92 protein-coding genes, 1 tRNA gene, 1 pseudogene and 1 riboswitch (1 of these 95 running past the window's edge) are annotated in these 115,343 nt (G+C 60.6%); of the genes and pseudogenes, 40 read left to right on the top strand and 54 right to left on the bottom strand.

Features of this window, described 5'->3' with window-relative positions; genetic code table 11:
* The 6 genes from CLV41_RS23330 to iolB form a co-directional block, all read left to right on the top strand.
* On the top strand, positions 1-420 hold the 3' portion of the coding sequence (locus tag CLV41_RS23330) for an ABC transporter permease (protein ID WP_103224943.1). 708 nt of this gene lie to the left of the window's left edge; only the last 420 of its 1,128 coding nucleotides appear in the window; the start codon falls outside the window, past its left edge; it ends in the stop codon at positions 418-420.
* A gap of 1 nt (position 421) precedes the next feature.
* Positions 422-1,201 (top strand): ATP-binding cassette domain-containing protein, encoded by a 780-nt coding sequence (locus CLV41_RS23325; RefSeq protein ID WP_103224883.1) that lies wholly within the window; start codon positions 422-424, stop codon positions 1,199-1,201.
* A gap of 30 nt (positions 1,202-1,231) precedes the next feature.
* Positions 1,232-3,178, top strand: a complete 1,947-nt coding sequence (locus tag CLV41_RS23320) for a bifunctional 5-dehydro-2-deoxygluconokinase/5-dehydro-2-deoxyphosphogluconate aldolase (RefSeq protein ID WP_103224942.1) — start codon at positions 1,232-1,234, stop codon at positions 3,176-3,178.
* Entirely contained in the window at positions 3,175-5,016 is a 1,842-nt protein-coding gene (iolD, locus tag CLV41_RS23315; protein ID WP_103224882.1) for a 3D-(3,5/4)-trihydroxycyclohexane-1,2-dione acylhydrolase (decyclizing), read from the top strand. The genes CLV41_RS23320 and iolD overlap by 4 nt, the downstream gene beginning before the upstream one ends.
* Before the next feature lie 302 nt (positions 5,017-5,318).
* Complete coding sequence (gene iolE / locus CLV41_RS23310; protein ID WP_103224881.1) at positions 5,319-6,215, top strand: myo-inosose-2 dehydratase; 897 nt, start codon at positions 5,319-5,321, stop codon at positions 6,213-6,215.
* Positions 6,212-7,033 carry a 5-deoxy-glucuronate isomerase gene (gene iolB, locus CLV41_RS23305; RefSeq protein ID WP_103224880.1) on the top strand — a complete coding sequence of 274 codons (822 nt, stop codon included), beginning with the start codon at positions 6,212-6,214 and terminating at the stop codon, positions 7,031-7,033. Before iolE ends, iolB begins: the two co-directional genes overlap by 4 nt.
* 102 nt (positions 7,034-7,135) lie before the next feature.
* Here the strand turns inward: iolB and CLV41_RS23300 are convergent, their stop codons facing one another.
* The 6 genes from CLV41_RS23300 to CLV41_RS23275 all read right to left on the bottom strand — a co-directional run bounded on the left by CLV41_RS23300 (position 7,136) and on the right by CLV41_RS23275 (position 13,255).
* On the bottom strand, positions 7,136-8,044 hold the full coding sequence (locus CLV41_RS23300) for a sugar kinase (RefSeq protein ID WP_103224879.1): 909 nt from the start codon (positions 8,042-8,044) through the stop codon (positions 7,136-7,138).
* A 173-nt stretch (positions 8,045-8,217) separates the two neighbouring features.
* On the bottom strand, positions 8,218-9,039 hold the full coding sequence (locus tag CLV41_RS23295) for a carbohydrate ABC transporter permease (protein ID WP_103224878.1): 822 nt from the start codon (positions 9,037-9,039) through the stop codon (positions 8,218-8,220).
* Complete coding sequence (locus tag CLV41_RS23290) at positions 9,036-9,923, bottom strand: carbohydrate ABC transporter permease (protein ID WP_208987694.1); 888 nt, start codon at positions 9,921-9,923, stop codon at positions 9,036-9,038. The genes CLV41_RS23295 and CLV41_RS23290 overlap by 4 nt, the downstream gene beginning before the upstream one ends.
* A gap of 121 nt (positions 9,924-10,044) precedes the next feature.
* Positions 10,045-11,328 (bottom strand): ABC transporter substrate-binding protein, encoded by a 1,284-nt coding sequence (locus tag CLV41_RS23285; RefSeq protein ID WP_103224877.1) that lies wholly within the window; start codon positions 11,326-11,328, stop codon positions 10,045-10,047.
* Positions 11,329-11,396: 68 nt separating this feature from the next.
* Positions 11,397-12,467: an ABC transporter ATP-binding protein gene (locus CLV41_RS23280; protein WP_103224876.1), complete on the bottom strand. Its 1,071-nt coding sequence runs from the start codon at positions 12,465-12,467 to the stop codon at positions 11,397-11,399.
* 5 nt (positions 12,468-12,472) lie between these two features.
* Complete coding sequence (locus tag CLV41_RS23275) at positions 12,473-13,255, bottom strand: DeoR/GlpR family DNA-binding transcription regulator (RefSeq protein ID WP_103224875.1); 783 nt, start codon at positions 13,253-13,255, stop codon at positions 12,473-12,475.
* A 479-nt stretch (positions 13,256-13,734) separates the two neighbouring features.
* Between CLV41_RS23275 and CLV41_RS23270 the strand changes: the two genes are divergently transcribed.
* The 5 genes from CLV41_RS23270 to CLV41_RS23250 all read left to right on the top strand — a co-directional run bounded on the left by CLV41_RS23270 (position 13,735) and on the right by CLV41_RS23250 (position 18,397).
* Positions 13,735-15,237, top strand: coding sequence for an alkaline phosphatase (locus tag CLV41_RS23270; RefSeq protein ID WP_103224874.1), 1,503 nt, complete (start codon positions 13,735-13,737; stop codon positions 15,235-15,237).
* 126 nt (positions 15,238-15,363) lie between these two features.
* On the top strand, positions 15,364-15,801 hold the full coding sequence (locus CLV41_RS23265; protein ID WP_103224873.1) for a hypothetical protein: 438 nt from the start codon (positions 15,364-15,366) through the stop codon (positions 15,799-15,801).
* Between the two features lie 9 nt (positions 15,802-15,810).
* Positions 15,811-16,491, top strand: coding sequence for an ABC transporter ATP-binding protein (locus CLV41_RS23260; RefSeq protein ID WP_103224872.1), 681 nt, complete (start codon positions 15,811-15,813; stop codon positions 16,489-16,491).
* Positions 16,492-16,549: 58 nt separating this feature from the next.
* Entirely contained in the window at positions 16,550-17,806 is a 1,257-nt protein-coding gene (locus tag CLV41_RS23255; protein ID WP_235867231.1) for an ABC transporter permease family protein, read from the top strand.
* A gap of 21 nt (positions 17,807-17,827) precedes the next feature.
* Positions 17,828-18,397, top strand: a complete 570-nt coding sequence (locus tag CLV41_RS23250; protein WP_103224870.1) for a copper chaperone PCu(A)C — start codon at positions 17,828-17,830, stop codon at positions 18,395-18,397.
* Positions 18,398-18,613: 216 nt separating this feature from the next.
* Here the strand turns inward: CLV41_RS23250 and CLV41_RS23245 are convergent, their stop codons facing one another.
* The 4 genes from CLV41_RS23245 to CLV41_RS23230 form a co-directional block, all read right to left on the bottom strand.
* Entirely contained in the window at positions 18,614-19,705 is a 1,092-nt protein-coding gene (locus CLV41_RS23245; protein ID WP_103224869.1) for an ABC transporter ATP-binding protein, read from the bottom strand.
* Positions 19,706-19,738: 33 nt separating this feature from the next.
* The gene (locus CLV41_RS23240; protein ID WP_103224868.1) at positions 19,739-20,887 is read right to left on the bottom strand and encodes a carbohydrate ABC transporter permease; all 1,149 of its coding nucleotides are present in this window, start codon (positions 20,885-20,887) and stop codon (positions 19,739-19,741) included.
* A gap of 12 nt (positions 20,888-20,899) precedes the next feature.
* Positions 20,900-22,141, bottom strand: coding sequence for a carbohydrate ABC transporter permease (locus tag CLV41_RS23235; protein ID WP_103224867.1), 1,242 nt, complete (start codon positions 22,139-22,141; stop codon positions 20,900-20,902).
* Positions 22,142-22,346: 205 nt separating this feature from the next.
* Positions 22,347-23,720 (bottom strand): ABC transporter substrate-binding protein, encoded by a 1,374-nt coding sequence (locus CLV41_RS23230; protein ID WP_103224866.1) that lies wholly within the window; start codon positions 23,718-23,720, stop codon positions 22,347-22,349.
* A gap of 250 nt (positions 23,721-23,970) precedes the next feature.
* Between CLV41_RS23230 and CLV41_RS23225 the strand changes: the two genes are divergently transcribed.
* Positions 23,971-25,026: a LacI family DNA-binding transcriptional regulator gene (locus tag CLV41_RS23225; RefSeq protein WP_103224865.1), complete on the top strand. Its 1,056-nt coding sequence runs from the start codon at positions 23,971-23,973 to the stop codon at positions 25,024-25,026.
* A gap of 76 nt (positions 25,027-25,102) precedes the next feature.
* Here CLV41_RS23225 and CLV41_RS23220 read toward each other — a convergent pair whose 3' ends face one another.
* Positions 25,103-25,774: a GntR family transcriptional regulator gene (locus tag CLV41_RS23220; RefSeq protein ID WP_170107298.1), complete on the bottom strand. Its 672-nt coding sequence runs from the start codon at positions 25,772-25,774 to the stop codon at positions 25,103-25,105.
* A gap of 398 nt (positions 25,775-26,172) precedes the next feature.
* Here CLV41_RS23220 and CLV41_RS23215 point away from each other — a divergent pair, with 398 nt between their 5' ends.
* From CLV41_RS23215 to CLV41_RS23195, 5 genes are all read left to right on the top strand, one after another.
* Positions 26,173-27,165: a metal ABC transporter solute-binding protein, Zn/Mn family gene (locus CLV41_RS23215; protein ID WP_103224863.1), complete on the top strand. Its 993-nt coding sequence runs from the start codon at positions 26,173-26,175 to the stop codon at positions 27,163-27,165.
* 5 nt (positions 27,166-27,170) lie between these two features.
* Complete coding sequence (locus CLV41_RS23210; RefSeq protein WP_103224940.1) at positions 27,171-27,992, top strand: metal ABC transporter ATP-binding protein; 822 nt, start codon at positions 27,171-27,173, stop codon at positions 27,990-27,992.
* A gap of 12 nt (positions 27,993-28,004) precedes the next feature.
* Entirely contained in the window at positions 28,005-29,231 is a 1,227-nt protein-coding gene (locus CLV41_RS23205; protein ID WP_103224939.1) for a metal ABC transporter permease, read from the top strand.
* Positions 29,232-29,235: 4 nt separating this feature from the next.
* On the top strand, positions 29,236-30,159 hold the full coding sequence (locus tag CLV41_RS23200; RefSeq protein ID WP_103224862.1) for a metal ABC transporter permease: 924 nt from the start codon (positions 29,236-29,238) through the stop codon (positions 30,157-30,159).
* Positions 30,160-30,708: 549 nt separating this feature from the next.
* Positions 30,709-32,196, top strand: coding sequence for a TolC family outer membrane protein (locus CLV41_RS23195; RefSeq protein ID WP_208987693.1), 1,488 nt, complete (start codon positions 30,709-30,711; stop codon positions 32,194-32,196).
* Between the two features lie 45 nt (positions 32,197-32,241).
* Here the strand turns inward: CLV41_RS23195 and CLV41_RS23190 are convergent, their stop codons facing one another.
* Positions 32,242-36,420: a cadherin domain-containing protein gene (locus CLV41_RS23190; protein WP_103224861.1), complete on the bottom strand. Its 4,179-nt coding sequence runs from the start codon at positions 36,418-36,420 to the stop codon at positions 32,242-32,244.
* Between the two features lie 266 nt (positions 36,421-36,686).
* Between CLV41_RS23190 and CLV41_RS23185 the strand changes: the two genes are divergently transcribed.
* The 3 genes from CLV41_RS23185 to CLV41_RS23175 all read left to right on the top strand — a co-directional run bounded on the left by CLV41_RS23185 (position 36,687) and on the right by CLV41_RS23175 (position 41,932).
* Positions 36,687-38,342 (top strand): peptidase domain-containing ABC transporter, encoded by a 1,656-nt coding sequence (locus CLV41_RS23185; RefSeq protein ID WP_170107296.1) that lies wholly within the window; start codon positions 36,687-36,689, stop codon positions 38,340-38,342.
* A 75-nt stretch (positions 38,343-38,417) separates the two neighbouring features.
* Positions 38,418-40,538 carry a peptidase domain-containing ABC transporter gene (locus CLV41_RS23180; protein WP_170107295.1) on the top strand — a complete coding sequence of 707 codons (2,121 nt, stop codon included), beginning with the start codon at positions 38,418-38,420 and terminating at the stop codon, positions 40,536-40,538.
* Between the two features lie 53 nt (positions 40,539-40,591).
* On the top strand, positions 40,592-41,932 hold the full coding sequence (locus tag CLV41_RS23175; RefSeq protein ID WP_103224858.1) for an HlyD family type I secretion periplasmic adaptor subunit: 1,341 nt from the start codon (positions 40,592-40,594) through the stop codon (positions 41,930-41,932).
* Between the two features lie 110 nt (positions 41,933-42,042).
* Here CLV41_RS23175 and CLV41_RS23170 read toward each other — a convergent pair whose 3' ends face one another.
* From CLV41_RS23170 to CLV41_RS23160, 3 genes are all read right to left on the bottom strand, one after another.
* Positions 42,043-43,077 (bottom strand): quaternary amine ABC transporter ATP-binding protein, encoded by a 1,035-nt coding sequence (locus tag CLV41_RS23170; protein WP_103224857.1) that lies wholly within the window; start codon positions 43,075-43,077, stop codon positions 42,043-42,045.
* Positions 43,070-43,954, bottom strand: a complete 885-nt coding sequence (locus tag CLV41_RS23165; protein ID WP_103224856.1) for an ABC transporter permease — start codon at positions 43,952-43,954, stop codon at positions 43,070-43,072. Before CLV41_RS23165 ends, CLV41_RS23170 begins: the two co-directional genes overlap by 8 nt.
* A gap of 78 nt (positions 43,955-44,032) precedes the next feature.
* Positions 44,033-45,025 (bottom strand): ABC transporter substrate-binding protein, encoded by a 993-nt coding sequence (locus CLV41_RS23160; RefSeq protein WP_103224855.1) that lies wholly within the window; start codon positions 45,023-45,025, stop codon positions 44,033-44,035.
* Positions 45,026-45,560: 535 nt separating this feature from the next.
* On the opposite strand from CLV41_RS23160, the pseudogene CLV41_RS23155 reads away from it, so the two are divergent.
* The 3 genes and pseudogenes from CLV41_RS23155 to CLV41_RS23145 all read left to right on the top strand — a co-directional run.
* Positions 45,561-45,680, top strand: a pseudogene (locus CLV41_RS23155) (VOC family protein); the annotation flags it as partial.
* Positions 45,677-46,624, top strand: a complete 948-nt coding sequence (locus CLV41_RS23150; protein WP_103224854.1) for a 2-hydroxyacid dehydrogenase — start codon at positions 45,677-45,679, stop codon at positions 46,622-46,624. The pseudogene CLV41_RS23155 and the gene CLV41_RS23150, both read left to right, overlap by 4 nt.
* An 87-nt stretch (positions 46,625-46,711) precedes the next feature.
* The gene (locus tag CLV41_RS23145) at positions 46,712-47,530 is read left to right on the top strand and encodes a sugar phosphate isomerase/epimerase family protein (RefSeq protein WP_103224853.1); all 819 of its coding nucleotides are present in this window, start codon (positions 46,712-46,714) and stop codon (positions 47,528-47,530) included.
* Between the two features lie 357 nt (positions 47,531-47,887).
* Here CLV41_RS23145 and gndA read toward each other — a convergent pair whose 3' ends face one another.
* Positions 47,888-49,303, bottom strand: a complete 1,416-nt coding sequence (gene gndA, locus CLV41_RS23140) for an NADP-dependent phosphogluconate dehydrogenase (RefSeq protein WP_103224852.1) — start codon at positions 49,301-49,303, stop codon at positions 47,888-47,890.
* A 298-nt stretch (positions 49,304-49,601) separates the two neighbouring features.
* Between gndA and CLV41_RS23135 the strand changes: the two genes are divergently transcribed.
* Both CLV41_RS23135 and CLV41_RS23130 read left to right on the top strand, forming a co-directional pair.
* Entirely contained in the window at positions 49,602-50,582 is a 981-nt protein-coding gene (locus tag CLV41_RS23135; RefSeq protein WP_103224851.1) for an ABC transporter substrate-binding protein, read from the top strand.
* A 136-nt stretch (positions 50,583-50,718) separates the two neighbouring features.
* Positions 50,719-52,419, top strand: coding sequence for an ABC transporter permease (locus CLV41_RS23130; protein ID WP_103224850.1), 1,701 nt, complete (start codon positions 50,719-50,721; stop codon positions 52,417-52,419).
* Positions 52,420-52,563: 144 nt separating this feature from the next.
* Here the strand turns inward: CLV41_RS23130 and CLV41_RS23125 are convergent, their stop codons facing one another.
* Together CLV41_RS23125 and CLV41_RS23120 are read right to left on the bottom strand one after the other, a co-directional pair.
* Positions 52,564-53,610, bottom strand: coding sequence for an ABC transporter ATP-binding protein (locus tag CLV41_RS23125; protein ID WP_103224849.1), 1,047 nt, complete (start codon positions 53,608-53,610; stop codon positions 52,564-52,566).
* 73 nt (positions 53,611-53,683) lie between these two features.
* Positions 53,684-54,601 carry a phosphotransferase gene (locus tag CLV41_RS23120; protein WP_103224848.1) on the bottom strand — a complete coding sequence of 306 codons (918 nt, stop codon included), beginning with the start codon at positions 54,599-54,601 and terminating at the stop codon, positions 53,684-53,686.
* Positions 54,602-54,874: 273 nt separating this feature from the next.
* On the opposite strand from CLV41_RS23120, the gene CLV41_RS23115 reads away from it, so the two are divergent.
* Positions 54,875-56,449, top strand: a complete 1,575-nt coding sequence (locus CLV41_RS23115) for a trimethylamine methyltransferase family protein (RefSeq protein ID WP_103224937.1) — start codon at positions 54,875-54,877, stop codon at positions 56,447-56,449.
* Between the two features lie 70 nt (positions 56,450-56,519).
* A complete protein-coding gene (locus tag CLV41_RS23110) occupies positions 56,520-58,955 on the top strand; it encodes a GcvT family protein (RefSeq protein ID WP_103224847.1) in 2,436 nt (811 codons plus the stop codon).
* A 166-nt stretch (positions 58,956-59,121) separates the two neighbouring features.
* Here CLV41_RS23110 and CLV41_RS23105 read toward each other — a convergent pair whose 3' ends face one another.
* A complete protein-coding gene (locus CLV41_RS23105) occupies positions 59,122-59,430 on the bottom strand; it encodes a hypothetical protein (RefSeq protein WP_103224846.1) in 309 nt (102 codons plus the stop codon).
* Positions 59,431-59,580: 150 nt separating this feature from the next.
* The gene (locus CLV41_RS23100) at positions 59,581-60,483 is read right to left on the bottom strand and encodes a LysR family transcriptional regulator (protein ID WP_103224845.1); all 903 of its coding nucleotides are present in this window, start codon (positions 60,481-60,483) and stop codon (positions 59,581-59,583) included.
* Between the two features lie 161 nt (positions 60,484-60,644).
* On the opposite strand from CLV41_RS23100, the gene CLV41_RS28310 reads away from it, so the two are divergent.
* Entirely contained in the window at positions 60,645-60,779 is a 135-nt protein-coding gene (locus CLV41_RS28310; protein ID WP_268952705.1) for a hypothetical protein, read from the top strand.
* 19 nt (positions 60,780-60,798) lie between these two features.
* On the opposite strand, the gene CLV41_RS23095 is transcribed toward CLV41_RS28310, so the two are convergent.
* Together CLV41_RS23095 and CLV41_RS23090 are read right to left on the bottom strand one after the other, a co-directional pair.
* Positions 60,799-61,626, bottom strand: coding sequence for a phosphate/phosphite/phosphonate ABC transporter substrate-binding protein (locus CLV41_RS23095; RefSeq protein ID WP_208987692.1), 828 nt, complete (start codon positions 61,624-61,626; stop codon positions 60,799-60,801).
* Positions 61,623-62,540, bottom strand: a complete 918-nt coding sequence (locus CLV41_RS23090) for a fatty acid desaturase (RefSeq protein ID WP_103224843.1) — start codon at positions 62,538-62,540, stop codon at positions 61,623-61,625. Before CLV41_RS23090 ends, CLV41_RS23095 begins: the two co-directional genes overlap by 4 nt.
* A 281-nt stretch (positions 62,541-62,821) precedes the next feature.
* Between CLV41_RS23090 and CLV41_RS23085 the strand changes: the two genes are divergently transcribed.
* Together CLV41_RS23085 and CLV41_RS23080 are read left to right on the top strand one after the other, a co-directional pair.
* Positions 62,822-64,144, top strand: coding sequence for an NAD(P)/FAD-dependent oxidoreductase (locus tag CLV41_RS23085; protein ID WP_103224842.1), 1,323 nt, complete (start codon positions 62,822-62,824; stop codon positions 64,142-64,144).
* 88 nt (positions 64,145-64,232) lie between these two features.
* A complete protein-coding gene (locus tag CLV41_RS23080; protein WP_103224841.1) occupies positions 64,233-65,354 on the top strand; it encodes an ATP-dependent DNA helicase in 1,122 nt (373 codons plus the stop codon).
* Here the strand turns inward: CLV41_RS23080 and CLV41_RS23075 are convergent.
* Positions 65,338-65,988, bottom strand: coding sequence for a TetR/AcrR family transcriptional regulator (locus tag CLV41_RS23075; protein ID WP_103224936.1), 651 nt, complete (start codon positions 65,986-65,988; stop codon positions 65,338-65,340). The two genes, CLV41_RS23080 and CLV41_RS23075, sit on opposite strands and share 17 nt — an antisense overlap.
* A 407-nt stretch (positions 65,989-66,395) precedes the next feature.
* Between CLV41_RS23075 and CLV41_RS23070 the strand changes: the two genes are divergently transcribed.
* A complete protein-coding gene (locus CLV41_RS23070; protein ID WP_103224840.1) occupies positions 66,396-68,855 on the top strand; it encodes a Tex family protein in 2,460 nt (819 codons plus the stop codon).
* A gap of 3 nt (positions 68,856-68,858) precedes the next feature.
* On the opposite strand, the gene CLV41_RS23065 is transcribed toward CLV41_RS23070, so the two are convergent.
* The 12 genes from CLV41_RS23065 to CLV41_RS23010 form a co-directional block, all read right to left on the bottom strand.
* Positions 68,859-69,620: a hypothetical protein gene (locus tag CLV41_RS23065; protein ID WP_146048629.1), complete on the bottom strand. Its 762-nt coding sequence runs from the start codon at positions 69,618-69,620 to the stop codon at positions 68,859-68,861.
* Positions 69,621-69,801: 181 nt separating this feature from the next.
* Positions 69,802-71,043 (bottom strand): NAD(P)/FAD-dependent oxidoreductase, encoded by a 1,242-nt coding sequence (locus CLV41_RS23060; protein ID WP_103224838.1) that lies wholly within the window; start codon positions 71,041-71,043, stop codon positions 69,802-69,804.
* Positions 71,044-71,255: 212 nt separating this feature from the next.
* Positions 71,256-72,305, bottom strand: coding sequence for an ACR3 family arsenite efflux transporter (gene arsB, locus CLV41_RS23055; RefSeq protein ID WP_103224837.1), 1,050 nt, complete (start codon positions 72,303-72,305; stop codon positions 71,256-71,258).
* Positions 72,306-72,574: 269 nt separating this feature from the next.
* Positions 72,575-72,928, bottom strand: coding sequence for an ArsR/SmtB family transcription factor (locus tag CLV41_RS23050; RefSeq protein WP_103224836.1), 354 nt, complete (start codon positions 72,926-72,928; stop codon positions 72,575-72,577).
* A gap of 400 nt (positions 72,929-73,328) precedes the next feature.
* Positions 73,329-74,159: a dipeptide ABC transporter ATP-binding protein gene (locus CLV41_RS23045; protein ID WP_103224835.1), complete on the bottom strand. Its 831-nt coding sequence runs from the start codon at positions 74,157-74,159 to the stop codon at positions 73,329-73,331.
* 2 nt (positions 74,160-74,161) lie between these two features.
* Positions 74,162-74,998, bottom strand: a complete 837-nt coding sequence (locus CLV41_RS23040; protein WP_103224834.1) for an ABC transporter ATP-binding protein — start codon at positions 74,996-74,998, stop codon at positions 74,162-74,164.
* Positions 74,999-75,003: 5 nt separating this feature from the next.
* On the bottom strand, positions 75,004-75,933 hold the full coding sequence (locus CLV41_RS23035; protein WP_170107294.1) for an ABC transporter permease subunit: 930 nt from the start codon (positions 75,931-75,933) through the stop codon (positions 75,004-75,006).
* 18 nt (positions 75,934-75,951) lie between these two features.
* Complete coding sequence (locus CLV41_RS23030) at positions 75,952-76,959, bottom strand: ABC transporter permease subunit (RefSeq protein ID WP_103224935.1); 1,008 nt, start codon at positions 76,957-76,959, stop codon at positions 75,952-75,954.
* Between the two features lie 118 nt (positions 76,960-77,077).
* The gene (locus CLV41_RS23025) at positions 77,078-78,682 is read right to left on the bottom strand and encodes an ABC transporter substrate-binding protein (RefSeq protein ID WP_103224832.1); all 1,605 of its coding nucleotides are present in this window, start codon (positions 78,680-78,682) and stop codon (positions 77,078-77,080) included.
* A gap of 299 nt (positions 78,683-78,981) precedes the next feature.
* A complete protein-coding gene (glpK, locus tag CLV41_RS23020) occupies positions 78,982-80,475 on the bottom strand; it encodes a glycerol kinase GlpK (RefSeq protein WP_103224831.1) in 1,494 nt (497 codons plus the stop codon).
* Between the two features lie 77 nt (positions 80,476-80,552).
* Positions 80,553-82,073: a glycerol-3-phosphate dehydrogenase gene (glpD, locus tag CLV41_RS23015; RefSeq protein ID WP_103224830.1), complete on the bottom strand. Its 1,521-nt coding sequence runs from the start codon at positions 82,071-82,073 to the stop codon at positions 80,553-80,555.
* 173 nt (positions 82,074-82,246) lie between these two features.
* A complete protein-coding gene (locus CLV41_RS23010; protein WP_208987691.1) occupies positions 82,247-84,592 on the bottom strand; it encodes a mechanosensitive ion channel domain-containing protein in 2,346 nt (781 codons plus the stop codon).
* Between the two features lie 415 nt (positions 84,593-85,007).
* Here CLV41_RS23010 and CLV41_RS23005 point away from each other — a divergent pair, with 415 nt between their 5' ends.
* On the top strand, positions 85,008-86,123 hold the full coding sequence (locus CLV41_RS23005) for a DUF2336 domain-containing protein (protein WP_103224829.1): 1,116 nt from the start codon (positions 85,008-85,010) through the stop codon (positions 86,121-86,123).
* Between the two features lie 105 nt (positions 86,124-86,228).
* On the opposite strand, the gene CLV41_RS23000 is transcribed toward CLV41_RS23005, so the two are convergent.
* The 3 genes from CLV41_RS23000 to fliI all read right to left on the bottom strand — a co-directional run bounded on the left by CLV41_RS23000 (position 86,229) and on the right by fliI (position 88,710).
* Positions 86,229-86,678 carry a paraquat-inducible protein A gene (locus CLV41_RS23000; RefSeq protein WP_103224933.1) on the bottom strand — a complete coding sequence of 150 codons (450 nt, stop codon included), beginning with the start codon at positions 86,676-86,678 and terminating at the stop codon, positions 86,229-86,231.
* Positions 86,679-86,954: 276 nt separating this feature from the next.
* On the bottom strand, positions 86,955-87,356 hold the full coding sequence (gene fliJ, locus CLV41_RS22995) for a flagellar export protein FliJ (RefSeq protein ID WP_103224828.1): 402 nt from the start codon (positions 87,354-87,356) through the stop codon (positions 86,955-86,957).
* A 28-nt stretch (positions 87,357-87,384) separates the two neighbouring features.
* Positions 87,385-88,710, bottom strand: a complete 1,326-nt coding sequence (gene fliI / locus CLV41_RS22990; protein WP_103224827.1) for a flagellar protein export ATPase FliI — start codon at positions 88,708-88,710, stop codon at positions 87,385-87,387.
* Between the two features lie 374 nt (positions 88,711-89,084).
* Here fliI and ctrA point away from each other — a divergent pair, with 374 nt between their 5' ends.
* The gene (gene ctrA, locus CLV41_RS22985) at positions 89,085-89,777 is read left to right on the top strand and encodes a response regulator transcription factor CtrA (protein WP_068406317.1); all 693 of its coding nucleotides are present in this window, start codon (positions 89,085-89,087) and stop codon (positions 89,775-89,777) included.
* A gap of 83 nt (positions 89,778-89,860) precedes the next feature.
* Here the strand turns inward: ctrA and CLV41_RS22980 are convergent, their stop codons facing one another.
* From CLV41_RS22980 to CLV41_RS22945, 8 genes are all read right to left on the bottom strand, one after another.
* Positions 89,861-90,832, bottom strand: coding sequence for an MBL fold metallo-hydrolase (locus CLV41_RS22980; RefSeq protein ID WP_103224826.1), 972 nt, complete (start codon positions 90,830-90,832; stop codon positions 89,861-89,863).
* Between the two features lie 290 nt (positions 90,833-91,122).
* Positions 91,123-92,007 carry a CheR family methyltransferase gene (locus tag CLV41_RS22975; RefSeq protein ID WP_103224825.1) on the bottom strand — a complete coding sequence of 295 codons (885 nt, stop codon included), beginning with the start codon at positions 92,005-92,007 and terminating at the stop codon, positions 91,123-91,125.
* A complete protein-coding gene (locus tag CLV41_RS22970) occupies positions 92,004-93,224 on the bottom strand; it encodes a protein-glutamate methylesterase/protein-glutamine glutaminase (RefSeq protein WP_170107302.1) in 1,221 nt (406 codons plus the stop codon). Before CLV41_RS22970 ends, CLV41_RS22975 begins: the two co-directional genes overlap by 4 nt.
* Positions 93,225-93,238: 14 nt before the next feature.
* Positions 93,239-93,604: a response regulator gene (locus CLV41_RS22965; protein ID WP_103224823.1), complete on the bottom strand. Its 366-nt coding sequence runs from the start codon at positions 93,602-93,604 to the stop codon at positions 93,239-93,241.
* Between the two features lie 37 nt (positions 93,605-93,641).
* Positions 93,642-94,133, bottom strand: a complete 492-nt coding sequence (locus CLV41_RS22960) for a chemotaxis protein CheW (RefSeq protein ID WP_103224822.1) — start codon at positions 94,131-94,133, stop codon at positions 93,642-93,644.
* Positions 94,130-96,913, bottom strand: coding sequence for a hybrid sensor histidine kinase/response regulator (locus CLV41_RS22955; protein WP_103224821.1), 2,784 nt, complete (start codon positions 96,911-96,913; stop codon positions 94,130-94,132). The genes CLV41_RS22960 and CLV41_RS22955 overlap by 4 nt, the downstream gene beginning before the upstream one ends.
* Before the next feature lie 133 nt (positions 96,914-97,046).
* Positions 97,047-97,691 carry a histidine phosphotransferase ChpT gene (chpT, locus tag CLV41_RS22950; protein WP_103224820.1) on the bottom strand — a complete coding sequence of 215 codons (645 nt, stop codon included), beginning with the start codon at positions 97,689-97,691 and terminating at the stop codon, positions 97,047-97,049.
* Between the two features lie 179 nt (positions 97,692-97,870).
* Positions 97,871-98,356, bottom strand: coding sequence for a YHS domain-containing (seleno)protein (locus CLV41_RS22945; RefSeq protein ID WP_208987690.1), 486 nt, complete (start codon positions 98,354-98,356; stop codon positions 97,871-97,873).
* A 126-nt stretch (positions 98,357-98,482) separates the two neighbouring features.
* On the opposite strand from CLV41_RS22945, the gene CLV41_RS22940 reads away from it, so the two are divergent.
* The 4 genes from CLV41_RS22940 to CLV41_RS22925 all read left to right on the top strand — a co-directional run bounded on the left by CLV41_RS22940 (position 98,483) and on the right by CLV41_RS22925 (position 102,276).
* Complete coding sequence (locus CLV41_RS22940) at positions 98,483-99,088, top strand: DUF1134 domain-containing protein (protein ID WP_103224818.1); 606 nt, start codon at positions 98,483-98,485, stop codon at positions 99,086-99,088.
* A gap of 175 nt (positions 99,089-99,263) precedes the next feature.
* A complete protein-coding gene (locus CLV41_RS22935) occupies positions 99,264-100,634 on the top strand; it encodes a hypothetical protein (protein WP_208987689.1) in 1,371 nt (456 codons plus the stop codon).
* 100 nt (positions 100,635-100,734) lie between these two features.
* Positions 100,735-101,520 (top strand): DeoR/GlpR family DNA-binding transcription regulator, encoded by a 786-nt coding sequence (locus CLV41_RS22930; RefSeq protein ID WP_103224816.1) that lies wholly within the window; start codon positions 100,735-100,737, stop codon positions 101,518-101,520.
* Positions 101,521-101,595: 75 nt separating this feature from the next.
* Complete coding sequence (locus CLV41_RS22925) at positions 101,596-102,276, top strand: hypothetical protein (RefSeq protein ID WP_103224815.1); 681 nt, start codon at positions 101,596-101,598, stop codon at positions 102,274-102,276.
* Positions 102,277-102,428: 152 nt separating this feature from the next.
* On the opposite strand, the gene CLV41_RS22920 is transcribed toward CLV41_RS22925, so the two are convergent.
* Positions 102,429-102,504 (bottom strand) — tRNA-Glu (locus CLV41_RS22920).
* Positions 102,505-102,662: 158 nt separating this feature from the next.
* Complete coding sequence (locus CLV41_RS22915; RefSeq protein WP_103224814.1) at positions 102,663-103,019, bottom strand: hypothetical protein; 357 nt, start codon at positions 103,017-103,019, stop codon at positions 102,663-102,665.
* Here CLV41_RS22915 and CLV41_RS22910 point away from each other — a divergent pair.
* Entirely contained in the window at positions 103,018-104,043 is a 1,026-nt protein-coding gene (locus CLV41_RS22910; RefSeq protein WP_103224813.1) for an RluA family pseudouridine synthase, read from the top strand. The two genes, CLV41_RS22915 and CLV41_RS22910, sit on opposite strands and share 2 nt — an antisense overlap.
* 174 nt (positions 104,044-104,217) lie before the next feature.
* Positions 104,218-105,102 carry an RNA polymerase sigma factor RpoH gene (rpoH, locus tag CLV41_RS22905; protein WP_103224812.1) on the top strand — a complete coding sequence of 295 codons (885 nt, stop codon included), beginning with the start codon at positions 104,218-104,220 and terminating at the stop codon, positions 105,100-105,102.
* Positions 105,103-105,228: 126 nt separating this feature from the next.
* Here the strand turns inward: rpoH and CLV41_RS22900 are convergent, their stop codons facing one another.
* The 4 genes from CLV41_RS22900 to CLV41_RS22885 all read right to left on the bottom strand — a co-directional run bounded on the left by CLV41_RS22900 (position 105,229) and on the right by CLV41_RS22885 (position 110,738).
* The gene (locus CLV41_RS22900; RefSeq protein ID WP_103224811.1) at positions 105,229-106,170 is read right to left on the bottom strand and encodes an ABC transporter substrate-binding protein; all 942 of its coding nucleotides are present in this window, start codon (positions 106,168-106,170) and stop codon (positions 105,229-105,231) included.
* Between the two features lie 22 nt (positions 106,171-106,192).
* Positions 106,193-106,948, bottom strand: coding sequence for an ABC transporter permease (locus CLV41_RS22895; RefSeq protein WP_103224810.1), 756 nt, complete (start codon positions 106,946-106,948; stop codon positions 106,193-106,195).
* Positions 106,949-107,094: 146 nt separating this feature from the next.
* A riboswitch (TPP riboswitch) is annotated at positions 107,095-107,201 on the bottom strand.
* Between the two features lie 77 nt (positions 107,202-107,278).
* Positions 107,279-109,036 carry a hypothetical protein gene (locus tag CLV41_RS22890; RefSeq protein WP_103224809.1) on the bottom strand — a complete coding sequence of 586 codons (1,758 nt, stop codon included), beginning with the start codon at positions 109,034-109,036 and terminating at the stop codon, positions 107,279-107,281.
* 409 nt (positions 109,037-109,445) lie between these two features.
* Positions 109,446-110,738 (bottom strand): adenylosuccinate synthase, encoded by a 1,293-nt coding sequence (locus tag CLV41_RS22885; protein WP_103224808.1) that lies wholly within the window; start codon positions 110,736-110,738, stop codon positions 109,446-109,448.
* A 449-nt stretch (positions 110,739-111,187) separates the two neighbouring features.
* Between CLV41_RS22885 and CLV41_RS22880 the strand changes: the two genes are divergently transcribed.
* Positions 111,188-112,084 (top strand): DMT family transporter, encoded by an 897-nt coding sequence (locus CLV41_RS22880; protein WP_103224807.1) that lies wholly within the window; start codon positions 111,188-111,190, stop codon positions 112,082-112,084.
* A 159-nt stretch (positions 112,085-112,243) separates the two neighbouring features.
* Here the strand turns inward: CLV41_RS22880 and serA are convergent, their stop codons facing one another.
* Entirely contained in the window at positions 112,244-113,830 is a 1,587-nt protein-coding gene (gene serA, locus CLV41_RS22875) for a phosphoglycerate dehydrogenase (RefSeq protein ID WP_103224806.1), read from the bottom strand.
* Positions 113,831-113,905: 75 nt separating this feature from the next.
* Positions 113,906-115,084: a phosphoserine transaminase gene (locus tag CLV41_RS22870; protein ID WP_103224805.1), complete on the bottom strand. Its 1,179-nt coding sequence runs from the start codon at positions 115,082-115,084 to the stop codon at positions 113,906-113,908.
* Between the last annotated feature and the right edge of the window lie 259 nt (positions 115,085-115,343).

The following is a 115,343-nucleotide window of genomic DNA, read 5'->3' as shown; positions in this document are numbered from 1 at the left end:
TTGACCCGCACCCGCTTCGGCAACTGGGTTTTCGCCTCCGGCGGCGATGCTCAGGCGGCCCGCTATGTCGGCGTCCCGGTGAACAGGGTCAAGATCCTGATGTTCATGTTCTCGGCTTTCTGCGCCACCGTCTTCGCCACCTGCCAGGTGATGGAGTTCGGCTCTGCCGCCGCCGACCGCGGCCTGCTGAAGGAATTCGAAGCCATCATTTCCGTGGTGATCGGCGGCGCGCTGCTCACGGGAGGCTATGGCTCTGTGGTCGGTGCGGCACTCGGCGCGCTGATCTTCGGCGTGGTCCAGCAGGGCCTGTTCTTCGCCGGCGTCGAAAGTTCGCTCTTCAGGGTGTTTCTCGGCGTGATCCTGCTGCTCGCCGTGATCCTCAATACCTTTATCCGCCGCATGATCACGGGAGAACGCTGAAATGTCCGCTCCATTGATCGAACTCGTCGAAATCGAGAAGCATTTCGGTCCGGTCATAGCCCTCAACGGCGTCTCCGTCTCCGTCGATGCCGGTGAATGCCACTGCCTGCTGGGCGACAACGGTGCGGGCAAGTCGACCTTCATCAAGACCATGTCCGGCGTCCATAAACCGACAGGCGGCAAGATTCTGGCGGAGGGCCGGGAGATCAGTTTCGACAGTCCCCGCGACGCCATGCTGGCCGGAATCGCGACCGTCTATCAGGACCTTGCCATGATCCCGCTGATGTCGGTGACCCGGAATTTCTGGATGGGCCGCGAACCGCAAAAGCGTGTCGGCCCGTTCAAGTTCTTCGACTTTTCCGAGGCCAACGAGATCACCATGACCGAAATGGCCAAGATGGGTATCCGTCTGCGCTCGCCGGATCAGGCGGTCGGGACGCTTTCCGGCGGAGAGCGGCAGACTGTGGCCATCGCCCGCGCGGTCTATTTCGGCGCCAAGGTGCTGATCCTCGACGAGCCAACCTCCGCCCTCGGTGTCCGCCAGACGTCGAACGTGCTGGCGACCATCGACAAGGTGCGTAAAAACGGCATCGGTGTTGTCTTCATCACCCACAACGTGCGCCATGCCATGGCGGTCGGCGACCGGTTCACAGTCCTGAACCGCGGCAAGACCCTTGGCACCGCGAAGCGCGGGGACATCAACGCCGAAGAACTGCAGGACCTGATGGCGGGCGGCCAGGATCTGGCCCAGCTGGAAGGATCCCTGGGCGGCACGGTCTGACCTGAACCGTTCAATTGACGGAATGTGCATGTGAAGAAACTCGATGTCATAACCATCGGCCGCTCTTCGGTCGATCTCTACGGAGCGCAGGTCGGCGGCCGGCTGGAGGACATGGCGTCCTTCAACAAATATGTCGGCGGCTCTCCCACCAACATGGCGACCGGTACGGCGCGGCTCGGCCTCAAATCCGGGCTGATCACCCGTGTCGGCGATGAGCACATGGGCCGCTTCATCCGCGAGGAGCTGGAACGGCACGGCATCGACACCACGGGCGTCGTCACCGACAGGGAACGTCTGACCGCCCTGGTTCTGCTCGGCATCCGCGACCAGGAACAGTTCCCGCTGATCTTCTACCGTGAGAACTGCGCCGACATGGCGCTGTGCGAGGAGGATATCGATCCGGCCTTCATCGCATCGGCGAAGGCCGTGGTCGCGACCGGCACGCATCTGAGCCACCCGCGCACCGAAGCCGCTGTCCTCAAAGCGCTCACTCTTGCCCGGCAAAGCGGCGCGCAAACCGCGCTCGACATCGACTACCGCCCCAACCTGTGGGGCCTTGCCGGCCATGGCGACGGCGAAAGCCGCTTCATCGCTTCCGAAAAGGTGACCGCGAAGCTGCAGGCCACGCTGCATCTCTTCGACCTCATCGTCGGTACGGAAGAGGAATTCCATATCGCCGGCGGCACGACGGATACGATCCAGGCGCTGAAAAACGTCCGCAAGGTTTCCGGCGCGACCCTGGTGTGCAAACGCGGCCCCATGGGCGCTTCGGCCTTCGCGGGCGACATCCCGGAAAGCCTGGACGACGGCGTTTCCGGTCCCGGTTTCCCGATCGAGGTTTTCAACGTGCTCGGCGCCGGCGACGGTTTCATGTCCGGCCTGCTGAAGGGCTGGATCACCGGTGAGGACTGGGTGACCAGCCTGACCTATGCCAACGCCTGCGGCGCCTTCGCGGTTTCCCGTCACGGCTGCACGCCCGCCTATCCGAGCTGGGAGGAACTGCGGTTCTTTCTGAAGCGCGGTGTCAGGACCAAGGCCCTGCGCCATGACCGGGAGCTTGAGCAGATCCACTGGTCCACCAATCGGCACCGGTCCCATGACGGCGACTGGTCAACCATGCGCGTCTTCGCCTTCGACCACCGCGTTCAGCTTGAGCAGATGGCCGACGAGGCCGGTGCCCCTCATGCGCGGATCGGCACGTTCAAGACCCTTTGCCTCGATGCGGCGCTTAACGTCTCCGGCGGCCGATCCGGCTACGGCATTCTGTGCGACAGCCGTCTCGGCCGCGAGGCGCTTTATCGGGCCGCCGGAACCGGACTTTGGATCGGACATCCCGTCGAGTGGCCGTCCTCGCGGCCCTTGACCCTGGAACCGGAACTGGGCCCGGATTTCGGCGGCTTGTCCGAATGGCCGGCCGAGCACGTGGTCAAGGTGCTGTGTTTCTACCATCCGCATGACACCGAAGGCCTGAAGGCGCAGCAGGAGGACACCCTGAAACGGCTTTTTGCCGCCTGCCGCCGCAACCGTCTTGAAATGCTTCTGGAAGTCATTCCTTCCAAGATCGGGCCGGTCGAGACCGACACCACGGCTCAGATCATCCGCCGCATCTATGAAATCGGCATCTATCCGGACTGGTGGAAGCTGGAGCCGATGACCTCCCAGGAAGCCTGGGCCAAGGCCTGCGGCGCCGTCACCGACAACGATCCGCATACACGCGGCATCGTGGTGCTCGGCCTCGACGCACCGGAAGACCGGCTGGCGGAGAGTTTCTCCGAAGCCGCCCGCTTCGAACTGGTCAAGGGCTTCGCGGTCGGCCGGACCATCTTTGCCGACTCGGGCCGCAAATGGTTGGCCGGCGAAATCAACGACGAAGCCGCAATCGCCGAAATGACCGCCCGTTTCGAGCGGCTTTGCCGTATATGGGACAATGCCCGTTCCGAAGCGCGCGCAGCCCACCCACAAGGAATTCCCGCATGAGCACCATCCGTCTGACGGCCGCTCAGGCCATGATCCGCTTTCTCGCCGCGCAACTGACCGAGGATGGCGACCGCTTCATCGACGGTGTCTGGGCGATTTTCGGCCACGGCAACGTCGCCGGCATGGGCGAAGCCCTGGAACAGGCCGGCAATGCCCTGCCCACCTGGCGCGGCCAGAACGAACAGACGATGGCCCATACGGCGATCGCCTTCGCCAAGGCCAGCAAACGCACCCGCGCCATGGCGGTCACCTCCTCCATCGGGCCGGGAGCGACCAACATGGTCACAGCGGCGGCCCTTGCCCATGTGAACCGCCTGCCGGTACTGCTCATTCCCGGAGATGTTTTCGCCAACCGCGCCCCCGACCCTGTCCTTCAGCAGGTCGAGGATTTCGGTGACGGCACCGTATCCGCCAACGACTGCTTCCGTCCGGTTTCCCGCTACTTCGACAGGATCAGCCGGCCGGAACACCTGTTGACCGCCCTGCCCCGGGCGTTTCAGGTCATGACCGACCCGGCCAACTGCGGACCGGTGACGCTGGCATTCTGTCAGGACACCCAGACCGAGGCCTACGATTATCCCGAAAGCTTTTTCGAACCGAAGGTCTGGCGGATCCGCCGCCCCGAACCGGACAGCCGTGACATTGCCGAGGTTGCCGACCTGGTGAAGGCAGCCCAAAATCCGGTGATCGTCTGCGGTGGCGGCGTTATCTATTCGCAGGCGGAGGAGACCCTTGGAGACTTCGCCACGCGGCACGGCATACCGGTAATCGAAACCCAGGCCGGCAAGTCGGCTCTGGCACAGTCCCATCCGATGAATTTCGGTGCCGCGGGTGTAGACGGGGCGGAGAGCGCGAACAGACTGGCGGAGACCGCCGATCTGGTGATCGGCGTCGGCACGCGCTTCCAGGATTTCACCACCGGTTCCTGGTCCCTGTTCAGAAAGCCCGGCCGCAAGCTGGTCTCCATCAACGTGCAAGGCTATGACGCTCTGAAACACGGGGCGGCAGGAGTCGTGGGCGACGCGAGAATCTCACTGGAAAGGATCTCCACGGCGCTCGGCGATCACAAGACGGCAGCTTTCGATGCCCACTCCCGGCTCGACTGGCTCGCCAGGGTGGATGCCCATTGCAGCGCGCGGACCGGTGTGCCGGAAGACTATCTGCCGCTCGATGCGGAGGTCATCGGGGCCGTCCAGCGGACCGCGACCGACAAAACCATCGCCATGTGCGCCGCAGGCACCATGCCGGGCGCCCTGAAGCTGCTGTGGCAGTCGCCGCAGGGCGGCTATCACATGGAATACGGCTATTCCTGCATGGGCTACGAAATTGCCGGCGCGATGGGCGTCAGGCTTGCCCGGCCGGATCGCGATGTTGTCTGCTTCGTCGGCGACGGCTCCTACATGATGGCCAATTCCGAACTTGCCACCGCGGTCATGCGCCGGGTGCCGTTCACGGTGGTCCTGACCGACAACCGCGGCTACGGCTGCATCAACCGGCTGCAGATGGGCACCGGCGGCGCGCGTTTCAACAATCTATACGCGGACTGCAATGTCGAGGCGCAGCCGGAGATCGACTTCGTCGCCCACGCGGCCTCCATGGGAGCCCACGCGGTCAAGGCGAAAGATATCGCCGATCTCGAAACGCAAATCCTCGCCGCCCGCGACAGGCCGGTCCCGACGGTCATCGTCATCGATACCGATCCCATGCACGGGCCCGGGGAAAGTGGCGGCGGCGCCTGGTGGGATGTCGCGGTGCCGGAAGTCTCCTCCCGCCCCGAGGTCAACAAGGCGCGCGCAGGCTACCTCGACGCGCTGAAACACCAGAACCTCGTGGACTGAGGGGGAGGGGCGACAGAGAGACCAGACACCGTCCCATCCCGACGTCATCCCATGGCTTGACCATGGGATCCATGCCGATCGCCCCCCAACCGTGAGGCCATGCTTTTGGCATGGTCACGGCATGGGTTGCCGGGTCAAGCCCGGCAATGACGGAGAACGGAAGGACCTCAAAACCAGCAGTTCAGCACTTAGCCATCACCACCCTCATCCCGACGAGGACCGATAGGTCCGTATCGAAGGACGAGGCCTATGAAAGATACAGTCAAACCAAACGTTCTCTCGAACGCGACAGGACACTACCCATGATCCTTTACGGCACCAACCCGATTGCCTGGGCCAATGATGACGACCAGACGCTCGGAGCGCATATCCCGACGGAGCAGATCCTCACGGAAGCCTCGCGGATCGGCTTCGACGGCATCGAGAACGGCCACCGCTGGCCGGACGATCCCGAGGAGTTGAAGCAGCTTCTGGGCGGCCACGGCCTGAAATTCATTTCCGGCTGGTATTCCCTGAACCTGCTCGCGCGGTCGGTCGAGGACGAGAAAAAGGCGATCCAGCCACATCTGGACAAGCTGAAGCATAATGGCTGCAAGGTCTGCATCGTCTGCGAGACTTCCAACACCATCCAGGGCTCGGATATCGACATCAACAAGAGCCCGGTGCTCGGCGCGGATGAGATGAAGGCCTTCGGCGCGAAGGTCGAGGACCTCGCCGCATTCTGCGCCGGCCAGGGCATCGACCTCGTCTATCATCATCACATGGGCACCGTTGTGGAGACGCCGCGGGAGATCGATGCCTTCATGGCGGCGACCGGACCGGCCACCAAATTGCTCTTCGATGCCGGCCACTGCTATTTCGGCGCAAATGGCGGAGACCCCGCGCCGGTCCTTGAAAAACATGCTGGCCGCGTTCGTCACTTTCATGCCAAGAACGTGCGTCCTTCTGTCATGAAGGACATCCGTGACACCGCAAGTTCGTTCATGGATGGCGTGCGCGCGGGTGTCTTCACGGTGCCGGGCGACGAAGAGGGCGGCGTCGATTTCATCCCGCTGCTCCAGATCCTCAAGGACACCGGCTATCAGGGCTGGATCGTCATCGAGGCCGAACAGGACCCCGAAGTCCGCAATCCCTTCCAGTACCAGAGCCTGGGATTGAAAACCCTGAAAGAGATCGCGAGAAAGGTGACATTGACATGAGCGAGTTGCTCCGCAAACCGGCCGGAACGACCGGCAAGGTTCACGATATCACCGTCGAAAGCGCGAAGGGACCGAAGTCGCCCGACTGGGGATATGTCGGCTTCGGACTGTACCGCCTGAAGGCGGGCGAGACCGTCAGCGAGGAAACCGGTGACCTTGAGGTCATCCTCGTAATGATCGAAGGCAAGGCCGAGGTCTCCGCCGGCGGCGAGGACTTTGGCGAGCAGGGCGAGCGCATGAACGTGTTCGAAAAGCTGCCGCCGCACTGTGTCTATGTGCCGAACGGCACCGGATGGTCGGCAACGGCGACCACCGACTGCACCATCGGCGTCTGCACGGCTCCCGGAAAGGGCGGCCACAAGGCGTGCGTCCTGCCGGTTCCACAGCAGGTGATCCGGGGCAAAGGGGCCAACACCCGTTATATCTTCCCGATTGCCATGGAGGAAACGGATGTCGCCGACAGCCTGCTCGTCACGGAAGTGTTCACGCCGCCGGGCAACTGGTCGTCCTATCCGCCGCACCGGCACGACGAGGACAATTATCCGGAAATGACCTATCTGGAAGAGACCTATTATCACCGGCTCGATCCGGACCAGGGCTATGGCCTCCAGCGTGTCTTCACCGAAGACGGCTCACTGGATGAAACCGTTTCCGTCAGCAGCCACGACGTGGTGCTGGTGCCCAGGGGTCATCATCCCTGCGGGGCCCCCTACGGCTATGAGATGTACTATCTCAACGTCATGGCCGGTCCATTGCGCAAGTGGCGCTACCAGAACCACCCGGAGCATGACTGGATCGCCCAGCGCGACGCCGGGTAAAATCCTTTTGCCGCTTTCCCGGATCGACAGGCTTCCAATCGGACTCAATTGGAGGTCTGTCGATCAAATACGTTTTGCGTTTCCGGTTCGAAAGACCGGCGGTCAGGCCGGTTCCAGACAGTCCACCAGCGCCCCGCGGTGCTGGATGACCCTGCCGGCCAGGCCGGCTCCGGCCGTGACAGCGTCTTCCACATTCTCCGACGTGAGATATTCCGCCAGAAATGCGGCGTTGAAGCTGTCTCCAGCGGCTGTCGTGTCGACGATGTTGCTGACCGGCTTTGGCTGAAAGGCGCGCAGATTGCCCTGCCGGGCGCAGATGACTTCCTCCGGCCCGTTCTTGACGACCACCATTCCCGCGCCCGCCGCAAGGTAGCGCTCCGCGCTGGCCTTCGGATCGGCGTCGCCGAAATGGGTGATTTCGTCTTCGAAGGAGGGCATGACGAAATCGCAGACGCCGGCCGCTTCGGTCACGCAGGTGCGCATGGTCTCAGCGTTTTCCCAAAGACGCGGTCTGAGATTGGGATCGAAAGCGACCTGAGCCCCCGCTCTCCGCGCGGCGCGCAGGGCTTCCAGAAGCGATGTCCGGTCGCTTGCGGGAAGAATCGCCAGGGTGATGCCGCTCAAATAGATCAATCCTGCCTGATCGAGCGAGGCGTCCAGAGCGCACCGGTCCGCTGCGAGGCAGCGCGCCGCCGACTGGGACCGCCAATAGGCGAAGCTTCGCTCTCCATCCTTCAGTTGGATCAGATAAAGACCGAGGGTGCGCTCCTCCAGCCTGCGGACGGCACTGATGTCGATATCCGCGGCTTGAAGGAATTCGAGCATCTCGTTCGACACCTGATCGGTGCCTACCGCGGTGTAATAGCTGACGCTCCAGTCTTCGCCCAGATATTTGCGCGCGTACCACGCCGTGTTCAGGGTATCCCCGGCAAAGCCCATCACATAGGTGCCGCTGCCGCTCGGGGCCATTTCAACCATACACTCACCAATGGCCAGGAACGTCTTTGACAAGGGGGCACTCCTTCAACGGGTAAAAACCCGGAAAAACTTAAGGCGGACAATCCGCGGAAAAGCACGATTTAAATCCATTAGCATAGGTCGCCGTCAAAGGCCTAGTGCCCGAATGCCAATCTGCCTGTTCAAAGCGGTTTGGCAGGAACCGGACTGTCATAATGCAGTGGAAATCACTTGATCCCGGCGCGCATGAAGCTTTGTACGAACTGGCGCTGGAACAGAAGGAAGGCAAGCAGCAGCGGCCCTGACGTCATCAGCGTGGCCGCGTTGATGACCGACCATTCGACCCCGCTGTCGATGGCCGAAAACACGCTCAGCCCAACGGTGACCGGGCGGGTTTCGACGGAATTCGTGACGATCAGCGGCCACAGGAAGTTGTTCCAGTGGTGACTGACCGAAACAAGGCCATAGGCCAGATAGGTCGGCTTCGCGAGCGGGATATAGACCTTCCACAGGACGGTCAGGAAGGAAGCCCCTTCAATGCGCGCCGCTTCGTCCAGTTCCTTCGGGACGGTCATGAATGTCTGGCGAAGCAGAAAGATGCCGAACCCGGACGCGACATAGGGCAGCGCGATGGCCGGAATGGTGTCCACCAGATGCAGAAGGCGCATGGTCTGATAGTTCTCCACCATCAGGATGTCCGGCATCACCAGAAGCTGCAGCAGGACGAGCGCGAAAAGGATGTTGCGGCCGGGAAACGCGAAGCGGGCAAAGGCATAGGCCGCCAGGGTGCACAGGATGAATTGACCGGCCAGGATCATGGTCACGAGAATGAACGTATTGAGGAAATAGCGTGCGAAAGGCGCCGCGTCCCAGGCCTTGACGAAATTTTCCAGCGTCAGCGGCGCGAACAGCTCGAACCGGGCTTCATAGGCGGCGGGATGAAAGGCGGTCCAGACCGCATAGGCGAGCGGCAGCACCCAGATGAGCGCCAGAGCCCAGGCGGCGAAGACGTTCAGGAACCGGTCCAGGTTCGTCGCAAGCCCGCTCATTTGTAGTGCACCTTGCGGTCGAAGAAGAAGAACTGGCTGATGGCGAGCAGGGAAAGGAGGATCAGCAGAGCCACGGTGAGCGTTGCGCCGTAGGCGGTCTCCCAGAACCGGAAGGCGACTTCGTAAATATAGAACAGCAGCAGGGCGGACGCATTGTCGGGTCCGCCATCCGTCAGGATGAAGATGTGATCGACAAGGCGGAAGGAATTGATCACCGCGTTGACGCATACGAACAGCGTCGTTGGCATCAACAGCGGAAAGGTGATCCTGCGGAAGATCGTCCAGCGTCCCGCCCCTTCGATCTGCGCCGCCTCCTTCAGGTTGACCGGGATCGATTGCAGCGCCGCCAGATAGAAGATCATGAAGAAGCCGGCCTCCTTCCAGACGGTCACGACAATGATGGCGTTCAGCGCGGTGTCCGGATCGCCGAGATAGTTGGTGGCCGGCCAGCCGAACAGAAATCCGGTGATCTGGTCGAAAAGGCCGAAACCCGGCGTATAGAAAAACAGCCAGATATTGGCGACCGCGATCAGCGGCAGGACCGTTGGTGTGAAATAGGCCATGCGCACGAAGCTGCGCCCGAGCAGCTTTTCATTGACCCACAGCGCCATGACGATCGCCAGCGCGACCGAGACCGGGATCGTTCCAAGGGCGAACCAGAGATTGTTCCACAGCACCTTCCAGAACACCGGATCGCCGATCATGCGCTCGTAGTTGTCGAGACCGATGAATTTCGCCTGCCGCCGGCCGCGCGGCGTGGAGAAGAAGCTGTTCAGGATCGTTGTGACCGCGGGGATATGCGTGAAGGCGAACAGAAACACCAGCGCCGGCAGCAGCAGCAGCCAGCCCGTGATCCATTCGCGCCTGAAGACCAAACCCCGCATTGCAGAAATATCCGAAGTCCTGAAGATTTCACGTTCGTTCCGGAACCGCCCGGAAGATGTTTCAAAATGAAGGAAAGGCGGTGCGCCGGGTTTCAACCCGGCGCTCCGCTCTTCCGCTGTATCAGCGGTACTCGGCGAGAATTTTGTCCGCCTCGGCCTGGGCTTCCTTCAGAGCCGTCGCGGCATCTTTCTTGCCGGTGATGACCGCCGCCAGGGCATCGTTGAAGATGCCGGTGACGCGCTGGTTTTGATAGGTGGAGAGCTCGGCTTTGGCGAATTCCAGCTGGTCGCGGGCGACCAGGGCCGGAGCGAAGTCGGCCGCGTAGGCTTTCATCGTTTCGGTTTCCCAGGTTTCCGGGCGCGGTGCGACGTAACCGGTCGCGATGGTCCATTTCGCGGACTGTTCCGGTGCGGTGATCCACTGGACGAATTTCACGGCAGCCTTGTTCTGCTCATCGGAAGCTCCCTTGAACAGGTAGAAGTTGCCGCCGCCGGTCGGGGCGCCGCGCTGGACTTTTTCCGGCAGCATGGCGACGCCGAACTTGAAGGGAGCGTTGTCGCGCACGTTGGTCAGATTGCCGGTCGAGGTCCACATCATCGCCGTCTGGCCCTCGAAGAAAGCCTTCGGGGTTGCGCCCCACTCGACGATGCCCGGCGCCATGATTTCGTATTCGGTGCTGAGATCGACGAGAAACTGCAGCGCCTCGACGACTTTCGGATCGTCGAAGTTGGTCTTGTTGCCTTCCGCGTTCGCCAGGATCGCGCCGTTTTCAATGGCAAGCCCCTGGAACAGCCAGTAGGGGAAGCCGGAAGACGGAATGCGCACGCCCCACTGGGTCACGTTGCCGGAGGCATCCTTTTTGGTCAGCTTCTTGCCGAACTCGACCATCTCGTCCCAGGTTGCCGGAGCGACTTCCGGGTCAAGACCGGCTGCCTCGAAGGCTTCCTTGTTCCAATAGAGAACCGGCGTGGAACGCTGGAAGGGAATGCCGTAGGTCTTGCCGCCGGTCTGGCTGTTTTCCATGAAAGCGGGATAAAAACCGTCCACCCATTTCTTGTCTTCATCGGTGGTGAGATAATCGTCGAAAGGTACGATCAGGTCTTCGTCGATCAGGGTGAACATGTCCACGGACAGGATCACGGAAAGCTGCGGAGGATTGCCGCCGCGCGACGCGGTGATCGCCTTGGCGACAGTGTCCTGGTAGGACCCGGCATAGACGGCATCGATGGTCACATCCGGGTTCTGGGCGGCATATTCGTCGGTCAGTCCCTGAATGGTTTCGGCGGCCTTGCCACCGACGGCGACAGGAAAATAGAATTGCAGGTCGACAGCCTGAGCGGAGGCCCAGGTGCTGAACGAAAGCGCCGTTGCGGCAACGGCTTTCAGGAGGAAGGACTTCAACATCGGTTCAGTTCCCAAGGTTTGAGCATCCGCACCACTGCGGTCGGTCTGCGCGGGCGCGCGCAGTTCGTTCAGGAACGCAATTGCGCTCCGTATTCCGAAACGAGATCGTCCCGGCGCCTGCCGGTCTGCCCGTCGAACACATGCAGGGCGCCGCTCTCGAAGCCAAGATCGATGGACTGCCCGGGGACGACGGGTTTTGTCGTCGGCAGCCGCACCTGGAAAGCGGTTCCGCCAACCACACAGTCGGCCAGGATATCCGCACCCAGATATTCAAGCGCGCGGACCGAAGCGGTCACCGGCCCGCCATCCTGAAGGTGCATGGCTTCCGGACGAATGCCGAGCTGGTGTTCCGCTGCGTTGGCGAGCCTGCCGAAGGCCCTTGCCGGAAACAGGTTCATCGGCGGCGTGCCGACGAACCGGGCGGCGAAGGGGCTCGCCGGTTTCTCGTAGAGTTCGCGCGGTGCGGCAGCCTGCTCCAGGCGGCCTTCGTTCAGGAGCACGACCTGATCGGCCATCGTAATGGCTTCCACCTGATCGTGGGTCACATAGACCATGGTGAATCCGAGCTGCTGCTGCAGGGCGCGGATTTCCACCCGCATCTCGTGACGCAGCTTCGCGTCGAGATTTGAAAGCGGTTCGTCCATCAGGCAGATCGGCTTCTCGCCGATGATGGCGCGGCCCAGCGCGACACGCTGCTGCTGGCCGCCGGAAAGCTGCCCCGGCTTGCGCTCCAGAAGCGTGGAAAGACCCAGCAGGCCCGCCACCCTGGCGAGCCGCGCATCCCTGTCGGCCCGCCCGACCCGGCGGACCTTGAGACCGAAAATGATGTTTTCCGCGACACTCAGATGCGGAAAGAGCGCATAGGACTGGAAGACCATGGACAGATCGCGTTTGGAGGACGGCCGGCCCGTCACGTCCTCACCGCCGATAAGGACCCGCCCCTCGCTGACATTTTCCAGGCCGGCGATCATCCGCAGGGTTGTCGACTTGCCGCAACCGGACGGTCCGAGCAGGGCAGTGAAAGACCCCTCCGGAATATGGATTGAGAGCCCGTCGACGGCCGTGGTCTCACCCCATCTTCGGGTGACACTCTCCAACTGGATGGGCTTGCCGGTGCGCGGTGGCAGGTCACCGGTCATCACGATCAGCTCCCGTCATCGGCGACATGAACCTCCGTCTTGGTGCCCTGAAGGCCGGCAAGAATAGCCTGCGGTACGGACCGGTCCGTGAAAACGGCGTCCACATCGCTCAGATGCCCCCCGCGGACATGCGCGCTGCGCCTGAACTTGCTGTGATCGAGCACCAGGAAGGACCTGCGGCAATTGGCGAGGATCGACTGCCGGGCGGCCACCTCGTCCTCGTGGAAATCCAGCAGCGTGCCGTCTTCATCGACCCCGGCGACACCGAAAATGCCGATATCGACCTTGTAGTTGGAAAAGAAGGCCTGCGCCGACGACCCCAGCACGTCCCGGTCGCCGTGCCGCAGGCGGCCGCCGGCGATGGTCACCTGGAAGGTCGGGTTGACGGAAGCGGTGAAGGCGACATTCAGGTTGTTGGTGAAAATGGCCAGATTCTCGTGGCCGGTCAGCGCCTGCATGACGATTTCCGGTGTCGTGCCGATCGAAAAGGCCAATGACCTGTTGCTCTCGATCTCGCCCGCCGCCAGCGTCGCGATCAGCTGTTTTTCCGGAAGATTCAGGATCTGCCGGGTGGAATAGTGGATATTGGAAGCGGGTGCCGGAGGCTCGACACCGCCATGTGTCCGCCGCAGGATCCCCAGCTCGCACAGACCGTTCACGTCGCGGCGGATCGTCTGGGTGGTCACTTCAAAACGTTCGGCCAGCTCCTCCACCGAGGCGAAGCCCGCCTTTTGCACCAGATCGGCGATTTCCGCCTGGCGTTTCGAAATGTCTATTTGCCCAAGCATATGTTTCCAACCTGTCTCATCCAGTTCGCCCCGGCCGGCGCCGTTGCCAAACTCTTCCCGAGGATTTCGGCGGACTCGAAAAAGCTCGGCTTCGAACCTCGATAAATCATTTTCATATGAACCTTATTCGACGCTCATATGAAAATGATGTGACAGTTCTTGTTCTCGTGACCGCCATCTGACGACCATTCTACGAGCTGCGGACGACTTGTACCGGGAAAATTTGACAATCGGGGAAATGCAAAAGCCGGTCCGAACAGTCGGGAATTCAATTAACCGGCTAAGGTTTAATCTCCAACGAAAACATCGCAAACGCAGAATCTGACGACCAAATGTAATTTTTCAAATTTTCACCAAACTTTACTTTTAGTGTAATGTAATAAAGTAACAAATACGGTTATTCATCTAACTGTCAACCATTTGTCACGCGGCGTTTCTAAGTAACCCTTCGGGATTCACCCCAATCATCGGGAGTTATCATGAAAACGATTATCAGCTCTGCGCTGGCGCTGGCCCTTACCGGCTCTGCCGCCGTCGCCCAGGACACGCTGCCGCAAGCTTCAAGCCAGTGGTTCAAGGATGGCCAGGCTGCCATTCAGGCGGTTCTCGACCGCCAACCGAACACCAACCGCGCCAAGAACGTGATCCTGCTGATCGCCGACGGCAATGGCGTGGGCACAAACTACGCCACTCGCCTGTTTGACGGTCAGCAAAAAGGCATGATGGGTGAGGAAAACGTTCTTCCCTACGAAACCCCGGAATTCTACAGCGCCCTGGTCAAGACCTATAACATCAACGCCCAGACGCCGGACTCCGCTCCGACAGCCGGCTCGATGAACACCGGTGTGAAACAGCGCTTCAATCTGATCAACCTTGGCGAAAACGCGATCCATGAGGATTGCTCCACGGTTGAAGGCAACGAACTGGCCCTGTTTTCCGAACTGATGACCGACGCCGGCAAGTCCGTTGGCGTCGTCTCCACCGCCCGCATCACCCACGCCACGCCGGCGGCGGTTTACGCCAAGACCGCCAACCGCAACTGGGAAGACAGCGTGCCAGAAGGCTGCACCGCGCAGAAAGACATCGCGACCCAGCTGATCGACGCCCTGGATGCCGGCACCATCGATTTCGCGATGGGCGGCGGCGGACGCTACTTCCTGCCGAAGGACAAGGAAATGGGTGGTCTGAAGGGCCGCCGCGAAGACAATGTCGACCTGGTTGAGCGCGCCACCGGCCTGGGTGCTCAGTTCGCGACCGACACTGCGGGCTTCAACCAACTGAAGCTCGACGGCTCCACTCCGGTTCTGGCGCTCTTCAACGACAGCCACATGGAATATGAAGCCGACCGCGCCGATGATGACGAGCCGTCCCTGGCCGACATGACCAAAGCCGCGATCGAGTATCTCTCCAAGAACGAAAACGGCTACTACCTGGAAATCGAAGCGGGCCGTGTCGACCACGCCAACCACGACGGCAATGCCGCTCGCGTGATGCGGGACGGCGTTGCCTTTGTCGAGGCCGTTGCGCTGGCCGACGAACTGACCAACGATGAAGACACGCTCATCATCGTCACCGCCGACCACGAACACGCAATCGCCTTCAACGGGTATTGCGGCCGTGGCTCCGACATCCTGGGCCTGTGCTACGACGTTGCCAAGAAAGGCATCAAGCACTCCGATGAACTGCTCCTGGCCGACGACGGCAAGCCCTACACCGTGATCGGCTATCTCAACGGCACCGGCTCGGTTCTGAAGAAGGAGGAAGGTGCCAACGACTACACGGGCTCTCGTCCGGAACTGGATCAGGAAACCGCCACCGACCTGGACTACGTTCAGCAGGCCCTGATCCCGAAATCCTCCGAAACCCATTCCGGTGAGGACGTCGCGATCTACGCAAAGGGTCCCTGGGCACATCTGGTCGATGGCACCATCGAACAGAATGTCATCTTCCACATCATGAACCACGCTGCAAACGCTCAGTAAGCGTCCGGCACGGCCTCACCGACAGGTGAACCGGAAAGGCCTGCCACCAGTGCAGGCCTTTCTCTTTCCTGTCACATCCGCCGGATAGACAGGGCCAGGTGAATAGTCCGACACGATGAGGATCCCATGGATCGCAGACAGCTTGTTGCCGGGTTGGGCCTTGCCCCGCTTGCAAGGCTCCTTTTCCCATTGCCCGCCGCTGCGTCCGACAAACCTCTGAAACTGCGCACGCTTTACAACAAGGACCGGAGCTTCTCGGACCTTGCGAAATCGCTGGAGGGGAGCCGGATTTCCGTCGACGGCTATATGGCACCGCCTTTGAAAGCCGACAGCCGGTTTTTCGTCCTTACCAAAATTCCGATGTCCGTTTGCCCGTTCTGCGAGACCGAGGCCGAATGGCCGCGTGACATTCTCGCGATCTACACCAAGCGGACTGTCGAGGTTGTGGCATTCAACCGCAAAATCGTCACCAGTGGCGTTCTTGAACTGGGTACCTTCAAGGATCCGGACACCGGCTTTGTCAGCAGGGTCCGTCTTGTCGACGCCGTCCATGAACGCCCCTGACGGATCGGCATGACCCTCTCCCTGCACGTTGAAGACCTTTCGATCACTGCTCCCGGCGGCCGCGTGCTGCTGACCGCGGGCCGTTTTTTTGCAGCGCCGGGCGAGACAGTCGGCCTGCGCGGTCCTTCAGGCGCGGGCAAGTCCACCTTCCTTTACGCACTGGCCGGCCTGCAGCCGCATATGAGCGGACGCCTGAGCTGGGGCGAGACCGATCTGGTGCGCCTGAATGACGGGGCGAGAGCCGGGTTCCGGCGTCAGCATGTCGGCCTGGTTTTTCAGGATTTTCTCCTGTTCGAGGAACTCAGCGCCCTGGGCAACGCCACCCTGGCAACCGCCTTCGCCCCACCGGCGGCGCGCCGCTCCATCCGGGAAACGGCGGCCGAAGTCCTGTCGAGACTCAAGGTTCCTTCCGGCAGGCGAACCGTGGACAGCTTTTCCGGCGGGGAACGCCAGCGCACCGCCATCGCCCGCGCCCTTGCCCACCGGCCCTCCATCATCCTGGCCGACGAACCGACGGCCAGTCTGGACCGCGACACCGCCGACCTGCTGATAACCGACCTGATCGGGCTCGCACGGACGGAAAAGAAAACCCTGATCGCAGTCAGCCACGACCGGCATCTCCTCGACTGCATGGACCGGGTCATCGACATCGCCGACGGCCGCCTGAAGACGGAGGTGTCTCCTGCCTGACCTGATCTCGGATAGCTGGCGGGACCTTTCGCCCCTCCTCCAGGACATCTTGTGGCTGGTGATGCTGCTGGTGCCGGCCCTTGCCGCCGGCGCCGCCGTGCTGCGCGGCTACCGCCCGCGGGCCCTGGTGGCCGCCCTCTTGTGGCGCTACCGCTGGACCAGCCTGACCTTCATCCTGCTGATCGCGGTTTCCGTCGGTATCGGCGTCGGCCTGATCGCCCAGGAAAGGGGCCTGCGCAAGGGAACGGCCCGGGCCGCGGAAAAATTCGACCTCATCGTCGCCGCACCCGGCAGCGAAATCACCATGATGTTCGCCGCGGTCTATCTGCAGCCGAGCGACGTGCCTCTCCTCAGCGGGGCTGTCTATGACGAAGTCGCCGGACATGAGCAGGTCGACCTCGCCGCCCCGATCGCATTCGGCGACAGCTATCGGGACTCGCCCGTCGTCGGCACCACCGCCGGGTTCGTCGATCATCTGGCCGGAAAACTGGCCGACGGGCGAATGTTCGCCACCAGCACGGAGGCGGTCGCGGGATCCGCCGTGAAGCTTGCCCTCGGCACCGCCATTACCCCGGCACACGGTATTGGCGACAGCGCGGAAGATGACGCGCATGCGGGCCACACGCTCGAGATCGTCGGCAGGATGCCTCCGACGGGAAGCCCGTGGGACAGGGCGATCCTGGTTCCCGTCGAAAGCGTCTGGGAGGTTCACGGGCTGGTCAACGGCCATGCGCCCGGCCGCGAGGCCCAGATCGGCCCGCCCTTCGATCCGGACTATTTTCCCGGAACGCCGGCCATTCTCGTGCGGGCGGAGGCGTTGTGGGCGAATTACGCCCTGCGTTCGCAATTCACCCGGGCGGACACCATGGCGTTTTTCCCCGGCGCCGTGCTGGCACAGCTCCATTCGTTGATGGGCGACATCCGTCAGGTCATGTCCGTCATGGCGGTGCTGACGCAGGTTCTGGTGGCGGCCGGCGTCCTGACCGGACTGATCATCCTCACCCGCCTGTTCGCCCGTCGCCTGGCGCTCCTGAGAGCCCTCGGCGCGCCCCGGCGGTTTGTCTTCGCCGTCGTCTGGTGCTTCGCGGCCACCCTGATCGTCTCCGGTTCCCTGGCCGGACTGGCGGTCGGCCTGGTGGCGGTCGGCGTGATTTCCTCAATCGTCACGGCAAAGACGGATATCCTCGTCACCGCGACCCTGAGTTGGCCGGAATTCCACCTGATCGCGGCCTTTGTCAGCCTCACGGTCCTGCTCGCGCTCCTGCCTGCCTTCATGACCATGTCACGTAATATCATTACAGATCTGCGCGCCTGATCCAATCCAGAGGATTTTTTCATGAAGCACGCAGCAGCCATCCTGTTTTCCTTCCTGTTTTCTCTCGCCGGGCCGGTTTCGGCGGCCGAAGGACACAAGACGCCGGAACCCGTCCATGCGCATCAGGGTGAAGCCCACGATGAGGGACATGATGACGAGGGGCACGAAGGGGGGGAGCATTCCGATCATGAAGGCCACGCCGAAGGCGTTCGCGCCCTTCATGCCTGGATCCGGGCGACCTCCGATAAAACCGCGCTGCTTTTTGTCGAAATCGAAAACACCTCGGACAGGGACATCCTGATTACCGGCGCGGAAACGGATGTGGCCGAGAGCGTCGAACTGGTCGGCTTTCAGTTGAAGGATGGCGAAACGCACTTCATCCCCCTGCCCCCGGTTCCCCTCAAGGCCGGGCAGGAAATGGTGCTGACGCCGAACGGCCTGGCCCTGCGGCTCAACGGCTTGAAACGCTCCTTCGGGAAAGGCGAGGAATTCGAAATCGAGATCGAGTTCGATTTCGGTCATCTCGAAATGCATGCCCAGGTGGAGGACGCCAACGCCACCCGGCACAGCCATGCGGGACATCAGCATTAGGTTACGGGCCCGAAAACAAGCGCGGGAAGCCGGGGGAGCTACCCCCACCCCTAACCCCTCCCCACAAGGGGGAGGGGGATTTTTCTCACAATGTGGAAAGCCGTTTGAAGGTTCTCAGCGACAACTCCGAGCCAAGCGGTATTCCCCTCCCCCTTGTGGGGAGGGGTCAGGGGTGGGGGTTTCCACCAACAAAATCGAACAGGAGCCCCACACCGCCTACCGGTAGAGAAGCGATATCCCCTTGTCGTCGAAGAGATGCAGTTTTTCCGGGGCGGCGGTCAGGCGGATATTGGTGCCCTTGGCAATCTTGTGGATGCCCGGCAGCTTGGCGATCAGGGCGGCCTCGCCGTTCTTGGACATGAAATAGAGCACCGTGGTCTCGCCCAGCGCCTCGACGATATCCACATCGGCCGAAACGAGGAATTCGTCGCTGTCGGTGATCGTCAGGTCTTCCGGCCGCACGCCCAGCCTGACCGCGCTTCCGGCATCGTCGCCCCTGGACGCGATCGGCACGGTCGCGCGGCCACCGTCCGCCATTTGCACCGATGTCGTCTCGCCCGTTGCCGTGACTTTGGCGTCGAGCAGGTTCATCGCCGGTGACCCGATGAACTGGGCGACGAAGGTGTTCGCCGGCCGCTCGTAGAGGTCCAGAGGCGCGCCGACCTGCTCGATATTGCCGCCATGCAGCACCACGATCCGGCTGGCGAGTGTCATCGCCTCCACCTGATCGTGCGTCACATAGACCATCGTGCTTTCCGGCATGCTTTCCTTGAGCTGCGCGATCTCGATCCGGGTCGCCACCCGCAACGCCGCATCGAGGTTCGATAGCGGCTCGTCGAAGAGAAAGACTTTCGGGTTGCGCACGATGGCCCGGCCGATGGCGACACGCTGGCGCTGACCGCCGGAAAGCGCTTTCGGCAGGCGGTCCAGATAAGGCTCGAGCTGCAGGATGCGCGCCGCGTTGGCGATGGCCGCATCGATTTCCGAGCGTGATTTCTTGGCGATCTTCATGCCGAAGGCCATGTTGTCGCGCACCGTCATATGCGGGTAGAGCGCGTAGGTCTGGAACACCATGGCGATGCCGCGCTGTGCCGGCGGCACGTCGTTCATGCGCTCGTGGTCGATCTCCAGGGTTCCCCCGGTGATCGTCTCCAGACCGGCGATCATCCTCAGGAGCGTGGACTTGCCGCAGCCGGACGGGCCGACAAAGACGATCAGTTCGCCCTGGTTGATCTCCAGGTCGATATCCCTGAGGACCTCAACGGAGCCATAGGATTTGCAGACATCTTTCAAAGACAGAGAGGACATGCCGGCTGCTCCCTAAATTGGTTGTTTTTCATTTTATTTCACCGATCCCGCAAGAAGGCCGCGGACGAGATAACGCTGCAGGGCGAAGAACACCGCCAGCGGAACGGCAATCGAGACGAATGCCGCCGTTGCCAGGATTTCCCAGTTGCCGCCTCTTGTGCCGAGCAGTTCGACGATCTGCTTGGTCATGACGGTCGTCTCGCCGGTAGCGTCGATCAGGAACACCATCGCAACGAGCAGATCGTTCCACGTCCACAGGAACTGGAAGATCGCGAAAGAGGCGAGCGCGGGGAAGGACAGCGGAATGATGATCTTGACGAAAATCTGAAAGTCCGTCGCGCCGTCGACCTTGGCGTTTTCGATGATGTCGCGCGGCAGGCCGACCATGTAGTTGCGCAATAGATAGATCGCCAGCGGCAGGCCGAAGCCGGTATGCGCCAGCCAGACGCCCAGATAGCCCTTACCTATCCCCACCGCCAGATGCAGCTTCAAAAGCGGGATCAGGGCCAGTTGCAGCGGCACCACCAGAAGCGCGACAACCGCGGCAATCAGCAGGGCGCGCCCGGGAAACCGCATCCAGGCGAGTGCGTAGGCCGCGAAGGCGGCAATGACAATCGGAATGATGGTCGCCGGGATGACCACCGTCAGCGTGTTGAAGAAGGCCTTGGTCATGCCCTCCCGGTTCGACGGATCGAAAAGCATCTCGCGGTAATTGTCGAGGGTGAATTCGGGGGGCGAGCTTGCGGTCACGAAGACCCGTCCGCCGCGCCGGCCGGAAAATTCCGTCTCATTCACCAGCCGGTAGTCGCCGTTGGCCTCGACCGTCAGGCGCCCGTCCTCGCCCATGTCGGCGGTTTCCCCCGGCGTGTAGGCGGCGATATCCTGGCTCGTGATGCCCCAGGCGGAGATCTCCGCCTGTCTGTCCGCTTCGAAAAGATTGCCCCGGATCACCCAGAGCCCGTCCTCCTGGACCTGCGTATCCGGATTGGCGGTCCGCAAGGTCTCGTTGCGCTCGGACGGCAGCATCGACGCCCACCAGCCGCTTGACGAAATCTGGTCGGCCGTCCGGAACGAGGAAACAAACAGTCCGACGGTCGGAAACAGCCAGAGCGCGACCAGCAACACGACGGAGATTTGCACGGCCCAGGTGAGACCGGATTTGGTACCTGCTATTGACGACATGGTCCGGCCCCCTCAGTTCATCTCTTTGCGTGCGTTGTAGACATTCCAGACCAGGATCGGCAGCACCAGCACCATGATGACGATGGCGCTGGCAGAGCCGACGCCCCAGTCGTTCGCCCGGAAAAGCTTGTCGTACATGTAATTCGCCAGAACCTGCGTCTCCCATTGTCCGTTGGTCATGGCAAAGACGATGTCGAAGACCTTCAGGACGACCAGCGTGATGGTTGTCCATACGACGACGATCGTTCCCATGATCTGCGGAACCTTGATCTTGAAAAAGATCTGGAACGGGTTGGCGCCGTCGAGGATCGCCGCCTCGATCGTCTCTTCGGGAATGCCGCGCAGCGCCGCCGACAGGATGACCATGGCGAAGCCGGTCTGGATCCAGATCAGCACGACCATCAGGAAGAAACTGTTCCAGAACGGAAGGGTCAGCCATGTCTGCGGCGCGCCAAAGGCAAATTCCGCCGACAGTACCGAAAAGACCGACTTTGCGGATAGCCAGATCATCCAGGCAGCTACGAACCCGGCGAACAGGCGTAGCGGCACGGCCCACCAGGAACCGCCGGCCCGCGCGGATTCTCGCCGGATCAGCGGCTTGAGCGCGAGGTAGAAGACATACGCCATGAGAAGCGCGAAGCAGATCACGATGGCGGCCGGCAGCAGGCGGAGAAAGAGGAAGGAACCGGGCCCGCCCTCGAACATCAGCCAGACGGCGTTGAGCACGCCGATCTGATCCTGGTTGGCGGGGCGGGTATCGTAGATGAGCTTGAAAATCACCGCCGCGCCGACAAAAGAGATCGCCATCGGCATGAAGATGAACGACTTGGCGACGTTTCCCCAGGCGATGCGGTCGGTCAGTTGCGCGGAGAGCAGCCCGAACGCGGTCGATATGGCCGGCACGACGATCAGCCAGAGCATGTTGTTGCGCATGGCTTCCCAGAATTTCGGCTCGCTTGCCATCTGGGCATAGTTGTCGAGACCGACAAACGCCCCGTCCAGACTGCGGTCTGTCAACGAAAGCCGCAGGGTCTCGATGACCGGGTACCCCAGATACAGGGCGAGAGCGAAGATCGCCGGAAACAGGAACAACCAGGGACGGATCATGTTGGCGCGGTTGATGTTCCGGCCGATGTGTTTCCCGCGGGCGGGGAACAGAACCTTGTCGAGAAACTGGTTGGACAGGTAGAAATAACCGATGCACCCGCCGACACCGACGATGATGGTGATCAGACCTTGTAATGCCGGATTCATGCTCTCCTCCCCGAGAACGTGCCGCTGTATCGGTCTGCTTTCACGATGACGCCTGAAGTGGATGACGCCTGAAAGTGAAAGACTGACCGGTGCCCCAGGCTTTTTCTGCCTGTTATCGCGAGCACCTTCCGGCACCTTCTGGCGATGCCGGATCTGTCCGGAGTGGAAATCACCCCGGACAGATCGTTTACGTTCGAAGCGGAAATTACTTCAAGGCATCCCAGGACGTCTGGATGCTGTCCGCGACTTCCTGAGCGGGCTTGCCGCCCACATAATCGACCATCCCGGTCCAGAAGGACCCCGCACCGACGCCGCCGGGCATCAGGTCGGAACCGTCGAAGCGGAAGGTGGTTGCGTTAAAGAGAATATCGCCGAGAGCCTTGCGGGTCTCCGTGACATAGACCTCCTTGTTCACACTCTTGAGCGGTGTCAGGAAACCGCCGCCCTCCAGCGACATCCAGAGTTCGTGCGCGATCGGCGTTTCCAGGAACTCGATAAACGCATGCGCTGCCGGGCTGTCCTTGGTGATGGCGAAGAGAGTGCCCGCGCCCAGAACCGGAGACCCGAGATCCTTTTCCGCATAGGCGGGGAAGTAGAAGAAGTCGGCATCAAGTCCCACTTCCGTTCCTTCCGGGAAGAAGGCCGGGATGAAGGAAGCCTGATGGTGCAGGTAACACTGCGGCGGCGATGAGAACATGCCCTTCGGACTATCGCGGAAATCGGTCGAGGCCACAGCGCCGGCGCCACCGGCGACGAAATCGTCGTTGCGGGCGAACCAGCCGAATTCTTCAATGGCGCCAACCACCTTGGGGTCGTTGAACGGCAGCTCGTTGGTCACCCACTGGTCGTAGACGTCGGCCGGCTGGGTGCGCAGCATCATGTCCTCGACCCAGTCGGTTGCCGGCCAGCCCGTTGCGGCACCGGAACCCAGTCCGATGCACCAGGGGGTGCCGCCATCCGCGACGATCTGTTCGGTCAGGGCTTTCAGCTCCTCCATGGTGGAGGGAACTTCGTAGCCAGCGTCCTCGAAATTCTCCGGAACGTACCACACCAGCGATTTCACGTCGGCCTTGTAGGGGAACGCGTAGAAGGTCTTGCTGCCGTCCTTGCCTTTGTAGCTGCCCAGGTCGACCCAGGACTGGCCGGCTGCATAATTGTCCTTCATCCATGCCTCGGCATCGGCGCCGAGCGGTGTCAGGAAACCGCGTTTGGCAAGATCGGCCGCAAGGCCCGGCTGCGGGAAGACGGCGACGTTCGGAGCGGAACCGGCTTCCGCGTCGACGACGATCTGCTGCTCCATGCTGTCGGAGCCGGTGTAGCGGACATCGACATTGGCGGCTTCGCCGAAATAGGCCAGCACCGTGTCGAAAGCATCCTGGTCCGGCCCGAGCCACGGGCCCAGAATGGTGACTTGCTCACCGCCGAGATCGTGGGAATCGGCATAGGCCTGATAGCTGTCCCAGTTGAAGCGTGAATCTTCGCCGGGCGCATACAAAAGATCAGCCGCCGCCGCAGCGTTGATGCCGAAAGCGGCGCCAAGCGCCACACCTGCCGTGCAGGCCATCAAACGTCTTTTCATGTCAATCCTCCCAGATTGTCCTCGTCCCAGGACTTTCAATTTAAAGTGGCACACCTAACCGTCCGGCAGCAATACCCACATGTATGTTCAGGACAAGTATTCTCCCAGTATCGGCCATCCAAACCGCTTTGGATTTCGTTCACACCATGTCGTCACGCTTCGGCCTTGTCAAGCGGACAACTGACGAATTAGTGTTGCATTTCAATAGAAGCCTGTCGGGAGGGGCGCTTTCAAAGCGTTTTGGGCAAGAATGACCAGAGGTGTAAACCTTAAGGAATTGTCGCATCGGTTGAATTTGTCACAGACGACGGTCAGCCGCGCTCTGAACGGCTATCCGGAAGTCAGCGCCGAAACGCGTCGGCGCGTTGCCGAAATGGCGGACAAGCTGGGATACGCGCCGAACAGCCAGGCAAGGCGTCTTGCGACCGGCCGGTCCATGGCGATCGGCCATGTCATACCGCGTTCCATCCATGAAATGATGAACCCGATCTTTCTGGAGTTCATCGCGGGAGCCGGCGAGACCTATTCCAGGCACGGATATGACATGATGCTTTCGGTCGTCGACGACGCCCATGAGGAAGACGCCTACAGGCAGATCGCCTCGCGCAAGAAGGCGGACGGCGTGATCATTCACGGCCCCGCCAATGACGAGCGCCGGCACCTGCTTCTGAAGAAGCTCAATCTGCCGTTCGTCGTGCACGGACGGATCCCGGGCGCTGAGTCAGAAACATCCTGGATCGACATGAACAACCGCCGGGCCTTCGAACGGGCGACCAATCTGCTGCTCGATCTCGGGCACACCCGCATCGCCCTTCTCAACGGTCTGGAACATATGGATTTTGCCCACCGGCGGCGCAGAGGCTTTGAGGACGCTCTGGCAGGACGCGGGCTGTCTCCCGATCCCGCGCTCATGCGCAGCGCCGACATGACCGAACCCTATGGCTGCGAAAATGCGGTGGCGATGCTCAAGGGAGACGATCCACCGACGGCTTTCCTGGTCTCTTCGATGATTTCGGCCATCGGCGTTGCCCGTGGCATCGGTCAATGCGGCCTGAAGGCCGGCAAGGATGTCTCCATCATCACCCACGACGATGCACTCTCCTTCCTGCCCAATTGCGGCGAGGTCCCGATTTTCACCTGCACACGGTCCTCTGTCCGCTATGCGGGAGAGAAAGCGGCCGAACTGCTTCTGGCCATGATTGCCGACCCGGATGCCAAACCGGCATCCCTGCATATGGACGCCGAACTGATCATCGGCCAGTCGACCGGCCCTGTCCCATCCCCACAAAATCAGGCAAGGCCATAAGCTGAATGGACGGTTCGGAAGATGCCGGTCCTGACGCGGCCGCTACGGGGAGCGCGGAGGGGGGCGTGGAATTTTCCTACACATGGGTCAGGCCGCAGGCTTCCAGGACATTGTTCATGGTGGCAAGGCCGGCCAATCTGTGCGCCTTGGCAACATTTGCGGCCTTCGCCGGATCGCCCGCCCGGATCGCGTCATACATCGCCCGGTGATCGTCGGAATTCGCAGCCGGCCCCTTGTTCAGCCGAAGCAGAACCATGTCTGCGCGGAAGACCTGATTGAGCAGGCTGGAAATTGTTTCATCGAGCCGGGCATTTCCACCGCTTCGGGCAATCAGCCGGTGAAAGCGGTCGTCCAGCAACGCCCAGCTTTCCATGTCGTTGTCGGCCAGGGCCTTCTCGGCGGAGATCACCGCCTCTTCGATACCGCCAAGCACCAGGTCGCCGCATTTTTCCTTCGCGGCGGAGCCCGCGGCAAGTGCCTCCAGAACGGAAAGGATCTCGAATACCTCGCAGATGTCCTTTCTCGAAATGGCGAGAACCTTTGCCCCGCGCCGCGGGATGAGCTCAACGAGCCGCTCCGCCTCCAGACGGATCAGAGCCTCGCGCACAGGTGTCCGGCTCATGCCGAGCCGATCGGCAATATCGGGTTCCGGCGCCTGAAAGCCCGGCGGCAGTTCTCCGTTCAGTATATCGGCCTTCAAACGCTCATAAGCTTTGTCGACGCGTGTGGATTTGACTTTCGATGACATTGCGGAAAGCACCCGACTCCTGACCTGTGTCACAGCAGATTGCATTTTCCCGGTACTGAATTCCCCCCAGCCCGGCCGCCCTGTTTTGAGAGCAAATCAATTCAGCCCGGATAATTTTATCGGTTCAATTTTATCCAAAGCATCAATCATGCGGTAAAGGCTCTTTCCCGCGAACCCGCGTACTCAGAGTTTCTCATTGAAATTGCACACGAATATGGCTTTCTGCTGACGGAAAACCATTGTTAAAAATAGCGAGTAAAGCCTCTCGGAAATCGATCTGGCAGGTGCTGTAGCTCCTCACCGGCGAGCGATGAAGTAGTTCTTGCAAATCATTCTTAAAAGCATTATTGTTGCAAATAACTCGCAAAAGCAAATTCAACCGGTCAAGTTTCACAGCCATGTTCAATCGTATTTTCAACGCGCCCCGCACCCGGCTAACCTCCGCGGTTCTCGGCACGCTTGTTTCAGTTCTGCTGGTCTTCTCCTGTCCGCCGTCCGCGCGGGCCGGTCAGTTGAATATCGTCGCGACCACCGGGATGATCGCGGACGCCGCGGCCAAAATCGGTGGCGACAGCGTTGCCGTTCATGCCCTGATGGGCCCGGGCGTCGATCCGCACGCCTACCGCCAGACCCGTTCGGACATCGTGGCGATGACCAAGGCCGACCTGATCCTGTGGCACGGCCTCTTTCTTGAGGCCCAGATGGAGGACTTCTTCCGCAAACTCGGCAAGTCGCGCAATGTCGTCGCGGTCGCCGAGGCCATGCCGGAGGACCAGCTGATTGCCCATGACGTCTATGCCAACAAATACGATCCGCATGTGTGGATGGATCCGGGCCGGTGGCTGTATGTCGCCGAAGCCATCCGCGACGCGCTGATCGAGGCCCAGCCCGAACACAAGGCCGTATTCGAAGCCAACACAGCTGCCTATCTTCAGGAAATCGCCGCATTGGACACTTTCGCGGCCGAGGTTCTGGCAACGGTTCCCAAAGACAACCGGGTGCTGGTGACCGCGCATGACGCCTTCAACTATTTCGGCGACGCCTATGATTTCGACGTCATCGGCATTCAGGGCATCTCGACCCAGAGCGAGGCAGGGTTGCACCGGGTGGCGGAACTGGTCGATCTGCTGGTCGAACGCAAGATCAAGGCGGTCTTCGTGGAATCCTCCGTCTCCGACCGGAGCGTCAGGGCGCTGATCGAAGGCGCGGCGGCCAGGGGACATGAGATTGTCATCGGCGGCTCGCTCTATTCCGACGCGATGGGGGAACCGGAAACCTATGAGGGAACCTATCTCGGCATGATCGATCACAACGTCACCACGATTGCCCGCGCCCTTGGCGGGCAAGCCCCTCAAAAAGGCCGCCTCGGCCAACTGGCAGTAACGATGTGATGACCATGAACACACAACCGGCACTGGAACTTGCGGCAAGCGACGGCCGTATCGCCGACGGCGACACAAACACCGCGCTCGCCGCGAGCGCCCTGGCCGTCAGAGGGCTGACTGTCTCCTATGGCACCAAACCGGCGGTATTCTCCATCGACGCCACCGTGCCGAAAGCCAGCATGACCGCGATCGTCGGCCCGAACGGCGCCGGCAAATCGACTTTCCTGAAAGCCGTGCTCGGTATCATCCCGCGGCTCTCCGGCTCCGCTTATGTCGACGGAAAACCGCTTGAGACCATGCGCCAGGCGATTGCCTATGTCCCCCAGCGGGCCTCCGTCGACTGGGATTTTCCGACCCGCGTGCGCGACGTTGTCACCATGGGCCAGTTCCGGGGTCTGGGACTGCTGGGCTTCATCCGTCCAGCGCACCGGAAAAAGACGCTCGACTGCCTGGAACGGGTCGGCATGGCGGACTTTGCCGACCGGCAGATCGGTCAGCTTTCCGGCGGCCAGCAGCAAAGGGTCTTCCTTGCGCGCGCCCTGGCCCAGGATGCCGGTCTCTACCTGCTTGACGAACCCTTCGCGGGCGTCGATGCCGCCACCGAGAAAGCCATCATCGATGTTCTCAAAGACCTGAAAGCGGAAGGCAAGACCGTGGTCTGTGTGCATCACGACCTTGCCACGGTGACGGATTATTTCGATCACGTGCTCATGCTGAATATCCGCAAGATCGCCGAAGGTCCGGTCGCCACCACGTTTACCGGCCCGATGCTGCAGGAAACCTATGGCGGGCGGCTGGCGACGACGCATATCGATCAGCTCAAGCTGGATTAGGTGGCAATCGACATGTTCTCGGCATTCCTCGACGCATTGACCTTTCAGGCCGGCTACAACGCCGCGCTGGTTGCCGTCGGCGCAACTTTGCTGGGTATCGCAGGCGGCTGCGCAGGCTGTTTCCTGTTCCTGCGCAAACGCACTCTTGTCAGCGACGCCGTCGCGCACGCGACGCTGCCCGGCGTCTGCTTCGCCTTCATCCTGATGGTGTCTTTCGGCGGTGACGGCCGCAACCTTGTCGGCCTGCTCGCCGGGTCCGCGGTAACCGCGGGGCTTGGCCTTCTGACCGTGGACTGGATCACCCGCAAGACCCGCCTCAGAGAGGATGCGGCGATCGGAGCGGTCCTTTCGGTCTTTTTCGGTCTTGGCGTCGTTCTCCTGACCGTCATCCAGACCCTCTCGCACGGCAAGCAGGCGGGGCTGGAAGGATTCCTGCTCGGCTCGACCGCCGGCATGCTGTTCCAGGACGCGGTGATCATCGCCGTGGGCGGCGCCTTGTCCACGGCGGTCATTGTGGTTCTGCGCCGACCCATGACCCTGGTTGCCTTCGACCCGGAATACGCCGGTGCCACCGGCGTCCCGGTCCGCCTCATCGACCTTGCCATGATGAGCGTGGTGATGATGGTCACCGTCGTCGGGCTCAAACTGGTCGGGCTGATCCTGATCGTCTCCTCCCTGATCATTCCCTCCGTCTCCGCCCGGTTCTGGACGGACCGCTCGGACAGGCTGCTGCTCATCGCCGCGGCCACGGGGGGCTTCGCCGGCTATCTCGGCACGGCTCTGTCGGCAACCGCGCCGAACCTGCCGACGGGACCGATCATCGTTCTTGTCAACTTCGCGTTCTTCACGATCTCGATGCTGCTGTCGCCGAAGCGCGGCGTTCTGGCAGCCTTTCTCCGGCACAGGAAATTTCAGGTGGATGTGCATCTCCATCAGGGCCTGACGTCTCTTGCCCGGGGAGAAACCATCCGCGAACGCCTCACACAAAAGATGATGCGCCGCGCCGGCTATATCCGCCAGGACCTGGTGGCGACCGGCAAGGGGCGCGCCGCCGCGGCCAAAACCGTTCTCGACGAGGCCCGCTGGGCAAAGGCGCGGCAGATCATTCAGGACGAAGCGATTTTCGCCAGCTATGACGGCCTCACGCCGATCGAGGCGGTTCTGACGCGCGACCAGATCAGGGATATCGACGCGGCTCTCGGCGCGCCGGCTCCCCTCGCCTCTCCGGCGGGAGGATAAAGGAATGGGCGCGGAATTCGTTCAGTTGAGCCTCACCCCGATCCTGATCGGCGTCCTTGCGGCGATTGCCTGCGCGATGCCGGGCAACTTCCTTCTGCTGCGCAAGCAGGCCCTGATCGGCGATGCCATTTCTCATGTCGTGTTGCCCGGCATTGTGGCGGCCTTTCTGTTAACCGGAACCATCTCGACCTGGCCGATGATGCTCGGCGCGGCGGGAGCGGCGGTGATCGCCGTGGTCATGATCGAAACCATCCGCCGGCTCGGCCGCATCGAGACCGGCGCCGCCATGGGGGTGACCTTCACCACGCTCTTCGCCGCCGGGGTTCTGCTTCTGGAACAGACCGACACCAGTTCGGTGCATCTGGATGTCGAACATGCCCTTTACGGCAATCTGGAAAGCCTGATCTGGCTGTCGGCGACCGGCTGGACCTCCCTGTGGGATCCCGCCGCCCTGGCCGACCTGCCTCCCGAATTGACGCGCATGGCGGTGACAACCCTTGTCATTGCCCTGCTGACAGCCGTTTTCTGGCGGGCCCTCAAGATCTCCACATTCGATGAGGGCTACGCGAACTCCATCGGCATTCCGGTCAAGACCATCGGCTTCGCTCTCGTCATCGTCTCGGCCGTGGCGGCGGTCGCCGCCTTCGACGCCGTAGGCTCGATCATCGTTATCGCCATGTTCATCTGCCCGCCGGCAACGGCCCGCCTCATGACCAACCGGCTGGAACACCAGATCCTGTGGAGCATTTTCTTCGGCGCGGGTTCGGCCGTTGCCGGCTATGTTCTGGCCGGCTACGGGCCGCTCTGGCTGGGAAGCTCCAACGCGGTCAGCGCCGCCGGAATGATCGCAACCGTCTCGGGTCTTGTTCTGGGGGTTGCCTGCCTTTACGCGCCGGCAAGATCGAATGTAACCGCCAGCGGACACTGAGAAATCCAGACAGTCTCCGCAATCACACCAATGCTGTGCAACAAAAATTCAGTCACAGCGACATTCACTCATAACGATATTAGTCATGCTTGCCGACGGTTGTTGTGTGACTGAGCGGAAGCGATTTTCTCTTTATTATTCTTTCAAAGGCACATCGTGAGGCCAGCCTATACGCCTCATCTGGCGATCCGCGCTTGTGGGTGCTTCTGCGCTCTGGACAGCACATCTCATCGCCGCGAGCGCGCGTGAACTTCCCCCCGGTCGCGAGGTTCGGGATTCGGGGTTTTCTGTTTGGAAAACATCCGCTTCCGGCGCAAATCAAAAAGAAACAGGGCAGCTTGCAGGGCACCGGAAGTCGAGCAGGTCCGTGCTTGTACTTAAGTATAGTTGATTTGAACCTTGTAATAAATAACAGTAACATTAGAGAAATCCAATAATTATTTCAATATCTCAACTCATTAAAAGTATTAATTAGAAATTATTCTCAAGACTTACCTTTGATTAACTCTAAAAATTTACCTTACGCGCACACAACAAACAGGTGCCGCAATGAAAATTTTCCTTGCCCCGACCAAGCTGATGCACATGACGCGGAAACATCTTTCCAGCATTCTGGCGGGGGCCTCGCTGCTCGGCTTTTTCGTTGCCGGCGCGCCTGCTACCGGGCAATCTCTTGAGGAAGCCATGGCGGCGGCCTATGCGGTCAACCCGGCTCTCAAGGCGGAACGTTCCAAATACGAGGCAACCAACCAGGGTATCTGGACGGCCAGGTCCGAGTTTCTGCCGACTGTCACCGGCAATTATCTTGGCGAGCACAACGCTTTCAAGACCCGTGGCGGCACCAGCGATCGCGCCTTCTTTCACGAACTCGGCGTCGCCATGTCGCAGACGCTGTTCCAGGGTTTCGCCGGCGTCAACCGCCTTAACCAGGCGCATGAGGAAGCAGCTTCCGGACGCAACCAGCTGATCGGCGCCGAACAGACGCTCATGTTCAACACCGCCGATGCCTATCTTCGCGTAGTCCGGGACCGTGCCATCCTCAACCGCCTGAAGGCCTATAGCAGCGTCGTCCAGCGCGAGGTCAACGCTGCCCGAGCCCGATACAAGTCGGGCGATGCCACCCGTACCGACATCGAGCAGGCCCTGGCCCGACTGGCGGAGGCGCAGGGTAATTCCGATCAGGCCGTCGGCGACCTCGAAGCCTCCGAGGCACTCTATACCCGCCTGACCGGACAAAAACCCGCCAACCTGGGTTGGCCCGCGATTCCGAAGGCGATCGAACCGGCAGGGCTGGACGACGCCCTCACCACCGCCTTTCAGAACAATCCCTCCATCAGGGCAGCGATTGCGGACGCGCGGGCGGCCCGCTATGCCGCGAGAGCTGCCACAGGCGACATGCTGCCTCGCGTAACCCTCGAAAGCGAATGGCAAAACGGCTATCGCGGCAATCTCGGCAACCGGGATGACGAGGACTTCCGGGTCGGGGTCCGGGTCACCGCCCCGATCTTGACCGGCGGGCGCAACATCGCTGCCGTCAAGCGGGCCAGATTCACCGCGGCGCAGGTCGAATACGAACTCGACGACACGCAGCAGATCATTCGCGAAAACGTGACCCGGGCAATGAAGCAGCGGACCGCCTCACGCTTGCGGGCCGAGGCCGGCAAGCGGGCCATCGACGCCAACCGCCGCGCGGTCAAGGGTCTGCTGGTGGAATTCGACAGCGGCCAGAGATCCTTGCTTGACGTGCTGGACGGCGAGCGGGAACTGCTCCTAAGCCAGGTCGACCATATCCGGGCGCGTTACGATTCCCGCATAGCCGACTTCTTCCTCCTGGCCAATATCGGCCGCCTCGCGCCGCAGCATTTTTCGATCATCGAAGAGCGGCCTGCGCCGGTCCCGCGTATCGTGCCGGAGTTCAATACCTGGGATCTGCGGCTGGGCCCGACGGAAAACGACGTATTCCCGGCAGGCATGATCGAGGTGGCCACGAGCGAACCGGTCCTGCTCGAAACCAGACCGTCCCTGCCGCTAAGGTAACGCGGTCGTCAACGGACACGGCAAAGGCGGCTCAAGGGTACAGCCTCAGTACTGGATGCTCTCCAGATCGGTGAAGTCGATCCGGGCGCCGTCGGCGAGTTCGATATAGCCGTCGGCATCCTGCGACAGGGTGATTTCGCCGCCGAACGCATCGATACTCTCGATCGTGCCCTCGGTCATGGTGACCGACCAGTCCGAGCCGTAGGAGCCGAGCGCGGCTCCGTCCGCTGCATTGCCGAGATCGACAATGTCGATCCAGTTGAGACCGGCTCCTCCGTAAATCTGGTCGTTGCCGTCGCCGAGCATATAGGCGAACACGTCCGACCCGTCCCCACCTGACATGTGATCGTTGCCGGTACCACCGCGCAGCACATCGTCCCCGGCTTCTCCGTAAAGACGGTCATTGCCGCCCTGGCCGAGGAGGATGTCGTCCCCACCGCGACCGAAAAGGGTGTTCCCCCCGCGGTCGCCGGCCATGGTTTCTCCGTGGGGGGTGCCGTATTCGCTGCCCCTGCCGTCATCCGTATCGACGATATCCAGCGTGATGGTCTGTGTATCGGTAAGGCCGCCGCTGTCGGTCGCCGTAACATCCAGGGTGATGCTGTCTTCGTTCTCATGGTCGATTGCCACATCGTCCTTGAGTTTCAGAACGAATTCCCCATTCCGGGCAATTACCTCGAAGCGGTCGTCGGAGACCGAGAAGCTTTGCACGTCACCGAGATCCGGGTCGGCCGCTGTAAGCGTGCCGACTTCGGCGCCGGCCTCTTCCTCGTAAATCGAGGCATCGGCGTTGCTTTCGGACAGGGTCTGGTCGAAGACCAGGTCGTCAAAGTCCTGGTCACCACCCCCGGCGATATCTTCGAAGCCGATGGTAATGCCACTCTGGGCGGTGTAGTCGTAGCCGTCCGGATTGAGTGTACCGTCGCCCGAGAAAACCACGTTGGCGTCCCGGCCGGCCAGCAAGGTCCCGTCGGTCAGAACCGCCTGCCAGTTGCCGTCCCCGTCTTTCAGAAACGACACCTTGTCGCCGCTCGTGAGGCCCTTGTTGGTATTGCCGCCGTCCGGGATGAGGAAATAGCCGACGTCCCCGGCCTCCACACCTTCCAGATAGACGGTTGCCGTGTCCCCGGGGGAGAGCCGGTTCTGGTCCACCCAGACGATCTCGCCGCCGACCGGATCGCCGTTGGCATTTCCGTAGTAGACACCAAAAACGTTGCCGTAGCCCGCGTGTTCCTCGATGAAGGTCATGGTCACCTCCACACCCGGGCCCATTGCGGGATCGAAAGCCAGAACCGGCGCCTCGTTGACATCGGTGACATCGACCGTGAAGAGGCCCGTCGAGGACGAGCCGTCGGACGAGGTCGCGGTGACCTCGATGTCGAGGGACGGAAGGGTTTCATGGTCGAAGCTGACACCGTCCCTGACGGTGATGACGCCGGTGTCCGGATCGATCTCGAAGCGCTCGTCCGTGATCGAGTAGGTGACTGTGTCGCCGCCATCAGGGTCGTCGGCAAAGGCGGTGATGCCGATGGCCGTGCCGCCGGACCCGTTCTCCGCCACGGTGTTCGACGATACGTCCGTGTCTCTCAGCGGCCCGACCGGCGCGTTGGTCTCATCGATATCGATGATATCGATGATGACCGTTTCCGTGTCAGAGAGCCCACCGGTGTCTGTTGCCGTCACCTCGACGGTGACCTGGGTTTCAGTCTCATAATCGAAGGCCTGATCGCTCTTTAGCTTCAGCAGATAGATGCCATCGGAGGCGACCACCTCGAACCGGTCATCCGACACGATGAAGGTGTGGCTGTCGCCGACGTCCGGATCAATGACGGACAGCGGCGCGATCTCGGCACCGTAGAATTCTTCAACCACAGCCGTGCGGTGGTCGGAAACGATGGAGACACTGTCGATCAGTGCACCGCCATTGTTGTCTGAACCGATCTCGACATAGGACAGAGTGTTGGAGCCGTCGCCGGAACCGCCGACAATGTCGTACGAGAAGGTCTGCCAGCCGTTGCCCGTTGTCGCCGGGTCGATCGTGTCGATCAGTTCACCGTTCCAATAGACCTCGGCGACGCTTTGACCAGGACCGCCACGGGACTTCATGTCGAAGGTCAGATGATAGACCTGACCGTCCAGTTGCCCTTCGATCTGCTGAGAGGCCCAGCCGTTCGTAAGCGCCGCGAGATCCAGGTGATGGCCCCCGTCGGTCGCGCCGAAGTTCATGTGGCCGGCCTGATGCACGTCGACATTGTCATATGACCAGCCTTCGATGGTGTTCGGGTTCTGGTACCAGCCGGAGCCGTCCGTTCCTCCAAGCGATCCGTCATAAACCTCGAAGCTTCCATTGACCGCGAACTGCTTCGCACCGTTTTCAAGATGCACAGTCAGATCGGGCGGCTCGTTGACGTCGATGATATCGACCGTGAAGATACCGGTTGAGTCCGACCCGTCGGACGAGGTCGCCGTGACTTCGATATCGACGGACGGCAGGGTTTCATGGTCGAAGCTGACACCGTCGGCGACGGTAATCACTCCGGTATCCGGGTCGATCTCGAACCGGTCGTCGGTGATCGAATAGGTGACCGTGTCGGTTGAGTCAGGGTCCTGGGCGAATGCCGTCACCCCGACAACCGTTCCACCGGCGGCGTTTTCCTGCACCGTGTTGGTAACCGTGTCGACATCGCTGACCGGTCCGATGGGGAATTCGTTCTCGTCGCCAACCGTGATCTCGAAGCTGCCGGTGGATGTGGTGCCGTCGCTCGACGTCGCCGTGACCTCCAGGTCGATCAACGGCGTCGTCTCCCGGTCGATCACCGCACCGTCGGCAACGGTGATCACACCGGTATCCGGGTCGATCTCGAACCGGTCGTCCGCAATCGAGTATGTGACCGTATCGGTTGAGTCCGGGTCCTGGGCGAATGCCGTCACCCCGACAACCGTTCCACCGGCGGCGTTTTCCTGCACCGTGTTGCTAACCGTGTCGACATCGCTGACCGGTCCGATGGGGAATTCGTTCTCGTCGCCAACCGTGATCTCGAAGCTGCCGCTGGACGTGGTGCCGTCGCTCGACGTCGCCGTGACCTCCAGGTCGATAACCGGCGTTGTCTCACGGTCGATCACCGCGCCGTCGGCAACGGTGATCACACCGGTATCCGGGTCGATCTCGAACCGGTCGTCGGTGATCGAATAGGTGACCGTGTCGGTTGAATCCGGGTCCTGGGCGAATGCCGTCACCCCGACAACCGTTCCACCGGAGGCGTTTTCCTGCACCGTGTTGGTAACCGTGTCGACATCGCTGACCGGTCCGATGGGGAACTCGTTCTCGTCGCCAACCGTGATCTCGAAGCTGCCGGTGGATGTGGTGCCGTCGCTCGACGTCGCCGTGACCTCCAGGTCGATCAACGGCGTCGTCTCCCGGTCGATCACCGCACCGTCGGCAACGGTGATCACACCGGTATCCGGGTCGATCTCGAACCGGTCGTCGGTGATCGAATAGGTGACCGTGTCGGTTGAATCCGGGTCCTGGGCGAATGCCGTCACCCCGACAACCGTTCCACCGGCGGCATTTTCCTGCACCGTGTTGCTAACCGTGTCGACATCGCTGACCGGTCCGACACCCGCCGTCCCGCCTGGTGCGCCACCGCTACCACCACCGTCCGAGGGAACGCCGCCATCGGTGCCGTCACCCACCTGGGAACCGGCCGACTGAATGCCGTTGCCGCCCAGATCGAACTGCGGCAAATTCGCGTCCAACCCGCGGGCTTCCGGAACCGCTCCGTCGCCAAGGCCTGCGTCGCCATTTTGAAGTCCAGCGGAGGTCTCGACCACGTCCGTGGCGCCGTCCGGCAGGAGTGTGCCGCCCGAACCGTCACCAGCGGGGCCGTCGCCGAGCCTGCCGGCCGCCGCACCGTCCGGGCCGGTACCGTCGCCGCCCTGGCCTCCGGCATCTGCGTTTGAGGAACCGGGTCCTTCATTCTCCAACGGCACCGCCTGAAAAAGATTGGCAACCGTCGCTTCGCCCGTATCTTCCGGCTCGATCGACAGGGAATAGTCGTTGCCGCTGTCCGGACGATAGGGATCGCCGGCTTGCGCATCCACACGTGCCGGCGCGGGTCCATTTCCGCCGGTATTCTTCGCGGCATCTGCGCCGGAGGGTGTTACGCCTGGCTTTTCCGCGTTCGCTGAAGTGTCGGTGTCGGCCATGACTTGCACGTGCTCCATTAGAAACTGACCTCATCACGCGCAGCGTTATCTTAATAAAAACAAACCTCACTTCATGAAATACATGCGCACTTTGATGTAAATTGAGATTTCCAATGTTCTTGGTAAACGCTTTTGAAACAATTCAGCGTCTTAATCAAGAATTGGAGGCAATTAATATGACATCTTCTATCATTGATACTTTTTCCAACGCTAAACTTCCTAAGATGAATTTCATTTCTTCTGAGACCGGCGAACGTGTAAAAACGCCCGGGCTGCCCCGCTCCGTGATCACAGCCTCCATTCTGATCAACATCCTCGGACTGGCCATGCCCCTCACGATCCTGCAGGTTTACGACAGGATCCTCCCGAACAAGGCCACCGACACACTGGTCATCCTCATCGCGGGCCTCGGGTTCGTTCTGGTCATCGACGCGGTCTTGAAGACGATACGTTCCTATCTGATCGGCTGGCTCGCCGCCTCCTTCACGCATCAAGCCAATGTTGAGGTCACCCGGCGCCTGCTGAATTCCAGAACCGACATCGGTTCCGACGCAACGGTCTCCAGGCATCTCGACTCGTTTCGATCGCTCCAGTCACTCGGCGACCAGTACGGCGGCCAGGCCAGGCTACTGGCGATCGACCTGCCGGCGAGCCTTATCTTTCTCGTGGTTCTGTTCCTCATCGGCGGCCCCATCGGGTTTGTCCCCCTCGCACTTCTGGCTCTGTTCGCGCTTCGCACCGCCAAGCTCAACGCGCGCCTCGATCGGTTGATCGAGAAGCGGGCAGAGCACGATCAAAGGAAATACGATTTCATTTTCGAGGTTCTTTCCGGCCTCAACACGATCAAGGCCATGGCCCTTGAGCCGGTCATCCTGCGCCGTTTCGAACGCTTGCAGACCGGAATCTCCCGCCTCGGCTACGACCATATCGACCTCAACAACCGCGCACGGAGTGCTTCCAGCCTGTTTACGGTGCTGACCACTGTCTGCGTGGTTTCCACGGGTGCGCTGCTGGTCATGGGCGGCTATATCAGCGTCGGTGCGGTTGCCGCATGCACGCTTCTGGCCGGCCAGGTGGTTCAACCGCTGCTGCGCGGCATCAACCACTGGACCGACCTGCAGCGGGTCAATCACGATTTCCGCGAGGCAAACGCCCTTTTCGACCTGCCGCGCGAAGAGCGCACCGGCGATCCGCATCTGGCCGTCTTCGGTAATATCAAGCTGCAGAACGCGACCTTCCAGCCTCACCGCGACGCCATCGTTACGGTTCACAATCTGACACTCACGATCAACGCCGGTGAGACCGTCGCCTTCGAAGGCAGTGACGGCAGCGGCCGGATTACGCTTGCGCGTATTGTGTCCGGCGATATCGAGCCGACCTCCGGCCAGATCCTGATTGACGGATACAACCTTTACGGACCGGACCACCGCCATTTGCGCCGCCGCATCGCCTATGTCGGCAACGATGCGCAGATGTTTTCCGGAACGATCCTGCAGAACCTGACGCTGTTCAGCTCCCGATCGACACCACAAAAGGCGCGCATGGCGGCGGATCTGATCGGACTGGAAAAGGACATACACCTGCTTCCGCTTGGTTATGACACGCCGCTCGGCAACGCTATCGAAGAAAATCTGACCGGATCCATGCTCCAGCGCATCGCGATTGCGCGAGCCCTGGCCGGAGAACCCAGGATTCTGCTCCTGAACGACGCCAACGGCGCGCTCGACCACAAGAGCGAAGCCCAGCTGGTCGAGGCACTGAAACGGCTTAAAGGCCAGCTGACAATGTTGATTCTCAGTCACCGCCCGTCCTTCCGCGCCATTGCCGACAAGCAATTCCATCTGGAGGACGGGCGTGTCAGCACCGCCCGCAAGACCGCCACCGCCCCCCGTTACCAAATCCGCCGGCGCGACCCCGCCGGCACGCAGCAGCAAGCTTAGGAACGCCTCATGTCCCTGGCCGCTTTGGAAAACTCCGATTCGATATTTCAGACCGTGAATCCGGCGCAAAGCCGAATGAACCTGGAGACCCGTGTTCATCAGCATGCCGAAAACACGATCGAACGCGCATCACCGGCACAGGCCTGCCTTCTGCCGCTGCTTGAGGCGCTCGACTGGGACGGCATGGAACGTCATCTGTTCGAAGCCTTGCCCCACCAGGAAGGCATCTGCGGTATTTTCGACTTGCGGGCGGTGCTGACCCGCCTGAACTTCCGGGTCACGCCTTGCCGCCGCTTGGCCAAGCAGCTCACGGCGGAGCAGTTTCCTTGCCTTGTCCAACTCGGCACCGATACGCTCGTCGGCCTGGGCCGGGCCCGCGATGGCCGTTTCCAAGCCTATAGCGGCGAGGGCCACCGGACGATCACGCTTGCGTTCAATGACCTGAAGGACGCGGAAATATACCTGATAGAACAGGAAGAAGACGCGGTTGGCTCCGGCTTTCGGCACTGGTCGTCCCGCCTGTTCCACCAGTTCCGCGGCACACTCGTTTCAATCATGGCCGTCGGCTTCCTGTCGAACCTGCTCGCCCTCGGACTGCCGCTCTTTGTCATGAATGTCTACGACAAGGCGATTGGCGCGAAATCCGTCTCGGTCCTGGTCACCCTGCTGATCGGCATGGCGGTCGTCCTGTGCATGGACTGGATGGTCAAGGGCACCAAGTCCAGCCTGCAGGCCTATCTCGGCGCCCGCCTCGACGCGGTGGTGGCCAATTCGACTTTCCGGCACTTTCTCAACCTGCCGCTGCCGCTTATCTCTTCCGCACCGATCGGCACGCAGATCACGCGGCTGAAGCAGTTTGACGGCGTTCGCGACATCTTTCACGGAAATCTTGCCAACGCACTGATCGATCTGCCGTTCTCCGCGCTGTTCGTGATCGTGCTCGCACTCATAGGCGGTCCGCTCGCGCTGCTGCCGGCGGGGCTGTTGCTGCTTTATGTGCTGACCGGACTGATCATCATTCCGCGCATGAAAATGGCGATCAACCTGGCGGGCGACGCCAAGTCCCGCATGCAGAACATCACGGTGGAGATCCTGTCCAAGCGGAATGCAATCCGCGAGCTTTCCGCCGACGATATCTGGGTCGAGAAATACCGTGCGATCTCGGCGGATTTTGCCCTGAAAAACCTGAAGACCCGGCAATTGTCACAGGTCATGCAGGTCGTGTCGCAAATGCTGATGACCCTGTGTGGGATCGGCGTGCTCGGGATCGGCGCCATTCTGGTCATGAACCAGGAACTGACCCAGGGCGCCCTGATCGCTGTGATGGCCCTGTCCTGGCGCGCCCTCAGCCCGATGCATCAGGCCTTCCTGAGCCTGTCGCAAATGGGTCAGGCGCAACAGACGATCGAGCGCATCGACGGCCTTCTGAAAATCGACATGGAGCGGCAGCCCGGCAAGCTGCCCAGTCTCTACCGCCAGTTCCAGGGCTCCATCCGCCTCTCCAATGTCGTACTGCGCTACCCCTCGCGGCAGGAACCCGCCCTGCGGAACTTTTCCCTGCAATTGAATCAGGGGTCGGTCACCGCGATCACCGGGCCCAGCGGCTGCGGCAAAACCTCTTTGGTCCGGGCCGTGCTTGGCCTCTACCGGCCGCAAATGGGCGCCATACTGGTGGACGATCTGGACATCCGGCAGCTGGATCCGGGCGAGTGGCGCAATGCAATCGGCCATGCGCCGGAACATGCTGACTTCTTCTACGGAACAGTCGCCCAGAATTTCCGCATGGCCAATCCGCAGGCGGACAACAGTCAGGTGCGCATGGCATTCGAGGAATTCGGTCTCGATGCCTATGGCGACCTGCTGCCGCAAGGCGTGGAAACCCGCCTGACGGGCCATTTGATCAGCATGCTGTCGGACAACGTCAAGCAGCGCCTGATGCTGGCGAGAGCCTTTGTGCGTCCCGCCCCGATCTATGTCCTGGACGACCCCGCCGGGAACCTGGATTTCGACGGCGACAAGCTCCTGATGAATAAAATCGAACAGGTGCGAGGCAAGTCGACCGTCTTGCTGACAACCTACCGGCCGAGCCACATGCGCATGGCGGACAATCTCGTCTACATGCAGAACGGCATGGTGGCGATGGCCGGTTCCCCGACAGAGATTCTCGACGACGTGCTGAAACAGCAGTCTCGATAGCCGACCGGAAAGCTGCCCGCCGGCGGCACCCGACAACCGCCGAGGACATTCCAATGGCAACAAAAGACAATCCGGACACACTCCGCTCCGCCGTATACGGCCGCGTCGGCCTTCCGCTGGAACTGGAAGACGGCGTTCCTCCGGCATTCTACTCCCGTCTCCTGACGGGACTTGTGATCGCCACGCTCATACTTCTGGTCTGGGCGGCGGTCGGGCAGATCCGCGAAGTCGCCAGCACGATCGGCGAGATCACGCCGGCCGGCCATATCCTGACGGTGGAGCACCTCGAGGGCGGCATCGTGAACGAGGTTCTTGTCGAGGAAGGGGAACTGGTGAGAGCCGGCGATCCGATCGCCAGGCTGGAGAAACAGGACACGACGACGGAACTCGCCCGCATCGAGAGCCGGCTCTCCTATCTGGAACTGGAAGAACGGCGCCTCCTCGCCCAGGAATACAGCAATGCGAACTCCGTTGGCTTGCGCCTTGATCCGGCGGTCGAAGGCTTTAGCACGCAGCAGCGGGCCGCCTTGAACGCGAACCGCCAGGTGGTCTCCGACGAACAGGACGCCTACACCGCCCGCGTGGCGCAGAAGCACGCCGAAGTGGCCAGCCTTGAGGCCCAGATCGAGCTCCAGAAGTCGCAGGTGGATCTTGAGAAGGAAAAGTTCCAGATCCAGGAAGGTCTCCTTCGGGACGGCTACACGTCCCGGCGCCGCTATCTTGAAGCCAAAAGCGAATACCAGCGCACCCAGGTAACGCTGGAGCAGCTCTTCGGCAATCTTGCCCAGGTCCGCGAGATGCTGATCGAAGCCCGGGCAAGCCTCGCCCAGGCCGGCGCGGAAGTGAACCGGGATGTCGCGGACGAACGGGCAAGGATCGCCCAGGAGCGCACGGAACTGAAACAGGAGATCACCAAGCTGAAGGACCGCCAGGACCGTCTCTTCGTCAGGGCGCCGGTTGAGGGCTATGTCAAGACGCTCGGTCAGTCCGGCCGGGGCTCCGTGGTCGGTCCGGGCGACATGATCGCTGAAATCGTGCCGCTGTCCGAAAACCTCGTCGCCGAGGTGAAGGTCAATCCCAGGGACATCGGCCACATCAACGCCGGAGACAGGGCCGACATAACGATCACGAGTTACGATCCGAACATCTACGGCACGCTGTCGGCTGAGGTCGAGACCATATCCGCGTCCAGTTTTCAGGACGAATATGGCGAATACTATTTCAAGGCCACCCTGGCCTTTCCTGGCCAGACCATCGGCTCTGGGTCCAACGTGCGGCCGGTGCGCCCCGGCATGCAGGTCAATGCCCAGGTCGTCACCGGTTCCAAGTCGATCCTGATGTATCTTCTCAACCCCGTCACCCGCGCCGCGCGCACGGTCTTTTCCGAGCGCTGACTGTCGGTTGTCAGGTCGGCAACAAAAAAGCCCCGGAGCTGTCTCCGGGGCTTTTGCGTTCAAGCTGGTCCTGGCTCAAGGCCGGGGCGGCGAGCCTGGAAACCGGCTCTTCAGTGCGTTGCCGGTGTCACCATCGCGCTGATCGTGTCCTGCACATTGAGGACGCCGATCGGCCGGCCGTCACCGCTGACGACACTCGCCTCGCCCAGGCCGGTTTCGGCGAATGTCTTGGCCGCCTCCTCCAGCATGATGCCGCTCGAGATCGTCAGGCCGCCTTCTTCAACCGTCCTTGTCCTGTCCATGACAGTGTCGACCAGGATCACCCGTCCGCGGTTCACTTCCTTGACGAAGTCGGCGATATATTGGTCCGCCGGCCTCAGAACGATCTCCTGACCGGTCCCCTGCTGGATCACCGCGCCGTCCCTGAGAATGGCGATCTTGTCGCCCAGGCGCAGGGCTTCGTCCAGATCGTGGGTGATGAAGACGATTGTCTTGTGCAGTTCCTCCTGAAGGTCCAGAAGCACGGACTGCATGTCCATCCGGATCAGCGGATCGAGCGCGGAGAAGGCTTCGTCCATCAGGAGAATGTCGGCATCGTTGGTCAACGCCCGGGCAAGCCCCACACGCTGCTGCATCCCGCCGGACAACTGGTTCGGGTAATGATCCTCGAAGCCTTCCAATCCGACGCGGGAAATCCAGCGTGAGGCGCGCTTTTCCGCCTCTTTCATCGGTACGCCCTGGATCTCCAGACCGTAGACGGTGTTTTTGAGCACCGTGCGGTGCGGCAGAAGCGCGAACTTCTGGAACACCATCGCGGTCTTGTGCCGGCGAAATTCCCGCAGTTCCTTCTGGGACATCTTGCAGACGTCCTCGCTGCCGTAGAGAACCTCGCCGTCGGTCGGATCGATCAGGCGGTTGATATGCCGGATCAGGGTCGACTTGCCTGACCCGGACAACCCCATCACCACCTCGATCTTGCCACCCGGCATGGAGATGTTGATGTCGTTCAGACCAAGCACATGGTTGAACTTCTCGTTCAGTTCGGCCTTGGACATGCCGTCCTTGACCTTCTGAACCATCTCCTTGCCGTTCGGGCCGAAGATTTTATAGAGATTCTTGATCTCAATGCCCGTTGCTTCACCCATGGACCACCTCCGAATGCTTCTGAAGGCGCTTGCCATAGGCCTGTGTGGCCCGATCGAAGATGATCGCAATGGACACAATGGCGAGGCCGCTGAGGACCCCTGCGGTCAGATACTGATTGTTGATTGCGTTCAGGACTTCCTGCCCGAGCCCCTTCACGCCGATCATGGAGGCAACGACAACCATCGACAGCGACATCATGATGCACTGGTTGATACCGGCCATGATGGTGGGAAGCGCGAGCGGCAGCTGAACATTCATAAGCTTCTGGCTGCCGCTGGACCCGAAGGCGTCGGCCGCTTCGAGAACATCCTGATCTACCAGGCGGATGCCGAGATTGGTAAGCCGGATCATCGGCGGAATGGCGTAAATCACCACGGCGATGAGACCTGGAACCTTGCCGATACCGAAAATCATGACGACCGGGATCAGGTAGACAAAGCTGGGCATGGTCTGCATCAGGTCCAATATCGGATTGACCAGCCTCTGGACGCGGTCGGAGCGCGCCATGAAAATTCCGATGGGAATGCCGAGCACGATTGCCAGCATGGTACAGACCGTGACCATGGCGATGGTGCGCATGGTGTCTTCCCACAGCCCGAAAACACCGATCAGGGAAAGAGCAACGACGGTCCCGATGGTGATGCTCACCTTCCGGCTCATCAGAAAGACGACAGCCGCGAAGAACGCCAGCACGACGGGCCAGGGCGAGGTGATCAGAAGCCGTTCCAGCAAGACCAGAAAGTCCTGCAGGGGATCGAAGAACTTGTCGATCAGATCGCCGTAGGCTCTGGTGAATTCCTTGAACGATCCATCGATGGTTTTCTTGATTGTCAGCATATTTTCCCGGCTGAGCGAGGGAAATTCTATCCAGTCCATCTTATCTGTCCCGATGGTATTATTGCCCCTAATGGATGGGGCCGCGCCTCAGGCGCGGCCCCGGTCTTTTCTGCCGTGCTACAGAGAGGCTTTTACCTTCTCTGCAACTTCCGGACTGACCCACTTGGACCAGACGTCCTCGAAGTTTTCCAGGAAGTAGTAGGCGCCGTCTTCGTTGCTCGCCTGGTTGTCCGTCATCCAGGCCAGAACCTTGCCGGCCGTCCGGTTATCCCAGGTGCGGCCTTTGACGTAGTCCATCGCAGGCCCCGCCTTTTCGGCGAAATCCTTGGTCACGACTGTGTAGACTTCAGACTTCACCCAGGAATTCGGTTTCGGATCCGGGCAATCCTCGACCACGGTGCAATTGTCCCACTCTTCCTTGTTGTGCGGCGTTTCGAAGTCGAGCAGGGTCATGTCGTATTTGCCGAGAATGGCGGTCGGCGCCCAATAATAGCCGAGCCAGCCTTCCTTGCGCTCGTTGGCACGGGCGAGCGCGCCATCGAGGCCAGCAGCGGAACCCGGATCGACCATTTCAAAGCCGCCCTTGTCGAAACCGAAGGCGCGAAACAGATTGCCGGTGGTGATGCGGCAGTTCCAGCCGGTCGGGCAGCTGTAGAAAGCGCCCTTGCTTTCATCTTCCGCACCCGGGAACAGTTCCGGATGTGCCAGGGCGTCCTTGACCGTATAGATGTCATGTTCTTCGGCGATGAAAGTCGGGACCCAGAAGCCTTCGACACCGCCTTCGTTCAGGATCTCGCCGCCGATGATCAGGGAGCCTTCGGCAACGGCCGCGTCGAGCGGTTCACGCACGGCGTTGATCCAAAGTTCCGGCGCCATGTCCGGCTCGCCTTTTTCGTTCATCGAGGTGAAGGTCGGCATGGTATCGCCGGTAACCAGCTCCACATTGCAGCCATAGCCGTTTTCCAGGATCAACTTGTCGATCTGCGAGATCGCACCGGCCGATGCCCAGTTCATTTCGGCAACGGTAACCGTGCCGCACTCTTCCGCCATGGCGGAAGATGCCATTCCGATCAGAGCGGTCGCGGCGACCGAGACTAACAACTTCTTCATGAGGGTACTCCTGTGTAGTCTGTTTGCTTAAGTTTGAATTGGGCACGATGAGAAAACACTTCTTTAAAAGTATTTACTTCCCGGCACATCCAAAGAAAAGGTATTACGAGCAAAGAACGCATATTGACCAAGAAGGCTGCGAGATTATTTTTATTCAACAAGGCCTTCATCTGACGCATATACGCTGTTCTTGCTCTGACACCCATGCCTCAACCTCTCCATTCAGATGGAAGGTCATATCGGGTATTATGATCCGGCCTGGGGCGTTACGGTCAATACAATTGCATTATGCTGCCTTTAGCACAACAGTATAGCTGCACTTCTCATACCATTCATATGACTAATTTCAGGGACATGCCTGCAAACGACATTTTCGTGCCTGTAATCGTCACCAATCCTAATTTTCTTTCGGAAAGTGATTCTTGAAGTTGCTCGAAAACCTCTACAATCATCCCTGAATGGCAACGATATCGCTTGGGAGGAACGTTTGCCGGAGTTTCAGTTTCGCCGATCTGGTAATACCCTTGTCGTCGCACCCATGATCCGCTTTGAAGGCCTACCCGGCGAACAACGCACCATGTTTCTCGAAGACCCTTCCGGCAACCCGGCCGAAATCAGGGGCTTTGCCGACCAGGCTGGAGTATTCGCCGCATGAGACCTCTCATCCCTTTTGTGTCGCAGTCACCTTCGGGGGACCGGCTGGCCTGGGACAATGTCCTGCCGGCGGCCCTTGCGGGGATCGCCGAAATAAAGCCCTTCGCCGACCTGACGGACGAAGAACGCCGCGACGCGACAGTGGCGATCGTCGCTAATCCCGACCCGGCGGAAGTCGCCGCGCTTCCAAACCTCGTCTGGGTCCAGAGCCTGTGGGCCGGCGTCGAGCGGCTGATGGCCGAGCTCCCCGAAGACGGCCCGCTGATCGTGCGTCTTACCGACCCGCAAATGGCGGAAACCATGTCGGAGGCCGTGCTCGCCTGGACGCTTTATTTGCACCGGGACATGCCGCGTTACATGGCCCAGCAACGCCGGAAGATCTGGCACGAGCACGAACTCCGGCCAGCGGCGGAACGCACGGTCGGCATTCTCGGTATCGGCAATCTCGGCAGCGCCGCGGCGCGGCGTCTCAGAGCCAATGGTTTCAATGTCCTTGGTTGGAGCCGCAGCGAAAAGACACTGGACGGCATTCAATGCCACCATGGGCCGGAGGGCCTGCGCACGGTCTTGAAGCAATCGGACATCGTCGTGCTCCTCATGCCGCTGACCGGCGAGACACGCGGCATGATCGGCGCCGCGGAATTACAGGCCTGCAAGCAGGGTGCCTGCCTCATCAATTTCGCACGCGGCCCGATCCTGGACACGCAGGCGCTGATCGCGGCCCTGGAGCACGGACCGCTCGCGCATGCGGTGCTCGACGTGTTCGAAAAGGAACCCCTGCCCCCTTCCGATCCGCTCTGGCTGCACGAGAAAGTCACCGTGCTTCCGCATGTCTCGGCGCCGACAACCAGAAGCACCGCCTCCAAAATCGTCGCCGGCAATATCGCGCGCTATTTCAGCTCCGGGACGATTCCGCACAGTGTCGACAGAAAACGTGGATACTGAGGATTTCAGGACAAGTCGTCGCAATAATGTCAAGGATGCCGCCGTATCAGGCAGGCAACCTTTCCCGTTCCCACAGCAGGTATTCTCATGCCCGATCTTCCCGTCCTTGGCGCCGCTCTCTCCATCAAGTCCCTGGAAACCTACCGCAAGCTGATGCTCGACAAGCCGCGCGATCTGGAGCTTCAGGATTTCTGGCCGGCCGAGGTACTCAACGGCGACTGGAAGCCGCTGGTCGAGAAGGCGAAACAGCTCCTCGACGGCCACCAGGGCCGGGTCGGCATTCACGGGCCGTTCTGGGGGTTCACCATCGACACACGCGACGTCGATGTCCGCGAGATCGTAAAGAAGCGTCTGCTTCAGGGTCTTGAGGTCTGCGAAGCCCTCGGCGGCACCCATATGGTGGTGCACAGCCCCTATTCCACCTGGGACCACAACAATCTCGACAATTACGACACCGGCCGCGCCGACAAGATCGAACTCTGCCATCTGACCATGAAGGACGCGGTCAAGCGCGCCGAGGACATCGGCTGCGAGCTTGTTATCGAGAACATCGAGGACAAGGACCCCCATGCCCGTGTCGAGCTGGCGCGAAGCTTCGGCTCAAAAGCGGTCAGGATCTCCATCGACACCGGTCACGCCCATTACGCCCACGGCTCCACGGGTGCCCCGCCGGTCGATTATTACGTCAAGGCCGCCGGCAACAACCTGGCGCACATCCATCTTCAGGATGCCGACGGCTACGCCGACCGCCACTGGACCCTCGGCGAAGGCACCGTCAACTGGCACGCGGTCTTCGCCGCCCTCGGCAAACTCACCAGCACGCCACGCCTGATCGTCGAACTGCGCGACCACTCCGGCCTCCCGGCCTCCATCGCCAACATGTCGGCGCTGGGTCTGGCGCAGTAGGAAAGAGGTCCAACTGCCCGCTGGCGCGCACCAGCGCGCTGTCATTCCGCACGAGTGCGGCGAACGCCGCACCGGAACCCAGCGCATCGGCGCGAGCGCAGCGAACACCTGTTTGATAAAGGTCGCGCCGACGCGCGGATTATCCGCTGGCTTCCGGATCTTCGCTGCGCTTGTTCGTTGCGCTTGTCCGGGGAGTCACGGAGAGAATACGGGCCAGATATCCCCTCCCGAACTGTTCCGGCCTTGAGCAGGGACCTTCAATGCGGCTTGCACGGGAGAGGCCCCGCTCGAGGCCGGGGCCGCGCCTTTATTTCCCTGCCGTCCGCAAAACATGGACCGCGGAAGGCACGAATGACCTCACCCCATCGCCCAGGGGCCGTGAAAGCCGCTGCCGGCCTTGTCGGTGCGCTCGAAACCGTGGGCGCCGAAGAAGTCGCGCTGGCCCTGCAGCATGTTGGCGGTGGAGCGGGACGTGCGCATGATGTCGAAATAGGACAGCGCCGCGGAGAGCGCGGGAACCGGCAGGCCGTGCAGCGCCGCCTGCGCCACCACCTGCCGCAGGCTGGCCTCGGTTTCCTTCAGCTTTTCGGAGAAGAACGGCGCCAGCATCAGGTTGCGCTCCGCGTCGTCTGCCAGAGCGGACGACATGTCGTTGAGCATGGCGGAGCGGATGATGCAGCCGTTGCGCCAGATCCGGGCGATCCGCGGCAGCGGCATGGCCCAGCCATATTGCCTGGCGGCTTCCAGGATCAGGCCGAAGCCCTGCGCGTAGCAGATGATCTTGCCGGCGACCAGCGCGGCTTCCAGCGCATCGATGGTCACCGCCTCGCGGTCCATCTCTGTCGGCGCTACGCCGAATTCGACCTCGCCCGCTTTGCGCTCGTCCAGCCGGGCCGACATGTTGCGGGCCGCGACAGCCGCCTCGATGGCGCTGGCCGGTGTGCCCAGCATCAAGGCTTCGATGGCCGTCCAGCGGCCGGTGCCCTTCTGGCCCGCCTTGTCCAGGATGATGTCCAGCATCGGCCTGCCGGTTTCCGGATCCGCCGTTTTGGCGACCTTGCCGGAAATCTCGATCAGGTAGGACTGCAGGATGCCGCCGTTCCATTTTTCCAGAACGCCGCCGATCTCCGCCGCCGACAGACCGAAGCCGTCGCGCATGACGCCATAGACTTCGGCGATCATCTGCATGTCGGCATATTCGATGCCGTTATGGACCGTCTTGACCAGATGACCCGCTCCGGCTTCGCCCAGATAGGCCGCGCAGGGCTCGCTGTCGTGCTTGGCGGAAATCGCTTCGAGAATATGACCGACCTGGTCCCAGGCGTCCCTGGCGCCGCCGCCCATGATGGAGGGACCGAAGCGGGCGCCTTCCTCTCCGCCGGAAACGCCTATCCCCATGAAGCGCGGGCCTTTTTCGGCGGCCTCGGCGGCGCGGCGGTTGGTGTCGTGATAATTGGCGTTGCCCGCGTCGATGATCAGGTCCCCGCTGTCCAGCAGCGGCCGCAGTGCCTCGATCTGCGCATCGACCGCCTCGCCGGCCGGCACCATCAGGATCACCGCGCGCGGCTGCTTGATCGCGGCGACGAAGTCCTCGAGCGTCTCGGTCGGCACGAGTTTTTCGGCAAGATCGCCGGCCTTTTCGATGAACTGGCCGGTTTTCTCGGTTGTCCGGTTGTAGACCGCGATCTGAAAGCCGTGTTCGGCAATGTTGAGCGCCAGATTGCCGCCCATTGTTCCAAGGCCGATCAGGCCGATTTCCGCAACAGAGCTCATGAACTGCGCCTCCCCTTAAATCGATTCAGGTCATAGACCCACGCGGAATGCATTCGCTTCATCCCGCTGCGATGTCTGTTGAGCCGGTGATAGCCGACCGCTGACGTTCCGGCAATGCTTGCATCCCGGCGGATACAATTTGAGAGACGCACCCCGCAATCAAAGCTGAGCCGGAAAGTCAGATAAAATGACGCCTCGGCGACTTTTACCCGGCAATCAAAAAAATCTGTCACACAAGCCTGTTACGCGGGAGGTCATCCGCATTCCATCCAGCGGTTCCGCGCAAAGGATCTGTCACATGAAAAGACTTCTCGTTGCAGCCGGCCTTCTGGCCGCCGTCTCCACATCCGCTTTCGCCGAAGATGTTTCCGGCAAACTCGTTCTTTACACCTCCCAGCCGAACGCGGACGCACAGGCGACCGTGGATGCCTTCACCGCCATGTATCCCGACGTCGACGTCGAGTGGGTGCGCGACGGCACCACCAAGGTGATGGCGAAACTGCGCGCCGAATTCGAAGCCGGCGCACCGAAGCCGGACGTCCTGCTGATCGCCGACATGGTCACCATGGAAGGCCTGAAGAAGGAAGGCCGCCTGATGGCCCACGAGGGCGCTAATGTTTCCGCCTACGATCCGGCGATCATGGACAAGGACAAGAGCTACTTCTCCACCAAGCTGATCACCACCGGCATCATGTACAACACCAATGCCCCGATGAAGCCGACATCCTACAAGGATCTGCTGAAAGCGGACGCCAAGGACAAGCTGGCCATGCCGTCACCGCTGACCTCCGGTGCAGCGACCATCCACATGACGGCGCTGACGTCCAACCCTGATCTCGGCTGGGCTTTTTACGAAGGTCTCGCCGAGCAGGGCGCCAATCCCCAGGGCGGCAATGGCGGCACCTACAAGGCCATCGCCGGCGGTGAAAAGCTCTACGGCTTCGTCGTCGACTTCCTGCCGATCCGCGAAAAGCTGAAAGGCGCGCCGGTCGAGTTCGTCTTCCCCGAGGAAGGCGTTTCCGCCGTCACCGAGCCGGTCGCGATCCTTTCCACCGCGCGGAACCCGGCTGCCGCGAAAGCCTTCGTTGACTTCCTGATTTCCGAAGACGGCCAGAAGCTGGCGGCTTCCCAGGGGTACCTGCCGGCCCACCCGGGCGTTCAGGCTCCCGAAGGCTTCCCGGCCCGCGACCGGATCAAGCTGATGGCTTTCGATCCGGCCGAGGCGCTGGAACAGGACCAGGCCAACAAGCTGAAGTTCACCGAAATCTTCGGCGGCTGATCCGTTCGAGGCATACCAAACCGGACAGCGCGGGTTTTCCGCGCTGTCTCCCCCACTCCCTAGACGTCATTGCGGACAAGTGCAGCGAAAGCCGCGCGCCGATCCGGAATGACGTCGGGAAACGGCGGTAAGACCGTTGCAAACCACACCAACAGTCGAAAAATCAACACTCCTGCTCCTTGTTGCCGGCGCCACGGTGATCTGCGGCCTGCCGCTTCTTCTTCTTTTCAAAACCGGACTGACGAGCGAGAGCGGCATCGACTTCGGGCCGCTTCTCGAAGCCGTGCGGAGCCGGTCGGTGCAGCGCGCACTTTGGCATTCCATCGAAAGCAGCTTTCTGTCCGCGCTCGCCGCGACATTTCTCGGGACATTCCTGGCTCTGCTGATCGGCCTGACGGATATCCGCGCCAAGGGCATTCTGGTGTTCTTGATCCTGCTGCCGATGATGATCCCGCCGCATGTGACGGCCATCGCCTGGATCCAGGCGCTCGGACCGGCGAGCCCCGTGCTACGCTGGCTGGGGCTGGCGCCGGAGCTGGGCTCCACCCATCCGCTTTATTCGCGCGAGGGTCTGGTTCTCCTGCTCACCCTGCAGCACGCCCCGCTGGTGTTTCTTCTGGTGCGCGCCGCGCTCAGATCCTTCCCGAGGGAATTGTCGGACGCGGCCAGAACCTCCGGTGCCGGCGCCTTCACCATGCTCCGGCGCATCACCCTGCCGCTGCTCGGCCCCTCGCTGCTGGCGGGCTTCGCCCTTGCCTTCGTCGCCGCCCTGGGAAATTTCGGCATCAATGCCCTGATCGGTATTCCCGCCCGCTACACCACACTGCCGGTTCTGGTGTGGCGGCGGCTGGCCAGCTTCGGACCGGACGTGCTGCCGAACGTCGCCGTCATCTCGGTCATCCTGGCGCTGGTGGCACTCGCCGCCATCCTGATCCAGAGCCTGCTGCAACAGCGCATGCGCACCAGCCTGATCGGCTTGCCGCAGGATCCGCTCGCCATTTCCCTCGGCCGCAGAAGACCTTATGTGGAAGCGCTTGTCTGGCTGTTTGTGGCCTGCGTGCTGCTGTTGCCGGCGGCCTCGCTTCTGGCAACCGCCCTGGTCAGGACCTACGGCCTGCCGCTCTCGGCCGATACGCTGACACTGGACAATTTCACCGAGGTATTGTGGCGGCAATCGGTGACCCTGCGCGCCTTTACCAACTCGACCTTCATCGCCGGCGTTGCCGCGGCGGTTATCGCCCTGATCAGCCTGCTGCTCGGCTATTATCTGGCGCACCGGCAGGCGGGTCACCGCCGCTGGGCGGGTGCCGCGTTCACCCAGTCCGAAATCGCCTTCGCGGTGCCGGGCCTGGTCATGTCCATCGCCTTCATTCTCGCCTTCATCCGGCCATTGCCGTTCATTGGCGTCTCGATCTACGGCACGCTGTGGATCATCCTGATCGCCTATGTCTCTGTGTTTCTCGCCGTCGGCCTGAAACCGGTCGCGGCCGCCTTCCTGCAGATGGATACCTCTCTGGAGGATGCCGCCAGGGTTTCCGGCGCCGGTTTCTTCCGCCGCATGCGCAAGATCTTCGCGCCGCTCGCCGCCCCCTCGGCGGCCTCCGGCGCCATTCTCGTCTTCCTGACGGCCTATAACGAAGTCACCGTCTCCGCCCTGCTCTGGTCCACCGGCAACGAGACCATCGGCACGACCATCTTCAACTATGAGGACGGCGGCTACACCACCCTTGCGGCGGCCATGTCCGCCGTCGTAGTCCTTGCCACCATCGTCATTATGCTGGGCATGAATGCCCTGGCCGGACGGGTTCCGGCCGGGACCATTCCCTGGAAGGATTGAGGGGCCGCCCTTGTTCCACGATCCTCCTCGGGATGAAGACGGAAGGCTGTGGCAGCGGGCTATCGGACAAGACGTGCAACGCAGCCCGAAGGGCGTCCAAAACCGGTCAGATGAGTCATAATCAACACTCTTTGGTATTAGGCCCTACTCAGGCAACACCCAGCCGCGCAGAATAGCGAGCCGCAGCGTCTCTCCCGGCTCCGCCTTGCGGGGAAGCACCATCATCAGATCCTGCTCGATCCCCGCGACCCTGACGAAAACTTCCCAATAGCCACCGCGATAGATTGTCTGCTGGACTGTGGCGGCAAATCCGTGCGACCCGGTCGCCAGCACCAGATGTTCCGGCCGCAGCAGCAGCGTTGCCGGTCCGGGCACAGTCTCTCTGGGACATGCCACTTCCAGGGTGACCCCGCCGAGCCTGACGTCCGCTTCATCCCCTTCCACGCGCACGACCGTCACGGGCACCAGGGTGCTGCGGCCGATAAAGCCCGCAACGCGTTTGGACATCGGCCGCCGGTAGAGTGTGTCGGGATCGTCCACCTGAAGGATCTCGCCGTCCCACATCACCGCCACCTTGTCGGCAAGAGCCATCGCCTCGCGCTGGTCGTGGGTGATGAACAAGGTGGTCGCGCCGCTCGCGCTGTGAAAAGCGGCTAGCTCTTCTTCCATGGCGCTGCGCAGATGCGGATCGAGATTGGCCAGCGGCTCATCCATCAACACGGTCCCCGCCCCTTGCGCCAGACAGCGGGCCAGTGCCACCCGCTGGCGCTGGCCGCCGGAAAGCTCCGCCGGCTTGCGCTTGACGAAGGGTGTCAGGGCGACTGTTTCCAGGCATTCGGCGACCCTTGCGGAAACCGCGGAGCGTTTCTTGCCGGCGGACTCGAGCGGGAACGCGACATTGGCGGCAACGTTCATATGCGGCCACAAGGCATAGGACTGGAACACCACACCGACCTGCCGCTGCTCCGGCGGCATGTGCAGCCCGTTCCCGGCCACCGGTTCTCCGTCGAGCGTGATTTCGCCCCGATCAATCGGTTCCAGCCCGGCAATGGCTCTCAGGAGTGTGGACTTGCCGCATCCCGACGGGCCCAGAACGACGAAAAACATGCCGCCCTCGATCGTCAACGAGACATTGTTCAGGGCTTTGTGGGTACCGAAAGACTTGGTGACCGAGGCAAGATGGATGGACATGCCTCCGCGTATCGCCATCATGTGACAGAACGATTACACGGTCGCGGCCGAGAGAAAAACAAGAGTTTGGACCCTAACGGTTTTTAAGGCGCAACAGCAGATCGACCTCTTCTTCCAGCGCCCGGCCGTAAGCGCGCGCGGCCGGAGCGTTGGAATGCGTCAATGTTTCCTGCCGAAGCAGGCAATAGGCCGCCAGCCGCCAGTGATAGGCGCCGCGCTCTTCCAGGAACCGGCCGACCGTGTCCCGATCCGGATAGTGCTTCAGGAACAGGTCCTCCGCATGGGCGACCAGCGGGTGCAGGCCGTAGAGCGTGGCAAGGCCCGGCGACACGAAGCAGGCGATATCCTCGACCGGATCGCCAAGGCCTGCATATTGCCAGTCGATCAACCGCGCGCCGCCCGCCGTTGCCAGAATGGTGCCAAGACAGAAACTGCGGTGCACCAGAGAGCGTTCGACCGCACGCTGCCCGACCAGAGTATCGGCTGGACGCAGGCGCTTGAGATTGGCCGCCTTGCGGCTGTCCGGAATGGTCGCCAGCATGGCATCGCCGCGCGCCAGCACCTCGTGAAATCCGGAGGGAACCGTCTGATGCCCGGGGATGGCCTGTTTCAGTGCCGCAAACCGCCCGATCAGATCCGCCGCCTCGCCGACATCGATTTCATCCGATTTCGCGGGATCGTAGCCATAGACAAGAAGGGGCGTGCCGGTCGGGCTTGTCACGAACGCTTCCAGATCCGGGGCGAGCGCATGCCGGGCAAGCACGTTCAACGCGTCGGCTTCCTGCTGTGGCAGGGTCGGATAAAGCGGGTTGTCCTCGTTGCCGGGAAAGAATTCCTTGATGACATAGACCCGCTCCACAGCGTCCAGGCGCCAGAAACGGCTGGTGTAATTGACCGGCAGGGGACGCAGGCACGCGGCGGACCAGTCCGCCACCGGCAAACGGGTTCTCAGGAAGGCCAGCAATTGCGTATCCGAAAGCCGTTCGCTCACATAAACCTCTCGTCCCGCGGCAGGTCCTTTTCAACCCTGACCTGATGCTCCGATCCTGCCGAAGCCGTCAAGCCAAAGTTTTACGCCATCTCCACCAAGGGCGGTTCGAAAACGGGCAATGTCGGAGTTGTAGCACTGACCGTCGCTCTGAGACTGCACGGCAAATCCGCCAACTCCGGTAAATTCAATGACGATGGCACGGTCTGGCGGTGCCGGCGGAACCCCGCCGCTGCCTACCGGAAAGCGGCCTCACGAACCAGGATGGCGGATCAGATGACGGCTGATATTGACGCGGCTCCCTTGAGCGAAACGGCACCGGCCCGGCGCGGACGGCGGCGCAGGGGCGGCAGCGCCGGGCCCGAGCTGTTTCCGCAGAAACCGTTCAGGCAGCCCCGGCATATATTCAAGCCGCTGGAGGCGGTTTCCGCTGACCAGTTGGAAGCCATCCACGACGCCTCGATGCGGGTGCTTGAGGAAATCGGCATCGACTTCCTTCACGAGGACGCCAAGACCATGCTGAAGGCGGCCGGTGCTGACGTGGCTCCGGACGGTGACCGGGTGCGCATGGACCGCGCCATGGTGGCGGAGTTGATTGCAAAGGCCCCGGGCGAATTCACCATGCGCGCCCGCAATCGCGCCCATGACCTTCATGTCGGCGGCGACGCAATCGCCTTTTCCTGTGTCGCCAGCGCCCCCAACGCGGTGGACCGCGACAGAGGCCGCCGCCCGGGCAACCAGGAGGATTTCCGCGACTTCCTCAAACTCGCCCAGTTCTTCAACATCATTCATTGCGTGATGGGCTATCCGGTCGAGCCGGTCGACCTTCACGCCTCCATCCGGCACCTCGATTGCGTTGCCGACATGGCGCGCATGACCGACAAGGTGTTTCACATCTATTCCCTCGGCAGGGAGCGGAACCTGGACGGTCTGGAGATTGCCCGCATCGCCAACGCCCTTTCCGTGGAAGACTTCGTCAACACGCCCTGTGTGGCCACGGTGATCAACACCTCGTCTCCCCTGCGCCTCGACACGCCGATGCTGCAGGGCCTGATCGAGATGGCCAAAGCCGGTCAGGTCTCCATCGTCACCCCTTTCACCCTGGCGGGCGCCATGGCGCCGGTGACCGTGGCGGGCGCTCTGACCCTGCAGAACGCGGAAGCTCTTGCCGGCATCGCCTTCGCGCAGATTATCCGCCCCGGTGCGCCGGTCGTCTATGGCGGTTTCACCTCCAATGTCGACATGAAGTCCGGAGCGCCGGCCTTCGGCACGCCGGAATACATGAAGTCGGCCATCGTCGGCGGCCAGCTCGCCCGCCGCTACAATCTGCCCTACCGTTCCTCCGGTGTCTGCGCGGCCAACACCGTCGATTATCAGGCGGCGCTTGAAACCACGCTGTCCCATTGGGGCGCGATCACCGGCGGCGGCAATATCATCAAGCACGCCGCCGGATGGCTGGAAGGCGGCCTCAGCGCCGGGTTCGAGAAGTTCATCACCGATGTCGACCTGCTGCAGATGCTCGCCGAATACATGACGCCGCTGGATGTCTCCGAGGAAGCACTGGCGCTCGATGCGATCCGCGATGTCGGACCCGGCGGGCACTTCTTCGGCACGCAGCACACCCAGGACCGCTACAAGGACGCCTTCTACGCGCCGATTGTCTCTGACTGGCGCAACCACGAAACCTGGGTGGAGACCGGCAGCCCGACCGCCTATGACAAGGCGAACAGGCTCTACAAGAAGGCGCTGGAAGCCTATGAGGCTCCGGCGCTCGATCCCGCCATCGACGAAGAAATCACCGCCTTTGTCGAAAAACGCAAGGCGGAAGGCGGCGCACCCACCGACTTCTGACCTTCCCGAGATCTCAAACCGAACGACTAATCAGCCTTCCGAACAGGAAGGGCCCTCCGGAGCAAGTTTCATGAAATCCCACACACAGGTCGTTGTCATTGGTGGCGGTGTCGTCGGCTGCAGTGTCCTCTACCATCTGACAAAGCTCGGCTGGAAAGACGTGACGCTGATCGAGCGCGACGAACTGACTTCCGGGTCGTCGTGGCATGCCGCCGGCGGGTTTCACACCCTCAATGGCGACCCCAATGTCGCGCAGCTGCAGAGCTACACCGTCGATCTCTACAAGGAGCTGGAGGAAATCTCCGGCCAGTCCTGCAGTCTGCATCTCACCGGCGGTGTGATGCTCGCCGATACGCCGGAACGCATGGACTTCCTGCGTCTCGCCCAGGCCAAGGGCCGCTATCTCGGCATGGACCTGGAACTGATCTCCGTGGCAGAAGCCAAGACCATGTTTCCGATCCTCGACGAAAAACATTTCATAGGCGCGCTGTGGGATCCGGTCGAAGGTCACCTCGACCCGTCCGGCACCACCCACGCCTATGCCAAGGCGGCGCGCGTCAACGGCGCGACTGTCTATCGCCACACCAAGGTGGAAGAGCTGGTCCAGACCCCGGACGGCACCTGGGACGTGATTACGACCAAGGGCACCATCCGCGCCGAGCATGTGGTCAATGCGGGCGGGTTGTGGGCCCGCGAATGCGGCCGCATGGTCGGCATCGAGCTTCCGGTTCTGGCCATGGAGCACATGTATCTGCTGACCGACGAAATGCCGGAAGTCACCGCTCACAACGAGGCCACCGGCAAGGAACTGATCGGCGTGCTGGATTTCGGCGGCGAGATCTACACCCGCCAGGAAGGCAAGGGCATCCTGCTGGGCACCTATGAGCAGAACTGCCGCCCCTGGAGCCCGCGCGAAACGCCCTGGGATTTCGGCCACGAACTGCTGCCGCCCGATCTCGACCGCATCGCCCCGGAACTGGAAGTCGGCTTCGAGCATTTCCCGGCGCTGCAGAATGCCGGCATCAAGCAGATCATCAACGGCCCTTTCACTTTCGCGCCGGACGGCAACCCGCTTGTCGGGCCGGTCCGCGGACTTCGCAACTACTGGGTCGCCTGCGGCGTCATGGCCGGCTTCAGCCAGGGCGGTGGCGTCGGCCTGACCCTTGCCAACTGGATGGTGAACGGCGATCCGGGCTATGACATCTGGGGCATGGATGTCGCCCGCTACGGCACCTGGGCGACGCTTTCCTATACCAACGCCAAGGTTCAGGAAAACTACCGCCGCAGGTTCCGGATCCGCTTCCCCAACGAGGAACTTCCCGCGGCCCGCCCGCACCAGACGACACCGCTCTATGACAGGATGCTGGCGGCGGGCGCGGTCATGGGCGACAGCTGGGGACTGGAGACCCCGCTCTGGTTCGCGCCGAAAGGTGTCGAACCGAAGGACATCGTGTCCTTCCGCCGCTCCAACGACTTCCATCCCATCGGCGCGGAATGCCGCGCCGTGCGCGAAAGCGTCGGCATCACCGAGATCGCCAACTTCGCCAAATACGAGATCACCGGCCCGGGCGCGGAAAGCTTCCTGTCGAAGCTGATGACCAACACAATGCCCAAAACCGGCCGCATCGTCCTCACGCCGATGCTGAACGACAACGGCAAGCTGATCGGCGATTTCACCATCGCCCGCGCGGGTAAGGAGAAATTCTACATGTTCGGCTCGTCCCAGGCCGAGATCACCCACATGCGCTGGTTCGAAAAGCACCTGCCGGCGGACGGCTCGGCCGCGATACGCGCCCTCAATCTCGGCTGGGTCGGTCTGTCCATCGCAGGCCCGAATGCCCGCAAGGTTCTGGCAAAGGTTACCGGCGAAGACGTCTCGGGCGAAGCCTTCCGCTTCATGGATTTTCGCGAGATGGATGTCGCCAGCGCCCCCTGCAAGGTCAACCGCATCAGTTATACCGGCGATCTTGGCTACGAGATCTGGATGGCACCGGAATACGAGCGCCAGGTCTATCAGGCGCTGATGACGGCAGGCGCCGAGTACAACATCCGCAATTTCGGCATGCGCGCCCTCCTGTCCCTGCGCCTGGAAAAGAACTTCGGCACCTGGTTCCGCGAGTTCCGGCCGATCTACGGCCCGTATGAGGCCGATCTCGGCCGCTTCGTGAAACTGTCGAAGGAGAGTTTCATCGGCAGGGACGCGGCGCAAAGGGAATTCGAGGAGGGGCCGCGCCGCCGGCGCGTCTCATTCGTCGTCGATGCCTCGGATGCCGATGTCATGGGCGACGAGCCGATCTGGCACGGGGACAAGGTGATCGGCTGGGTCACCTCCGGCGGCTATGCCCACTTTGTTGAAAGATCCCTGGCACAGGGTTACGTGCCGGCGGCTCTTGCCGAAGAGACCGGCGAAGGCGCATTCGAGATCGAGATCCTCGGCGAACGCCGCAAGGCCACCCTGATCGGCGAACCGCTGTTCGGCCCGAAGGCCGAACGCATGCGGATGTGAGGCAAAAAGCCTGCACAAGCGGCCCATCCTTCGAGACAGCGCTGACGCGCTTCCTCAGGATGAGGCTGATTTGGAGGCCGGTTCAGATCAGACTTAAAAGACGTCCTCATCCTGAGGAGGACCGCAGGGGCCGTCTCGAAGGACAGGCCACTTGCTCGGCGGGAACTTACTTCAGCCGGATGATTTTCGCGCCGAGGTGACGGACATAGTCGCTCTGGTTGGCGATCACCACCACATTGGTTTCGCGCACCTCTGTCTGCTTCAGTTCCAGCGGCGTCTTGCCGTCCGGATTGACGATGACCTTGCGGGTCGGCGGCAGGGCGCGGAACACCAGCACGCCGGCTTCCTTGGTGACGATGGCGCCGTAAGGCTCGTCATGCAGGATGCGGATCGTGCCGCTTTCGGCCTGCGCGGCACCTCCTAGAACGAGGCTGAGCCCGGCGGCAGCCAGAAGAAATTTGCAGACCAGTTTCATGACGCGTCTCGCTGTTAACGATTGGTTTACCAGGAATCGTAACCGCTTGTTAACTTTTGCGCCAGTGGTTGCGCGGGTTTGTCCCGAAAAAGACCGCTTGTGGTAAACATCCGCACCCCGCGCGAACGGATGGCAGGCTCGTCATACGGATCAGCCCGGCAGGCTGAGACCGAGCTCGCGGAAGCTCTCCTCGACATGCATGGCGAAGGCATGGGTCGCTTTGCCCGCGCTCGGCCGTTCAGTCATGATGATGTGATAGTCGCCGATTTCCGGAAGTCCGTGGCGGCTGTCCAGAACCTGCAGGGGTGGCGCGACGACGCTCGCCGGAAAGGGGGCGATGGCGAGATCGGCAAGCAGGGCAGCCTCCTGCCCCGCGCTGTGAAAGCTTGTATAGGAAATCCGGTAGGGCTTTTGCGCGTCATCCAGAGCCACCCGCGCCGCCCGGCGCCAGGGGCAACCGGGCGTGGAGACCGCCAGCGGCACGGGCTCGCGCTCGTAAGCGATCCCGCCCTCCAGCCCGACCCAGACCAGTGGTTCCCTGAAGACCACCTCGCCGCCGCGCGCCAGGCCCGTTCCCGGCCGCGCGGTGAACAGCGCCAGATCCAGTTCGCCCTTCCTGACCTTCTCGTCCAGCTTCGGACTCCCGTCCAGATGCACATCCACATTGACGCCCGGATGGGTCCGGGCGAAACGCGACAGGATATTGGGCAGAAAACGGGTGCCGAAGTCGGATGGCGCACCGAACCGCACCTCGCCCTCTACATCGGGTGACAGGAACAGCGACACCGCCTCTTCGTTCAGCATCAGGATCCGCCGCGCATATCCCAGGAGCGCCTCGCCCTCTGGCGTCAGGCGCACGGACCGGCCCTCTCGGACGAACACTGAAACTCCCAACATGGTTTCCAGTTTCTTGATCTGCATCGACACGGCCGATGGTGTCCGGCTCACGAGCTCCGAAGCCTTTGAAAAGCTGGACGTTTCGGAGATCACGACAAATGTTCGATAGAGGTCCAGATCGATCAGCGGCATCCCCGCCCCGGGCAGTTTTTCCATGGTTTGGCCTTCCGCAGCGTTAGATCAATTTTTTTGAACGACAGCATGAATACTATTCGTTTGATTGAATCGCAACAAATGCACATATAGCAGGCAAGCGGCTCGTTAATGGAGCAGGGCCGAAAACCTTGAACAACGAACAGACCAGGATTGGAAACGCCATGACCTATCTTGCACAAGCCCTCGGCACCAACCTCATGGGGCTGGTCCACGGCAACAGCGCCGCTCACCTGGCCCGCATGGACGAGGCTCTGCGTCTGCGCGAAATCGCCAGGAAACAGAATTACAACCGCTGAAAAGCGGATATCGCGGGACCTATTCCAGGACGGGGTAACCCAGTCCTGCGGCCTCCCTTTCCATGGAAAGGATTGGCGCATAGTCCGCGACTGACAGTCTCGAGAAGCCGCGAATGCCCAGGCGTTCGCGGCTTTTTCGCGTTTCGGGTGCCGTGAAAACAGCAGCAACCGCTTCCGCGATGAGATCGGCTTCCCTCTCGGAAAACCGCAAGGACGTAATCAGCGGCAGGACAGGGGCGGACGCCGTCCGGGCAATAGGCCTCAGATACGCCGCAAGGTCTGGCCGGTACCGGCAGGCGAGCTCCCAGCAGACCGCGTCGATGGCGGCCACGTCGGCATCTCCCTGCGCCACCGCATTCAGGGACGCCAGATGCCCGCCGCTTGGCGAGACGCGTGAGAAGAAAGGTTTGCCCGCCGCGACCCCGGCCACGCTATGGCGCAGGGCGTTCATGCCCGACTGGCTGTCCAGGCTGTTGAAGACGGCCCGAGCGCCGCGCAGGTCGGCAAGCTTTTCAAACGGGCTGTCGCGCCCGACGACGATCTGGCTGCAATAGCGCGGCCCCTCGCAGCCGGGCGCCGAATAATGCGGAGCCCCCAGCAGCCTGACCTTGCCGCTCAGCGCATGTGTCAACGGGTAGCCGCAAGTCTGCGTCAACAGCATTTCCGGCCGGACCCATGCTTCGGCGATATCCAGATGCTCCGGCCAGTCAGAAATTTGTGAAGGCCCCAGTTCGAGCGTTTCCACCAGCGCTGTCTGCAGGGCGGCTTCGAGATCGGCGTTCGCGTCCCGCACCTCCGGCCAGTCGTACATCGGCAGCCGGACGTGAAAATATTCAGCCCTCGTCAAGAAACCGCCTCGTCCGTGTCCCTGCGCCTGAGCGGATGCGGAACGGGCTCCTTGACCTTGAACAGATACCGCCGGGCCAGATCGAAATAACTGGCGAACACATATCCCTCGTTACGCCGCCGCCACTCGTCCCGTGCGGCCCGGTAAATCCCCGGCAGCCGATACCACGGCGCCCTCGGATGGGCATGGTGGACGACATGAAGATTGTTGTTCAGGAAGAGCAGCGAGAAGACCGGGCAGAATTCAACCACGATCGAGCGCGCCTCGGCGTTTTCATGGGCTCGGTGTTCGGCATAGGTACGCAGCATAAGCAGGCTCATCCCGGGATAGGCAATACCGAGAACATAGAGCCAGAACGGCATTCCGCCAATCACCGTCACAAAGAGAATGACCGGAACCAGCCCGGCAAGATGATGCGCCCAGGCCCTCAGAACCGCCCTGTCCCCGGCACGCAGCTTGCGGATCTCGGCACCGTAGAACCCGACGAGAGACACGGCGGGGCCGATCAGCAATCGGCCGAGAAGCGTATTGTTCACCGTGAGAACGAAGCGAATGACGCCGGGAAGCTTTTTCCAGTCGCCCCAGGCGAGATAAGAGCTTTCCGGGTCGTCATAAGGGTCGGTCAGCCGGTCGTCGTTGTGATGGCGCAGGTGCAGCGACTTGAACCGGCGATAGGGGATAAACAGCCCCATTGGGAAATAGATCAGCGCCTCGTTGAAGGCGGGATTGCGTGTCGGGTGGCCGTGAAGGACCTCATGTTGCAGAGAGGACTGCAGCGTCACCAGAACCGCAACCATCGGGCAAACGGCCCAACCCCCGAGAACAGTGTAAAATCCGACCAACAGCATCCAGGTTGCCGACGTGGCGGCTATCAACGCCAGCGTCGGCCATTCGCAGGCTTTTGCGCGTGGCACAAGTCTCTCCAGATATTTGTGAATCGATACACGGAAGGCAACTCGGTTCAATATGTCCGGATGAGACGTTGAGTTCAATTGGAGACTAGGGAACAAACTCAGCAATAGTTTGCAGAATCTTCCATATGTTTATTAAAATCAAAAATCGTTATAAATATAAACTTATATGGATTCTTTCCTGCAATCATCGACTGTTTCAGAACAGTCATTGGCGCATATGTCTCTGGACAAACCCGGAGGGCTCGCCTGTTCTGGGTCTGCAACGTTAAAGGAAAATCGCAATGCCTTCTCCGGATAGCCCGAAGATCCATTATGACGCCATTGTCATCGGCGCCGGCATCATCGGCTGCGCGATTGCCTATGCGATGGCGCGGAAGGGCTGCCGGACCCTGAATGTCGATACACTGCCCGCGGCCGGCTACGGCTCCACCTCCTCATCGGCGGCGGTCGTCCGCACATACTATTCCACGCTTGACGGCACGGCGATGGCCCTGGAGGGCTATCACGACTGGAAGAACTGGCAGAACTGTCTCGGTATGGAAGATCAGGATGGACTGGCGCGGTTTGTCGAAACCGGAACGCTGGTCATGAAAACCGCGGCCAACAACTATCTTGAGCGCGTGCTCAAACATGCCGACACGCTCGGCATCGCCTATGAGCACTGGTCCGCGGAAAAGATCCTGGAGCGTATGCCGGGATACAATCTGGAATGTTTCGCACCGGCCAGGAAGATGGACCACGACGACTTCGGCACCCCGACCGGCGGCGAGATCCGCGGCGGTGTGTTCTTCACGGCGGGCGGTTATGTCGACGATCCGCAGCTCGCGGCACGCAATCTCAAGGACGCCGCCAGCCGCCACGGCGCGCATTTCCGCTTCAACACCAGCGTGGTGAAAATTCCGGTCGAGGATAACCGTGTAACCGGGATCGTCTGCGCCGATGGCAGCCAATTCCGGTCAGGCATCGTCATCAATGTCGCCGGGCCCCATTCGGGCAAGGTGAACGGCCTGCTGGAGGGCGACCCGGGCATCCGCATCGGCCACAGGCCGCTGCGCCAGGAGGTGGTGCAGATCAAGCCGCCGGAACGGCTCGGCTATTCCCGCGAAGGACTGATCGTCTCCGATAGCGACATCGCTGTCTACCTGAAGCCGGGCAGCGGCGGCCAGCTCATGCTCGGCAGCGAAAACCCGCCCTGCGACCCGCCGTTGGAAGAAGATCCGGACGATTTTGCCCGCGACCTCACCGACCGGGCGCTGACCTATGCCTACCGCTACTCCCAGCGTCTGCCCGACCTCGGCGTCTCGCAGCATCCGGTCGGGGTCGCCGACCTTTACGATGCCACCGACGACTGGCTGCCGATCTATGACCGCAGCGATATCGACGGCTACTACCTGGCCATCGGCACCAGCGGCAACCAGTTCAAGAACGCCCCGGTCGCCGGACGGTTGATGGCTGACCTCATCGACTATTGCGAAAAGGGCAACGATCACGACGTCACCCCGTTCCGCTTCCCGCTTCAAAATGCCGGTCACACGATCAACACCGCGACTTTCTCCCGCAAGCGCGACCTGACGAAGGAAAGCTCGTTTTCCGTTCTCGGGTGACGGGCGCGGTGCAAACTCGGGATTCGCCCTTGGCCGACTCAGCCAAATCAGGGTAAGCAACCGGGTCCGCAATCGTAAGGAACGTTCCTTGGCCTGGTCTCCGCAACAAGATGACGCCCTGAAAGCGACCGCCGCCTGGCTGCAGCGCGGCGACCGGCAGGTGTTCCGGCTGTTCGGTTATGCGGGCACCGGCAAGACCACGCTCGCCCGCCATCTGGCCGAAGGCATCGACGGCGATGTCTGTTTCGGTGCTTTCACCGGCAAGGCCGCCCATGTCCTGCGCCAGAAGGGCTGCGAGGATGCCGGCACGATCCACTCGCTGATCTATCGCCCCCGTTCCGCCAAGGAAGAAGAGACGAAGGACGACGATGAGGAGGACACCGGCCCGCAGTTTGCCATCAAGCGGGACAGCGCCGCCGCGACCGCGAGCCTGATCGTCATCGACGAATGTTCCATGGTGGACGAGGATCTCGGCAAGGATCTCCTGTCCTTCGGAACGCCGGTGCTGGTGCTGGGAGATCCCGCGCAGCTGCCCCCGGTGAAGGGCGGCGGCTATTTCACCGATGCCGAACCCGACGTGATGCTGACGGAAGTCCATCGCCAGGCGCAGGACAATCCGATCGTGCGCATGTCCATGACCATCCGCGACGGCGGCGAACTCGATTACGGCGTCTTCGGTGAAAGCAAGGTGATCCATCGCCGCGAGATCGACAGGGAGCAGATCCTGGCGGCGGACCAGGTGCTGGTCGGCACCAACAAGACCCGGCGGCTTTACAACAGCCGCATCCGCGAACTGAAGGATTTCACGACGCCGATGCCCGCCGTTGGCGACAAGCTCGTCTGCCTGCGCAACGACAAGACAAAGGGCCTTCTGAACGGCGGTCTGTGGACGGTGAAGCGGCTGCGCCAGTCACGCGGCAACACATTGCGGTTCGATGTCGTCACCGAGGACGATCTCGCCACGACAACCATCAAGGTGAAAGTGCTTCCGGCGATGTTCGAAGACGGCGCGGAGGCCATTCCCTACGCGATCCGCCGCAAGGCCGACGAATTCGATTACGGCTACGCCCTGACGGTGCACAAGGCACAGGGATCGCAATGGGACGATGTGGTTCTTTTCGACGAAAGCTGGGCGTTCCGGGAACACAAGAGCCGCTGGCTCTATACAGCTGTCACCCGCGCGGCCGAACGCATTACTGTCGTAAGATAGTTTCGCCAGGTTCGGTTTCTTCAAACACCCGCGGGCTGCCGCAAACCGGCAGGGCACGCAGTCCCGTATCGATGAAGGTGGCCAGATCCGTTTCCGTGCTTCCGCCACGTCCAAGCAGGGCGATTGCGGAAAACTGGCCATCCACGAATGTCGCCACATGATCGACGTCCATATCGGCCGGCATTTCCCCGGCCGCCACTGCCTTGAACAGACGCTCCTTGATCGCGGTGAACCGTGAGTTTTTCAGCCCGTCCACCAGTTCCCGGTGCCTCTGCGCGCCATAGGTACAGTCGACAAGCGCATTGACGAGAAAACAGCCGGACGGTGTGTTGCGGTCCAGCGTCAGCTCCGCGACAGCCCCCAGAAAATCTCGCAAATCCTCCAGTACATGCTTCTTCGCCGCGTGAAGCCGCGCGAACACCGGGCCACCGTATGTCTCGAAATAATGCAGCAGCGCTTTTTCGAAGATCGTCTCTTTGTCCCCGAAAGCGGCATAAAGACCGGGTTTCGCCATGCCGGAGGCTTCCACCAGATCGTTCATGGACGTTGCGCTATAGCCGTTTTGCCAGAATGCGATCATCACCGAATGAAGGGCATCTTTTGTACTTACTTTTCTCGGCCGTCCGCGGGCCATCGGCAAGGCCTCCTTTTCATAATCGGTTTCAAAATTTCCGCACATTCGATTTGGCAATTCGCGGCCTGAAAACAACCCTTCACACCGGATCTTGCAGTTTGCACAGCAAAACACAATAATTTCACCAAGAAAATGCTACATTTGTCGTTCAAAAATGCGGTTTTTGTTGCTTTCCGTTCAAGAAACGAAAATAAAACAACTAAGAATTGCATTAAGATTGTAATTACTGCCGCGAGAAAACAACTTTGCGCCCCGCAAAAACCAATTGAATGCTGCATCTCCGTCTGCGTCACGTAAAAGGACACGGCAATTGCCGGTGGACGGAACCGCTCTGTCTCTTTCCCGCCTCCTTCAGGCGGATTATCGTCTGCGGCTCAGATTAGTCACCACCGAAAGTTACCGCGTCAATGGCCAGCGTTACAGTTTCCGATCCGTCACAGCCCGGTTCCCAGGCCCAAAAATCCGGCGACACCGCCTTGCGCATTGCGCACCTGATCGCCGATGAGATCGGCTGCAAGGCAGGGCAGGTCAATGCGACCGTCCAGCTTCTGGACGAAGGCTCGACCGTCCCCTTCATCGCCCGCTACCGGAAAGAGGCGACCGGCGGTCTGGACGACACCCAGTTGCGAAAACTCGAGGAACGTCTGATCTATCTGCGTGAGCTGGAAGACCGGCGCGGCACCATTCTCAAATCCATCGAGGAACAGGGCAAGCTCACCGACGACCTGATCGCCGGCATCCAGGCCGCCGAAACCAAGTCCAGGCTTGAAGACATATATCTGCCGTTCAAGAAAAAGCGCCGCACCAAGGCCCAGATCGCCCGCGAAGCCGGCCTGGAACCGCTCGCCGACCTGCTGCTGTCCGATCCCGCCAGAACGCCGGAAACAGAAGCCGCGGCTTTCGTGGACGCGGACAAGGGGCTTGCGGACACGAAGGCCGCGCTTGACGGCGCCCGTCAGATCCTGATGGAACGCTTCGCGGAAAACGCCGAACTGGTCGGCCGCTTGCGCAGACATGTCGAGGAACGGGGCGTCGTACAGTCCAGACTGATCGATGGCATGGCGGAAAAGGGCGCGAAATTCGCTGATTACTTCGACTATTCGGAAAAATGGTCGAAAATTCCCAGTCACAGGGCTCTCGCCCTGTTTCGCGGGCGCAACGAGGGCATTCTATCCGTCGATCTGACGGTCGACGCGGACGACGTCTCCCCTGTCCCTCCCGCGGTGAAGACGGTCGCCGGCACCTATGGCATCGCCGACCGGGGCCGCCCGGCGGACAAATGGCTGATGGAAGTCGCCCGTTTCGCCTGGAAGGTGAAGCTCGCGCTGCATCTGGAACTCGACCTGATGGGCGTTCTGCGCGACAAGGCCGAAGAAGAGGCCATCCAGGTCTTCGCGAGAAACCTCAAGGATCTGCTGCTGGCCGCGCCTGCGGGCGCCAAGGCGACACTCGGCCTCGATCCTGGTATCCGCACCGGAGTGAAGGTTGCCGTCGTGGACGAAACCGGCAAACTGCTGGACACGGCGACGGTCTATCCTTTCCAGCCGCGCAACGATATCTCCGGCTCCCGGGCCGCGCTGCTTGCCATGATCGCAAAGCACAAGGTCGGCCTGATCGCCATCGGCAACGGCACCGCCAGCCGCGAGACCGACAAGCTGACGGGCGACGTGCTCGCCGATATCCCGGCAGCGCAGCGTCCGGTGAAGGTGATCGTCAACGAAGCCGGCGCCTCGGTCTATTCCGCCTCCGAGCTGGCGGCCATGGAAATGCCCGGCGTGGATGTGTCCCTGCGCGGCGCGGCGTCCATCGCCCGGCGCCTGCAGGACCCGCTGGCCGAACTGGTCAAGATCGAGCCGAAATCCATCGGCGTCGGCCAGTATCAGCATGACGTCAACCAGACCAGGCTCGCCCGCGCCCTCGATGCGGTGGTCGAGGATGCCGTGAACGCCGTCGGCGTCGATCTCAACACCGCTTCCCCGGCGCTGCTGTCGCGCATTTCCGGCCTTTCGGACAGCCTCGCCAGGGCCGTCGTCGAACACCGCGAGGAAATCGGCCGCTTCGACAGCCGGTCTCAGCTCAAGAAGGTGCCGCGTCTCGGCGCCAAGGCCTTCGAACTTTGTGCCGGCTTCCTGCGCATCAACGACGGCAAGGAGCCGCTCGACGCCTCTTCCGTACACCCGGAGGCCTATCCGCTGGCCAAGCGCATCGTGAAGGCCTGCGGCCGCGATGTCCGCCAGATCATGGGCAACGACACGCTGCTGAGGGATCTGAATCCGGCGGATTACACGGACGATAAATTCGGCCTTCCGACAGTGAAGGACATATTCGCCGAACTGGAAAAACCGGGTCGTGACCCGCGCCCGGAATTCAAAACCGCGACGCTGCAGGACGGCGTTGAGGAGATCTCCGACCTCAAATCCGGAATGAAGCTGGAAGGCACCGTCACCAACGTCACCAATTTCGGCGCCTTTGTCGATGTCGGCGTCCATCAGGACGGGCTGGTGCACGTTTCCCAGCTTGCCGACCGCTTCGTCGACGACCCGCACAAGGTCGTCAAGGCCGGCGATATCGTCAAGGTGACCATTCTCGACGTGGACGTGCCACGCAAGCGCATCTCCATGACCATGAAGTCCCAGGCCGACTATCAGGACCAGCGGGAACGTTCAGGGCAGGAGCGAGGCGGCCAGAGCCAGGGCCGTCCTGGCGGAAGAAACCCCGGCCAGGGTGGAAAAGGCTCCGGCGGCAACGCTCCGCGTGGCGGCCCGGGCGGCGGAAAGGGAGGCGCGCCGAAAGCCTCCGGCGCTGACGGCGGCAACAACGCCCTGGCAGCGGCTCTGGCGGCTGCGATGAACAAGAAGGGCAAGTAGATCTCAGGCGAAAATTTCCGCGTCACTTGCTGGGAGCTCGCCACGTTCCTGAAGATCCTTCAGGTATGCTCGGCAGACGACCACTGCAAAAACAGCCAGGCTGAATGCGGACGTCAGTTTAACGAGAGCAAGTACCAACGCTCCGGCTGGGTCAGGCGTGCCAGCAGATGTGATCGGGTCCGAGCCGATGCCTAAATTTTCTGACAAGATCAAAATGGCGAACGACAAGGCTGCGAAGAAACCGACCCCGAAAAATAGCCTGGGGACCAGATAGCCCGCCTGTCGAAAGGCTCTGCCGATGGCGGCCCCGATCCCTGGACGGACGTCGAACAGTTGAGAGGGAAACGCCGTCCCGAACAGAAACATCGTCAGAAAGGAGATCACCGCTCCACACGGAATGGTGAGACCTAGAAGAAACTCGGTGTCCGGGCGCTCGCCCTGAAGCGCGGACACTGCAAGGATTACGACGAGAATCGAAACAATTATAACCGGCGCGTAGATCAATAAGATATACCGCAGACTAAACCAAATATACTTCTTGCTATTTTCTTTTAGTTTTGCATCCAACCCCAGCAAACTCAAACAAAGATAAAAAATAATTCCAGATTCAGCAAAAGCCTTTGTAACTTGCATTGAATTACCAATGTCATACACGACATTTATTCCGTCCATAACATACAAAACAAATACAATACCAAGAATATATTTCCAGCATAAAAGAACAGAATAAAAAGCTTGTGAAACGATATTTGCCTTGGGATTCACGTATCACCTCCAAATTGCGAACGGTTTCCTCTTTATCTAAAAAGTGAATACAACACCAATTTTTCCCGCAAAACTGAACAGGGCCTCCAAGGCACTTTGCGACTTTCGGGAAGTTGTTTCGACTGGCGGAGCAAAATCCCGCCCTCTCGCGGAAAGAGCCCTCAGCAAAGTTGACTCTGCCCTAAAACCGATCCGCCGCAAACGGCGCCGGATCGACGGCATGCGCTTTGCCGTCGATCATGTCGGCAATCATCTCGCCGGTGACAGCCGCCTGGGTCAGTCCGTGATGGGCGTGGCCGAAGGCATAGAAAACCCCGCCATGATGCGTCGCCGGAGAGATCACCGGCAGGCTGTCGGGAAGAGATGGGCGGAAGCCCATCCAGCGCTTGCCGCCTTCCGTCTTGAGACCGGGGTAAAACAGCCGCGCCTTGGCCACCATGGCATCGACGCGCTTCCAGTTGGGCGGCAGGTGCAGACCGCCGAATTCAACCGCGCCTCCAACGCGCAGGCCGGTCGAAAGCGGCGACAGGACAAAGCCGTGCCCCGGCAGCATGATGAACCTCTTCACTGTGACGGCCGGATCGGGAATGGTGATGTTGTAACCGCGTTCCGTATCGAGCGGGATACGGTCGCCGAGTTGGGCCGCGAGATGTTTCGACCAGGCGCCGCAGGCGATGACCAGCCGGTTGGCCTCGATCCGCTCACCCGATTTCAGGATGAGCCCGCACCCATTGTCGTGCGGCTCGAGACGGTCGACCTCGCCGACAGCAAAGTCCACCCCCTGCCCTTTCAGCCAGTCCGCCAGCGACAGGCACAGGATCTTCGGATCATCGACCTGAGCCCAGTCCGGAACCAGCCCACCGCCGATCGCCCGCGTTGACAGATCCGGCTCAAGCTCGCGGATGGCTCCGGCTTCGAGTTCTTCGACCGCAATGCCGTGCTTCCGTTGTTCGGCCCAGGACTTCCTGGCGTTCTCAAGCGATGCAGGGGTATCGAGAAGCTCCAGACAGCCGTCCCGGCGCACCTGGTTGTGGGTTCCGGACACCCGCCACAATCGCTCCCATGCCGGCAGGACCGCGCTGTTGATGTCCACCAGCGCTTCAGTGCTGCGGGCCACGCGTTCGGGGTTCGAGGCTGCCAGAAAGCGCAGCATCCACGGAAGAATTTTCAGCGCATAGGCGGGCCGGACCGTCAGCGGTCCGAGCGGGTCGGCGAGCCATTTGATCGCCTGCTTCCACAGACCCGGCGAGGCCATTGGCGCCACGTCCGTCCAGGCAATCGCCGCTGCGTTGCCCTGGCTGGCGCCGGCCGCCGGCCCTTCCCGGTCGATGACCGTGACCTCGTAGCCGCGCTGCACCAGGCTCGCCGCCGTTGCCAGTCCGACGATCCCGGCGCCGACGACATGGACCCTTCCCTTGCTCATGAACTCTAATGCCTGCCCTTGCCTGAAATCGAAACCCGGGTCAGCGTCCTTCCCCGGTCAAGGGAGCTTTTGGTCATGCTGCTCGAAGTGTCAATCGCATCCTATGCGGAAAACGCAGTGGCGACGAAGGAGCGTTAGCAGATAACCGCGTCATCCCTGACCGGGACGGCGCGGCGCAATTTCGAAAACGCGGGACGGGACGTCCGCGCCGTCTACGCGGTCGCGGGAAAATGGGACCGTGTCCTGTTGGCGAAGGCCACCAGGGACAACATCACGGGAACCTCAACCAGAACGCCGACGACCGTCGCCAGCGCGGCACCGGAATTCAGTCCGAACAGGCTGATGGCGACAGCGACCGCGAGTTCGAAGAAATTCGAGGTTCCGATGAGCGCCGCCGGAGCCGCGGTTGTGAACGGCACGCGCCACAGATAACCCCAGGCATAGGCAATGAAGAAAATGCCATAACTCTGGATGAGCAGCGGCACCGCGATCAGCACGATGACCATCGGCTTTTCGAGAATCGTTTGCGCCTGAAATCCGAACAGCAGAACGACCGTCGCCAGCAGGCCCATGACCGAGAACGGTTTGACTTTCCCGGTGAACTCGGCAATGCGCTCGTGATTGCCCGTTCCATCCAGAGCCTTGCGCGTGAAGTACCCGGCGATGAGCGGTATGACGACGTAAAGGATCACCGAAAGCAGCAGGGTCTGCCACGGGACGATGATATCGGTGACGCCGAGCAGCAGCGCCGCGATCGGCGCGAAGGCGAAGACCATGATGATGTCGTTGATCGAAACCTGCACGAGCGTGTAATTGGCATCGCCCCGCACCATCTGGCTCCAGACGAACACCATGGCCGTACAGGGTGCGACCCCGAGCAGGATCATGCCCGCGATGTATTCTTTCGCGGTCTGAGGATCGACGAGGCCGGCGAAGACGTGCTCGAAAAACAGGATCCCGAGGGCCGCCATCGTGAACGGCTTTATCAGCCAGTTGACGACGATGGTGATGCACAGGCCTTTCGGCTTTTTGCCGACGTCCTTCAGGGAGGCAAAATCGACGTTCACCATCATCGGGTAGATCATGACCCAGATCAGTACGGCGACGACGAGGTTGACGCTGGCATATTCGAACGACGCGATCGTCTGGAAGATCCAGGGGAAAACCGCGCCGAGACCGACGCCGGCGGCAATACATAAAGCGACCCAGAGCGACAGATATCGCTCGAAGAGCCCCATGGGTGAGGATGTTTCTTGGCTCATGACAACTCTTTCGTTATTCGGTTTTCGAGCAGCTCGAAAGCTGCATCAAAGGCAGCCCCGACCCTGCTTTCCGCTCCCGGGGTTTTCGCCGGACCGGGATGTTCCAGTGAGGGACCGCAGGGGAGCTGAGCCGGAAAGGCCTCCCCGCGGCGCGATGGCAAACGGCAAGGGTGAGATCGACTTCAGGCGCAGCCGGGTTGGAACAACACGGTTCGCTGCGCAGACAAACAAGACACCACGTTCTTTCACCAGTTCACCTTGCCGGGCTCTCAGCAATCATTCGTGCCGTGACGGGATGCCGTTCCTGCCATATTGAGAAATGGAGCACAAAGCTCCGGATTGCCGCCGCAGCAGTCCTGCAGCAGGTAGGTCACCAGAACCCGCATGGTCTCCAGGTTCGCGCGGTAGCAGATCGAACGCCCGTCCCGCTCGGCCTGCACAAGGCCGGAACGGGACAGAGCGCCCAGGTGGGTCGACAGGGTATTGGGACGAACTTCGAGCGCATCTGAGATGGCGCCGGCGGTCATGCCTTCTTTTCCCGCTTTCACCAGCAGGCGAAAGACGTCGAGGCGGGTTTCCTGACCCAGGGCGGCCAACGCATTGAGAGCGTCTTCTTTTTCCATATTTCGAGAATACCCGAAATAACGAAGAAAGCAACTCTCTCAGGTACCTCTTTCTTCACCAGATGCGTGAATTAGGGCTACACTCCCGGAGGAAGTGGGGCTCAGTCTGATGACACCGTCACAGCCTTACCGTCGTTCCGATCCGGAATCTTCGCTGCGCGGTGTCCGGAATACATTTATTTCCGTCATGCCATGGCTTGACCATGGCATCCATGCCGTTTCGTCACCCCGAACTCCAGCCTGCCTTGCTGTAAGTTCACGGCATGGATTGCAGGGTCAAGCCCTGCAATGACGAAGCTGACATAATGGGCCTGAAACCCTTAAATCGGCAGTGTGGTAGACAGGGTTGACGACGAACTGAAGGGTTGCTGCTTCAGCCGATTGTCGCCGGGACACCGCGTCAAGCCACCTTCGCCGCAAGACGTTTGCGGATGCTTTCAGCATCCGCGCGCGGTGTCGCCGCGAAGAGTGTCTTGGTGTAGTCGTGCCGCGGATTTTCGAACACCTCGTCCCGCGTGCCGTATTCCACCACTTCGCCGAAATACATCACCATCACCTTGTCCGCCAGATAGCGCACGACGGACAGATCGTGGGAGATGAAGACATAGGTCAGCCCCATCTCGTCCTGAAGATCCGCCAGAAGATTGAGGATCTGCGCCTGGACGGACAGGTCCAGGGCGGAGACCGGTTCGTCGAGAACCAGCAGTTTCGGCTGCAGCATGATGGCTCGCGCGATCGCGACACGCTGGCGCTGGCCGCCGGAGAACATGTGCGGATAGCGGCCGTAATGCTCCGGCTGCAGACCGACCTTCTCCAGCATCTGAAGCGCAAGGTCCCGGCGCTCGGCGGCAGGCATGTCCGTGTTCAGCAGCAGCGGTTCTTCCAGCACGTGCCCGATCTTCTGACGCGGGTTCAGCGAGCCGTAAGGGTTCTGGAAAACGATCTGCACCTTCTGGCGCATCTCTTTGGAAATGCCGGTTTTGGCAATATCCATCGAAAGGCCGTCGATCTCGATGGAACCGGAACTCTGCGCATCGATCATCGTCAGCATGCGCGCCAGGGTGGATTTGCCACATCCGCTCTCACCCACGACGGCCAGCGTCGAGCCGCGTTTCACATCGAAACTGACGCCTTTGACCGCGGTCAGTGTCGAGCCCTTCTTGAACATCCCGCCGCTGATTTCATAGGTGCGGTAGAGGTCGCGGACCTTGAGAATTACATCGTCGGGCATTATCAGAATCCTCCCGCTTCGGCAAAGTCGCTCACCGTCGGCAGACGGTTGCCGGTCGCATTTTCCGGCAGCGCCGAAAGAAGCGCCTGCGTATAGGGGTTCTGCGGGCTCTCGAACAGGGAAAGCACATCGGCTTCCTCCATCTTCCGTCCCTTGTACTGAACAATCACGCGATCTGCGGTTTCCGCGACGACGCCCATATCATGGGTGATCATGATGAGGCCCATGCCGCTGTCCTGCTGCAGTTGAACCAGAAGATCCAGGATCTGTTTCTGGATGGTCACGTCCAGGGCCGTCGTCGGCTCGTCCGCGATCAGCAGTTTCGGGGCGCAGGCGATCGCCATGGCGATCATCACGCGCTGGCACTGCCCGCCGGACATCTGGTGCGGAAAGGCATCGATCCGCCCTTCCGGATCCGGAATGCCGACGGAGGTCAGAAGCTCGATCACCCGGTCCTTGACCTGCCTGCCCCTCAGGCTTGTATGCGTCTTCAGGGTTTCACCCAGCTGAAAGCCGACCGTGAAGCACGGGTTCAGGCTCGCGATGGGTTCCTGGAAGATCATCGAAATGTCCTTGCCGATCACCTTGCGGCGCGCCCTCGTGGACAGGGTCCTGAGGTCCTTACCCTCAAAATCCATCTTGTCCGCGGTGATTGTCGCGCTGTCCGGCAAAAGCCCCATGGTCGCCAGCATGGCAACGGATTTACCCGAACCCGACTCTCCGACGATAGCCAGCACTTCACCGGCATCGACCGTATAGTCCACACCGTCCAGCGCCCTGAACGGCCCTTTCGCGGTGTCGAATTCGATCCTGAGATTCCTGATTTCAAGAAGAGACATGATCCTCAGCTCCTCTTCAGTTTCGGATCGAGCGCATCGCGCAATCCGTCGCCAACCAGGTTAATGGCAAGCACGGTGATCAGAATGGCGAGGCCCGGGAAGGTGACGACCCACCAGGCGCGCAGGATGAACTCGCGTGCCTCGGCCAGCATGGTGCCCCATTCGGGCGTGGGCGGCTGTGCCCCCATGCCCAGAAAGCCCAGCGCGGCCGCATCCAGGATCGCGTTGGAAAAGGACAGGGTCGCCTGAACGATCAGCGGCGCCACGCAGTTCGGCAGGATGGTCTTGAACATGAGCCGGAAATGTCCGGCGCCGGCCACCTTCGCCGCGATCACATAGTCGCGAGAGCGTTCCGACATGACGGCAGCCCGGGTCAGACGCACGAAATGCGGCTGCAGCACCAGGGCAATCGCGATCATCGCATTGATCAGGCCAGGCCCGAGGATCGCCACCAGCACGAGGGCGAGCAACAGCGACGGAAAGGCCAGAATGATGTCCATGATCCGCATGATGAACGTATCGACGGTTCCGCGCACATAACCGGCGATGAGGCCGAGAACGACCCCGCCGACCAGAGCGATGCTGACAACGACGACACCGATGAACAGCGAAAAGCGCGCGCCGAAGATCAGGCGGGAGAGCATATCGCGGCCGACGGCGTCCGTCCCCAGAAGGAACGCGGCCTTGCCGCCCTCTTCCCAGACCGGCGGCACCAGGAAACTGTCCCGGTACTGGATGTCCGGATTGTGCGGGGCGACGAGCGGAGCGAACACCGCCATCAGGACCAGCAGGGAAAAGACGATCAGGCCGACAACGGCACCTTTATTTTGCGAAAAATAGTACCAGAACTCGTAAAGCTGCGCCTTGGTGGCATTGCGGCTTTCCGCTTCGAGCCTGGCTTTATCGGCCTTCGTGACCGGGGAGGTGTTTGTCATTTTTCTTATACCCTCGGCTCAGTTGTAGCGGATGCGCGGATTGATCAGGCCGTAGAGCACATCCACGATGAGATTGACCAGCATGATGATGCCGGCGATCAGCAGAAGGCCGCCCTGAACGACGAAATAATCCCGGCGGGAAATGCTGTCGACGAGCCATTTGCCGATGCCCGGCCAGGAGAAGATGGTTTCCGTGAGGATGGCGCCGGCCAGCAACACCCCGACCTGGAGGCCGATGGTCGTCACCACGGGAATGAGCGCGTTGCGCAGCGCGTGAAGACCGATCACCGAACTTGGCGGCAACCCCTTCGCCCGGGCCGTGCGGACATAATCCTCGCCCAGAACTTCAAGCATGGCGGAGCGGGTCTGGCGGGCGATCACCGCCAGCGGGATGGTCGCCAGCACGATGGACGGCAATATCAGATGCCGGACCGCCGACAGGAATGCGCCCTTTTCCCCCGACAGCAGACTGTCGATCAGCATGAATCCGGTCGGTTGCGGAAAGAAATACAGGAGCGAGATTCGCCCCGAGACCGGAGTCCACTGCAGGATGCCGGAAAACAGGATGATCAGGAGCAGGCCCCACCAGAAAATCGGCATGGAATAGCCGATAAGCGCCGTTCCCATGACAGCCTGGTCTGCAATCGAGCCGCGCTTGACGGCGGCGAAGATACCGGCGGGAATGCCGAGGCAGACCGCGAGGATGATGGCGCAGAGCGCCAGTTCGGCGGTGGCCGGAAACAGCGTCATGAACTCGTCGAGCACAGGCTTTTTCGATGCGAAGGACGTGCCCAGATCGCCCTGAAAAATACCGGCGACATAGTCGATATACTGCCGCCAGAGTGGCTTGTCGAAACCCATCTGCGCCAGAAGCTGGGCCTTGCGTTCCGGTGAAATGCCGCGTTCGCCGGCAAGAAGGTCCAGCGGGTCGCCTGGCAGAAGACGGATGAACGAGAAGGCGACCAGAGTGACGCCGAAAAACGTCGGTATCAACAGTCCGAGCCGGCCGAAAAGAAAGCGAAACATGTCAGATTCCAGATACGAAGAACCAGCGAAAACCGTCACGTGTCATGAGAGCTTCCGCCGGTCATAATGTTTGAAGGCGCCGGCATCGCTGCCAGCGCCTTCCGGGATTCAGGCGGATTTACTCCGCAATATCCACGCCGTCAAACCAATGGCCGCCAAGCGGGTCCATGATGTAGCCGGTGACCTTGGAGGACATGGGCATGAAGACGACGGAATGCGCGATGGTCGCCCACGGAGCCTGTTCCTTGAAGACAACCTGTGCCTCTTCGTAGAGCTTGGTGCGCTCTGCCTTGTCGGTCACGGTCTTCGCCTTCTGGATGAGAGCTTCAAAGTTCTCGTCACACCACTGTGCGCGGTTGGAACCGCCAACACCGTCACAGCCGAGCAGAACGGCGAGGAAGTTGTCCGGGTCGCCATTGTCTCCGGTCCAGCCGAGCAGCACGGCTCCGTCGCGGTCGACTTCCTTGGAACGGGACAGATATTCACCCCATTCATAGGAAACGATCTCGACATTCACGCCGATTTTCGCGAAGTCAGCCTGAATGACCTCCGCCATGCGGCGGGCATTCGGGTTGTAGGGACGCTGGACCGGCATTGCCCAGATCTTCATGGACAGATCGGAAACACCGGCGGCTTCCAGCATTTCCTTCGCCAGATCCGGATTGTAGTCGTCGTCCTCGACCGCGTCGTTATAGGACCACATGGTCGGCGGGATCGGGTTCTTGGCCGCCTGGCCGGAGCCCTGGAAGACGGCGTCGAGGATCGCCTGCTTGTTGATCGCGTGGTTCAGCGCCTTGCGGACTTCCGCCTTGTCGAACGGAGCCACCTTGGTGTTATAGGCGAGGTAACCGACGTTCAGGCCCTGCTGTTCCATCATGGTCAGGTCGCTGTCGTCCCGGATATCGGCAACATCGGCCGGCGCCGGATACGGCATCACGTGGCATTCTCCGGCCTTCAGCTTCTGCAGGCGGACCGCTGCGTCCGGCGTGATGGCGAAGACCAGGTCGTCGACCGGCTGCTTGCCGTTCCAGTAGTCGGCGAAAGCCTTGTAGCGGATCACGGCGTCTTTCTGATAGCCGACGAACGTGAACGGACCGGTTCCGACCGGTTCCTGGTTGAGCTGCTCCTTGGTGCCGGCGGCGGCCAGCTTGTCGGCGTATTCTGCCGACAGGATCGACGCGAAGTCCATCGCCAGGTTGGCGACCATCGGAGCTTCCGGCCGGTTCAGCACGAACTTCACCGTGTAATCGTCAACTTTCACGATTTCCTTGATGAGGTCCGGCATGGACATGCCGTTGAAATATTCCCACGCCGCACCCGGGGTGTATTCGTGCCACGGATTGTCTTTCTTCAGCTGCCGCTCGAACGAGAAAACCACGTCCTCGGCATTGAAATCGCGGGTCGGTGTGAAGAAACTTGTCGTGTGGAACTTCACGCCCTTGCGCAGATTGAACGTGTATTCCAGACCGTCTTCGGAAACTTCCCAGCTTTCCGCGAGACCCGGCAGCACTTCTGTCGTGCCGCGCTTGAATTCAACCAAGCGGTTGTAAACCGGTTTGGAGGAAGCATCGAAGGTGGTTCCGGCGGTGTAGAGCGCGGTATCGAAGCCTTCAGGCGAACCTTCCGAGCAATAAACCAGGGTTTTTGCGGAAGCGCCGGTTGCCGCGATCACGGCAAGGCTGGCGCCAAGAAGGGTTGCCTTCAAGGATTTTTGGAAATTCATCAAACTGTTCTCCCCTTGATGAAGAAGCAGGGGCCCTGCATCGTTGAGATCGTGCAATGGAATTAAGCCCGAGCCAGCGCAAACTAAGGCGGTTTTTTGACCGAAAATCAACTGCCAACATATTTCTAATTTAAGGTCTGTTTTGAAATATTTTTTCTGGGTAAGAGATGCTGACGTAAATTTTTAACGTTTCAATGGCATCGAAATGGAAACTGGTACCGTCTGGGAATCGTTTTGCCTGCTAAATCAAGACATTGAAAACAAAAAGACTCTCGCAATGGCGAGAGTCCTGGAATTTATCAATCGGGAGTAGATCTCGTGCGGCTCACGGCATCCTTCCAACCCGACAGCAGGCGAAGCCGTTCACTTTCCTGTAAACCGGGTTCGAACCGTCTTTCCAGCTTCCATTGCGCGGAAAAAGCCTCCGCGCCCGGCCATATGCCCGCTTTCGATCCGGCCAGCCAGGCGGCCCCCAGCGCCGTCGTCTCCGCCACAGTAGGCCGATCGACCGGAGCGCCCAGAATGTCCGCCAGAAACTGCATCGTCCAGTCGGACGCCGACATGCCACCATCGACCCGCAGAACCGGGGGCTCCGCGTCCGGCCAGTCGGCCCGCATGGCACCCACCAGATCGCGTGTCTGAAAACCGACGCTCTGCAGGACGGCCCGGGCGATCTCCTTCGGACCCGTGTTCCGGGTCAGCCCGAACATCGCGCCGCGGGCGTCCGCGTCCCAGTAAGGTGCCCCGAGCCCGACAAAAGCGGGAACCAGATAGACGTCCTGGTTCGGATCTGCCTGTTCCGCGAGACCCTGTGTCTCGCCCGCGCTGTCGATGAGACCAAGTCCGTCACGCAACCACTGAACCGCCGCGCCTGCGACGAAGATGGATCCCTCGAGCGCATAGGTGGTCCTGCCGTCAAGACGATAGGCAATTGTCGTCAACATGCGGTTCTTCGACCGGACAGGTGTCTCCCCGGTGTTCATCAGGGCAAAACATCCGGTCCCGTAGGTCGATTTCACCATGCCCGGCCTGAAACAGGCCTGCCCCACCGTCGCCGCCTGCTGATCGCCGGCCACACCCAGGATCGGCAGCGGCCGGCCGAAGAGATCCGGCGCGCTGGATCCGAAGTCGTCGGCGCTGTCCCTGACCTGCGGAAGCAGGCTCATGGGAATTCCCAGCAGCCGGCACAGGTCCTCGTCCCAGGCGTTTTCATGGATGTTGTAGATCAGTGTGCGCGATGCATTGGTGGCATCGGTGGCGTGTACCTCGCCTTCGGTGAGCTGCCAGATCAGCCAGGTATCGACCGTACCGAAAGCCAGTTCGCCCCGTTCCGCCCTCTCCCGGACGCCCTCGACATTGTCGAGGATCCAGGAGATTTTCGTGCCGGAGAAATAAGGATCGAGCAACAGCCCGGTTTTGGCCGAGAATGTTTCCTCAAGCCCCTCGCCCCGCAGTCTGGCGCATGTTTCCGAAGTCCTGCGGTCCTGCCAGACAATCGCGTTATAGACCGGCACGCCGGTGGACCGGTCCCAGACCAGTGTGGTCTCCCGCTGGTTGGTGATCCCGATCGCGGCGACACCCGCGCCCCCCTCAGGTGCTTTTTCCAGCGCTTCACGGCAGACTTCCAGCGTGCTGTCCCAGATGTCGGACGGTGAATGTTCCACCCAGCCCGATTTTGGAAAATGTTGCTGAAATTCCTGCTGCCCGGCGCTGACGGGGGTGAAGTCCTCGCCGAAGACAATCGCACGGCTTGACGTCGTGCCCTGATCGATTGCCAAAACATACCCGGCCATGGCGCTCCTCCCCTTGTTCTTGCTTGTTTCAACGCAATTGCCGGCGAGGCCGGCAAATGGACATCATATGCGGGAAACTATGCCGCAGCGCCGGTCCGCTCGGCAAGATAGGTCGACATGAAGCTGTCCAGCTCGCCGGCCTCTGCCGCGCTGAGAACCAGGCCGAGTTTGGTCCGCCGCCACAACACGTCGTCAGCCGTGCGCGCCCATTCCCGATCGATCAGCCATTTCAACTCGAGTTCATAAAGGTTCGAACCGAACAGGCGGCCAAGATCCTCCAGCGAGGCAGCCTCACCCAGAAACAGCCTTGCATCGGTACCGTAAAGACGGATCAGGCGGGTCGCGAAGGATGTGTCCAGGAAAGGAAAATCCTTCTCAAGCCGCGCCACTTCGGCGTCAAATCCATCCACCTTGAAGTTTCCGCCTGGCAAGGGCGCATAGGCTGTCCAGACGCCACGTTTGAACGGCAGATAGGGCTCCAGCTTTTTCAGTGCTTCCTCCGCAAGCTTCCGGTACGTCGTGATCTTTCCTCCGAAAACCGAAAGCACCGGTGGCTCCGTCTGCCCACCTTCCAGTTCAAGCACATAATCCCTGGTCGCGGCCTTGGCGTCCTTTGCTCCGTCGTCGTAGAGCGGCCGGACCCCGGAATAGGTGTGAACCACATCTTCGGGCGTGACGGGCGTGTCCAGATATTCGCTGGCGGCCTTGCACAGATAGTCGATCTCCTCGCCGGAAGTGCGAACCGTGCCCAGATCCCCGTGATAGTCGACATCGGTCGTGCCGATCAGCGTGAAGTCCTGCTCGTAGGGGATCGCGAAGACGATCCGGCCATCCCCGTTCTGGAAAATGAAGCAGCGGTCATGGTCGAACCGGCTCGGCACGATGATATGGCTGCCTTTGACCAGACGGACCTTGGCCTTGCTCCGGGTCCCGGCGATGCCATGCAGCATTTCGGCGACCCAGGGACCGGCCGCATTGACAAGCACGCGCGCGCTCACCGTCTTCTCCTCGCCCGAGCCAAGATCCTGCAGGACGACCTTCCAAAGCCCCCCCTCCCGGCGCGCCGCAATGCATTTGGTCCGCGTGAGCACCTTTGCTCCCCGATCGGTGGCATCGAGTGCGTTCAGGACCACCAGGCGCGCGTCGTCCACCCAGCAATCGGAATATTCAAATCCCTTTTTGAACAAAGGCTTGAGACCACGGGAATACGCCCCGCTGTCGAGCCGGACTGTTTTGGTTGCCGGCAGCAGTTCCCGGCCTCCCAGATGATCGTAGAAAAAAAGGCCGAGACGCAGCACCCAGGCAGGGCGCAGATCCTTGTGATGCGGCAGGATGAAACGCAGCGGGCGGGCGATGTGCGGCAGCGCGCGCCACAGCACTTCGCGTTCCTTCAGCGCCTTGCGAACAAGACCTAACTCGTAATATTCCAGATAGCGCAGCCCGCCGTGAATGAGTTTCGTGGAGGCCGAGGATGTCGCTCCGGCGAGGTCTCCCATTTCAACGAGCATGACCGATGCACCGCGGCCCACCGCGTCCCGGGCGATCCCCGTTCCGTTAATGCCCCCGCCAATGATCAACAGGTCGTAGTCAGCCGTCATGATCTCCGTCTCCGGCTCGCGCTCACATGCGATTTCAGCAAGAAATGAAAATAAAACGAAACTTCACGAAATTCAATCACCATTTTCATGCGCGCAAATATCCACCGTCCCGGTCCCGCTGCAAGCCGGGGGCCGTGGAAACCCGACGGTGCTTCCGATCCAATTGCTGAACGTTAAGTGGGTTCATCCTCGGCAGGCGCATCGTCAGCCGGATCGGCGGATGCGGCTTCCAGTTTACCCCGATGTTTGGTTCCCTTGGCGTCCGCCCCGTAGGGCGGCATTGCTGCATGATAGGTGACCTGCGGGAATGGAATTTCGATACTGCGTTCGTCGAAAACCTCTTTGACGAATTCGTTGTAGGCCCGGCCGACCGACCACTGGTCACCCGGCGTGGTCTTGATACGGGCACGGATATCAATCGAACTTGCGGCGAAGTTGGTAACGCCGTGCATCTCCAGATCCCCGAAGATCTTGGAACTGTAGTCGGTCGCCTGCAGGCGTCGGAAGGCTTCCGTCATCGCCTCTTTGGCGCTGGCGATATCCGTGTCGTAGGAAACGCCGATCAGGGCGACATGATAGGAGAAGCCGCGCATGAAGTTCGACACCATGTCGACTGAGGAGAACGGAATGATGTGGGTGGTGCCGTCGAGATCCCGGATGCGCACCGAACGGACCGTAATCCCCTCCACGGTCCCCGTGATGCCCGCAACCGTCACCACGTCGCCTTCGTTGATGGCGTTTTCTATCTGAATGAAAGCCCCTGTGATGATGTCCTTCACCAGCGTTTGCGCCCCGAAGGAAATCGCCAGGCCAACGACACCGGCACCGGCGATCAGCGGACCGATGTTCACGCCGATTTCGGACAAGGCCAGAAGCGCCACCATCACGATGATGACAACGGTGGAGGCGTTGCGGAACAGCTGGAAGAGAGTTCTTTCCCGGGCGGTCACGAGGCGGCCGGACCGTTCCTGCAGGCGCAGATCGACCCAGGACATCACCGCCAGCCAGATCAGGAAGCCCACCAGCACAACAAGGAACGCCGAGCCGTAGCCGCTCAGCAAGCGGAAGCCGGTTTCACTTGCGATCCAGTCGACCACGCTCAGGATACCCCAGATTTCCATGAGCGCCAGGACCGTGACAAGGAAAACGGCCAACCGGATGATCTTCAGTATCCTGGGAACGAAAGCGTTCAATCGTCTGTGAAGCGCCGGCAGACTGGTCTGCATGCTGCCCGGAAGCGGGATGCCGTCCTTGATGACGCTCGTAAGAACCAGAGAAACCAGTATCCCGGTGGCGATCGCCACAATGGACAGACCGGTGGCGTGCAGGATTATGGACGTGGCATCGAAGGGGCGGGTTACCCAGATTATGAAAACGGCGGCAAGGTATCCGTAGGCCGCGAAATGCCAGACGCGGCCGCCGACTGCCAGAACACGGCTTGCCAGCGTGCTCTGCAGCGTTTGCGCATAGTCGCTCACACCCTGGCACACATTCTGCCGGTTCCTCTGTACGAGGGCCAAGAGATAGAGTGTTCCCAGGAACACGACCAGAAATCGCAAAGCGTTGCCCAGAACAAAGGACGCGGCGATATTGGCGACCGGAACCACCAGAAACAAGCCATAGACGATCCAGTACACAAACAGGTGCAGACGGCTGCTCCAGTAACGGGAGGCTTTGTCCGTGAACGGCAAAAGGCGTAATTGCCGGTGCGCGGGAACGAAAATGAACCGCAGGGCGACATTGGCCAGTTCGGCAATGAAAAATGCATTCAGCGCCAGACTTTCCTGAAGCGTGACACCGGCCTGAAGCTCGCCATAACCTGCGAGCGCGACCGCATTGCCCACGGCCCAACCAAGTCCGACCGCTATCGCGTCAAGAACCGACGTCAGGATGAGAATGAAACTGCGCATCAGCCCGCCGCGCCTGCCTGCGATGGCGGACATTCTCGGATAGAGCAGTTTCATCGCAGCCTTGCTTATGAGCAGACCGGCATAGGCCGCCAGAAGCACCACAAGAACCTGACCGGCAATCGATTTCACCTGTTCCCACTTGATCGGGATTTCCCCGCGCCCGATCCTGATCAGGCCATGAAGGGGCCTCACGGACTGTGCAAGAACAAGTCCCGCGTCATCGACCAGCTCGCGCGTGTATTCTCCAACTCTGAGCGCGAAATTTTCGCTCGTGGCGGCGCTCTGGCTCTGGTCGGATTGAGCAGCCGGCGCGTCCGGCTGACCGGCGCCACGCAAAACGGGCAGGATCGAATCGCCCGGGGTAGACGCTTCTTCTGGCGCACTCCCGGTCTCGCCTGCGTTCTGTGTCTCGCTTGCACTCTGTTTAAGAAGTTCGATGAGAGCCGCCCGGCTCTTCGGATCGTTCAGGACATTGATGAGCGCATCGCTCGCCTGTGCAACTTCTGCCGAACTGCTTTGCTGGGTATCGGCGTTCTGTGCCGCCGCCGGCATCACGCAGAAAAATAAGAGCCCGATCAGGGTGCCAAGGCTTCGGCGCAAACGTCTCATTTCAAATTCAATCCGCTTCCAGGCGTTGTAAAGGTCTCTCGTCCCGGTTCAGACAATAAGGAAGAACCGTCCGGGAAGGAAAGGCTCCCGGAGCTATACTCGAGCTATAGATGAGAATGAACTGCTTTGAAGCGGTTTGCTCCTCGACCAGGAACGAAAATGGCTACACGCCGCCGTGCCATACCAGCCCGACTTATGGGCCCGCGACCTGGATGGGAGACTTGACTGGATTTTCATCGGCGACGGCATATCGCGATAAAGTTGCGACTTTCCATAAAATCAACCAAAAATTAAGCACAACTACCGAGACATTTGAATGCCAGAGACAGGAATAAGCTGTTATTTTTACGGAATTCTATTTAGGTAACGTATTACTAATAGTATTTATCCCAATGTGACTCGCTGTGGAGGAAAAATGGCGAGTTCTATTTTAAAACTTGCGCAAATAGGGACAATAGAATCTCGCAAGCACCTGTTTGCGCAGGTGAGCGAACTTGTCGTCTCCGATCTCGAGCAGCGGACGGAACAAGAGCTTTCGATCTTCGCCGAAGTCATCCTGAAACTCTACAACACAGGCTCTCTGACGGACCGGACGGATCTGGCCTTGAGGCTTGCAGCGCTGGAAAACGTTCCGCATGATCTTGCATGCCGGATGGCCGAGGATGACATCACAGTGGCGATGCCTTTGTTGGCCGATTGCCCTGTCTTCACCCAGGAAGACCTGCTTGATTTCACCGATCGGTTCAGCCTGACCCACCTGCAGGCACTCGCGCGCCGTAACGACCTTTCCACCGAAGTATCCGATGCTCTGGCCGCCAGGAATGACAGGACGGTAAACCGGTTGCTGGCCGGCAACCGCGGAATCCGGCTGTCTCGCGAAACGATGCTCCTGTTTGTCAAGCTCGCGGAAGAAGACGTGGTGCTGAGGGAAGATCTGGCGCTGAGATCCGATTTGTCCCCGACCGCCTGCCGGGCCTTGCTGCCTCTTGTCAACGAGGAGGCCAGGAAACGGCTGCACGGCATCATCGAAGGATCCCTGACGCAGGAGCAGCTCGATCAGATTGCCCGGCTGAAAGCGTTGCGCCGGGATTTCGGCGCCGCCCTGGCAAACCCTGACATCAATTCGCTCTGGCAGGATGCCGAACGCGCGGATATGACTGTCGATGAACTCATGATCCTGCTGCTGCAGGACGGGCGCTTCGACCATGCGGTGGAATTGCTCGGCGTGCGTGGAAGGACTTCTCCCAAAGCCTTCAAGGAAGCCGTTTTCAACGGCAAGCTGGAACTGGTGATGAAAATCGCGGCCAAAACCGGACTGGAGACGTCTACCTTTGCTCTGTTTGCAAGGACCCGCTGCGGCCATCTGAAACTACCCGCCGCTCAGGGATCGGAATGGACGCAAGCCTATAAACGGCATCTTGAAAGCACCGCGACGATCAGACAATCCCGCTGCGGTGATTTTCAGGCGAACCGGGGGGCGAAAAAGCCCAAACCGCTCCAGCAGCCATCCGTGCCCCAGCCGACGGAATAGACCGGCCTGACACCGCCCCTCAGTCAGGCCGCATGGCGGCATAAAAGACAAGACGCCGATCAGTCGACTCAACCTAGACCCGGACAACCTGTTGAAAGCTCACAACTAGCTGCTGTGGGTATAGGTGCGTGCGCATAAACTCGCAGCCACCGCCGTCGAGAGTGTCGCCGCCGCGTAAAACCATAAGCCCGGCAGGATGGCCGCTGCGGCCAGTCCGCTGGTTTTTGCCGCGAACAGGACCAGCGCCACCAGCATCACATCCAGCATTGACCACTTGCTCACCATAGACAACAGCACCAGCGATCGGCTCTTTCCGCCGGTGATGACAGCAACGTGAGTGAGAATTATTTTGGCCGCCGGAAATCCGACAGAAAACAGCGCCACGATCGCGGCAAGCAGGGTCTCGTCTTCACGCCAAAGGCTGAGGATCATTTCCACCAGAGAAGGCCGGTCCTCGAGAAAATACAGCCTTTCGAACCGCATCAGCGGCTGTGTGAGACCCAAAGCGAAGGAAAAGGTCGAAACAGGGAGGAGCAGAGCCAGAAAAAACCGCATGAAGGGTGCCGTGCTTCGGCAGAACATCCAGCGCCCGGGTTACGGCGTTCGGAATGCTCCGGCATTTTGAAATTGAGTAACCTGCATTCAGGCCGGCGAGACAAGTGACGGACACGCACGCAACAGCGACCATGCCTTCCCTATAACATTCCGTTCAAAAAGCATAAACCCGACCGCTGCCACGAACAGTCGGGCAAAATCGTTCAGCCTCCCGGGAGGAAGGCGGCCGGGGAATCTACCGAAGCGCGGGAACAGCCTCGCTGCCCGCCGGATGCGCTACCTCAGCCGTGAGGCGACTTCGTCTAGCTGGTCCTGCTCGGCAATTTCCTGAGCCGTGCGCTCGCGCTGCTGGTCACGCTCTTCAAGTTGCTCGAATTTCTTCAACTCTTCGATCGCTTCGCTCAACTCGTCCTGGGCGCGTTGAAGCTGATCGTCCAGTTCATGAGCCGAATTGCGCAGGTTGTCGCGCCTGTCCGCCGCGGCCTTGGCAAATGTCGGATAGGCAAAATGCGTGACATCGGTAATCCCGACCCGCTCCTGCTCGGAACGGATCTGTTCATCAAGTTCATCGGCCATACGATTGAACTCGGCAATCATGCTCTCGATCTGAGCAAGCTGCCGCCGCTTTTCATCAACCTGAAACCGCTTCAAACGGATCAAACTGTCTCGGGTTTTCATTACTCAATACTCCCCTTGCAAGGGCAGTCTAGTCCAGAGTCATTTCCAAAAGGTTGGCGAGTTGCAGATATCCTTCAGAAAGACTCGTTGCCTCGTCTTTTCCCTGATTGAGAAAATCGTCTATCAGCTCAAACCGGTGAATGGCTTCGTCGACCGTCGGGTCCGATCCCTTCCGGTAGGCCCCGAGACGGATCAGCTCTTCCATATCCGTATAGGTCGACAACAACTGCTTTGCCTTGCGCAGAACCGGAAGCTGTTCCGGCGGCACGCAGCGTGGCATGGTTCGTGAGACCGACTTCAGCACATTGATTGCCGGATAGCGCCCGCGTTCGGCGATCGCCCGCTCCATCACCACATGGCCGTCCAGTATCCCGCGGACCGCATCGGCAACCGGTTCGTTGTGATTGTCTCCTTCCACAAGCACCGTGAACAGGCCGGTGATCGAACCGGTCCCTTCCACACCGGGGCCGGCGCGCTCCAGCAGGCGTGGCAGTTCGGTGAAAACGGTCGGGGTATAGCCCTTGGAAGTTGGCGGTTCGCCGATCGACAGGCCGATTTCGCGCTGGGCCATGGCGAACCGGGTGATTGAATCCATCATGCACAGGACATTATTGCCTTCATCGCGAAAATGTTCGGCGACCGTCATGGTCAAATAGGCCGCCTGACGGCGCATGAGAACGCTTTCGTCGGATGTGGCGACCACGACCACGGACCGCGCCAGCCCATCCTCGCCAAGATCGTCTTCAATGAATTCCTGGACTTCCCTGCCCCGCTCGCCGATCAGACCGATCACGGCGATGTCGCAGCGGGTGTTGCGCGCCAGCATCGACATCAGCACGGATTTGCCGACCCCTGAGCCAGCGAAGATGCCCATACGCTGGCCTTCGCAGCAGGTAACAAAGCTGTTCAGAGCCCGCACACCGAGATCGAGCGGCGGTCCGACCCGTTTACGTTCGGAGGCCGGCGGTGGTGAACTTCGCAATTTGCGAGGCACTCCGCCATTTGAAAGAGGTCCTTTACCATCAATCGGTTCACCAAGTGCGTTAACCACCCGGCCGAGCCAGGCATTGCCGGGATGCATTACACTTTCGCGGGAACTGATCACCGCTTTGCAGCCCATCCGCACGCCTTCAAGCCCGGAAAATGGCATGCAAAGCGCACGCCCCTCACGGAACCCGACGACCTCGGCCGGAACTTTCGGATTAGCCTCCCCGCTGTCGATCAGAAGACGCGAACCGACACTCATTTCGTGAATCGGCCCGGCGATTTCCACAAGAAGACCCTTAACAGCAGTCACCCGACCGTAAATTTCGGTCGGCAAAAGCGAATCAATCTCGGCAAAAAGCGCCTTCAATTAAGATTCCTTCCCCTGTTAACGGTTTTGGTAACCGATCGTTTACGACTCTGGTTAATCTTAACCTTTGGAAGGCTGACAAGCGAGAGCCATTTCGAAGTCACGACGGCTATGTGGAAAGGAATCTGAATGGAGTCGGTTGGATCCGTTTCTTAAAGTGCAACATTAAGATTTGTGAATCAGTGTTTTTTCTGGGGATTCAACAAGTTGACCGTTGTTCACAGATTACTCCATTCGGTACTTGCCGCTACGAATCATATTTTGTTAACCATTAACCGATAGCTTTGAGTCGGGGTTAACAAGCAGTCCTTCGTAGCGCACACCGACAGAGCCGTTGCGACTTGCCCAGAAAAGGCAGAATAAGGGGATTGGCAATGCGTGTACTGTTGATTGAGGATGATAGCGCGACAGCGCAGAGCATCGAACTGATGCTGAAGTCCGAGAACTTCAACGTCTACACGACAGATCTTGGCGAGGAAGGCATCGACCTCGGCAAACTGTACGATTATGACATCATCATGTTGGATTTGAACCTGCCGGACATGTCCGGGTATGAGGTTCTTCGGACACTTCGCGTCTCAAAGGTCAAGACACCGATCTTGATCCTTTCCGGGAACGCGGGGATAGAGGACAAGGTCCGGGGTCTCGGCTTCGGCGCGGACGATTACATGACCAAGCCGTTCCACAAGGACGAACTGGTCGCGCGGATCCATGCGATTGTCCGCCGTTCCAAGGGCCATGCCCAGTCGGTCATCATTACCGGCGACCTCAAGGTCAACCTGGATACCAAGACCGTCGAAGTCGGCGGGCAGCGTGTTCATCTGACCGGCAAGGAATACCAGATGCTCGAGCTGCTTTCGCTGCGCAAGGGCACCACGCTGACCAAGGAGATGTTCCTGAACCATCTTTATGGCGGCATGGACGAGCCGGAACTGAAGATCATCGACGTCTTCATCTGCAAGTTGCGCAAGAAGCTGGCTGCGGCCACCTCCGGCAAGAACTACATCGAAACGGTGTGGGGACGCGGTTATGTGCTGCGCGAACCGGAAGTCGAAGCGGCCGCCTGAACCTCAAGAGGTATCCGGCGAGATTTAAAAAACCCCGGCTTGCCCGGGGTTTTTTGCTGACTTTCAGCCTGTGACCGCAAGAGTTACAGATGCAGCTGATAGGAGGCAGGCACGTAGCGGAAACCGCTGCCTTCCTGCGCCACATACCCGACGGCCGGAAACGGCATATGATAGCCGACGAACGGGACCTTGTCGCCGGCCAGCATGCCGAACACCGTCCTGCGTGTGGACGCGGCGGTTTCCTTGTCCATGTCGAACCTGACTTCCCAGTCGGGATAGGCCAGGGACCAGACAAAGTGATTCGCGGTATCGGCCGTCAGGGCAAGCTGCTTGCCGTCACTCTCGATCATGTAGATCATGTGTCCGGGTGTATGGCCTGGCGCGGACATCGCCGTAATTCCCGACGTGACCGCACCGCCGTCGTTCAGGAATGTCATATTCTCGGCCAGCGGCTTGACATGCGATGCCATCAGCTTGGTGACACCGTTGGCCTCGGGATCCATTGCCGCCCAGAAATCGTATTCCTTCTGGCCCGTCACGTAGCGCGCGTTGGCAAAGGCGGGTGCTCCGCCCTCCATGAGCCCTCCGATGTGATCCGGGTGCATGTGCGTCAGCACCACCACATCCACCTGTTCCGGCGTATAACCGGCATTTTCCAGCGCGGCACGCATGTTGCCGCGCCCCGGACGCGCATCTTCGCCGTTGCCGGTGTCGAACAGAATCAGTTCGCTGCCCGTGTTGATCAGGGTCGGCGTGAAGCTGATCTGAAACGAATCATCAGGAACGAAGTTTTCCGCCGAGGTCGCTGAGAACGTGTCCGCTTCGACATTCATTGCGAAGGTTTTCTGCGGTTCCTGAAGGGTCACCGCTCCGTCCAGAAGTGTGTTGATCTCAAATCCGCCGAGCGGATAGCGCGCCACCGGCGCGGCAAGGGAACCCTGCTTTGCGGCTGCCGCCTGTGCCGGCAAGGATACCGCCAGCCCCGCTCCGGCAAGCGCGCCTCCAGCCCCGAGCAGTGCCGCCCGGCGTGTCAGTTCAACTTTTATCTCGCTCATTTTCCCACTCTCTTCTGATGCGGACGCATGACCCGGCCCTCTTTAGGAAAACCGCGCTTTCCCGAGGACCCAAACGTATCTGCAAACAGATGGAAAGCTTGGCTGAACTGGCAAGTGGAGCAGGCCCAAGGCAGGCACCCGATCCGCTGTCAAGTTCCACTTGCGGGAAATTTACAAATGATCTGAGTAGTTTATCTCAGTCCACCGAAGCCGGCCAGCGGGTCACGATCGCGTGAGACATGAAAAAAGGCGACCATTGGCCGCCTTTTGTTTTTCTCTCACGGGTGGAGCTATCTGCGCAGTCCGGCCACACCGCCGGCGGCGAACCGCGTGCTCGCGCCCGGACCGGTTGCCGCATGAACTGCCGGTTTTTTCTGAAACAGCCCGCGTTTGCCCGGAACGGGCTTGAACGCGTCAGTCAGGCCGACGACCGTCTCCGCGGCGCCGAGAACCAGATATCCGTCTTCCGGAAGCGATTTCGCGAGCCGCGCCAGGATCTCCGACTTGGTCGCCTGATCGAAATAGATCAGCACATTCCGGCAGAAGACGATGTCGAACTCTCCCAGATGTGCGAAGTTTTCCAGAAGGTTCAGTTTTTTCCACTCGATCATTGACCGCATGGGGGCGCCGATCTGCCACATGTCGCCCTTCTGCTCGAAATATTTCAGCAGCAACTGGATCGGCAGACCGCGCTGGACCTCGAACTGGCTGTAGAGACCGGCTTTCGCTTTCTCCAGCACTTCCAGGGAAAGATCGGTACCCAGGATTCGGGTCCGCCAGCCGCCCATCTTGGCTGCCTCTTCCTTCAGGCACATCGCCAGGGAATAGGGTTCCTGCCCGCTGGAGGCCGCGGCGCACCAGATCTTGAGCTGCTTGAAGTTCGACCGGCTTTGCAGCAGCGCCGGAAGCATGGTGTCCCTGAAATTGTCGAACGGCGTCTTGTCACGGAAGAAAAACGACTCGTTTGTCGTCATCGCCTCGATAACGTCCGTTTCGAGCGCGCGGTTGCCGCTGCGCTGAAGGGTCTGGATAACGGCACTCAGTGTCTCCAGCTTCGAACTGCGCGCAATCGGCAGAAGCCGGCTTTCAACCAGATACTGTTTGTCATTCGACAGAACCAGGCCGGAGCGGGTCTTCAGAAAGTTTTTCAGAAACTCGAATTCGCCAGGGGTCATCTCGTGTTCCCCTTCAATATGCGCCCGATTTTCGGTCCAATGTCTTTCAACGGTAGGATGTCGCTGCACATTCCGGTGTGCGCGGCCGCTCCGGGCATGCCCCAGACGACGCTGGTTGCCTCGTCCTGCGTGATGACACTGCCTCCGCCTGCGGTGATGGTTTTGACACCATCCGCGCCGTCATGTCCCATTCCGGTCAGAATGACAGCAAGACACGCGGACCCGTAGGCCTTCGCGACGCTGTCGAACAGCGGATCGACGGCGGGTTTGCAGAAATTCACAGGAGGCCCGTCCGTCAGGCGGATCTTCACCGCGCCGCCGTCTTTTTCCAGGATCATGTGTTTTCCGCCTGGCGCCACATAGATGTTGCCGGGTTGAAGAATTTCGCCGTCTTCCCCTTCCTTTGCCGGACGCAGGGCAGCCTTGCCCAGATGCTCGGCAAGGATCGCGGTAAAGGTCGGTGGCATATGCTGGGTGACGACAACCGGAACTTCATTCATTGCCGTTCCCACTTCCTTCATCACTTCCTGCAGGGCCTGGGGCCCGCCGGTGGACGAGCCGATGGCCAGAATGCGCGGACGGGCCGAGGAATAGGGCCTTGTCTGAAGCGTCTTCGCCGCTGCGGCCGCCGGCTGCGCGGCGCCGCGGAAGCTTGCCCGCGTATCCGTTGCCGGGCGTGACGTGACTGGCGTTGCCGGGTGCGAGACCCGGCCCGCGCTGGTTTCGGCGCGCATGGAGCGTGCCGGAGCGCGCATGCGCTGAGCCCGCGCCCCGAGCGCCTTGACCTTTTCCACAAGTTCCCGGCGGAAGTCGATCGACGTCGTCACTTCGGAAGTGGATTCCGGCTTGGGGACATAATCGGACGCCCCGAGAGATAGGGCCTTCAGGCTGACTTCCGCATTACGGCGGGTCAGCGTAGATGCCATGATAACGATGAGGTCACGCTTTTTGGCCAGCATAAGCGGCAAAGCGGTCATACCGTCCATCTCCGGCATCTCGATATCGAGCACAACGACATCCGGATTGCTTTTTTCGATGTCTTCGACGGCAAGTTTGCCGTTTCTGTGCGAGCCGACGACTTTGAGATCCTTGTCTTCTCCGAGCCACCGGGTCAGCAAGCCGCGGATCACCACCGCATCATCGACCACCATCACCTTGATGGGATCGCTGCCGGGACTGGCGCCGGCAGAAATTCTTTGCGCAAATGCCATTGAGATCGCCCAACTGGAGACTAGATAAGACCAACTTCCTGAAACTTGGCTTCGACGATTTCCCGGTCGAAGGGTTTCATGATGTATTCGTTGGCACCTGCCCGAATGGCCCGCGCGATATGCGCAACGTCGTTTTCCGTCGTACAGAAAACAACAATCGGACTTTCCCCGCCTTCTTCGGCCCTGAGGCTGGTCAGAAATTCAAGACCGTCCATCACCGGCATGTTCCAGTCCAGGAGGATCGCGTCCGGCATGGTCTTCCTGCATTCGTCGAGCGCCTGCTGGCCGTCTTCGGCTTCGGTGATCTCGAATTGCAGATCTTCCAGGATCCGGCGGGCGACCTTACGGATGACGCTTGAGTCATCAACTACAAGGCACTGTTTCATCAGGCGTAACTCCACTCAACGGCCGCTTCCGGCCTGCTTATGCCGCAACCGATGGTTCCGTGAACATGGAACCGAGCAGGCGGTCAACATCCAGGATCACCATCAGCTTACCCTCCAGGCGGTGCACGCCGCCCGAAATTTCCGCCCAGCGGCGATCCAGGTTTGACGGATTGGGTTCCTCCGAAGAGGACGACAATGTCAGCACTTCACCGACGGTATCGATAACCAGACCGTAGCTTTCGTGTTTGTACTCGATGCCGACAGCCATCATCTGCCCCTCTTCGAGAGGAGGCAGGTGGAGACGGCGCCGCATGTTGATCGCGGTAACGATACGGCCACGCAGGTTGAGCACGCCCTGGACTTCCGGGGCGGACATCGGCACGCGGGTAACGCTCTCGGGAACGAACACGTCATGGACCTGGGAAATCGGGAGGCCGAAGAGCTGGCCTCCGATCACCACGGTCACATACTGGATCATGTCACTGGCTGCATTGTGATCCACGTCGATTTTGTGTTCCAGCACATTCATGCTGCTGCTCCCATTTCACCGGAGAAGACATCTTTCAGAGCGGCAATCAAGCCGGGACGGTCGAATTTCGCGACATAGTCGTCAAAGCCCGCCTGGCGGCCACGCTCGATCGAAGCGGGTGTGACCATCGATGACAGGGCGAGGACCGGAATCTGGCGGAAGCGCGGATCGCGCCGAAGCGATTCACAGAACTCGAAGCCGTTGATCTCCGGCATCTCGATATCGCTGACGATCGCATGGAACTTTTCGCCGTCTTCCAGAAGGTCCAGGGCCTGCTGCGGACCGGTACAGGTGGTGACGTCGTAACCGGCCGCTTTCAGCACCGGCGTCAGCATGTTCCGGAAAAAGGACGAGTCATCGACGAAGAGTACTTTTTTCGTCAGGGACGCGATGTCCATTTCCTTGCGCATGAACCAGTCTTCGAAGGCCTGCGGCAGATAAAAGCCGAGATCGATGATTTCGGTTGCCCGTTCCTTGACGATGGCGGAGCCGAGAACACCGGGACGTTCCGACCCGACTTCGATATTCATGCGGTCCTCGACAATATCGACGATCTCGTCGACGACGAGGCCCATGGACCGGCCCGCATCGGAGAAGACCAGCATCGGCTGCGTGCCTTCCGTCTTGTGACGGTCGCCTTCGTTGACGTAGACGAGCGGCATGAGCGCTCCGCGGTACTGGACGAGGTCGCGTCCGTTGGACCGCTCGATTTTCGAAACCTCGAATTCTTCCAGGCGGGTGACCAGCGAAAGCGGCACAGCCTTCGGTTCGGGCGCACCTGCACGGAACAGCAGAAGCGAGATCGAGCTCTGTCCGGAAGTGGCCTTGCTCTGCAGGCCTTCCTGTTCGTCTTCCTCGCTTTCGGCAACCGAGCTGGACGCATGGCTCGCCATGGCGCTGGCAATTCCGTTCGGATCGATAATCATGATTACCGAGCCGTCACCCAAAATGGTGTTTCCAGAGAACATGCCCAGATTGCGCAGCATGGTCGACATCGGCTTGACCACGATTTCTTCCGTATGGAAGACGCCATCGACAACAACACCGAAAGTCTGGCTGCCGACCTGCATGACAACGATGAAACCGTTGTCCGAGTTGATTGCCTCTTCCTCATGTTCGCCCTCGTAGATGCCGAGCAGCTGGGAAAGATGCACAAGCGGCAGCAGTTTGTTGCGCAGGCGCAGGACCGGAGTATTCTTGATCCGCTCGATCCTGTGCTCCGAATTGGTCTGCACACGCACCAGTTCGACCACCGAAAGCTGGGGAATCGCGAACCGGTCGCCAGCGGCTTCGACGATCAGCGTCGAAACGATGGCCAGCGTCAGCGGAATCTTGATGATGAAGCTCGAACCTTTACCCGGCGTCGAGCGAAGATCGACCGTACCGCCGATCAGTTCGATATTGTTCCGCACCACGTCCATGCCGACACCGCGGCCGGACACGCTGGTCACCTGGGCGGCAGTGGAGAAGCCGGCCGCGAAGATGAATTTGTGGATCTGGGCATCCGTCATCTTGTCGACGTCGGCTTCCGTGGCCAGGCCACGCTCCACAACCTTTGCCTTCACCCGCTCGACATTGATGCCCGCGCCGTCGTCGCGGACCTCGATGATGATATGGCCGCCTTCATGATACGCGGCGAGGGTGATCGTGCCTTTTTCGACTTTGCCGGCGGCACGGCGCGTCTCTGGACCCTCCAGCCCATGGTCGGCGGAATTGCGAACCATGTGGGTGAGCGGATCCTTGATCATCTCAAGGACCTGGCGGTCCAGTTCGGTATCCGCACCGATCATTTCCAGTTCGATCGGCTTTTCAAGTTCCTGACTGAGGTCGCGGACGATACGCGGCAGTTTCTGCCACGCATTGCCGATCGGCTGCATCCGGGTCGCCATGACCCCTTCCTGCAGCTCGGCAGTTACATTGGAAAGGCGCTGAAGCGGCACCTTGAATTCACTGTCTTCGTGACGGCGCACGATTTCCAGAAGCTGGTTCCGGGTCAGAACCAGCTCAGACACCATGGTCATCAGGTGTTCGAGCGTATCGACCGCGACACGAATGCTCTTGTTGGAAACACCGCCACCGGAAGATTTCTTCTCACCGGTCTCGCCGTCGGGCTTTTTCACCGGGGCTTTGGCTGCGCTCTTTACGTCCGCGGCGGCAGGTGCGGCCGCGGGTTCTTCCGCAGGCGCAGGCTTGTCGGCTTCAGCGGTGATTTCCTGTGTTTCAACAACTTCCGCTTCGACAGTCTCGACTTCGATTTCCGTTTCGCGGAAAGCGCGCTCCAGTTCATCGAGCGAGACCTCACCGGGACGAAGGGCGCGTTCAGGCTCCTGCTCCGCCACGTCAGCCTCTGCGGGAGCTACTTCTGCGTCCGCTTCGGCACCTTCGCCGGCCATGGCGGCATCGGCTTTGGCCGACATCGCTTCCAGCTTGGAAATCAGTTCGCTGTCATCGCCGGCAGGCTCGTCGCCTTCGCCGGCCTCAAGCTCGCCGAGAATGTCCTTGATCTGGTCGATCGATATAAGAATGAGCGACACGGCTTCCTGTGTGACGGGCGCACCGTCACGGAATTTGCCCATAAGCGTTTCAGCCGCGTGCGCAATTCCTTCAAGCCGGGGAAGGCCCAGAAATCCACAAGTGCCCTTGATCGTATGCACCAGACGGAAAATGTTATCTAGAATGGTGGCGTTGTTGGGTTCCTGCTCGAATTTTACGAGCTCTACGTCAACAACATCGAGACTTTCGTTCGTCTCGGTAATAAATTCCCTGAGGAGGTCATCCATCGCCTGCTCTCACCCGACTTGTTACTGGTTCCGCATCCCGAAAAGGATGTCTGGACCGAGAAGTCCATGAGAGCAGGTTGGGGGCAAACAGTTAAGATACGCTGAAACAGGTCGAAACTTTTGATCGACGTCTTTATTCTGTCGGAAAGGCTGTAATTTTTACCAATTCTTCTTGTTTGTCTATCGCTAATACCATACCGGATTCACGCGCAAGCAGCAAAGTGTAGATCGGCTGCACGGAATGCGCGTCAACTCTTTCCGGCTCCTCGCCGCTCAATGTTTCCTTCATGCCGAGCGGTATCCGCGGATTGAGACCGCTCGCATGCAGCGTAAAGGACGGTGACTTCGGCTCACCTTCCATGGTCACCCTGATCTCTCCGCCGCGCGGAACGCATTGATTGGCGATCAGGATCAGGTTGAGAAGAAGCTTGACGTAGTTCTTTGGCATAAGATGCCGGGCGATTTCCCAGGTCAGATCGGACTTTTCGTTTTCCATGAATCCGGTCGCAACCACCTGGGCATCGCCGAGATCGATCTCCGCCCCCGCTGAACCGGCGGCTCCGAAAGCCAGCCGCGCGAACTGCAGTTTCGCCGATGCCTGACGCGCACTCTTGCGGATCAGATCCATCGCGAACTCGTGCATGTCCTCCGAGCCCTCTTCGTCGAGAACCTCCAGGCCATTGGTGATTGCGCCGACAGGGCTGATGATATCGTGGCAAACGCGGCTTGCCACCAGGGCGGCAAGGTCCAGAGAGGATAGCTCTTTAAGTGCGGACATGACGGTATGAAGCTCTTCTTGAAAATCCCAGCAAGGACATGATTCGCGATGTTTGGCTAAAGATTTACACATCCCGCAAGCCTGTGCCAAGGCGCGGTTACCCGGCGCGCGGGATCTTCCAGATGAAAGTTTTCCCAATAGCCTTGCAAGAGGACGGCCCTGGCGTCTGACAGACAGACCTAAAGTTCAGGAATGCACCCGACTGTTGCCGCGTTTTCTTGCGCGGCTTTCATCAGTTGCGTGCCGTTGACGAGGAACAGGAACCGGTTGACGACGGAATGGAAGAACACAAGCTTTCCCTCCACGATGGCATAGATGAAGGGATTGCCGGCCGCAGCGAACCCTTCGGACAACGCGTAGCCGCCACATCCCGCGAAAAGCGGCGCATAGGCATCCGGATCGCGCTGAAAGGCGGCTAAATTGCCCTCGTTGACGAAGATCCATTCGGCACCGCCCCATTTAAATTCGTACCGGCGGCTACCCTGGCGCGGGCGACTGTCAACGAAATAACTCACCGGATCATGTCCGCCGATCGCATATCCGCTGATCGTATCGGGGACAAAAACCTGGGGACGGGCAAGACTGTCACCTGCAAAAACACACAGATGAAGTGTCAATACCAGGGAAAGACACATCCATGTCTTTTTTTCAGGCCAGCTTTTCATCGATTCGGCTTATGTAAGATGCATGGACACATGCGAATCAGCATGAGGTGACGTCAGTTTAGCATCGCGGCTTCGCCGAACGGCAATTTTGCGCGCGGTCTGGTTTGTGACGAGGAGATTTATCGAATGGCGCGAAGGTCCCTGCGAGTGGTGTCCCTGATTTCCGCGGTGCTTGTGTGCCTGGTTTTCCATACCGGCTTCCATCCGGCGTTCGCCCAGAATTCCGGCAACGAACCGATCCCGCCCGATCAGACCTACGGCGAAGACGAAATCATGAAGACCGGGCATCAGTTCTTCGGGTCCGTGTCCGGCGGACTGGCTTCGGTCGTCGAGAAGGCCTTTTCAAGTTACGGCGAGCCGAACGGCTACGTCCTCGGTGAGGAAGGCTCCGGCGCCTTTGTCGCCGGCGCGCGCTACGGTGAAGGCCATCTTTATACCCGCAATGCCGGAAATCATAAGGTCTTCTGGCAGGGCCCCTCTGTCGGCTGGGATTTCGGTGCCGACGGCGCCCGTGTCATGATGCTGGTCTACAATCTTCCCTCGGTGAATTCGATCTATGCACGGTTTGCCGGCCTCAACGGCTCCGCTTACCTGGTCGGCGGTGTCGGCATGACTGTGCTTTTGAGAGATCAGATGGTTCTGGTTCCGGTCCGGGCCGGTGTCGGCGCGCGTCTCGGCGTGAATATGGGATATTTGAAATTTACCGAACAACCGACGTGGAATCCGTTCTAGGCTACGGGCCTGCATTTGCCCTCTATATTAAAGAGGAACAATGGTGCTCTGCGTCACAGACGTAACCGGTCATGTATACCACGTTTAACACTTTGATTTGAGTATACTTGGCGACAGGCCTTGTGTCGTCTAATGATGGAAAGGTGGCGTTTGAAAACGCAAGCGGGAGCCTGACTTGATCGAAGCAGCGATGTATGTGGCACTTGGGTTTTGCACGGCCGGTCTGATCGGCCTCGCGATCCTGCCTGCCTTTTATCGCCGGGCCGCCCGTCTGACCGAAGAAGCCCTGCGCGCCGTGAACCCCTCCAGCTACGCCGAAGTCAGGGCCGCGCAGGATCAGGAAAGAGCAAGACACGCGGTCGAGTTTCGCCGCGTCGAACGGCAGCTTGACGCTGAACGGGAAAAAGCTGCGAAATTTCAGCTCGAAGCCACCAGCGTGAAGCTGGAAATCGAAGCTCAGAAGAAAGCCCATGCCTCCCGGATCGCGGAGCTTGAGACCAAGATCGCGGCGATGCAGGGCGATCAGCAGGCAATCGACCTGCTCACGGAAGAAGTGAAAACGCTCAAGCTCGAACTGTCCGATGCCGAGAAAGCCCTGGCGGCGAGCTGGGTCGAGACGTCGGAAGAAAAATCCGGCACAGGAACCGCCGGCTCCGAAGAAGACGATACCGGCTGGCTGCCGGCGGCCGACACCATGGCCCTGACCACCATCACCGGCCTTGAGGCCGAGGTCGCCACCTTGAAGGCGAAGCTGGCGAGATATGAACCCACTGTTGCCGGTGAGGTCGAAGCCTCGCGCGACAAGGCCGCCAAATCCCGCCTCGCCAAACTTGAGGGCCAGCTTGTCGATACGGAATCGCAATATGTTTCCGCTCAAGCTGAGGTGACCCGGCTGTCGATGCTGCTGGAATCCGCGAATATCAGCGAAACGGAACAGCAGAAACGCCTGAGTGCGCAGATTGAAAAGGTCACCGGCGAGAATCTGCGCCAGCAGGCCGAACTGAAAGCAAGGGAAAGAGCCCTGGAGCGCATGTCCGGCCAGATGGTCAAGCTTCAGAAGGACCTCGCCACGGTCCCGGCACTTGTCGAATTACGCAAGGATTTCCGGGCGCTTGCCGCCAGACTTTCCGCCGCGCAGGCCGTTTCGGTTGCTCCGGCTCCCAAAACCACCGGGAGCGGTCAGGTAACCGCCAAACCGCAGGCAGGCGCGCCTCAAGCCGGCAGTCTCATGAAACCGGTGCAGCCTCCCACCATCACTGCCACCTCCACTGCCAGCGTCAACGGCGTAAAACCGGCTGACGGTGACCCTCAGCCGTCCCCTGCGGAAAAGCCGGTGGAAAGCCCCGCAGCAGCGAGAACCGCGGAGATAGCTTCCGCCGCGCAGGCCCTGGTCAGCCGCATCGTCGCGTCCCAGCGCGGCAAGGAAACGACTGTGGCGGCAGAGCCGGCGGGGACAGCCCCCATTGTGCAGAGCGGGCAAAGGCGGAGCTCGGAACCAGGCGAAACATCGAAATCCTCAAAACAGAAAAAGAAAGATGTGGCTTGATCGGCGCTCTGGAACTTGGGGCGATGAATACGCAGCAGCTTGGTTTTTCCCAACGCCTGCTGCTTGCGAACGTGATGACAGCCTGATGAGCTCGCGATAGATGTTGATCGAACGTCACAATGCCATTTTGGAACTGGCCCGGCAAATGGGCCGGGTCAGCGTCGACGATCTGGCAAGACGGTTCGATGTCAGCCCGCAGACGATCCGCAAGGATCTGAACGAACTGTGTGATCGGCGGCTGCTGGCCAGAACCCATGGCGGCGCACTGCTGTCCTCCGGCATCGAGAATGTCGGCTACGAAGCGCGCAGGATCATTTCCAGCAAGGAAAAGGCCGATATCGGCGAGAGCGTCGCCGCGCTTATTCCAGACAACGCATCCATTTTCATCAATATCGGCACCACGACGGAGGCCATCGCCCAGGCACTGCTGCAGCACCGCGGGTTGATGGTGATCACCAACAACATCAATGTCGCCAGTCTGATGCGCGGTTATACCCAGATAGAGGTAGTGATAGCCGGCGGTGTCCTCAGGCATTCCGACGGCGGCATCGTCGGCGAGGCCGCCGTCGATTTCATGCGCCAGTTCAAGGTTGATTTCGCCGTCATCGGAGCATCGGCTATCGACCCGGACGGCTCCCTGCTCGACTATGATTATCGCGAAGTGAAGGTCACCAAGACGATCATGGACAATGCCCGGCATGTCATCCTGGCTGCCGACAGCACGAAGTTCGAGCGCACCGCGCCTGTCCGCGTCGGCCACCTGTCCCAGGTCGATACGTTTGTCACCGACTACTGCCCCGACCCCGATTTTGTGCGAATAGCCGCGGAAGCGGAGGTGGAGCTGATCCAGACCGGACGGCAGGACGCCGGGGAAACCGGTACATGACCAGCGATAGCTGGTAGGGGGAACGGCGCGCGCCCTGCAGCTTCGGTTGGGAAACCGGGATCGGAAGGTCAAGACATGCGCCTTGAAAGCCATCGGCAATTCCGGAAATCTTTTCGGGAAAAAGGTTTCCGCAAGCTCTCCCTGGCGGCCATCTTGTCGACAAATCTGATCGCCGGGCCTGCGTGGTCGCAACCTCATTCCGTATCAGGCGTAAATGCGGACAGTGTTCTCAATATCCGGGCAGATATCGATCAGACACTGAATGTCGGCAGCTCTGATATTATTGGAACCATTCCGCACGACGCCTCTGATGTCATGGTAACGGGAATTTCGGTGGACATCGGCCACACGAAGTGGCGTGAAATCAAGTATAACGGCACCGTGGGATGGGTGAACGCACGTTACCTGACCCCCACCAGCTCGTCGTTGGAGCGCCCCGAAGCGTTGCAATGCGCAGGAACGGAACCGTTTTGGAACGTCGCAATCGACGAAAACGACAGCACGTTCATTTCGCCGGACCAGGAAAGCCCACTCGAACTTGACTACTTGCGCCTCGCGCCCGGCATAGGGCGGGCAGATCTTTGGGGACACTATCTGGGCAGCGCTGACGGCGCATATTTCCTGACGGTCATTGTCCGTTATACCGAAGCATGTTCCGACGGAATGTCAGACCTGACATATGATTATGAAGCACTGCTGCTCGGGTTGAGTGCGTCGGGAGCGCCGGCATACGGGTGCTGCGGCATCAGGCATTGAGAAGGCATGGTCTGCGTCGGGCCAGAGCCATATTCCCCGACCCATTTGCGCGGAACGATACGTTCACGGCACTCTTGGACCGTCTTCATTTCGATGATGTGTCCGCAGTGGCTGCAGCCGTGAACACCGCTCTCATGTCTGAGACTGCGGTTTGGTACGCCCAACGGGACTCGAACCCGTGTTTCCGCCGTGAAAGGGCAGCGTCCTAGACCGCTAGACGATGGGCGCGCGGTACTTGGGCATCCGGCCAGCGAGTGAACTCACACGGGATGCCCTGACTTTTTTGAGGACGCTGCCTCAAGCCGAGGAGGTGCGTATAAGTCGGTGCGGCGGACGGCGCAACTTTTTTTTTGATGTTTTTCCGGCGGAAGCCGGTTCACCGGCGCTTACCTTGCAACAAACTCGGTACGGCCCAGTTGTTTCCCTGTTGCGGGATCGAAGCGAAGCAGGGCGTTTTTGCCCTCTTCCCGCACCAGGACGAGCAGCATTCCCTCGGACAACGTTGCCTGGAGAACCTCGGCTTCGGGTCCGATGGAAAGCGTCGCGGCGAACGCCGCCCCGGACGGATCGGCTTCATAAGTGTTGATCTTGTAAACGATTGCTGCAAAGACAGCGACAAACCCGGCGACCATCACCAGGGACGATCCGAGCAACAGGCGCTTCAGTTTGGCCTGGATGCGGAGGGCAGCCGGATCGAGCGGTGCCTCATCCGGCCCTTCGCCCCGATAATCAGGTTGTGACATGACAGATATTTCCCATGAAGATCCGGCCGGTCTGGACGCGGATTTCAGCGTGACGGTTGATGCAGCCGACGCCGGTAAGCGGCTGGATGCGGTACTGGCGGCCAGTCTGGACGCCCTCAGCCGGAACAGAATACAGGCCCTGATCAAATCAGGGGACGTTACCGTCGGCGGCGCGAAAGTAGTTGAGCCGAAATACCGGGTCAATGAAGGCGACACGCTTACGCTCAAATTGCCGGAACCGGAAGACCCCGAACCCAAGGGCGAGGACATTCCGATTTCGGTGGTTTTCGAGGACGAACACCTGATCGTCATCGACAAGCCCGCCGGACTGGTGGTCCATCCGGGAGCAGGCAACTGGACCGGCACGCTCGTCAACGCGCTGATCCATCATTGTGGAGACAGCCTGTCGGGTATCGGCGGCATCCGGCGCCCCGGCATTGTCCACCGCATCGACAAGGACACATCGGGCCTGCTCGTCGTTGCCAAGAGCGACCAGGCGCACCAGGGGCTTGCGGCCCAGTTTGCCGACCACGGCCGCAGCGGCCCCCTCGAACGGGCCTATTCCGCCCTTGTCTGGGGTGCGCCATTCAATCTGAAAGGCACAATCAACGCCAATCTTGCCCGTTCGCACACCAACCGGCAGAAAATCGCGGTGATGAAGACCGGCGGCCGCAACGCCATCACCCATTGGCAGGTCAAGGAACGCTTCGCGCGAGCCGACCAGCCGCCCCTTGCCTCCCTGATGGAGTGTCGGCTGGAAACCGGCCGCACGCATCAGATCCGCGTTCACATGGCCCATATCGGCCATCCGCTGATCGGCGACAATGATTATGGCTCGGGATACAAGACAAAATCCAACCGTCTGGACGAGCCCCTCAAGGGTCTCATCGACGGATTTCGCAGGCAGGCGCTGCACGCCGGTCTGCTGGCCTTCGAACACCCGGTAACCGGCAAAACTTTGCGTTTCGAGAGTGCTTACCCGGATGATTTCGAAAAACTTTTGTCGGGTTTGCGAGGATTTTAGCAAGCGTTTTCGTTTTGCTGCCATGCAATCGGCTAATTCCGACCTATATTAAGGGTTCTTGTGTGCCTGAAAGGACACGAACCTGCGTCCATCTTTTTCCCTCAATGGCTTGCTTGCGTGGATCTGCGGAGCAGCCGGGAAAAACGGGCGCAACTGACGAAAGGGGGTGCTTCCATGGCCCAGAATGTACCGATGCTTACCGCCGGTGAAGGCGGGCTCAGCCGTTATCTGGATGAGATCCGCAAATTCCCGATGCTTCAGCCGCAGGAAGAGTACATGCTCGCCAAGCGCTACAAGGAGCATGAGGACCCGGCAGCGGCCGAGCGTCTCGTCAATTCCCACCTGCGTCTCGTTGCCAAGATAGCCATGGGTTACCGTGGCTACGGGCTGCCGATCGGCGAGGTCGTTTCCGAAGGAAACGTCGGCCTGATGCAGGCGGTCAAGCGCTTCGAACCCGACAAGGGCTTCCGTCTCGCCACCTATGCCATGTGGTGGATCAAGGCCGCGATCCAAGAATATATCCTGCGCTCCTGGTCGCTCGTCAAAATGGGCACGACCGCGAACCAGAAACGTCTCTTCTTCAACCTGCGCCGGCTCAAGGGCAAGATCCAGGCGCTGGACGAGGGCGATCTGAAACCGGATCAGGTAGCTGAAATCGCCACCCGCCTCGGCGTGTCCGAGGAGGAGGTGATCTCCATGAACCGCCGTCTCGGCGGCGACGCCAGCCTCAATGCGCCAGTGCGCGCCGAAGCCGACGCCGGTGAATGGCAGGACTGGCTCGTCGATGAAAGCGACAGTCAGGAAACGCTGCTGGCGAACCAGGAAGAACTGGACATGCGCCGCAAGCTGCTGAGCGATGCCATGGATGTCCTGAACGACCGCGAGCGCCGTATTTTCGAGGCCCGCCGCCTGTCGGAGGACCCGATGACGCTTGAGGATCTGTCCGGCGAGTTCGGCGTCAGCCGCGAGCGCGTCCGCCAGATCGAGGTCCGCGCCTTTGAAAAGGTGCAAAAGGCCGTTCGTAACAGCGCCCGGTCCATGGAACAGCCGGCCGCCTGAGCGCAATTCGAGAACAGAAACACAAGAACGCCGGGGCAATTGCTCCGGCGTTCTTGTTTTCAAAGCGCAGATCAACTTCGCTCTGCCATGGCCGAAGGTTCGGGTGCGGCCCAACAGAGCAAAAAACTACCTGATCTCCACCGCGTAGGTCTCGACCGGAACCACCTTGCTGATCAGACCCGCCTCAGCCATGAATTCCGCGAAACGCTCGTAACGTCCGGCGTCGAGCGCCCCGGGGCGTTTGGCAAAGCGCGGCAGCGTGTCCGTCCAGGCCCGCTTGTTGAGCTCGTCATTGAGATGCGGATAAGCCTCGATGAACGCATCCCACGCATCGTCCGGATGGTTGGTCAGATAGATGGTCGCGGCCTCGACCGCCGCCAGGAATTTCGCAAAACGCGGATCGTCTGTCTTGTCCCTGTTCACCACATAGATCAGCTCGTCAAAAGCCGGAACGCCGTTTTCCTCGGGGAAGAACGCCTTGCCCTCCCTGCCCTCGATCTCGATCTGGGTCAGCTCGAAATTGCGGTATCCGCCGATCACCGCGTCGACCTGACCGGACATGAGCGCCGGGGAAAGAGCGAAATTGACGTTGATGAGCTCGATGTCGTCCATCGTCAGGTCGACGGACCTCAGCATCTGCCCGAGCATGGCGTCCTCGAACCCGGAAACGGAGAAACCGATGGTCTTGCCCTTCAGGTCTTTCAGCTCCTTGATCGGGCCGTCTTTCAGAACGATCAGGCTGTTCAGGGGCGTTTCGACGAGTGTCCCGATCCATGCCAGCGGCAGGCCTTCTTCGATATGCGCGTGCAGCGTCGGCTGATAGGAGACCGCGATGTCACCCTGCCCCGCCGCCACGAGTTTCGGCGGCATGGCCGGATCCGCCGGTTCGATCAGTTCCACCTCCAGGCCTTCCGCTTGGAAAAAACCCTTGGTTTGCGCGGTGATCACCGGCGCATGATCCGGATTGGTGAACCAGTCCAGCAGAACGGTCAGTTTCTCGGCAGCCTGTACCGGAGCGCTGGCGAGCAACCCGGCGGCAAGGGTCAGGGAAAGAAGCGTCTTTTTCATTTAATCCTCCAAATTGAGGCGGTCAGTCTTCGACCTGCCAGGGAACGAGAATTCGGGTGAGTTGTTCGACGGCGTAGCGCATGGCCAGCACCATCAGGGCGAGCAGGATGACCGCGGCAAACAGCATGTCCGAGTTTCCGCGCGCATTGGCCTGCAGCATGATGAAGGCCAGCCCGCCCTTTGCGCCTGCCCATTCCCCGATGACCGCTCCCATCGGGGCGAAAACGGCCGCGACACGCAGACCGGACGCGAAGGCGGGCAAGGCCGCGGGGATCCGGAAGACCCAGAGCTCGCGGTGCCGGGGCACCCTGTAGAGCCGGGCAAGATCGACAAGTCCGGTATCGAGTCGCCTGAGGCCGTCATAAACCGTTGAGGTGACCGTGAAGAAAATCACCAGAATGGCCATGACGATCTTGGAGGACATGCCGAAACCGAGCCAGAGAACCAGCACCGGGGCGATGGCGAAAACCGGCAGCGCCTGCGTGACGAGGACCGGCGGCATGATCACCCGGCCCGCCAGCGGAAACAGCCAGACGGAAATGGCCAGCAGGGCGCCGGACAACACCCCGAGCGCGAAGCCGAGCACGGTCTCGTAGGCCGTGATGCTCGCATGATGCAGCAAAAAGCCGGCATGTTCGGGAAAGGCCAACAGGACCTCGACAGGTCCCGGAAGCATGAAGGACGGCGGCTTCAGCACGGCGACAAACACCGCCCAGATGCCGAACGTAACGACAATACCGGTGAGAAATTTCAGCAATACGGCTAGAAAAGCCTTCATGACGCCCCTCCGCCCATACGCGGCCGTTCCGGGGTAGTCATATCAGCGGGCGGTCTCTGCAAACGCAGAAGCCGCCGCAATGGCAGGCATAAACGCATAGGATCTCCCGTCTTCGGACAAGCCGAAATTGACATTGGAGATCCGGGAAAGGCTAAGGATTCCGTCCCTTCGCCGGCATGACCCGGATCAGGTTCTAAGGGTTCGGCTCAACACCATCTCAGCTCCGGTCACCGGAGCACCCCTCGGACCAAGGCGGAACATGCCTTTTTCAATTCAAAAAGGCAAGCCACCACGCGTCAGCTTTTGAAGATTATCCCGATAACGTATCCGTCAGCCGGCTTGCCAGGCCGAGATAGCCTTTTCGACTGCCTCGTTCCCCGCGTTGCCTTTTTCAAGGGTCAGGATACCGCGCTTGCCGTTTTCGTAAAGCATCGGAATATCGATCCAGCCACGTTCCCGCAACAGAGCCAGATTGCGCTGCTGTTCGTTCGGCAGGCTGGAAAGCGCGATCCAGAAGAAGCCGGGAGACACCTTGACGGAAGCCCCGATCAGGGCGTCGCCCCGCGCTTCTTCCGTTGGCTTCATGACCAGGCCCGGAACGTTGACCACGTCGCCCGCGGCAAAAGTCTCCGGAAATTCGTATTTTATTTCCACAAGATGACTTGCCGGAAGGGATGTGTCGTCATTCGGCTTTATCCGGATATCGACCTTCACGTCCCGTTCGGGAATTTCCACCGATGCGCTCAGGACGGCTTGAGCCTTGCCGTCGAGATCCGTTTCCTCTTCGACGCTCCAGACCACGGCGCCCTGCGCCGCCGTGCCCGCGCCGCCGGTGTCCTCACCCTCCTCGTAGAGAATGGATCGTTGAACGCCGGGATCAAGACCTTCGGCGGTTTCGGAAGGAGTTGCTTCTTCCGGGGCAATGGCAGTCAGATTGTCCTGCGGGACCGCTGCCGGTTCGCCGACAAGTGCGGGCGTATCGATCGCATCCAAAGGTGCTTCGGGCGCAAGCGGAGACGGCTCGTTTTCCGCATTGGCGACAACCGGAGTTCCGTCAGCATCCGATGCCGGGGGTTCCTGCGGCGTGATTGTCGTGGTGGTGACGGTTCTCGCATCCGGCGCGACCACTTCCGCTTCGCCGTCGTTCAGCAGCCGGTCCGTATTTTTCGACGTCTCGGCCTCGTCCGGAGTTCCCGCGGGAGCGGCAACCAGCTCTTCCTCGGCAGGCTGCGGCGTGGATGCCGTCTCGGCCGGTGTGGAGACCGTACCCGCTCCGCTGTCTGCGGCCTTGTCGCCGGAGGGCAGGAAAAAATACACCCCGGCTCCCAGAAGCACCAGCACCAGGACACCGGCAATCGCGAAGGGAACCGTGCGGCTGCCCGCGCCTTCCCGCAGCGCATCCGAGGCGCTTGGCCGGTCCCGCCTGGCGCGGCCGTTTTTCCCGGCCTTGCCTTTGGGCGCGGTTTCCTCCGCACCGTCATAAGCTGACTGTTCGTCAAAGCTGTCCGGTTCGAAAAGTCCATCGTCCGCCGCGGACCGGTCATCGAATGCCGGTTCCAGCCGCTCGGACGAAGCACGCTGAACGCTCTGAGAACTCTGATCGATTGCGGGCTCGACAGCGTCCTTTGCATTTTGAACGGCCTGATTGGCGGCTGTCCCCAGAGACTGCGCTTCCGAAAGGGTATCTTTCAGCGGCGACGGAATGTCCGCCTCGGGAGAGGCCGGGCCCTGGGCAGAAGCCTGCTCAGCCGGCGCGGGTTCGCCGGCAGGCTCCACCGCTGCCGGTTCCTGCCGGACGGCGGGCGGGGCCGCTGCGGCCGCAGGCTGTGAAGCAGGAGTTTCGGTCTTGGGCACCACGGGCCCCAGACCGAGACTTTCGCGGGCGGCTTCCGCCTCGACCTTGCGGATCGATTCTTCCAGGCGCAGCTGTTCCGCCGTTATTTCGGAAGGAGAAAGCGGCGGTTCGTAGGCCTTCAGCTGATTGACAATGGCGGTGCGCGCCCGGCTGTATACGCTTCTGCGGGCAGCACCGTTGCTTTCCGGCAAAGACGCGATCGTTTTCTTCAGAATTGAATAGTAATCAGCCATCTTCCTGCCTACCGGCGAACTGCCAGGATCTCATATGCGGGCCTGAATTCCGGTTCCCTGATTTTTCGGATTCCCGAATTTTCAGATCTCCGAATTTTCAGAGCTTTGTCAGGCTTATAGCAAGTTTTTGAAGACCTATGCTATTTCTTCAAATATCCCGCTCGCATACCTATCCTACAGCACCTCTTCCTATCACGTATTTACAGGCTCAACGCGCGCATGCGCATTTGAGAATACTTGGTGGAGCACGCCTTGATTCGCAACGCTCCGGATCAATCTGCTGTCATGGGTACCCGTGTGAAAGCAAAAAGTTGATCAATCCTAATGGGTTGGAGCATCCTGTCCGCGTTATCTCGCACGCAGGATGCCCCATCGCACCTTCAATAATGGGCGGATATCACCGGCGATCTCAATCCTGGAACGGATTCTGCACAAGAATTGTGTCATCCCGCTCCGGGCTGGTCGAGAGGATCGCGACCGGCGCACCGATCAGTTCCTCGACGTGGCGCACATATTTGATCGCCTGCGCCGGCAGATCGGCCCAGGTCCGCGCCCCCTCGGTCGATTCCTTCCAGCCCGGCAGGCTTTCGTAGATCGGCACCACCCGTTCCTGCGCGCCCTGCGAAGCCGGCAGGTAATCGATCCGCTCCCCATCCAGTTCATAACCGATGCAGATCTTGATTTCATCCAGGCCGTCGAGAACGTCCAGCTTGGTCAGCGCGATACCATTGATGCCGGAGGTGCTGACCGTCTGGCGCACCAGAACCGCGTCGAACCAGCCGCAGCGCCGCCGGCGTCCGGTGACCGTGCCGAATTCGTGGCCGCGGCTTCCGAGAAACTCTCCGACTTCATTCTGCTGCTCGGTCGGAAACGGCCCCTCCCCTACGCGCGTCGTGTAGGCCTTGGTGATACCGAGCACATAGCCGATGGAGCCAGGTCCCAGACCGCAGCCCGTGGCTGCCTGGCCCGCGACCGTGTTGGAAGACGTCACGAAAGGATAGGTGCCGTGATCGATATCCAGAAGCGCACCCTGCGCGCCTTCGAACAGGATCCGCTTGCCCTGACGGCGCAGATCGTCCAGCAGGTACCAGACCTTGTCCATGTAGGGCAGGACCTTGTCCGCGACACTGGCAAGTTCGTCATAGATCGCCTGGGCGGAAATCTCGTCCTGGCCGAGACCGCGCCGCAGTGCATTGTGATGGGTCAGGAGGCGGTCGATCTTCGCCGGCAGGGTCGTCAGGTTCTTGAGATCCATCAGCCGGATGGCCCTGCGGCCGACCTTGTCTTCATAGGCCGGGCCGATGCCGCGTTTGGTCGTGCCGATCCGCGTGCCGGTGTTGGAATTTTCGCGCAAGGCGTCCAGCTCGCGATGCAGCGACAGGATCAGGGTGACATTTTCGGCAACACGCAGGTTTTCGGGCGTCACGACCACGCCTTGCTGCCCGAGGCGTTCGACTTCCTCGGCAAGGGCATGCGGATCAAGAACGACGCCATTGCCGATGACCGACAGCTTGCCCTCGCGCGCCACCCCGGACGGCAGAAGGGAAAGCTTGTAGCTCACGCCATCTATGACCAGCGTATGCCCGGCGTTGTGCCCGCCCTGGAACCTCACGATGACATCGGCCTGTTCCGACAGCCAGTCGACAATCTTGCCTTTGCCCTCGTCACCCCATTGCGAACCGACAACAACCACATTCGCCATCTAATCTTTGCTCTCCTGAAGCAGCTTTCCGAACCCGGACCGCAACCCGGGTGCCAACACGACGAGCCCCGGCAAACGGACCGGGGCAAACGGCGCGGACTATAGACAGGATTGCGGGCTCACGCGAGTCTCTGAGCGGAAATTATGACGCTACGGCCAAATCTTTTCCGGACCGCATTCATAATGCTTTCCTTGGCGTTTTTGAGGCACGACGCCGCGCGCCCCTGTCCGATTACGCTTTCAGACGAAACTGGGCGAACCATGCCTGCGGCAAATCGCTTTTCGGGTGGGCCGGGGTGCATCGGCGTGATAGGCCGGTTGCCTTGTTGGATCGACAGACCTGCAATCATTTCCCGTTGGATGTCTGTTGATCGGTTTTAAATCGATAGAGCACCCTATCTGCGTTCATTGGAACGCCGACAGCTCTGACAGGCCTGTGAGATCATCGGATGTCTTTGAGAAACTGGATCCTGCTGAGTGTGCTTGGTGTCATCTGGGGGGGATCCTTCCTGTTCGCCAAGGTGGCCGTGGCCGAGATCCCGCCCTTTGTGCTGGTCTTCTTCAGGGTTTCCATCGCCTGCGCCGCCTTGCTTCTCTACCTCTGGCACCAGGGCCTTCTGGCAAGGCTCGAGCTGCGCCTGGCGCTTCCCTTTCTCATCCTGGGACTGTTGAACAACGCGATACCCTTTTCGCTCCTGTTTCTCGGACAGACCGTGATCGGCGCGGGACTGGCGTCGATCCTCAACGCCACAACTCCCATCTTCACCGTCCTCGTGGCGGGCGTGCTGGTGAAACAGGAGACGCTTCAGGCGCATCGGATCGCCGGGGTGGTGCTGGGCATCGCGGGCGTCGCGGTCATGCTGTCCGGCAGCCTCTCGGGCCTTGCGACGGACCCGGTCTGGGCTCAGCTCTGCTGCCTGGGAGCGGCAATTTCCTATGCGTGCGCCGCGACCTTTGCCCGGCGGTTCAAATCCCTGCCTCCACAGGTCTCGGCCACCGGGCAGCTCATGGGCTCCAGCGTGATCATGCTGCCCGTTGCGCTGCTCACAAGTTCCGGCTGGGCACTGACCGATGCCAGCCCGACCGTCTGGCTGAACGTCGCCGCCCTCGGCCTCGTTGCAACGGCCATTGCCTATCTGATCTATTTCCAGCTCCTGGCGGATGCCGGCGCAACGAATGCCTCCCTTGTCACGCTGCTCGTTCCGGCAAGCGCGCTGTTCCTGGGCTGGCTCATTCTCGGAGAAAAGCTCGACACAATTCAGCTCGGCGGCTTCGCCATACTTCTGGCCGGGCTGGTGGTCCTGGACGGACGCATCCTGCAGCGCCTGGGAAACAAACCGGCGTAAGCGGTCGTTTTTAAGGTATCTACAGCCCGTCCCCCTTGTGGGGAGAGGGACTGGATGGGGATAAACGACAAAACCGTATCGGCAGAGAGGCTTTTCCCCTCATTGCCCGGATGGTGTCCGAAAAGAGACCGAGAGCCCCTTTTCGGACCTCTTTCGCTATCAGAACGTCAGCGATTTCACCTGCTTGACGTGCGACACCGCTTCCAGCCGGGCCATGACCTCGACCGGAACCGGCCCGTCCACTTCGACGAGGCAGATCGCATCCTCGCCCGGAGCGGACCGGCCGAGATTGAAGGTGGCGATGTTGACACCGCTGGAACCGAGTTCCATGCCCAGTTGTCCGATGAAACCGGGTTTGTCCTCATTTGTGATGTAGAGCATATGGTGGCCGAGTTCGGCTTCCATATTGATGCCCTTCACCTGGATGATCCGCGGCTTGCCGTCCCCGAAGACGGTTCCGGCAACGGATCTTTCCTGGCGCTCAGTCAAGACGGTGAGCCTGATATAGGTCTCATAGGCCCCCTGCTTTTCACGGCGCGTTTCCTCGACCTTGATGCCGCGTTCCTTTGCCAGGATAGGCGCGGAGACCATGTTGACCGTCTGGAGAAGCGGCGTCAGCAGCCCGGTTATCGCCGCCGCCGTCAGCGCCTGGACATTCATCTCCGCGACCGCGCCGGCATATTCGAGCCGCACGCCTTCGATCCCGGTTTCCGTCAGCTGTCCGGCGAAGGAACCGAGCTGCTCGGCAAGGCGGACGAAAGGCGACAGCTGAGGAGCTTCCTCGGCCGAGATCGACGGCATGTTGAGCGCGTTGCGGACGGCTCCGTCGACAAGATAGTCGCACATCTGCTCGGCGACCTGCAGCGCGACATTTTCCTGTGCTTCTGACGTGGAAGCGCCGAGATGCGGCGTGGAGACGAAGTTCGGTGCACCAAAGAGCACATTGTCCTTCGCCGGTTCGTCGACAAAAACGTCGAAAGCAGCCCCGGCCAGCTTGCCCGCATCGAGCGCGGCCCTCACGGCTGCCTCGTCGGCCAGGCCGCCACGGGCGCAGTTGACCAGATAAGATCCCTTGCGCATCTTCGCGATGGCATCCGCATCGATGATGTTGCGGGTCTTGTCGGTCAGCGGCGTATGCAGCGTAATGACATCGGATCGACTCAGCAGTTCGTCGAGTTCCACCTTCTCGACCCCGAGCGCCATCGCCCGTTCCGGCGTCAGGAAGGGGTCGAAGGCGATAACCTTCATCTTCAGGCCGATTGCCCTGTCCGCGACGATGGAGCCGATATTTCCGCAGCCGATCAACCCCAGCGTCTTGCCGGTGATCTCACGGCCCATGAAACGCGACTTCTCCCACTTTCCGGCTTGGGTGGAGGCGTCGGCCGCGGGAATCTGACGGGTGACCGACATCATCATGGAAATCGCGTGTTCCGCCGTGGTGATGGCATTGCCGAAGGGCGTGTTCATCACGATGATGCCGCGGGCGGTGGCTTTGGGAATATCGACATTGTCGACGCCGATGCCGGCTCGCCCGATCACCTTCAGCCTGTCGGCCGCGGCGATGATCTTTTCCGTCACCTTGGTGGCGGAACGGATTGCGAGACCGTCGTACTGGCCGATGATTTCCAGCAGTTTTTCCTTGTCCTTGCCGACATCTGGCAGGAAATCGGCGTCAACGCCGCGATCCTTGAAGATCTGCACCGCAGCCGCGGACAATTTGTCTGAAATCAATACCTTGGGAGCCATCAGGGCATCTCCTTTAATGCAAGAAACGATCCGGGCGGCTTGCCGCCCGGTGGTGTCGTCATTGTGGGGAAATGCTCAGGCGGCCTGAGGCAGTTTCAATTTTTCGCCCCTGAAGGCCCAATCGAGCCACAGGGTCAGGGCTTCAAGATCCGCGGTCTCGATTGTCGCTCCGGCCCAGATGCGCAATCCCGACGGGGCGTCACGGTAGGCGCCGATATCATAGGCGACACCCTCCACATCCAGCGCACCGGCAATCGACTTCGCGAAAGCGGCCTGTTCCGCCGCGCCAAGCGCCTGAACGCCCGGGTCGGTGACTTTCAGGCAGACGGAGGTATTGGACCGGGTCGCCGGATCTTTGGCGAGGAAATCGACCCAATCCGACTTCTCCACCCAGTCGGCGAGAACCTTCAGATTGGCATCCGCCCGGGCGCGCAGCCCGGAAAGCCCGCCGAGACCGTCCGCCCATTTCAGCGCGTCGAGATAGTCCTCGACGCAGAGCATGGACGGCGTGTTGATCGTCTCTCCCTTGAAGACGCCTTCGATCAGCTTGCCGCCCTTGGTGAGGCGGAAGATTTTCGGCAGAGGCCAGGCGGGGCTGTAGCTTTCCAGCCGTTCGACCGCGCGCGGGCTCAGGATCAGGACGCCATGCGCTGCTTCCCCGCCCAGCACCTTCTGCCAGGAGAAAGTCACCACATCGAGCTTGTCGAAGGGTAGATCCTGCGCGAAGGCAGCGGAAGTCGCGTCGCAGATCGTCAGGCCTTCGCGGTCGGCGGGAATCCAGGCGCCATCGGGAACGCGCACGCCGGACGTGGTGCCGTTCCAGGTGAAGACGACATCGTTTGAAAAATCGACTTGGGAAAGATCAGGCAGCTCACCGTAAGGGGCTTCCAGCACGCGGGCATTGTCCAGCTTGAGCTGCTTGATCACATCGGTGACCCAGCCGGAGCCGAAACTCTCCCAGGCCAGCATGTCGGCGCCGCGCGCGCCGAGCAGCGACCAGAGCGCCATTTCGACGGCCCCGGTGTCGGAGGCCGGAACGATGCCGATCCGGTAATTTTCCGGTACCTGCAGCACCTTGCGGGTCAGCTCAATGGCTTCGGCGAGCTTCGCCTTGCCCGGTTTCGCACGGTGGGACCGGCCCAGAGGCGCATCGCCGAGGTTCTCAAGCGCCCATCCGGGACGCTTGGCGCAAGGACCTGAAGAAAAATTGGGATTGGCCGGACGCACGTCCGGCTTTGCGGTGAGATCTGTCATATCCGTCTACCCTCACAGATAGTAGCCCCTCGTTGGGGAGGGGTGGCCCACCTTTGGGATAAGACGATCCTTGACGCCGGTCAAATCAAATCGGCCGCAAAACAACAAAGGCCGGTCCAATGACCGGCCTTTCAGACTGCTGACAAACCCCTGGCGTTAGCCGGGGGTTTTTGATTCACTGGTTTCATGTTGAAGAAACCCGGCCCGGATCAGACAGCTCTCGAGATGGTGACGCTCGATCAGCTTGTCCCCACCGATC

The organism is Roseibium marinum, assembly GCF_002906165.1.
GTDB lineage: Bacteria > Pseudomonadota > Alphaproteobacteria > Rhizobiales > Stappiaceae > Roseibium > Roseibium marinum.
This window is presented reverse-complemented; position numbering and strand designations above follow the sequence as displayed.

Coding starts and splice junctions, on each gene's coding strand:
- CLV41_RS23325 (WP_103224883.1), top strand. CDS start 422: ATGTCCGCTCCATTGATCGAACTCGTCGAAATCGAGAAGCATTTCGGT.
- iolD (WP_103224882.1), top strand. CDS start 3,175: ATGAGCACCATCCGTCTGACGGCCGCTCAGGCCATGATCCGCTTTCTC.
- iolE (WP_103224881.1), top strand. CDS start 5,319: ATGATCCTTTACGGCACCAACCCGATTGCCTGGGCCAATGATGACGAC.
- iolB (WP_103224880.1), top strand. CDS start 6,212: ATGAGCGAGTTGCTCCGCAAACCGGCCGGAACGACCGGCAAGGTTCAC.
- CLV41_RS23295 (WP_103224878.1), bottom strand. CDS start 9,039: ATGAGCGGGCTTGCGACGAACCTGGACCGGTTCCTGAACGTCTTCGCC.
- CLV41_RS23290 (WP_208987694.1), bottom strand. CDS start 9,923: ATGCGGGGTTTGGTCTTCAGGCGCGAATGGATCACGGGCTGGCTGCTG.
- CLV41_RS23285 (WP_103224877.1), bottom strand. CDS start 11,328: ATGTTGAAGTCCTTCCTCCTGAAAGCCGTTGCCGCAACGGCGCTTTCG.
- CLV41_RS23280 (WP_103224876.1), bottom strand. CDS start 12,467: ATGACCGGTGACCTGCCACCGCGCACCGGCAAGCCCATCCAGTTGGAG.
- CLV41_RS23275 (WP_103224875.1), bottom strand. CDS start 13,255: ATGCTTGGGCAAATAGACATTTCGAAACGCCAGGCGGAAATCGCCGAT.
- CLV41_RS23270 (WP_103224874.1), top strand. CDS start 13,735: ATGAAAACGATTATCAGCTCTGCGCTGGCGCTGGCCCTTACCGGCTCT.
- CLV41_RS23265 (WP_103224873.1), top strand. CDS start 15,364: ATGGATCGCAGACAGCTTGTTGCCGGGTTGGGCCTTGCCCCGCTTGCA.
- CLV41_RS23260 (WP_103224872.1), top strand. CDS start 15,811: ATGACCCTCTCCCTGCACGTTGAAGACCTTTCGATCACTGCTCCCGGC.
- CLV41_RS23250 (WP_103224870.1), top strand. CDS start 17,828: ATGAAGCACGCAGCAGCCATCCTGTTTTCCTTCCTGTTTTCTCTCGCC.
- CLV41_RS23245 (WP_103224869.1), bottom strand. CDS start 19,705: ATGTCCTCTCTGTCTTTGAAAGATGTCTGCAAATCCTATGGCTCCGTT.
- CLV41_RS23240 (WP_103224868.1), bottom strand. CDS start 20,887: ATGTCGTCAATAGCAGGTACCAAATCCGGTCTCACCTGGGCCGTGCAA.
- CLV41_RS23235 (WP_103224867.1), bottom strand. CDS start 22,141: ATGAATCCGGCATTACAAGGTCTGATCACCATCATCGTCGGTGTCGGC.
- CLV41_RS23230 (WP_103224866.1), bottom strand. CDS start 23,720: ATGAAAAGACGTTTGATGGCCTGCACGGCAGGTGTGGCGCTTGGCGCC.
- CLV41_RS23225 (WP_103224865.1), top strand. CDS start 23,971: ATGACCAGAGGTGTAAACCTTAAGGAATTGTCGCATCGGTTGAATTTG.
- CLV41_RS23220 (WP_170107298.1), bottom strand. CDS start 25,774: ATGTCATCGAAAGTCAAATCCACACGCGTCGACAAAGCTTATGAGCGT.
- CLV41_RS23215 (WP_103224863.1), top strand. CDS start 26,173: ATGTTCAATCGTATTTTCAACGCGCCCCGCACCCGGCTAACCTCCGCG.
- CLV41_RS23210 (WP_103224940.1), top strand. CDS start 27,171: ATGAACACACAACCGGCACTGGAACTTGCGGCAAGCGACGGCCGTATC.
- CLV41_RS23205 (WP_103224939.1), top strand. CDS start 28,005: ATGTTCTCGGCATTCCTCGACGCATTGACCTTTCAGGCCGGCTACAAC.
- CLV41_RS23200 (WP_103224862.1), top strand. CDS start 29,236: ATGGGCGCGGAATTCGTTCAGTTGAGCCTCACCCCGATCCTGATCGGC.
- CLV41_RS23195 (WP_208987693.1), top strand. CDS start 30,709: ATGAAAATTTTCCTTGCCCCGACCAAGCTGATGCACATGACGCGGAAA.
- CLV41_RS23190 (WP_103224861.1), bottom strand. CDS start 36,420: ATGGAGCACGTGCAAGTCATGGCCGACACCGACACTTCAGCGAACGCG.
- CLV41_RS23180 (WP_170107295.1), top strand. CDS start 38,418: ATGAACCTGGAGACCCGTGTTCATCAGCATGCCGAAAACACGATCGAA.
- CLV41_RS23175 (WP_103224858.1), top strand. CDS start 40,592: ATGGCAACAAAAGACAATCCGGACACACTCCGCTCCGCCGTATACGGC.
- CLV41_RS23170 (WP_103224857.1), bottom strand. CDS start 43,077: ATGGGTGAAGCAACGGGCATTGAGATCAAGAATCTCTATAAAATCTTC.
- CLV41_RS23165 (WP_103224856.1), bottom strand. CDS start 43,954: ATGGACTGGATAGAATTTCCCTCGCTCAGCCGGGAAAATATGCTGACA.
- CLV41_RS23160 (WP_103224855.1), bottom strand. CDS start 45,025: ATGAAGAAGTTGTTAGTCTCGGTCGCCGCGACCGCTCTGATCGGAATG.
- CLV41_RS23150 (WP_103224854.1), top strand. CDS start 45,677: ATGAGACCTCTCATCCCTTTTGTGTCGCAGTCACCTTCGGGGGACCGG.
- CLV41_RS23145 (WP_103224853.1), top strand. CDS start 46,712: ATGCCCGATCTTCCCGTCCTTGGCGCCGCTCTCTCCATCAAGTCCCTG.
- gndA (WP_103224852.1), bottom strand. CDS start 49,303: ATGAGCTCTGTTGCGGAAATCGGCCTGATCGGCCTTGGAACAATGGGC.
- CLV41_RS23135 (WP_103224851.1), top strand. CDS start 49,602: ATGAAAAGACTTCTCGTTGCAGCCGGCCTTCTGGCCGCCGTCTCCACA.
- CLV41_RS23125 (WP_103224849.1), bottom strand. CDS start 53,610: ATGTCCATCCATCTTGCCTCGGTCACCAAGTCTTTCGGTACCCACAAA.
- CLV41_RS23115 (WP_103224937.1), top strand. CDS start 54,875: ATGACGGCTGATATTGACGCGGCTCCCTTGAGCGAAACGGCACCGGCC.
- CLV41_RS23110 (WP_103224847.1), top strand. CDS start 56,520: ATGAAATCCCACACACAGGTCGTTGTCATTGGTGGCGGTGTCGTCGGC.
- CLV41_RS23105 (WP_103224846.1), bottom strand. CDS start 59,430: ATGAAACTGGTCTGCAAATTTCTTCTGGCTGCCGCCGGGCTCAGCCTC.
- CLV41_RS23100 (WP_103224845.1), bottom strand. CDS start 60,483: ATGGAAAAACTGCCCGGGGCGGGGATGCCGCTGATCGATCTGGACCTC.
- CLV41_RS28310 (WP_268952705.1), top strand. CDS start 60,645: ATGACCTATCTTGCACAAGCCCTCGGCACCAACCTCATGGGGCTGGTC.
- CLV41_RS23085 (WP_103224842.1), top strand. CDS start 62,822: ATGCCTTCTCCGGATAGCCCGAAGATCCATTATGACGCCATTGTCATC.
- CLV41_RS23075 (WP_103224936.1), bottom strand. CDS start 65,988: ATGGCCCGCGGACGGCCGAGAAAAGTAAGTACAAAAGATGCCCTTCAT.
- CLV41_RS23070 (WP_103224840.1), top strand. CDS start 66,396: ATGGCCAGCGTTACAGTTTCCGATCCGTCACAGCCCGGTTCCCAGGCC.
- CLV41_RS23060 (WP_103224838.1), bottom strand. CDS start 71,043: ATGAGCAAGGGAAGGGTCCATGTCGTCGGCGCCGGGATCGTCGGACTG.
- arsB (WP_103224837.1), bottom strand. CDS start 72,305: ATGAGCCAAGAAACATCCTCACCCATGGGGCTCTTCGAGCGATATCTG.
- CLV41_RS23050 (WP_103224836.1), bottom strand. CDS start 72,928: ATGGAAAAAGAAGACGCTCTCAATGCGTTGGCCGCCCTGGGTCAGGAA.
- CLV41_RS23045 (WP_103224835.1), bottom strand. CDS start 74,159: ATGCCCGACGATGTAATTCTCAAGGTCCGCGACCTCTACCGCACCTAT.
- CLV41_RS23040 (WP_103224834.1), bottom strand. CDS start 74,998: ATGTCTCTTCTTGAAATCAGGAATCTCAGGATCGAATTCGACACCGCG.
- CLV41_RS23035 (WP_170107294.1), bottom strand. CDS start 75,933: ATGACAAACACCTCCCCGGTCACGAAGGCCGATAAAGCCAGGCTCGAA.
- CLV41_RS23030 (WP_103224935.1), bottom strand. CDS start 76,959: ATGTTTCGCTTTCTTTTCGGCCGGCTCGGACTGTTGATACCGACGTTT.
- CLV41_RS23025 (WP_103224832.1), bottom strand. CDS start 78,682: ATGAATTTCCAAAAATCCTTGAAGGCAACCCTTCTTGGCGCCAGCCTT.
- glpK (WP_103224831.1), bottom strand. CDS start 80,475: ATGGCCGGGTATGTTTTGGCAATCGATCAGGGCACGACGTCAAGCCGT.
- glpD (WP_103224830.1), bottom strand. CDS start 82,073: ATGACGGCTGACTACGACCTGTTGATCATTGGCGGGGGCATTAACGGA.
- CLV41_RS23010 (WP_208987691.1), bottom strand. CDS start 84,592: ATGAGACGTTTGCGCCGAAGCCTTGGCACCCTGATCGGGCTCTTATTT.
- CLV41_RS23005 (WP_103224829.1), top strand. CDS start 85,008: ATGGCGAGTTCTATTTTAAAACTTGCGCAAATAGGGACAATAGAATCT.
- CLV41_RS23000 (WP_103224933.1), bottom strand. CDS start 86,678: ATGCGGTTTTTTCTGGCTCTGCTCCTCCCTGTTTCGACCTTTTCCTTC.
- fliJ (WP_103224828.1), bottom strand. CDS start 87,356: ATGAAAACCCGAGACAGTTTGATCCGTTTGAAGCGGTTTCAGGTTGAT.
- ctrA (WP_068406317.1), top strand. CDS start 89,085: ATGCGTGTACTGTTGATTGAGGATGATAGCGCGACAGCGCAGAGCATC.
- CLV41_RS22980 (WP_103224826.1), bottom strand. CDS start 90,832: ATGAGCGAGATAAAAGTTGAACTGACACGCCGGGCGGCACTGCTCGGG.
- CLV41_RS22975 (WP_103224825.1), bottom strand. CDS start 92,007: ATGACCCCTGGCGAATTCGAGTTTCTGAAAAACTTTCTGAAGACCCGC.
- CLV41_RS22965 (WP_103224823.1), bottom strand. CDS start 93,604: ATGAAACAGTGCCTTGTAGTTGATGACTCAAGCGTCATCCGTAAGGTC.
- CLV41_RS22960 (WP_103224822.1), bottom strand. CDS start 94,133: ATGAATGTGCTGGAACACAAAATCGACGTGGATCACAATGCAGCCAGT.
- CLV41_RS22955 (WP_103224821.1), bottom strand. CDS start 96,913: ATGGATGACCTCCTCAGGGAATTTATTACCGAGACGAACGAAAGTCTC.
- chpT (WP_103224820.1), bottom strand. CDS start 97,691: ATGTCCGCACTTAAAGAGCTATCCTCTCTGGACCTTGCCGCCCTGGTG.
- CLV41_RS22945 (WP_208987690.1), bottom strand. CDS start 98,356: ATGAAAAGCTGGCCTGAAAAAAAGACATGGATGTGTCTTTCCCTGGTA.
- CLV41_RS22940 (WP_103224818.1), top strand. CDS start 98,483: ATGGCGCGAAGGTCCCTGCGAGTGGTGTCCCTGATTTCCGCGGTGCTT.
- CLV41_RS22930 (WP_103224816.1), top strand. CDS start 100,735: ATGTTGATCGAACGTCACAATGCCATTTTGGAACTGGCCCGGCAAATG.
- CLV41_RS22925 (WP_103224815.1), top strand. CDS start 101,596: ATGCGCCTTGAAAGCCATCGGCAATTCCGGAAATCTTTTCGGGAAAAA.
- CLV41_RS22910 (WP_103224813.1), top strand. CDS start 103,018: ATGACAGATATTTCCCATGAAGATCCGGCCGGTCTGGACGCGGATTTC.
- CLV41_RS22915 (WP_103224814.1), bottom strand. CDS start 103,019: ATGTCACAACCTGATTATCGGGGCGAAGGGCCGGATGAGGCACCGCTC.
- rpoH (WP_103224812.1), top strand. CDS start 104,218: ATGGCCCAGAATGTACCGATGCTTACCGCCGGTGAAGGCGGGCTCAGC.
- CLV41_RS22900 (WP_103224811.1), bottom strand. CDS start 106,170: ATGAAAAAGACGCTTCTTTCCCTGACCCTTGCCGCCGGGTTGCTCGCC.
- CLV41_RS22895 (WP_103224810.1), bottom strand. CDS start 106,948: ATGAAGGCTTTTCTAGCCGTATTGCTGAAATTTCTCACCGGTATTGTC.
- CLV41_RS22890 (WP_103224809.1), bottom strand. CDS start 109,036: ATGGCTGATTACTATTCAATTCTGAAGAAAACGATCGCGTCTTTGCCG.
- CLV41_RS22885 (WP_103224808.1), bottom strand. CDS start 110,738: ATGGCGAATGTGGTTGTTGTCGGTTCGCAATGGGGTGACGAGGGCAAA.
- CLV41_RS22880 (WP_103224807.1), top strand. CDS start 111,188: ATGTCTTTGAGAAACTGGATCCTGCTGAGTGTGCTTGGTGTCATCTGG.
- serA (WP_103224806.1), bottom strand. CDS start 113,830: ATGGCTCCCAAGGTATTGATTTCAGACAAATTGTCCGCGGCTGCGGTG.
- CLV41_RS22870 (WP_103224805.1), bottom strand. CDS start 115,084: ATGACAGATCTCACCGCAAAGCCGGACGTGCGTCCGGCCAATCCCAAT.